The organism is Flagellimonas zhangzhouensis (assembly GCF_900102925.1).
Taxonomy (GTDB): domain Bacteria; phylum Bacteroidota; class Bacteroidia; order Flavobacteriales; family Flavobacteriaceae; genus Flagellimonas; species Flagellimonas zhangzhouensis.
The window spans coordinates 57,672-148,116 of sequence record NZ_FNKI01000004.1; the positions used below are offsets into that span (position 1 = coordinate 57,672).

The following is a 90,445-nucleotide window of genomic DNA, read 5'->3' on the forward strand; positions in this document are numbered from 1 at the left end:
ATCTTGGTCATGAGCAATTTTAGTATTTTGAGTGTTTCAACCAAAAACTAGTTATGTCAAAGATATTAAAAGTTCAAAACCTCTCTAAAACTTATCGGAGTGGCGAGCATGACCTCCATGTTCTCAATGATGTTTCTTTTGAAGTAGCAGGAGGTGAAACTTTTGCCATTGTTGGTCCATCAGGAAGCGGAAAAACAACCTTATTGGGACTTTGCGCAGGATTGGATACCACAGATTCTGGTGAAATATGGCTGTGCGATAAGAATTTGTATGCCTTGGATGAAGATGGAAGAGCACGCTTGCGTAATGAAAATGTAGGTTTTGTGTTTCAAGATTTTCAATTGTTGCCCACCTTAACGGCTTTGGAAAATGTTATCGTTCCATTGGAATTGAGAGGTGTAAAAAAAGCATCGGAGCAAGGTAAGGAGCTCTTGGCCAAAGTTGGTCTTTTGGAGAGAGCTGGGCATTATCCATCCCAATTATCGGGAGGGGAACAACAACGTGTGGCTCTGGCCCGTGCATTTGCCAATAAACCATCCATTCTTTTTGCCGATGAGCCAACAGGAAATCTGGACGATGAAACGGGGACCAAAATAGAATCCTTGCTTTTTGAACTCAATAAAGAACAAGGTACCGCATTGGTCATTGTGACCCACGATTTGGAGTTGGCCCAAAAAACAGATAAAAGTATCAGGTTAAGGTCTGGTAAAATTGAAGAAACTGTAGGTTGATTATGGGCAACGCAAACAAAGCAGGATTTTCATGGTTATTAAAAATGGCGTGGCGCGATGGAAAAGCAAGCTACGGCAAACTTTTATTGTTTGTTTTTTCCATCACATTAGGAGTTTCCGCTGTGGTCAGTGTGCATTCGTTTAGTGGATTGCTAAAAGAAAATATAGCCTCCCAGTCCAAAGCACTCTTGGGTGCAGATTACGTTATTGAAAGCGATAAACCAGTCAATGAAAAAGTGATGGGCATTATGGATTCCTTAGGTGGATTCGATGCCCGTGAAATCAATTTTACATCCATGGCTGCTTTTCCTGATAAGGGAGGAACCAAATTGGTTGAGGTAAGGGGAGTGGAAGGTGGTTTTCCATTTTATGGAGATTTGGAAACAGAACCCACAACTGCCGCTACTGGTTTTAGAAATGGGTCAGCCTTGGTCGATGCAACTACCATGCTTCAACTTAATTTAAAGCAGGGCGATAGTATAAAATTGGGTGCTGTCACCTTGCCCATTATAGGTACTTTGGAAAATGTTCCAGGAAGTAGCTCCGTTTTTGGAGCCATTGCACCCCCCGTACTTATTCCTTTTGAATTTATAGAGGCCACTGGATTGGTACAAACAGGAAGTCGAGTTGGGTATAAATACTATTTCGAGGCGGATGAAGGTCAGGATATGGCTTTGTTGAACGAGTCGTTATGGCGTGTAATGGATGAAAACGATGCTGATTTGGATACCCATTTATCTGAAGCGAGACGTTTGGGCAGACGCTATGAGAATTTTGGTAAATTCTTGAATCTGGTTGGATTTATTGCATTGTTGTTGGGGTGTGTTGGAATAGCCAGTGGAATGGGAATTTATGTTCAAATGAAGATAAAATCCATTGCAGTGCTCAAATGTTTGGGCGCATCCAAACGCCAAAGCTATCTCATATTTTTCATTCAAATAGCCTATATGGGAATCGTGGGAGGATTATTGGGTGCAGCAATTGGATATTTGCTTCAGCAATTATTCCCAGTATTATTGGGCGATTTATTACCAGTAGATGTTGATGTCACTATGTCGTTCCAAAGTATTTTGCTGGGACTGACCTTAGGGTTGGCGATGTCTGTTTTGTTTGCCCTATATCCATTGATGAAAACACTTTATGTGTCTCCTTTGCAAACCTTACGGGTGGTTCAAGAACCAGAATCCAGATCTAAATGGGCAACAACAGCCGTTGGTTTGGGCATAGTTTTGTTTGTCTTTAGCTTTTCCTTGTGGCTGTTGGATGATGTGATGAGAGCATTATTTTTTGTAATAGGGCTGTTGGTTGTGTTTTTAATTCTGACTGGAATTGCCAAATTATTTATGACCGCCTTACAAAAGTTCTTCCCTCATTCTTGGGGCTTTATAGCACGTCAAAGTCTTAAAAATTTATTTCGACCACAAAACCAAACCTTGGTTTTGGTATTGGCCATTGGAATAGGAACCTTTTTAATAAGCACGCTATATTTTACCAAAGATATGCTCTTGGAAAAGGCTGCTATTGAAGATAGAGCCAATAGTGCCAACATGATTTTGATGGATATTCAAAGTCAACAAGTGGAGTCGATCGCACAGACCATTCAAGCTGCAGAAATGCCAGTAATTGACAAAATTCCAATCGTGACCATGCGTGTTGATGCTTTGAACGGTAGACCAGTCGATGAGATTCGAAAAGATACCACGTCACAGGTAGGTCGTTGGATATTGAACCATGAATTTAGGGTTACCTATCGCGATAGTTTGATTGGTTCCGAAAGATTGCTTTTTGGGAATTGGGTAAGCAAAGTTGATTCGGATAAAGATGTCCCTATTTCCGTAAGCAGTGATTTTTCCAAAATGGCTAAGGTTTCTGTTGGTGACCCAGTGTCCTTTAATGTGCAGGGCAAAATAATGAGTACCGTGGTGCAAAGTGTCCGCGAAGTGGATTGGAGTAGGTTGCAACCCAATTTTTCAGTGGTGTTTCCCGCTGGGGTGCTCGAAAAGGCCCCTCAATTTGGTGTTATGACCACAAGAACAAATGATGATTTAGGTTCTGCAAAGTTGCAACAGCAGTTGGTGAGCAAATTTCCTAACGTGTCCATTCTGGACTTAAAACGAATCTTAAGTTTGTTAGAGGACATATTGGGTAAAATCAGTTGGGTTATCAATTTTATGGCATTCTTCAGCATTTTTGTGGGAGTAGCTGTTCTTATGGGTGCTATTTATAGCAGCAAACATCAACGGGTAAAGCAAGGTGCTTTGTTGAGGACATTAGGCGCGCAAGGTTCTCAAATCTTAAAAATGATTGCGATTGAATATTCAGTATTAGGATTCTTGGGAGCTTTTATGGGTGTTGTTCTTGCCGTTTTAGGAAGCTCATTATTGGCTTACATGCTTTTTGAAACCACTTTTGTCCCATCTTGGATACCATTTGCTATTATTCTACCAGCGATTACTTTTTTGGTCTTTGCCTTAGGTGTTGGAAATAGCATAAGTATTGTTAAGAATTCACCGCTTTCTGTATTGAAGAAGGAGAAAGAGTAGTGATTTGTGAGAAGTCCTTCTAGTTGATAATTTATGATAATAAAAGCCCCTTTTAAAGGGGCTTTTTAATGAAATTATTTTTGGTTGAAGACCTATATAGACCAAGCCTTTCCGCCTGTCAATGTCTGAAGGTCTCCACAACCGATGTACTCACCAGGTACTGGCAAATAGGCCAAAACCTCTTCACCAACATATTCCGATGATTTGTAGGCCCAAGTAGCCAGATCTCTCAATTCGGTCGCAAAGGAAAAACGGGAGATTTCCTCGTCAAGGGTAGCAGCTCCACCTTCTTTGATGGCTTCCATGTAATTCATAATGGCCTCAAAGTGCAGTTTCTCTTCCTCATCGGAACGCTTTTTAAGATATGTCTGCAAAGCAGGCTCAATATCCGCAGCTTCGATGTCCATTAACGATGACTTGCCAGAATCGGCAAGTACCTTGTCATAGAAGGCATCCATTTTCATCATAACAAATTCTCTTTGCTCCAACGGCATCACCTCGTCCAGATAGGCATCTATAAAAGTGTGCACGTTCATTTCTGTGGCAGAAGGTGTATCGGTCTTTGGAAGGATCACGTCCACGGTCTGTGCCAGGGCGTCCCCTTTTTCCTTATCAAGGAAACTAGGGGTCCATTCCGCAAAGGCAGGTTTGTCCTTACAGCTGTTGAGCAGTGACAATAGCGTTGGAGTGGCCACGGCGTACCCGAAGGCCATCCCCATATTTTTGAGTGCTGATCTTCTTTCCATTATATGTTTCCTTTTTTAAGTTCTTGAACGGCATGGTTGGCAGCTCTGGCTGTGAATGCCATATAGGTCAACGAAGGGTTCACACAACTGGCAGAGGTCATAAAGGCCCCATCGGTCACATAAACGTTCTTACAAGCGTGCACTTGGTTGTTACCATTCACCACGGAGGTCTTGGGATCACGACCCATACGGGCAGTTCCCATTTCGTGAATGCCCAATCCAAGAGCACCAGGGTTGTCATATGGTTGTACATCTCTTAATCCAGCTTTTTCCAACATTTCAACAGCTTGCTGCTTCATGTCTTCGCGCATTTTCCACTCGTTTTCTTTGAATTCCGCATCAAAAGTAACGGTAGGTAATCCCCACTTATCTTTTTTGTCATAATCCAAGGTCATTCGGTTGTCTTCATACGGAAGTACTTCTCCAAATCCTCCCATTCCGAAAGTCCAGCCACCTGGTTTTAACATGGCATCCTTGTAGTCTTTACCAAAGGATAATTCGGAAACACTTTCTTCCCAATTACCTCTACTGGCTCCACCTTGATATCCATATCCTCGGATAAAATCCTTCATGTTGGAATCACCACCCAAGTTTCTGAATCTAGGTACATAAACACCACTTGGTTTTCTTCCTTTGTAGTATTTGTCATCAAATCCATCAAATTTTCCTGATGCGCCCACGCCTAAATGGTGGTCCATGATGTTTCTCCCTAACTGGTCAGAATCGTTACCCAGTCCATTTTCGAATCTATCGGATTTTGACTGCATTAAAATGGCAGTGGAAGCCATGGATGATGCACAAAGGAAAATCACTTTGGCCTTGAATTCAAATGCCTCCTTGGTTTCCCTATCGATTACTTTAACGCCAGTAGCCAATTTGGTGTCTGGATCATAAATTACTTCATGAACAATGGAGTCTGGTCGTAAAGTCAAGTTCCCAGTTCTTTCTGCAGTGGGTAGGGTAGAGGAAACACTACTAAAGTAGCCTCCAAAAGGACATCCTCTAATACATCTATTTCTAAATTGGCATCGCACACGGCCGTCACCTTCAAATTTTTTGTCACTGGTAATGTGGGCAGTTCTACCTGCGGTTACCACACGACCATTGAATTTATCCGCAACTTGTTCACGGAAATGTTGCTCCACACAATTCAACTCCATCATGGGCTCGAAAATCCCATCTGGAAGCTGTGCAAGTCCTAAATTTTCTCCTGAAACTCCAATAAAGCTTTCCACTTTATCATACCAAGGGGCAATATCTTTGTAACGAACGGGCCAATCTACGGCAATACCATCATTTTTATTGGCTCCAAAATCAATATCGCTCCAACGGTAACTTTGACGTCCCCACATAATGGATCGACCTCCTACGTGGTATCCACGCATCCAATCAAAACGCTTTGTTTCGTTGTAAGGGTGTTCCAAATCGTTCACAAACCAGTGTTTGGAGGCAGCACTGGTAGTGTATCCTGTTCGGGATTGTTTTTCTTGTTGTTTAATATCTTCTCTGGTAGTGCTACCAGCATGTGGAAAATCCCAATTGTCCATGTTGGCGGTAGGGTAATCTTCGCGGTGTCTTACCATGGGGCCACGCTCCAGAACCAAGGTCTTAAGACCATTTTCGCAGAGTTCTTTTGCTGCCCAACCACCACTGATTCCTGTACCTACCACAATGGCATCATAGGATTCTTGTTCTTGGTTGTAATAAAATTTACTCATTTGTTCAGTTATTAAAGCTGTAATATATCAATTTCTCAACGGTTTTTTTCAATTCTTGAATCCATTAACATTATCCTTTTTGATGAATTTTGAGTTGAAGCAAAGAGAATGGGGAGGTTTAAAAACTTAATTTTTAATCCACTAAGAATGTAGTGCTAGGATTATTTTTATCTTCATCCCATTATAACTCGATTAAAAGTGATTCGAAATTTTAACAGAACCCTAGCCATTTTAGCGATTTTAATCGCATTTTCCTGTCAAAAAAAAGAGAATGTAAGCCCACCTGAACCTTTGGGGGCACTACCTTCTCAAGATCAATTGGATTGGTACAAAATGGAAATGAACGCCTTTATCCATTTTACCATCAACACATTTACAGACAAGGAATGGGGGTATGGCGATGAATCACCCGAATTGTTTAATCCCACCGCTTTTGATGCCAACCAATGGATGCAAACTTTAAAGGAAGCGGGCTTTAAAGGAGTGGTGTTAACCGCTAAACACCATGATGGATTTGCACTTTGGCCATCGGCTTACACGGAACATTCCATTAAAAATAGCCCGTTTGAATCAGGGAAGGGAGATATAGTGAAATCTGTTTCCGAAGCAGCGGCTGAACACGGATTAAAATTTGGTGTTTATCTCTCACCTTGGGATAGAAACCGAGCGGATTATGGTGAACCTTCCTATATCACTTATTATAGAAATCAGCTCAAGGAATTGTTTACGGGTTACGGACCCATTTTTGAAATGTGGTTTGATGGTGCCAATGGTGGTGATGGGTACTATGGAGGAGCCAATGAAGAGCGAACCATCGATCGGCAAACCTATTATGATTGGCCGTCTACTTTAAAAATGGTCGATTCCATGCAGCCCCCTGTTTTGTTTTTTAGTGATGCAGGACCTGATCTGCGTTGGGTTGGGAATGAAAAAGGAATCGGAGGAACTACCCATTGGAATACCATAACTCCTGATACTTTGTTTGCAGGTAAATTCGGAATCGAAAACTTGTTGCAGCATGGAACTCCAGAAGGAACCGATTGGATTCCCGCGGAAGTAAATGTTTCGATACGTCCAGGATGGTTTTATCATGAATCGCAGGATAGTTTGGTGAGAACACCCGAAAATTTGTTTGAACGGTATTTGACTTCTGTTGGAAGAGGTTCTACTTGGTTGCTTAATATTCCACCAGACAAGCGCGGGCTTTTTCATGAGAACGATGTGAAGACTTTGCAGGGGTTCAAAAAGATTTTGGATAGTGTTTTTAAAATTGATTTGACCAAAAATGCAAGGGTTAAGGCTAGTTCTTTTCGAGGGAATGATGCCGACTATGCTCCTTCCAACCTGATTGATAAAAATGATCAAACTTTTTGGGCAACAGATGATGCAATTACCCAAGCTTCTTTTGAATTGGAATGGGATGAGGAAAAGGAAATTAATTATTTGGTGCTTCAAGAATTTATTGCACTCGGGCAACGCGTAGCTGCCTTTGAAGTGTATGCTTGGCAAGATGGTCAATGGGAAAAAGTAGCTTCAGAAACTACCATTGGGAATAAACGAATTTTGCCACTGGAAGGCATTTCAACATCAAAATTAAAGGTTGAGATCACCGATGCGTTAGGTTGCCCCTTGATTTCGAATGTGGAAGTCTTTTAAGCTATTTTTCTTAATTAAATAATCTTGGTGATTTCAAAGTATGACTTCAAGAAAACCCCAATTGTCATTTTGGGACAATTGTTAGGGCTCGTCAATTTTTAATAAAAATATGCTGGTTATTTAACATTTGGGCTTTTATTAATCGCAATAAATTCCTACATTCATAACAATTATATTTCCCCCGATAGCTGTGTTTTATAGGACCAATTGATTGGTCTCCATATAGAAACCTTAATATTTAATACACTATCATGAAGTCAAAGATTACCTTTTTAATGATTTTAATGGGGGGGATTTTATTTTCAGCCGCCCAAGACAAGCCCAACATTTTAGTAATAATGGTCGATGATGTAGCACCCAATTCACTTGGGGCTTACACAATGGGAATGCAGTATCCCACACCCAACATTGATCGTATTGCAAAAGAAGGGGCTTTGTTCACCGATCACTATTCCCAACCCAGTTGTACAGCGGGAAGGGCAGCATTTATTACGGGACAGAAGCCAGTAAGAACGGGATTGACCACGGTGGGTCAGCCAGGTAATCCACTCGGATTGAAAAAGGAAGATCCAACTTTGGCTGAATTGTTAAAACCGCTAGGATACATGACGGGGCAATTTGGAAAAAACCACTTGGGCGACCGAAATGAGCACTTGCCCACAGTTCATGGTTTTGACGAATTTTTCGGGAATCTATACCACTTAAATGTTTCGGAAGAGGAAGAGCAGGCCGATTACCCAAAAAGCAAAGAGTTTTAAGAAAAGTATGGGCCACGCGGCATTATTCAATCCTATGCAATGGATACTTATGATGCAACCGAAGATCCACGGTTTGGTGTTATTGGAAAACAAAAAGTGACTGATATTGGTAAGTTGACTTCCAAACGAATGGAAACCTTCGATGAGGAATTGGTCGCCTTATCAAAAGATTTCATGAAACGGGCCAAGGATGCCAAAAAGCCCTTTTTTATCTGGCATGCCACTAGCCGTATGCATGTGTATACCCACCTAAAGGAAGAATCCAGAAACTTGGCGACTCCGATTAGTACCGATATGGACCTTTTTGGGTCTGGTTTAATGGAACATGATGGACATGTAGGTGAGTTGTTGGATTATTTGGAAGAATTAGGAGTGGATGATAATACCATTGTAATCTATACCACAGACAACGGTCCTGAACAAAGTACCTTCCCTCATGCTGGGGTGACCATGTTCCGAGGTGAAAAAATGACCACTTATGAAGGAGGGGTTCGTTCTCCTTTTTTGGTGAGATGGCCTGGTAAAATACCAGCTGGATTGATTAGAAACGGTATTTCGGCCCACGAAGATGTGCTACCTACCCTAATGGCCGCAGTAGGTAATTCAAGCATTAAAGATGAGTTGAAAAAAGGCAAAAAAATCGGGGACATGACTTATAAAGTTTATGTGGATGGCTTTGAAAATTTAGATTACTGGACAGGCAAAACAGAGGAATCTGCCCGAAATTATTACTTCTATTATTACGAATCTGGGTTAACGGCCATGCGAGTTGGGCCTTGGAAAATGCACTTTGCCATTAAAGAACGCTATTTTGATAACATGGTGCCACTGACCATGCCGCAGTTGTTCAATTTACGTAAAGATCCCTTCGAACATTACGATGACATTACGGGCTTTCATTTGATCATGGAAAAATCATGGGTGTTTCAACCCGCCATTGGTTTGTTGAACGAGCACCTATCCACTTTTAAAGAGTTTCCGCCAAGACAGGCATCTGCATCCTTGGATATCAATAAAGCTATTGAGGCCATATTGCAATCGGATACGAGAAAGTAAACACTTAGAATTCTAATTAACTATAATTTAATCGTATGAAAAAGATGATTTTAGCCTTTTTGGCCATCGTGTCAATGGGTATTTCCTTTGCCCAAAACAAAGACAAGCCCAACATTCTAATAATTTTCCCTGATGATGTAGGGTGGAGCAATCTTAGTGCTTATGGTAATGGGGTTATGGGATATACTACTCCGAATATAGACCGCATTGCTGAACAAGGGGTTAAGTTTACGGAGCATTATGCACAACCAAGTTGTACTGCAGGGCGCGCTGCTTTGATTACGGGTCAATATCCCATTAGAAGTGGGATGACAACTGTAGGTAGACCTGGAGGCCCGTTAGGCTTAAAAAAGGAAAGCCCAACCTTGGCTGAGGTGCTCAAAGAGCAAGGGTATGCTACAGGTCAGTTTGGAAAAAACCATTTGGGAGACCTTAATTCACACCTTCCAACAGTACATGGTTTCGATGAGTTTTTTGGGAACCTTTATCACTTGAACACCCAAGAAGAATATCAACAAAAGGATTACCCCCAAGACCCAGAATTCTTTAAAAAGTATGGAACCCGTGGTGTTTTGCATACCTATGCCACCAATACAGATGATACCACTGTAGATCCACGTTTTGGTAAAGTGGGCAAACAAAGAATTGAGGACACTGGTCAACTTTCAAAAGAGAGAATGGAAACCGTTGATGAAGAATTTATGGCGGCATCCATCGATTTTATCAAAAGAGCACAGGATGATGATAAACCATACTTTGTATGGTTTAACCCTAGTAGAATGCACATGTATACCCATTTAAAACCTGAGAATCGTTATTTGGCGTTGCCCTATACCACAGAACACGATTTTTATGGTAGTGGCTTAATAGAACATGACATGATGATTGGAGAAATGTTGGATGAATTGGAAAAGATGGGGGCTTTAGAAAATACCATAGTTATCTATTCTACCGACAACGGTCCAGAACACAGTGCCCGTTTGCATGGTGGCACCACACCATTTAGAGGTGAAAAAATGACAACTTATGAAGGTGGAGTGCGTGTTCCTATGATGGTCATGTGGAAAGACAAGATTCCAGCAGGTAAAACACTTACTGGTATACAATCCCACATGGATATTTTCACCACCTTGGCTGCAGCTGCTGGGGTCACTGATGTTGCCGACAAAATGATGAAGGAAAGAAAACAATATATTGATGGTGTTAATAATTTAGACTATTGGTTGGGCGAAAGTGAACAGAGTAATCGTAATAATTTTATTTATTATCACGAATCCACTGTAAGGGCAATTAGAATTAATCAATGGAAATTGCACTTTGAAACAAGTGAAAACTATTACGCCCCTTACGAAAAACAAAAGTTTCCAATCATGTACAACATCCATTTTGATCCATATGAAAGTTTTGATAATCTAACGGATCGTTCGGATATAGTACAAAAAAAACAATTCCTGAATGAGCCGGTACAGGAAATATTGGGGGAACATATTCAATCCTTGCAAGACTATCCACCAGTTCAAAAAGCAGCTACACTCGACTTTTCGGAGTTGGTAAAACAGTTGCAAGCTGGTAAGCAGTAAAATAAAAATTTCGAATGGCTTTTAGCAAACTTGCTAAAAGCCATTTTTTAAAGTTTTACATAGGTAAATTTTATGTTCTAAGTTGCAATAATCCTATTACGATGCTTACAGCTATTGGAAAAAAGATCATTGTCCCATTTTTGGTTCTTGTTTTGATGACTTCTTTTGTCTTTGGGCAAGAAGAAAACGAAAACGAAGGGATGGAAGCCTTTAAACACCATGAAATTGGTGCATTGCTTTCTCATACCCATATGCGTGCAGGTGAACTGGAAGGCGAATCAAAAAAAAGGTTGTCGTTGCCCTCATTTTCAATTTTTTACAACTATCATTTTGATCCTAAATGGTCCGTTGGTTTGCATACCGATTTTGTGGTGGAGCAATTTGTTGCCCAATCTTTGGGAGGTGGAAAATCCATTGAAAGAGAACGCCCTATCGCACCAGCCCTAATGGTAGGGTTCAAACCTGGAGAGCATTTTACGTTTTTGATCGGTGGGGGTGCAGATATAGACCCTGAAGAAACTCTGGGACTCATTCGAATCGATTCCGAATATGGTTTGGAACTGCGAAACGAATGGGAGTTTATTGTTGCCTTGGGTTACGATATTCGAATAGATGCCTATGATTCATTTCAATTGGGTCTTGGCGTGTCCAAAAGATTTTAATCCTATGAATCTAAAAATTACACTTTCGTGCCTTGTATTGGGAGTTTTAATGCTTTCTTGCAAACAGAGTAACACGGAAAAAACAGTTGACCCTTTGCCTACTTTTAATAAGGCAAAGTCTAAAAGCGAAATTATTGCTTTTGTTTCATCGGTTACGGACCCTTCAAATCCCAATTTTGTGGAGCCCAAGGACAGAATAGTTTGTTTTGACAACGATGGGACCTTATGGGCAGAACAACCGTTGCCATCCCAAATCTTTTTTGTGTTCGATAAGGTGAAGGAATTGGCAAAAACCAATCCAAAATACACAACAGAAAGTCCGTACAAAGAAGTTTTGGCCAATGATATTGAAGGCATTTTAAAAGTGGATAAAGCAAAAACCATCGCAATAATCGGTGAAGTGGATTCATTATATCATACCGATTATGACTCAACTGTTAATAGTTGGCTTAAAAGTGCCAAACATCCCATTTTAAAACGCACATATGATAAAACAGTCTACCAGCCCATGATGGAGTTGTTGGACTATTTACGGGAAAATGAATTTTCCATCTATATTGTTTCAGGCGGTGGAACAAATTTTATGCGCGCATGGCAGCCTGAGTTGTACAACATTGATAAAAACTACATTGTTGGTTCCACTTTTAAAACAGAAGCGGTTCATCAGGAAGATTCCATAGCGGTGCTACCCACTTCAGAATTTGATTTTTACGATGATCATATGGGTAAGGTAATAAGCATTCAAAAAGAAATTGGTAAAAAACCCATAATGGTGGTAGGCAATTCCGATGGGGATTTAGAAATGATGGAATATTCAGATACCGATAATCCCCATCCCACATTAATGGTATATGTGCTTCATTCAGACGGGGAAAGAGAATTTTTATATAGTGAGAAAACGCCTATGGGACGATTGGAAAAAGGATGGGAAGTTGCTCAACGCAAAGGATGGACGATTATTGACATGAAAAAGGACTGGAAAGAAGTCTTTGTGGAATAGCAAATTCACCGTACAAAATGAACACTATGAAAAAATCAAAGAAAATTAAGTTGCTTTTGGCGACCCTGTTTTTGAGTATTTCAATAGGGGTATTTGCCCAAGAGAATTTTTTTGGGGATATAGGCGTTACAAAAAATCTAACTAGTTCAACGGAGTGGAATCAATCCGTTAATGGTCACTTCAAACACTTTTTTTCAGAAGATGGATGGTACCGCTTTGGCGCTAGTTATACCTTGACCCGAAATGTTAAGAATTGGGGCATTCAAGCAGGATTGCTCACCGAACGCACCTTTGACGATAGCATAGACAACTACTGGGAAATTAGACCGTGGGCAGGGTTGACCCTTAGTAATGATATTTCAACAAAATTGAAGTTCCAACAATTCTTTAAACTCGAATGGCGTAATCTGCTTTTTGCTGGCGACTCAGAAAATCAAATTACCACCAGAACGCGGTACAAAATCATGCCCATGTACGATTTAGGTAACAATTGGTCGTTGTATACTAGTTACGAATGGTATATACAGCCAAATACGGATTTAGGGGCCCGTTTTATAAACTCGAGGGAATGGAACCTGGGATTTAACAAGAAAATGGAAAAATTTACCTTAAATTTCAATTATACCAGAGAAAGGTTCAACGAGGTTGTATTGTCCGATGCCACCAAGGGGAATACCTTTTCGGTCACCTTTATCTTTTGAAAAATTAAAACTTAAAATTTCGCTTTTTGGATTTCAACAAACAACAAATTAAAAGTTCTCTATTTATTGGCTTAATCGCTTTGGCCAGTATCTTGACCATGTGCAAAACCGAAAAAAAGGAAGCCGAAGCAGCATTGGTTTCTGCCAATCAGTACTGTTATGTGCCCTCAGATTCACTTATTGGTAAGCAATTTTTAGATGTAAGTGCCTTGGCTGGAATCGGCAGCATCACAACCGACGAAAACAAGATGAACGATACATCAGGAATGGTGCTAATTAAAGGAGGCACTTTTGATATGGGAGGGGATGTTCCCATGAATTCAGAAGGAATGCCCTCCACTGCTTTGCCTCAGCCTGATGAATTTCCAAAACATAGCGTTCAGGTTTCTGATTTTTACATGGACGAGCATGAAGTAACCGTTCGCCAGTTTCTGGAATTTGTGGAAGCTACTGGTTACAAAACCATTGCTGAATACGATGTGGATTGGGAAGAACTGAAAAAGCAAGTGCCTCCAGGAACGCCAAAGCCAGATGAAGAAATGTTGAAGGCGGGAGCACTGGTGTTTCATTATGTGCCTAAAGGAACACCTAAGGATAATTTGGCCAATTGGTGGTCCTTTGAAACTGGAGTGAATTGGAAAAATCCTGATGGCAGCAATCCTGATTTGGATGCTATTTTGGACCTACCCGTAACCCAAGTGTCTTGGTACGATGCCATGGCCTATGCAAAATGGGCCAATAAAAGATTACCAACAGAAGCGGAATATGAATATGCCATGCGAGCTGGATCCAATAACACCATGTACCCTTGGGGCAATGAAATGGTGAACAATACAGACGAGCGAGGAAACTTTTTACAAGGTGATTTTCCTTATGAAAATACGGTGGAAGATGGATTTGAGTCCGTTGCTCCCGTAAAGTCATTCCCACCAAATGCATATGGTTTGTACGATATTTCAGGAAACGTTTGGGAATGGACATTGGATTGGTATGGAGCAGATTATTACGATGTTCTCAAAAGCCAAGGAGGTACAGCAATAAACCCTCAGGGACCAGATGAAACCAGAGAGGTGTATAATCAACAAGCCACAAACAAAGTGGTACGCGGAGGTTCCTTTTTATGTAACGATGATTGGTGTTCAGGATTCAGAAACTCAAGAAGAATGCGACTGAGCCCTGACTCTGGAATGCAACACGTTGGTTTTAGATTGGTCAGGGAAGTGTTGTAGGTGCTCATTTAAGTCTGGGTGATTTTAATGAAATAAATAAGCGTTTTAAACAAATAACTTTAAATCCCATTTAAAATGAGTTTTTTTAACCGTTCTACAAAAGCCATGGTGGTAGGAGGGCTCTTTTTAATTATTCCCCTACTGCTTATTTTGATTCTGCTTGGTAAAGCATGGGCAATACTTAACCCCATAGTAAGTGGATTTGTTGATTTTTTTGGGATTCATTCTATTTTCGGTACAGCTACCATAACGGTATTCACCATTCTTGTTTTTTTATTGATATGTTACCTCGGTGGCTTGTTGTTGAGGAAGGGTTTTATAAAGGATTGGGGGGAGAATATGCAAGATCAACTTTTTCTGGTATTGCCCAGCCTGCAAATGTTTAGGTATAAAATCATGGGGGATACTTCATCGCACAAAAACCTAAGCAACTGGAAGCCCATACTTCTAAAAGAAGAATCTTTTTATGATGTTGCCTTTATCACCAAAGAACATGAAAATGGCTTCTTGAGCATTTATATTCCTGATGCACCAAAAATGGATGCAGGGCAAGTCCGATTTATCCAAAGTACAGAATGCGAATTTGAGGAGATTTCAATGAAAGACGCCATGCAAGCTTTGAGCTCATTTGGAAAGCAAGCTCCATCCAAATTAAATTGATTACATCATTAAAACCATAAAACACACACCATGAAAAACATCAACCTCTTAAAAATCGCAAGAACTTTTGTTCTTTGCCTTGTTTTTTCAGCAGTAGCTCTAAACGTATCTGCACAAGACCAAGGTAGTGCCTCAAGTGCTGATGAATTGGCCAAAAAGCTTCAAAATCCTGTAGCAAGTCTAATCAGTGTGCCTTTTCAGGGTAATTTTGATTTCGGAATTGGGCCATCCGATGGTAGTCGATTCACACTAAATGTGCAACCCGTAATTCCAATGAGTCTAAATGAAGATTGGAATTTAATCGCCCGTGTAATATTGCCCATCACTTCGCAAAATGATGTCTTTGGTCCCAGCGGAAGACAAACGGGTTTGGCAGATGCCACGGTTAGTGCCTTCTTTTCTCCCAAAGAACCAACTTCTGGCGGCTTGATTTGGGGTGTTGGACCCGCTTTGTTGATTCCAACGGCAACCGATGATCTTTTGGGAACAGGAAAATTTGGTGTTGGTCCCACGGCGGTAGGATTAAAGCAAATTGGAGATGTTACCGTAGGTACTTTGATCAACCATATTTGGTCCATTGCAGGTGACGATGATAGGGCAGATGTGAATGCCACGTTTTTCCAACCTTTTATCGCCAAGAATTTCTCTGGGGGATATGCTTTGACCTTGAATACGGAAATAACCCAAAGTTGGGATGCTCATGCCACATCAGGAACCATAAACTTTGTAGGCTCCAAAGTGATTTCAATGGGGAGTCAACTAGCTCAAGTAGCTGTAGGTCCCAGAATTCCATATGGAAACGGAAATAGTTCTTCCTGGGGTTTTAGGGCTGTTTTTGTGCTTTTGTTTCCTAAATAAGAGGTTAATCAAATTCTAAATAGTACTCAAAAAACGGCAATACCTGCTGAGGTATACGTCCATCTTTGGTGTAAATATTGCTTGTATGGGTTCCGATATATTCCTCGGCCATATGATTAATCCCCAGATTTTCGAGTTTAATGCTGAACATTTTGCATTGTTGGGTAAAACGTTCACCAGCATTTCTGCCCCAATCCATTTTAATGGCCTTTAAACTTTTTAAGTTGTCGATGTATTTTTCTAGGTTGTAGAAAGTCATATGGTCTTGCCACTTTTTTAGTGTTTCTTGGTGAATGACCAATTCATCATTTTCATAACTAAATGGAAAATCACAATAAAATGGAGGGTTATTGGGGTTGGGGGACCAAGACCGCGCAAAGGCGACCATTACTTTTCCAAAATAAGTTTTTTCCAAAGCTTCATAAGTATTTATTCCCGATAATTCCTTGAAGGTTTCACTGTTCGGACCATATTCGCGAACAATGGCCAATGCCCCTGGACTTATGGCATACACGGTATTGAAAACATCTGGATGTTTCATCGCTATATTTAAGGCACCATAACCACCCATACTGTGCCCTGTTATACCTCTACTTTCTTTTTTGGCTAGCGTTCGGTAATTCTTGTCCATATATTTCACTAGGTCTTGCACCGTAAAATTTTCCCAATTTCCAAAAACACCTGAATTGGAATAAAAACTCCCATCATAAGTAGTTTTTTGGTTGGGAATGACCAAAATAAAAGGTCGAATACGTTTGGTCTCGATACCGAAATCCAAGATTTCTTTCATGTAATCCATGAGGGTATGGTCTCCAAAAAAACCATGAAGAAAATAGATCACAGGATATTTTTGGGACTCCTTGTCATAGTTGGGAGGAAGATACACTGCAACTTCCCGAGTGGGATTTTCACCAAAATTGTTCACCAAATTTTCCGAATAAATTGAGTCAATAACTACAGTTCCCTTTGTGTTTTGGGCATAGGTCAATTGTAAGGTAAAAATGACCAAGGTTAATTTTAGTAGTGCTTTCATTTAGTGTAGTTTAGTTGTTTATTTCGAGTGGCATTTCCAATAAAATGGAGGACAGGGATTTACCATGTTTGTCCAATCGCAATGATCGGGTAACACCACCTCTGAGTGCTTTTTGCATCACAAAATTCATAGCCCCTAAATTGGGAACTTCATATCGGATAACTTCACCTTGAACAGTTTCACCTAGAAATTTTTTTACTGCTTCTACGGTCACCAATTTTTCTAAAGTAGGATAATCCTTTTCGTTATAAGCAATAACAGAGATGTTGATGATATCACCTTTATCGCCAGTTCTTGAATGTGCTAGATCTTTAAGTTTCATAGGTTGCTTTTAAAGATTTCAACTTGGGGGATAACCTTGTTTTTATCCAATAAAATGGATTGGATGGCAATAATTTCCGTAACCGATTTGGATACTCCACCACCTGCCGCTGGTCCATTCGTATACAATGTTTCCACCTCATTGACCAGTCGTGTTGCTTCTTCCTTAGTGGCTGTTTTGGCCGCTACCCGTACTCGAACCTCGGCGGGATTTGTTTGCTCGCCATTCGATTTGAAAAGGCTATTAACCCCAATCAGGTCGAAAAGAATATCTTCAATTTCAATTTTATTGATTTTAATTCGCTCTTTAATGATTTCTATGGCCAGTTTACCTCGTTCAACGGCATAACTACCACCATAACTTATTTGGGCATCTGCCATAAAACCATCATGATAGCCTACAGATACTTTTAATTTTCCAGTCAATGATTGGCCACTGGCACCTAAAACTTCAATTTTATCCTTTTCCAATTCTTTTAGACTGATATTTGAAAAATCTGCCACCACATTTGGAGTCAAATAGGTTGTTGGATCGTGTACCTCATATAACAGCTGTTCTTTACAGGTTGCTTGGGTGACCATACCTCCCGCATCATCCAATTTGGTAATAAAAAATGAACCATCTTCATTTATTTCCGCAATAGGAAACCCAAGATTTCCTAAGTTGGGAACCTGTTTTAATGCGCCATCCGCAAAATACCCTCCACAAACCTGAGCTGCACATTCCATTAAATGGCCCAATGCGGTTCCTTTGCCTAAAAGTGGGTAGTCGTCCAACGTCCAACCAAATTCATGGATAATAGGCGCCAAAAATAGGGCAGGGTCGGCCACTCTTCCCGTTAAAATTATATCTGCACCTTCCTTTAAAGCGGTTAAAATTCCCTCTACACCTACATAGGCATTGGCGGAAATTATTTGTTCCTCGACAACTGCAATGGAATCTCCGCTTTCCAAAAAGGTTTGGGATTCAAAATCTAACATAGATTTTACATCATCACCAAAAACAGCTGCAATTTTTAGATTGGAAAGACCAAGATTTTGGGCAATCTCAACAGTTTTTTTTGCTGCAGCAATGGGATTGGCCGCCCCCATATTGCTAATCAACTTCACATTGTTTGAAACACAATCAGGTAAACAAGCTTTCATGCGTTCCTCCAATAAAGGGTCGTAGCCCAATGTTGAATTTTGCATTTTTTGCAATTGGGCCAAAGCAATGGTCCTTTCGGCCAAGCATTCAAAAACAATATAATCGAGATTACCTTTTTTAATGAGTTCCACAGCAGGGTCTATTCGATCACCCGAATAACCTGCTCCTGATCCTATGCGAATTTTATTTTTCATTTTAAATTGGAATCACACCCATGATCACTGAAATAGAGGTCATTACCAAAGTGGTCAAAAAAGCATATTTAAAAGTAAACTTTTGATGGTCCGCCAAATCAACTTTTGCCAAACCAATCAATAAAAAAGTAGCTGCGGTTAATGGACTTAGCGGAAATCCTGTAGTCATTTGCCCCAATATGGCCGCTTGTCCCATAGTTGCAGGTGCAATGCCAAATTCAGCCCCTGTTTGTGCCAAAATAGGCAAGAATCCAAAGTAAAACGAATTGGGATCAAACAAAAAGCTCAGGGGCATACTCAAAACTGCAAGAATGAGCGGTAATTTTTTTCCAGCTGTGGTTGGAATAACGTCTACTGCACTTTCTGCCATTTGCGCAATCATTCCTGATTCTTTCATAATGCCTGTAAAAACTCCTGCAGCCAATAAGATGGATGCCATTAAAATGGCAGCTCTCGAGTGATTAAAAATCAAATCTTTCTGCTTTTCCAAATTGGGGAAGTTCAACATCAACACCAAAACGGTTCCGATCATAAATACTAGGGCAGGGGGTACCAGGCCTGATATCAAAAAATAAAGGGCTATCAGGGTGATGCCCACATTCAGCCAAAAGAATTTAGATTTTGAAGTGTTAGTCGAATCGTCAGTTTCGACGGTTTTGTCGGCATAAGTTATATTAGAAATATTTAGCCGTTTTGATTCTTTTTTTCCAAGATGCCAAGCGATAAAAATCACAAATAGGAGACCAACAAGCTGTGGAATCATTACAGGGGAATAGATTTCCGTAACGCTCAGGTTGAGTGCTGAGGCCGCGCGGATGGTGGGACCACCCCAAGGCAGTAAATTCATGGTCCCTGCGGCCAAAGAAACTACACAGGCCATTACCCGTCTGTCCATTTGTAATTTTTCATATAGGGGCAAAATTGCAGGTATCACAATAAGAAATGTGGTAGCGCCAGAACCATCAAAATGAACTGTCATGGCCAATAAGGCCGTACCCACAGCAATTAGAGTAGGGTTGGTACCGACCCATTTTAAAATGGTATTTATAATTGGGTTGAACATGCCTGCATCGGTAAGTATACCAAAGAATAGAATGGCAAAAACAAACATGGCCACTACAGGCGCGATATCCTTAATGCCCTTAAGGGCAAAATCAAAAGTCTCCCATCCAAAACCTGCCAATAGGGCACCTACGACGGGAACCAAAATTAAGGCTCCCATGGCACTCATCTTTTTACTGAGAATGAGCACCAATAAAATTAAAATGATAAGTAAACTAGTTAGGAGCAATGTGGTTGGTTTTTGGTCGGGTTAAATTGGTTACTTAATGGTAAATATAACCCTTTGATATCTAGTCAATGCTGGGAACCCTGCATCGGTGCCTTCAACGATCACATGGTATTCCTCTCCTGATTTAGCACTATCTGGAATTTGAACTGTAGCAGAATCTGTTTTTAATTCAATTGTGGCAGTTCCATCTCCTGCTTCAGCATACGTCCAAACCTTAAAGTAAACGGGGTCTCCATCTACATCTGCACTTGATAAATTGAGTGTAACGGTTTCCCCAGCATTTACCTTGATAGTATTGCCCTCTTTTACAATGATTTTTGGAGGATGATTCGCTTCTTCAAAGGATTTTACACACCAATCGGCACGAGCGGCAAAATCGAGCTGCATGGGCTTGATCCATCGGGTTTGTGGATAGCTTTTATCCATTTCTCCCGTTTCTGGATTTAAATCCGAGGCCATTTCTCCATCCTCAAACCGAAAATTATTTTCCTTGGATTGTACAAATCTACCGCTCCAACCCCCTCGCGATGGATCTTCGTAATTGTCCAAACCAACATCCACTAGATGTAAAAATGCTGGGGAATCCCCTTCGGAAATAAAATCGTACTTGGAAAAACTGCCCCGTTCCGTATTTACAATTTTAGAAATGTCTCCTTCAAAATGGTTGGGATCTCCTTCCTGCTTTTGTCCATCTCCGTAGGAGTAATATTTTTCAAATAATGGCCCATGATTGGTAATGATGTTGGGCCCCATAAAACCGCCTTCCAAATAGGGTTGTTGACTTTTTGGAACCACTATTTTCCAAGGGTAGGCGAAACACCAAAATTGATTCGCATTATAAAAAACTCGGATCTCTGGCCAATTGGGGCCGATGTATTTTTTATAGGTGGCATCTTGATCCATTATGGTATAAATAATGGCCTTTTTGGATACTTTTTCTTTGATGGATTTCCAGTCTTTGCTATTGGAATAATCTTCTTCGATGGATTTTAAAGCACGGGCAATAGTGTTTGTGCCTCCCCAAGCTTGAAGAAAGATTTCTCGAGGGTCATCGTCCAATAGTTTTTCGGCAATCCATTCGGAACCATCCGTTCTTTGGTCCATTTCCCCCTCAAAATCTATATTGCCCACCTTCACCAATTCTAAAAGAGCCTCCGCCGAGGGATAATTTTTGTCGTGCAGTATTAAATTAGGATGAACTTTTTTGTATTCCGCCAATAATTCTTCCATCCAAGTAGTGCCTGGCCACCGCAATTCACTTCGTTCACCATACATATTGCGTGACATTTCCATTTCTGAAACCATGGTAGTTCCCTTGCCATCACCTTTCCAATGCCACATGGAGCTAGAATAGATCAGTCCTTCCGTATCAAATTCATTAGTGTACATTAAGAATCGGATAAAGGTATCTACATCATCTATTTCCCCATCGGTGGTCACAATCGTGCGTTTGTTGATTTGTTGCGCAAATCCTGCCGTAAATAGAAATAGGAGAGGAAGAATTAGGCTGATTTTTTTCATAGTTTGTTGTTGTGGTTTTAGGTGCTTTCTCTGGATGCTTCTATAAATAACTTTCTGATGGATGTTTCCAAGGCCCTCTATAATTTCGTTTTAAAAGTGCAGTTGCTTCGTTATCATCTACTATAATTTTTTGTTGTGGATGATATATTAATGGGCGCTCCAAATCCATGGCCAAGTTGGCCATTATGCAACTGGCAGTTGAAATATGACCTTGCTCCACATCAGCTACAGGCAATGTATCCTGGTCGATAGCAGCCAATAAATCCAGCATATGCCCTCTAGTAGCGGGGGCTGTATGCAATTCGATGTCTTTTTCCTTTAAATCTTCGGGGTATTTTTCCCGTTCGTAGACCACTTCTTTTTTAATGGTTTCGCCATCACCAACTGGGATAAATTCATATTGATAGACACTTCCCTTAAAGGTTCCCTTTTCCCCATAAATGAAAAACGCCCATGGATATTCTGGGTCGGGAGGAGTACCCCAACTGCGATGCTGCCAAATACAATTGAGTTCATCAAATTCAAAAACAGCATTTTGCGTGTCCGAAATATTGGCTATAGAGTCTTTTTGAACATAAATGCCGCCAGTGGAACTTATTTTTTTAGGCCAACCAAGGTCCAATATCCACCTAACGGCATCCAACATGTGTACGCACATATCGCCAACAATGCCATTTCCGTATTCTGTAAATGCTCGCCATCGTCTATGTGGCGAACCAACATACGGGCGAAGAGGTGCAGGTCCTGACCAGAAATCATAATCCAAATGATCAGGAATTTCTTGAACTGGAGGATTGGCATTCCAACGCATGTGGTAATAGCAGCACATTTCTACATGGGATATTTTCCCCAGCAGACCTGCATCTATGATGTTTTTCTTTCCTTCAATTAAATGGGGGGTACTTCTTCTTTGGGTGCCAATCTGGACTTTTTTACCTAGTTTTCGTGCTGTAGCCAATATGGACTCACCCTCCAAAACATCTAAACTAATAGGTTTTTGAAGATATAAATGGGCGCCAGATTCCATTGCTTCGATGGCTTGCAGTGCATGCCAATGGTCTGGTGAACCGATCAACACGATATCCAAATCCTTTTCGGACAGCATTTTACGGAAATCGCTATATAATCTTGGTTTTTTACCTGATTGCTGACGTTGTGCAACTAGATTGGCGGCATTTTCCAAATGGTTGCGGTCCACATCACAAAGTGAGACTACTTCTACATTGGCTACTTGAATCAGTTTGAAAAGGTCGCTGGTTCCGTACCATCCACAACCAATAAGTCCAACGCGCCATTTTTTTTGTGAGTAGACTAAATCCAAACCATAGGCGCCAAAGGAAGACAGGGCCAGTACGGCGGTGGAACTTTTTAAAAAGTTTCTACGGTTGATATAAAAACTGTCGGAAGCCATGGGCTACAGACTCCATTTATTACCTACTTCGTCCAAAGAAAGGCATCCGCGATATGCACCTGGAACAGGGTCGTAATTAAGCACATTTTCTCCAATTTCCTCGGAGGTAAAATAGCCCCAAAGTGCAGTCGATTTTAAGGAACGATAGAAGCCTACGGGTTCTGGATTGCCTACGGTAGTTCCCCAAACACCACTACCAAATTGACCTGAAGTTTCTTCTGCTTTTTGAAGTGCTTTTATTTGATCTGATTCCGATAGATTCACAAAATCAGCTCCAAAATCACTTTGACAATCGGTATTGAACTTAGCTATTTCGTTTCGAACATGGTTTTGACCCTCTTCATTGTACAATTGGGCGTAGACCTTGTCAATGAACATATCAACTTTAACATCCAAGGCTCCTGGAGTTTCGGTTCTTGGTAAAATCATATCCACCACTTTAGCAACAAAAACTGCTTCGTCCAAGGTTAAAAATTGAGGCGTCCAATCAATACGGGTCTCATTTTTGCAGGATTGTAAAAGGGATAATAATGATGGACCCACAACGGCTGCGGTGGCCATGCTTCCTGTAAATTTTAATGCTTTTCTACGGTCCATTAGATGTTCATTTTTTTAAGTTCTTCTACAGCATGATTTGCTGCTCTAGCCGTTATTGCCATATAGGTTAAAGATGGATTTACACAAGAGTTTGAGGTCATACACGCGCCATCGGTCACAAATACGTTTTTTGCCCCATGAACTTGGTTGGTACCATTCAAAACGGAAGTTTTTGGATCACGGCCCATTCGAGCTGTTCCCATTTCGTGCACGCCATATCCTGGTTCGTGTTTGTTGTCGAAACCTAAAACATTTTTAACTCCTGCTTTTTCCAACATTTCTACGGCATCTTCTTGAATTTGTTTGTTTTGAGCCAATTCGTTTTCCTTGTACTCACAATCGATGGTAAGGGTCGGTTGCCCCCATTTATCGGTTACCTCTTTGTTCAGGTAAACTTTGTTATCGTGATAAGGTAAACATTCAGCAAAACCAGTAATAAAGAATTCCCATGGGCCTGGTTTCATAATGCTGTCCTTGTAATCGCCGCCAAACTCTTGTCGGTTCGCCGCTTCACTATTGCCCATTCGATATGCACCACCTTGATAACCAAAGCCGCGTAAAAATTTATCGGATTTTGAGTTTTCGTCGATGTTCCAATAGCGAGGAATGTAAATTCCATTTGGTCTTCGTCCGCTGTAATATTTATCGTCAAATCCTTCTACTTTTCCGATGGCTCCAACACGATAGGTGTGGTCCATTAAGTTGTGGCCCAATTCACCGCTATCGTTACCCATTCCTTCGGGGAATCGGTTGGAAGTGGAATTTAACAGGATTTGTGTAGTGCTTAAAGTGGAAGCATTACAGAAAATAATTTTTGCTTTGTATTCGATATCTTCATTGGTCTCTGCATCAATAATGCGAACTCCAGAGGCTTTGCCAGTACTTTCATCATACATAATGGATTGTACAATGGAGTAGGGCCTAAAAGTTAGGTTTCCTGTGGCGTTTGCAGCTGGAAGTGTTACGGCATTACTACTAAAATAAGCACCGTAGGGACATCCTCTACTGCATCGGTTTCGGTATTGGCATTGACCTCTGCCATTCAATGGTTCGGTCAAATGTGCTACGCGACCAATGATCATATGTCTTCCTGGGAAATCTCGTTCTATACGTTTTTTGATGTCCTTTTCAACACAATTCAATTCCATCGGTGGGAGAAAATGGCTGTCTGGCAGTTGCGGCAAGCCCAATGCCTCACCACTAATCCCTGCGAATTTCTCTACATAAGTGTACCAAGGCTCTAGGTCTTTATAACGAATGGGCCAATCCACACCATGTCCGTCCTTAGCATTGGCTTCAAAATCCATTTCACTCCAACGATAGGTTTGCTTACCCCACAACAGGGAACGACCACCCATTTGATGGCCTCGAATCCAAAGAAATGGTTTTTCCTCAGTGTATGGATTTTCTTCATCGTTGGCAAAAAAAAGTTCGGTATCCTTACCAATAAAACCTGAACGAATTGCTTTGTAATGTTTTTTTTGTTCCTCAGGGGTCAATGCTCCGCGGAGCTCCATGTCCCAAGGGTCTAGATTGGCGGTTTTATAGTCTACTAAATGTTCCACCACAGGTCCTCGTTCCAAAACCAAGGTTTTTAATCCTTTCTCACAGAGTTCCTTGGCTGCCCATCCACCACTAATTCCAGAGCCAATTACAATGGCATCATAAGTGTGTTTTGGGTCGGCATCGATATTATAATTTGGCATTTTTGGTATAGGTTTAGGTATTAAAGTTTGCAAAATTTCAGCAACTTTAAGCTTTCGATTTGTGATTTTTTATTCTTTTTCCACTTTGCTCTCATCAAAACTGTACAGATAAGGTGCTTTATTGGCCGCTCCGGTGTAGAGTTTTTCGTGTCGTTTTAAGAAATCCAAGCTGAGCATTTTACGTTGGAATGTTGTTCTTCGGAATTCTTTGTTCAAAATGATCTCGTAGACCTTTTGTAATTCTTTCATGGTGAATTTTTTGGGCAAAAGATTGGTGCCAATTGGTTTTTTGCCCAAATCGTTTCGAATGGCTTCAATCGCTTTTTCAACAATTTCCTCATGATCGATCATTAGGGGGGGCAATTTGTCGATGGAATGCCAGGCAATGGAATCCGAAAATTTATCAGGTGTAGGCTTTACTTGATTGTAATCTATAAGTGCATAATAGCCCACTGTAATAAAACGGTCCAAGACCCAATGGTCTGAAGTTATAGGATATCCTTTACCTGCGGCAATCTTTTTAAAGGGATAGGCACTATCTCTATTTTTCTTGCCAAAAGTGTGAAATTGTTCCAGGTGAATTTTATCCAATCCTGTTCTTTCCCTTACACCACGTTTTACAGCATCGTATAAGTTTTCATCTCTTCTAATAAACCCTCCAGGGAGTGCAAATAGTCCGGAATTTTGGTATTCCAAGATTAAAATTTTCAGCTTATCCCCTGTAAAACCAAAGATTACAGTGTCGTATGCAATGTTGGTTATATGTTCTTTTTCTAAAGGTAACATGTTGTAAACATCGCAAAAAATACGGTAAAAAAATATAATAATAAAAAAAAGAAAGTATTATTGTATCAATTTGATACAATAACAAGTGCTAAAATGAGAATCTATTATTTGATTTTACTGGCTTTTTTGGCCACAACAGCAACGTATGCTCAAAATACGAATGCATTTCCAGTTCAAACAAAGGTGGAAAATGGCATTATTGAAGGAAATTACAATACCCATACCGGGATCCAAACTTATTTTGGAGTTCCATTCGCTAAACCTCCAGTTGGTGAACTTCGATGGAAAGCTCCGCAACCACTTGACGATTGGAGTGGGGTAAAAGAAACCAAGAAATTTGGACCAAGACCGATGCAAACAATGGTTTTTGGAGATATGAATTCCAGATCGGACGGAGTAAGTGAAGATTGTTTATATCTGAATGTTTGGACACCAGCTAAAACTGATACCAAAGATTTACCTGTACTTGTTTATTTCTACGGTGGGGGAAATGTGGCAGGTGATGCCTCCGAACCTCGATACGATGGTGAGAGTATGGCCAAAAAAGGGATGGTCGTGGTGACCACCAACTACAGGTTGAATATATTCGGCTATTTGGCCCATCCGGAACTTTCTGCTGAAGCATCTTATAAAGCTTCCGGTAATTATGGGGCGTTGGATCAAAACATGGCCTTGCAGTGGGTGCATAAAAACATTGCTGCTTTTGGAGGTGATCCCAAGAAGGTTACGATTGCAGGAGAGTCTGCCGGTTCTATTGGTACAAGTTTACAAATGGCTTCACCAATGTCCAAAGATTTGATTGCGGGTGCCATTGGTGAGAGTGGTGCGGCCATTAATCCGACCATGGCCCCTGTAAGTTTGCAGGAAGGTGAACAAATGGGAGTGGCATTTATGGAAAAAGCAGGTATTCCTTCCATTGCTGAATTGCGTAAAATGAGTACACGTGAAATTTATGAGGTGTACAATGCTTCTCAACGTTTTGGATTTCCTGTTGTAATGGATGGTTATTTTCTACCAAAATCGTTACCTGAAATATTTGAAGCCAAAGAGCAGGCTCAGGTTCCTTTATTATTAGGTTGGAATTCGGCAGAGATTCCAGCGATGGGATTAATGCAAGGTATGCCGTTGACGACCGAAAACTATGAAGCCAAAATCAAAGAGTTGTATCCCAAAGATTCGAAAGAGGTTTTGGAGCTTTATCCTTATGGTTCGGAAAAGGAGCTTTAATATTCTGCCACTGAATTGGCTTCCGATCGATTTATATCCTACAGTACTTGGAAATGGTTCGATTTACATAGAAAGAACAGCAGTCAACCAGTTTATAGGTATTTGTATTCCAAATTAAGACCACCATTAAAAGATGCCACTTTGGCTTCTGGATTGGCGGGAGGAACTGTGGAAAGGGGTGAGGATGCGCCTCAAATGCCTCCAGCGGTGGGAGCTCCGCATGCTTGTGAAATTGAATATGCTATGGGGAACCTTCATTTGGTACACGATTATGCATGGACCAAAGAGGACTACAAGGTTTCCAATACCATGCAGGAGTATTTTGCCAATTTTATCAAATACGGCAATCCAAATGGTGAAAATTTACCTGATTGGCCCAATGCAGAAGCCAAGGATAAAACCCCTCCTGTAATGGTGATCGATGTGGAAAGTAAATCGATTGAATCAGACAATGACGATCGTTATATTTTCCTGGATTCGCAGTATCTAAAAAATAAGTGATGTGTTTTTTTAACAATTCTAAGTGGAGTTGTTGCTTTTTTATAACAAAGAAATCAGTAATAGGAGAATAGTGCAATGTGGGTTAAACCCAAATAAACATTGGGCTTTTAAATTTCTGAATTATCAATTTGACATTTGAAAGGGTTCTAATTTAAATTTTGCAATATTTAATGTTAAAATATTGCTAATTGTAAAATTTTACCTATTATTGTTCCCGATTGAGACAATATGCACGGTCTCGGTCAATCCAAAATAACAAACTAAATAAACTATCTATGAATCAAAACAAAATTCAGATTTTGGCGAGATGGGCTGATTCGTTCAAAACGTTTCAAGCATTCATTTTGTCGATGACAATGATGTTGGTCGGAGGGTCTGCATTGGCGGCGACCCCGGACTCGGATGAGACTCCTGTACCTTTTCAAATCACTATTACAGGTACAGTTGTAGATGCAATGGGCGCGCCCCTGCCAGGTACCAATGTTATTGTGAAGGGTACCACAAACGGTACGCAAGCGGATTTTGATGGAAATTATTCCATTACTGCTGCTTCCGATGCAACCTTAATCTTCTCTTATGTAGGGTTTAAGACAGTAGAAATTCCTGTAAACGGAAATGCTACTGTAGATGTGACCATGGAAGAAGATGCAGCTGCTTTAGATGAGGTGGTTGTAACAGGTTATGGTACTCAGACTAGAGGGGAACTTACAGGTTCCGTTGCCTCTGTTGATGTTGCTGAGGCCACAAAAACTCCAGTTGTAAATGCTGCGGAAGCATTGCAAGGTAGGGTTTCAGGTGTTACCATTACCAACAACGGTTCTCCAGGTGCTACTCCTGTTGTACGTATTAGAGGGTATGGTACAGGTAACAGTAACGATCCATTGTACATTATCGATGGGGTACAAACTGATGACCCAGGTATCCTAAACTCCATTAACCCAGCGGACATCCAACAGATGAACGTACTTAAGGATGGTGCAGCAGCGATTTATGGTGCTCGTGCATCCAATGGTGTTGTTATCGTAACCACAAAGAGTGGTGGATACAACTTGGATAATGCAAAAGTATCTTTGGATATGTACACTGGTTTCTCTACACCAGCCAAATTACCAGACATGTTGAATACACAACAACATGGTGAAATGATCTGGCAAAGTATCTTGAATGATGGTGGAACTCCTCAGCACCCACAATACGGTACTGGAGCTTCTCCTGTAATTCCTGAAACAATTCAAGGTGTACCCGTTACCATGATCGTTCCTAATGGTGGTACAAACTGGTTGGATGAAATTTACAGATCTGCAGTAACGCAAAACGTTTCCCTAACCATGGAAAACGGTAATGAAAAATCTAAATTCTTATTTTCTGCAAGTTATTTGAACCGTCAAGGTATTCAGATTCACACAGGATTTAAGAGAGGTTCTGTTCGTTTGAACTCTGAGTTTAAAGTAGGGGATAGAATCCGTATCGGACAACACACCAATATTTCCTTCGACAGAAGAAGTGGTGGAGGATCTTGGAACAACTTTGCTTTAAGAATGTCTCCATTGGTGCCTGTGTATGATACAGATGGAAACTTTGGTGGAAACTACAGTAACGATACTGGTCTTTCCAACCCTAACAACCCTGTGGCAGAAGCATATCGTCAAAAAGACAACTTTGCTAAAACTTTCAGAGTATTTGGTGACGTTTATGCAACCCTTGATATTCTTGATGGATTGCAGTTCAAAACATCTTTGGGTGGTTCCATCAGAGCTTACAACGACAGACGTTTTAGAGCTTTGATTCCAGAATCTTCTGAGCCAATTTCAACAAACACACTTACTGAAGCCGATCAGGATACTTATGAGTGGGTTTGGACCAATACATTGAGCTACAACAAATCTTTCGGAGACCACAGCATTAACGCTTTGGTTGGTATCGAAGCGTTGGATGTGCACGGAAAAGGAAAAGAAATTTCCAGAACAGATTATTTCTTCGAAACTCCTGATTACTATTTGTTGAGCAACGGTGGTGGAGCTCCTAACGTAGCTTATTCTTATGATAACGCATCTTCTTTGTTCTCTTTGTTCGGTACAGTAAACTACGATTATGATGGTCGTTACTTATTGACTGCTACAGTGCGTCGTGATGAGTCTTCAAGATTCTCTGGAGATAACAAAAGCGATATCTTCCCGTCTGTTAGTGCAGGTTGGGTAGTGAGTAATGAAGACTTTTGGCCAATGGACTCTTTTGTGAGTCGATTCAAACTAAAAGGTTCTTGGGGACAAATGGGTAACCAAACATTACCTGTGAACAACCCAACTATCAACATTTCTGCTTTGAGTGAGCAATATGCTAACTACGTTTACAGTGGTAGCGGTGGAGCAACTCAAGGAGCACTACTTTCTGCAGCAGGTAACCCTAACTTGAAATGGGAAACTTCTGAAACAACCAACTTTGGTGTAGAATTAGGTTTCTTCGATAATAGATTGAACCTTTCTGCTGAATACTTTACTATTAAAACCAAAGATTTGATCAACCAAGATGGTAGCTTGTTCAGTTCAACTGCTATCGATGCTACACCTCCATATGTGAACCTTGGTTCTATTGAAAACAAAGGTGTGGATGCTACTTTAAGTTATTCTGACCAAACAGATTCTGGCTTTAGCTATGGTATTGATGTGAATTTTTCCAGCTACAAAAATGAGGTGGTTGATTTGATCAGTGCTTTCCAAACTGGATTTGGAGGCTTTAGAACAACAGGTACCGTTACAAGAACAGAAGAAGGACATCCTCTATCATCTTTCTACGGTAGAGTTGTAGAAGGTATTTTCTCTTCAGAATCTGAAGTATCTGGTGCTGCCGATCAAGGATTTGCAACAGCTGCTGATGGTGTTGGTAGATTTAGATATGCAGATTTAAACAATGATGGTGTGATCAACGATGATGATAGAACTTATATTGGTTCTCCTCACCCTGATTTCACTTACGGTGTTAATATTTCATTGGGCTACAAAGGATTTGATATGTCAGCATTCTTCCAAGGTTCTCAAGGAAACGAAATCTTTAACAACGAAAAAGTGTACACAGATTTCCCATCTTTCTTTAACGCAAACAGAAGTACAAGAGTTTTAGATTCTTGGACTCCAGATAACCAAGATGCTTCATTGCCAGCATTGAGCCAGAGTATCACCAATAACGAAGGTCAGGCCAACTCATTCTTCGTGGAAGACGGATCTTATATGAGATTGAAAAACCTTCAAATTGGATATACTTTCAGTGATGATGTTGCAAGTTATATAGGTATGGACAGCGTACGTTTCTACGTTCAAGGTACAAACCTGTTCACAATTACAGGTTATGATGGTGTTGATCCAGAATTACAACCAAGGTTTAACAACAATGGATCAATTGACAACCTTACTATAGGGGTATCCGATAACAACTATCCATTAGCTTCAATTTATTCCTTCGGGGTTAATCTAAAATTTTAAAAAATGAAAAAGAAAGTAATATATTCAACTATACTAGCAGGTCTCTTGCTATGGGGCTGTAGTGAAGACTTTACGGAAAAGGCAGCAACAGGTGCCCTTTCAGATGAGGCCTTGCAGAATGCACTGGGTGTAGATCTTAAATTGACGGCTGCTTACTCTGCCATGGATGGTGAGCGTATCAACCGTCAAGGAGAAGGTGTTGCCGCAGGTGGAGATAACTGGTGGTCTGATGTGGTATCCGATGATGCACACAGAGGTAGTACCGATGGTGATAACACTGCATTGTTCCAAGTAGAAACTTTGGACTGGCAAACTGGTAATAACTGGTTTCTAGGAAGATGGAGTGCCATTTTCGGTGGTGTAAACCGTTGTAATGCTGTTTTGGATTTGATCAGCCAAATTCCAGATGGTGATTTCACACAACAAGCAGGTGAAGCACTTTTCCTAAGAGCATACTATAATTTTGAGCTTCAGAAGTTTTATGGAAACGTTCCTTTCCTTTCTGTTGAGAACTTGGTAAACCAAGAGTTTAACCAACCAAACCCTGGTCCAATTTGGGCACAGATCGAGGCCGATTTAACAGAGGCTATCGGAATGCTAGGTTCAGATGTTGTTGTTGGTAGAGCAAATTCTTGGGTAGCTAAGGCTTACTTAGGTAAAGCATTGTTATATCAAGGGAAATATGCTGCAGCATTGACTCAATTGAACGATGTAATCAACAACGGACCATACTCACTAAATGCAGAATTTGTAGATAACTTCAATTTTGCAGGAGAGAATGGACCAGAATCTTTGTTCGCTATTCAGTTTTCAGCAGATACAGGTCGTTCTTTCAACGGTAATGGTGCTGGTACGTTGAACTATCCTGGTGGAGGACCATTAGGTACTTGTTGTGGGTTCTATCAGCCAACACAAGATTTGGTGAACGCTTACCAAACTAGTGGAGGATTGCCATTATTGGATACCTACGCTGATACTGATGTAGCTAGTGATTATGGTATCAACAGTGCAGATCCATTTACACCACATGCTGGACCATTGGATCCAAGATTGGATTATACAGTTTCTCGTAGAGGAATCGATTACAACGGTTTTGGTTTGAATCCTGGTAAAGAATGGATTAGAGCAACGTTCCAAGATATTTCTGGACCTTACCTTCCTAAAAAGAACGTGTATCAAGCAGATGAGGTGGACGCCAACCGTGGTACTGGTGGATGGGGCTCCGACTGGTCAGGTATCAACTACAACATTTTGCGTTATGCAGATGTATTGTTGATGGCCGCAGAAGCAGCAGTTGAAACCAACGATTTGGGTACAGCTTTAAATTATGTAAATCAAGTTCGTAACAGAGCTAAAAATATGACTTACGTACAAACTGTAGACGGTACAGGTGATGCTGCCAATTATGAAATTGAGCCTTATGGATCATTTGCCAACCAAACCGAAGCTAGAAAAGCAGTTCGTTTTGAGCGTCGTTTGGAGTTAGGTATGGAAGGTCACAGATTGTTCGATTTGAGAAGATGGGGTATTGCCATGGAAACTATTAATACTTACATCCAAAACGAAGGAGAGGATTTATACCTTTCTGGATATGATTCCAAGTTTAGTACTTATCAAGCAAAACACGATTTGTATCCAATCCCAGTTAACGCAATTGACCAGAGTGGTGGTGTTTTAACCCAAAACCCTGGCTATTAAGAATAGAGTCTGAGTTAGTTAAATTTTAATTTAGTTGGATAGGTTGCCAATCTTTTTTGGCAACCTATTTTTATTACAATTATTTTGTATTGTATTGCTATTCAGTAAATTATTTAGGTGTGTCATGTTTTTTACAGTATTTTTTTAATAAATAATCGGTTAATTTTTGACTAATAAAAGCTTAGTGCTTTGTAGTCAAAAAAACTCTTATTACTTTTTATTTTTCAATCAAAACCAATAAATCCACAGCAACAGTGATTAAAAAATATATAGCAACAGCACTAGTTTTCGCATCGGTAATTTCTTGTTCCGAAAAAAAGGAGGACACTCTATTTTCTCAAATTTCATCCAGTAGTTCAGGGGTTACTTTTAATAACAAAATTGTAGAGACCGATAGCTTTAATATTCTAACCAGTGAATACATTTTTAATGGTGGTGGTGTTGCCGTGGGTGATTTTAATAATGATGAAAAACCCGATTTGTTCTTTACAGGTAATCAGGTTACCAATAAATTATATCTCAATCAAGGTGATTTTAAATTTAAAGATGTCACTGAAACTGCTGGAGTGGCCGCTAGTGATCAATGGAAAACAGGAACAGCCGTAATCGACATCAATAACGATGGGCTTTTGGACATTTATGTTTGTACGGCCATGTACGAATCCGATGAAGAAAAGGCAAATATCCTTTTCGTAAATCAAGGAGTCGATGCCAATGGTGTTCCGATATTTAAAGAAATGGCCCAAGAATATGGTATTGCTGGAAATTATAATAGCATGAATGCCGCCTTTTTGGACTATAATAAAGATGGATTAATGGATTTGTACGTGCTTAACAACGTTGATATTCATGTGCTTCCATCCAATTATAGGGAAAAAATTACTGACGGATCAGCTTTGAGTAACGACCGCCTATATAAAAATAATGGGGACAATACCTTTACCGATGTTACCATGGAAGCGGGCATTACCATAGAGGGTTATGGGCTTGGAATCGCTATTTCAGATTTAAATTATGATGGTTGGCCCGATATTTATGTGAGCAACGATTATTTGAGCAACGATATTCTGTACATCAACAATGGTGACGGTACATTTTCCAATAAAATAGGCGATTATGTAAAGCACCAGAGTAAATTCTCCATGGGTAACGATATTGCCGATTTCAATAATGATGGCTATCTGGATATTGTGACCCTCGATATGCTCGGTGAAACCAACCATAGAATAAAAACGACCATAAAAGCCACCAATTATAACGATTACCAGATGAACGACAGGTATGGCTTTGAATATCAATATATGCGAAACATGCTTCAAATGGGCCAAGGCCCTGGAGTGCCGTACAGTGAAATTGGATTGATGGCAGGTGTGTCCAAAACAGATTGGAGCTGGTCTCCATTGTTTGTGGATGCAGATAATGATGGTCAAAAAGATTTATTGATCACCAACGGATTCCCCCGTGATATTACAGACCTTGATTTTGGTGAATTTAACTTCAATGTCCAGAGATATTTGAGTACTGCACAGATATTGGATTCCATCCCAGTTGTAAAGATTCCAAACTACGCGTATAAAAATGAGGGCAACGGACAATTTAAGGATGTAGGAAAAGAATGGGGCTTAAATATTCCATCATTTTCCAATGGTGCCGTTTTTGCCGATTTGGATGGTGATGGTGATTTAGATTATGTAGTGAGCAACATTAATGACGAGGCATTTATTTTTAGAAACAACCTAGAAAAAGATGCCCGTACCAATAAAAATTACCTACAATTAAATTTGGAAGGTCCTGAAAACAATAAATCAGGATTGGGAACCAAGGTGGCCGTAAGGTTTCAGGATGGTAGTTTCCAGTACTATGAGCACCAATTGAATCGTGGATATTTGTCAACGGTGCAGAGTGTGGCCCATTTTGGAATTGGGGATGAACAAAATATCGCTTCCTTGGAAGTGGTATGGCCCGATGGAAAATCACAGGTTTTACAAAATGTTGCAAGCAATCAAACACTAAAAGTTAGCTATGGAGATGCGAGTTTGGCTTCAAACGATGCTTTGACATTTCCACTAAAACCTAAGAAAACCGACCCAATGTATCATGAAATATCCGATCAAATAGGGGTTAGTTTCTTGCATAAGGAAGAGGACAAAGCTGATTTTTATGTGCAACCAACAATTCCCCATAAGTTGACCCAAAATGGGCCAAAATTGGCTAAGGGAGATATCAATGGTGACGGATTTGAGGATTTTGTTATTGGTAGTTCGGCTGGACATTCTCCTTTGATATTCTGGCAAGATGCCGATGGTAATTTCACAAGCACCGCATTATTTGATGATGACCAAAGTAAGTCTCATGAAGAAACAGGTATTGCCCTTTTCGATTTGGACAACGATGGTGATCTGGATATGTACATGGTTTCAGGAAGTAACGAATTTGATTTGGGTTCTCCCTTATATCGCGATTATTTGGTGATCAATGAGGGCAACGGAAAGTTTACCCGATCTACGGATAAATTGCCCGAAATTAATTCAAGTGGTTCTGTAGTTGAGGCCACTGATTTTGATGGTGATGGCTATGTAGATCTGTTTGTTGGAGGTCGTACTCCTTATGCACAATATCCAAAGGCAGATGATTCCTATTTGCTGAAAAATGAAAATGGAACATTGGTAGATGTCACCGATAAATACAATAAAGAGCTTAGGAACCTGGGGATGATCACTGATGCCAAATGGGCCGATGTGGACAATGATAATTTAAAAGACCTCATATTGGTTGGGGAATTTATGCCCGTAACTGTTTTCCTAAATAAAAAGGATTCTTTCCAATCCATGGCTACATCTGGATTACAACAACTATCTGGCTGGTGGGAATGTGTTTTGGCGGATGATTTTGATAATGATGGAGACATTGACCTGATGGCGGGTAATCTGGGCTCCAATAACTTTTACCAACCTTCGCAGGAAAGACCCGTGACCATGTTGGCCAAAGATTTTGATAATAATGGTGCAATCGATCCTATAATGTTCGCATATATCAAAGGCGATTTTGAAAAAGGAACTTACGAATCTTATCCAGTTAATTATTGGGGTGATTTAATGTCTCAAAGTCCTATGTTTAGGAAAAAGTTTGACTATTTCAAGGAATTTGCCAGAACCACTAAGGATGAATTGTTTACGCCAGAAGAACTTGATGGAGTAATGGAACTAGTGGCCAATCATGATCAAACAAGTTATTTTCAAAACGATGGAAACGGTAATTTCACCATGGCCGCATTGCCGTGGCAAACCCAATCTGCACCCATAAAATGTATGATAATGGCAGGTGGAACTAATGGTGATGTACTAATGATCGGTAACGATTATGGTAATGAAGCTTTCTTTGGAAGATATGATGCCTTCAATGGAGGCATTTTGGTGAGCGATGACAATGGAGGGTTTGAGTTTAAAAATGCAGAAGAAAGTGGCTTCAAAGTATCGGGAGATGGAAAGGATATGATTTTGGTGGAGCGTGCAGGTGGCGGTGAGCCTTATATTGTAGTTTCCCAAAATAAAGGCAAACTTTTGGTGTACTCCAAGAGCTAGTTTTCTATTTATAAAAGGTTAATGGAGGGTGTTTTCCAAGATCAAAAGATCTGCTGAAGATGCGCTCCATTTTTCTGCCAAGTCCTTTGGGATTGTACTGAAAAAATAGGTGAAAGCACTCAAAACAATATCTTGGTCGCCGTCAGCATCAATATCGGCAGCTTTCATAAGAAACCATTTCCCGTCAGCTTCTTCTGGTAAGGTTCTAGTGATAAACTCAAATTCAGATCTCCCCGTATTTTCCAAATAAATAAAGGAATTAACAGGACGGTCATCATAATTTGGGAAGGTGGAAATCAATGCAATGTCCATATCTCCATCTTGGTCAAAATCGGCAGTTTCGCTGCGTGTTGCGCCGTACATCGGATAAAAGAAGGATTCCTCAAATTCATTGTTCCCATCATTAAGGTAAATACGCATACCGTGGTAAGGTTTTAATATTTGGGTTTTGTCCGCATTATCGCCATGAACGGTAATGATGTCTTCATCCCCATCGTGGTCTATATCTACCATTTCGAACCAACTGGTGCCATAAATGGGGCTAAAACGAACTAGGTAATCCCGAGAAAAGGTTAGATCTTCCTTTTGATATAATACCATAATGGATTCATCTCCCTGTGCCTTTAAAAAAACAATATCATCTTTTCCATCATTGTTCATATCCCGAACAATGGACTTCATGGCACCTGGATTTTGAATTAAAATGCTTTTCTCATATTCACCCTGGTCATTTTGCTTTAAAAGGGATAGGGAACCAGTAAGGTTACCAAATTCACTTACAACAATTTCTGATTTGCCATCAGTATTAAAATCATGAATCAAAGTATGTACAGGTCGGTGCAGCTCTGTAGCTAAAGTAGTTATCGAATCTCCTTGTTTTAATAGAATTTCGCCTTCCTTTTCTTGGGAGGGATCCAAAATCCCAACTGCAGTAATATATGTCCCAGATTCAGTATCAATGGTTGCTGTCACAGGACTGGGAGCGTTAAAAAGTTGTTCGGTTTTATCTGTTTTGAATTGATATTCCTTGATACTTCCATTTAAATCACCAGTCAAAATTGTTTGGGAGCTTTTATCAAAATCTAAAAATGAAATAGTTGTCCCAGAAATACTATCCAATGCTACCAAATTAAAGTCAAAGTTTTTAATGGGTTGGGTCTGTCTTTTAGGAATTTGTGGAAGTACATCGGGCGCATTTTGTAGGATATAGGCTTTTAGTAATTCCCAGTCATTTTCGGCAATGGTTGGGACTGAACTATAAATGCCTTGCTCGATCAATTCGTATTGTTCTTCATAGGAATAACCCTTAAATGGATTGAATTTGGGGTCTCTAATACCCATTCGAGCTCCCATTTCTGGAAGAATATATGCTGCCCAAAGCTCTTTGGTAAGATATTCAGTTTTTGGTAGGGTATGGCAACGTGCACAATGCATTGCATATAATTGCTCTCCTTGTTCTTGTTTGGATTTTCCACAGGAAACTACGACCAAGCATAGCAGAAAAACGAATAATCTCATTTAGTTTGGGTGCGAATTTTTCAATTGAGCTTTAAAAAAGGTGAATTTATACAAAAGAACTTACATGTATTCCCAAATGAAATTAAAAGGACTCCCCGATCCTAAAATAGATGCCCCAATCGTCTTTCCCAACAGCGCCATCCAGTCCAATATTGAAATTATCTTCTTTAAAAACCGTGTAGCGATATCCTGCGCCAATACCAGGATATAGTTTTCCATTGAATTCTTCATTTATGGAACCAAAAATAGTAGCAGCTCCCAAAAAACCAACAAGGCCCATATTGTTGTTGAAGTTTAGTCGATATTCCCCTTGAAGGGCAAAAATCGAATCTCCTCGATATTTCCCATCTGAATAACCACGGATATCTTTTCCGCCGATTACTACTTGCCGTTCAAAATTCAAGGCACCAAGTCCAAACTCGGCATGTCCTCGAAATGCCAATATGTTTTTATTGTTCGGAAAGCCAATGTACTTGTTATAACTTAAGGAAATGATGTTGAGGTCTTCATCATTGCCCAAAGCCGTAGGAAAGGAATTCCACTGGATATTGGTCAAAGAACCTTTTGTAGGATAATAAATTTGATTGCGTTTATCAAAAGAGGATTGTACCAAAAAACCGAGGTAATTGTTTTCATTGGTTTCTTCGCTATCCTCGAATTCTGTGTTGGTAATGTTGTAAATAAAACCAAGACCACCGTACCATTTATTTTTGATTCTTTTAAGTGCAGTCAGGTTGATAACTGTGATATTGGAGGCGTAATCGGCAAAGCCAGGTTGTTCCACTTCAGAAACATAAATTTGTGCTCTTTGTGTACCGTTCACTAAGTAGAAGGTAAGTCTCCAATCGTTTTCCTTTAAAAACCATCTATGAAAGGTTCCAACCAAATAGGAATCATTGGTGGTGTAAATTCCCATTACGCCCGACATGGACTTTGGAGATATAGTGTCCTTCTCTGATAACCGATACATCATACTCCCAACTACACCCATTTGAAGTTCCAAGGTTCGACTATAATTGATGTAGGGAAATACTTTTGCGGTTATTTTTTTGTCTTCATTTGAAGTTTCTTTTTGGCCCAAAATCTGCTGACAAAGCAAAATGCTTAAACCAAAGAAGCAAATAGTGGTCAACCGAAACTTTGCAAAATGATTATTCATAAATCTAGTTTAGTTTAAGAAAGAAACCTCCTGATAAGGCTCCGATAATGGTAGTTGTACCAACATTTACGCCAGTACTAGGCCCTCCTGGTCCAACACCCACATATAAACCTCCCCATTCCACAGGAAAAAACAAATGACCTTGTAAAACAATACCAAACCGTGGGGCCAATAACATTTTAACCCCACCCTTAGCGGAAAATGCGAATTTCGTCGATGAGCTTAAATCACGACTGGTAAGGTCTTGGTTTTCATTGGAAGGACTTAATATGGCCAAGCCCAAACCACCGCCTAAAAATGGTTTAATATTATCGTTGCCAAAATATTTCAAACCAGTTACTTGTATAATATCAACAGCTATATCAGATAAGCGTTCCTCACCATTTGTGTAATTGATATCTCGCATTCTTAATTCACTACCCATTCGTGTATAGGATATTTCGGCACCAACATATCCCATATCATAGCCAGCCGTAATGTGGTACTGGTCGCTATCTTTGATTTTTAGATAATTTCTTCCGTAGTTTAGTTTTGTGCCAAATTGGTAACCATAACTTGCAGATACTTCTATGCTTTGGGCATAAGTTTGAATTGATCCTATTGCCATGAACAATGCAAATACTAGGAAAAGAGGTTGTTTAATATTCATTTTATTAAAGTTGAAAATTCAGATAGCTGCAAATTAGATCTTCCTATTTGTATTTGGATTAGCTTTTGAGGACTAAAGGAACATAAGTGTTGGGTAATAGGATAGGACAATGATAAATAGTACTTAAGTACATCGAAACTATTATTCAATTCCCATTACACTATTATTAACCAACAATCCTGCAAGTTCAATACTATATTTTTCAATAGTCTTGTCAATGTCAACAGGGTCAACGATTCTAAATTGCCCCACCCATTGTAAATTATCTGCATCCGAGTTGTCTAAACTATATAGTGCACTTTCAAAGAAATATTTTATCCCAGTTTCTACATAAGTGGAATTCCAATTGTACGATGGATAATAAGAGTAATACGCACCGAACCTACGATACCTCGGACCAGGATAATATATTGCACTCGATGGTGTTTGAGTCACAAATTGTTGGGAGTCGACCATATGCGTTACTACTACGCCATCATATCCATCGCCCACCAAACGCTCTTTAAGCCCATTAATGTCTTCCGCACTTTGTAAAGGTTTGGCATCAAAATAAGGAATGTTGTATGAGGCTGTGGCATCTACACCTCGTTCATAAAGTTGGGCGACCAGTCGGTCTTCAAACGATCTTCTGGAAATTTCACTATTCGATTTTCCGATAACCACAATGTTTTTGTATTCTCTTTTTACATTGCTGTAGTTTTTGGACTTGGTCAAATAACCACTGCCGCAGCCATATAATCCAAAAAGGGACATGGCAAGCAAGAAGGGCAAATATTTTTTCAAGGTCAACAATGAGGATTTTAATCGTTTCATGATACTTATCTTAAATTGTTTATTTCGAAATCCTTCACCGTAACTCAAAAACATTTACAATCGGCCCCATCAGTTCAAAGCTGTAAATCTTTTGGTCGGTATCTATATCCACTATTCAATAGGTTTGCACAATCTAGAAGGTTAAAATTTTGGCGATTTCGGCCATTTAGGCGCCTCCCAATTTGAATTGAACCAATAATGGATTTATTCTTTGATCTTAACGGGGGAAGAAATTCAGCATAGCTGAAATAGGTAAAGATCAAAAAGTTAAATGGGCATTCTATAAATACCCATTATTCTTACAACAAGTTAATGAAAAAAGAGGGGATAATCATTTTGGGACAATTATAATTTTGCCCCAAAATGAATTTAAATGGTAATTGGTTGGTTATTAATGAAGTAATGATTGGATAACAAGCAGAAAGAACTAGTTGATTCTTCGTTCTTTAAACCATAGGTCCTCCAAGCTGAAATTTAGGGTTAGGGTATGGAAATTTTCTTTGACCAAAATGTTCTGTACTTGACCTTTTGATCCATAGGCATATGAGAGGTTCAGAATGGAATTTGAGGCTCTGCCCATAGGAAGTCCTATACCGGCAGTAAGGGTGTATCCATCTATTTTGGTATCGTTCAGGGCCAAATAGCCATTATCGTAGTTAAATCCAGCCCTAAATCGCATACGTTCCCAGTATTTAAAACCTCTCGGGTTTTTTAGGTATTCCAATCCAAATGCATAAATATCTTGGTCGGCATACGTTCCAATATTTTCAGATTGATTGGTATTGTCCCAGAAATTCTTTTTGTAGTCTGCAGATAGGGTAAAGGATTCTAAAATTCGGGTACTCATCCCAAACCCGACTTCCAAGGGCAGTTTAAACCCTGAAACATCGTCGGTTTCCTCATCCTCAACATTGATTTCTTCTCCGTCCAAAGTTTTGTTTACGGAGCGTGTTAAACTTCCAGATAGGGATACGGGCAATTGAACGGTGCTACCAACGGTTATTTTATCAGTGATGTCATATTGCATACCTAACCCAAATCGAAACCCGCTATAATTGGTGATTTCATTGAGAGCAAAATAACTGTCGCTGATACTAAAGGTTTCATTTTCTTCAATTTTCCCAAAAAGTAGGGAGGCTTTGACTCCAACCCTAAAGGCGTCTGAAAGACCATACCCGATATTAAAACTTAGATCATTTAATCCTCCTAGACCAGTAACATTACTTTCAAAAGTCTCATTGGAACCTTCAATATTGCTCACCAATCCTAAAAGCGTATACCCAACATCAGAATAAGGAACCATACTTACCCCAGCACCCAAACGATTGGTAATTCGAAAGGCAAACGCCAAGTTGGAAAAATTGAGCGTCGTTTTGGACTCGTTGTTTCCCGTGTTGCTATAGCTATTAAATTCACCGACCACTCCAATATCATAAAAAAAGGAATTTTGTGGTATCAATGCAAAGTTGGAAGGGTTCAGGTTGTTGATTTCCGTTTCGGTTTTTAGACCAATACCTGTATACCCCATGGCATTGGATCTGCCTATACTTGTTTGATTAATAATTCCAAGTCCATACAAGGAGTAGGGGGAACTGGTGAGGCCTTCCGATTGTGCCTTCATCGAAAATTGAAAGAAAAGCGTAAAAGCAGCAAGTAATATAATTTTATTCATCTTCATCATCATAAATAGCATAGGTTAGTTCTAGGATGGCACTGTACTCCGAATCATCCATTCCATTAAGGATAAATCGGTCTACGGTGGATATGTAATTATCTGGGAGTAAAATCAGTGCGTCTTCTGTTTCCAATTCGGTGGTTAGTAGTTGATCTAAATATCCACCAATGGAAAACTCATAATAGATATCGTTGAACTCTTCGTTATCGCGATTTAAAACACCTAAAACTGGGCTTACATCTTGAATCAATAATTGTGAGGTGAGGTCGTTGTTTTGATCAACAACAAAAACGGCAAGGGTATCGCGTAAAATAAGATTGTCATCAAAGGAGTTAAGTGCTGGACGGATTTTGAGAACCGCGTCCAAAATGGTGCCTTGTCCATTAAGGTCGTACAAGGTTTTAAGGTGCGGAAATTGTATTCTAGATGCGATTCCCGTTCCCGATTGAATAAAACTTAGATTGTCTGTTTCTGTGCTACTTAAATTAAACTCTTGGTCGTCCAGCTCCTGTAAATTTTCAGAGGGGTCTTCCGCTTTAATTTGATTGTAAAAGGGGATTGGACTTGTTGTCTGATCTAAGGCAATCTCGAGGTAATCATCAACTCTTTCCAATTCTTCTTCGGTGCTATAGTACACTCGAATTAGGCAATTGTCCGTTCCTTTTGAAAAACCGATGATCGAACCATTATCTGTATCCCCAGGCAAAAGAGCTACGCCCTTGAAGTAGTCCTTAAATTGATCGGAGGTAGTAATTAATTTTTCCTGAAAATTGGTAAAGAAGGTTTTTCCTAGTTCGTCAGACAATTTTATCTCCAAGGTATCTGCAGTAAAAGGTCTTGGCACATAACTTAAAACCCCAAGGTCTTCGTCATCATAAGAGGCTTCACTCGTATTGTAAAAATAATCGTCCTCTCCAGTATCTAAGATTTTATTGAGCCTTTTTACATGAATGGTATTGGTTTGGAGGGTGTCATTATAATAGTAGTTATCAGGAACCAAAATTAAGGCGATACTATCGTACACAGCTTCGTCATCAATGGTGTATTCATTGGGTAGCATTCCAAAATAACTGGAGGTTTGCACTGTTCCAAAAACGGGATCCGTGTATTTGCCTACCAAAATTCTACTGGCTTCACTGGAGATGATGCTATCAAATTTCATGGTTGAGGTGTTTATGGTCAGGGTGTCTATCAAAACAACCCTTAGATTGCTGTCGGTAAATGATTCACCAGCAATAAAATCTGAAGAATTATAGTTTTCGGTAGTACAGGAAAGCACTACAGCAAGAAGGCATAAAAGCCCAAAAATTGGTCTCATATTTTTAATTTGAAGCAAATGTATAAGCACTCGCAGGTCCCTAAAATGGCAATAGACCAATCCAGTTTCTTTTAAGACCAATTCAGGATTTTTAACGACGAAGCATCGATGCTTGTTCGTAGATTAAATAGGGGAGTTCATATGTTAAATCTGGGACTTCATATATTCCCTTACTGCTCCTTTGACTTCCAATCTAACTTTGTCGAAAATTATTAATGATAGGCATGAGAAAAGCAGTACTATACTTTAAACCAACATTTGTTTTTGCACTTTCAGTGCTTTTATTATCCAGTTGTTCCAATGATGAGGATGAAGATATTGGAAACTGGGTAGATCGATCTGAATTTGATGGCACTCCAAGAAGTGGTATCTCAGGATTTGTGATTGATAATATTGGTTACATGGGTGTGGGTTATGATGGTGATGATTACTTAAATTCTTTTTGGTCGTATGATATCGAAGGGGATTATTGGTCTCAAAAGGCGGATTTCCCAGGAGCGGCCAGAAACGCTGCAGTAGGTTTTCAGGTTGATGGTACTGGCTACATAGGTTCAGGTTATGATGGAGTAGATGAGTTGGGTGATTTTTATGGATACGATCCTTCTACCAACACTTGGACGCAAATAGCTTCTTTACCTGATGGGACTGTTCGTAGAAGTGCCTTGGCCTTTGGAATCAATGGTTACGGTTATTTTGGCACTGGATATGATGGGGAAAATGATAAAAAGGACTTCTGGAAATACAATCCATCAACGGATATTTGGGTCGAGTTGGAAGGTTTTGGAGGCAGTAAAAGAAGAGCGGCCACCACTTTTGCGATCAATGGAACGGTTTATATGGGAACTGGGGTTTCCAATGGAGTTTATATAGAAGATTTTTGGGCATTTGATCCTTCTACCGAAAGTTGGAGCAAACTGACCGATATTGATGAAGAGGACGATTACGAAGTGGAGCGAAGCAATGCTGTTGGTTTTGAATTGAACGGCTACGGATACATTGCTTGCGGTGAAAGAAATGGCGCCACCAACTCCGTTTGGGAATACGATCCATCTTCCGATACTTGGGAAGAACGTACAGGCTTCGAAGGTTCTACCAGACAAGACGCAATAGCTTTTTCAAATTCTTCAAGGGCCTTTATAGGTTTGGGTCGCACAGGAACACTTTATCTGGATGATATAGATGAGTTCTTTCCTTTTGATGAATATGATGATGAAGATTAATTTTTAACTAGTCAGTTTTAGTTTGTGTTAATTGGGGCTGGAGGATTAAACCTTTGGTCCCAATTCCAGTTAAAAAAGAAGTATGAAAAAGTCCATTAAAATAATCGTATTGGTTTGTATAATTGGTCTAGTGTTTTTTGGGGTAAAACAATTTTCATCACCCCAAAAAACAGAAGAATCAAGATTGGAAAAGGTGGTAATAGCTGTAGATCAAGGATATGGCTATCAAATTTTTTATGGGGATGAATTGTTGGTGCAACAAGAATTTATTCCAGCCGTAAATGGTATGCAAACTTTTGCCACACCCGAAGATGCGGAGCAAGTTGCCGACTTGGTTATTTCTAAAATTGAAAAAAAGACCAGCCCTAAAGTGACTATGCAGGAACTCATGGATATGGATATTGTAATTTTGGTGCCTTAAATCGCAACCATGACCCTAGATCGAAGGCATATACGCATCTTTTTCATCCATTTTTTTATTTGGGCGCTGTTTTATGGCTTCTTTTTGTACCCTTTCTTTTTTGAGTTTCGACGAATTCCGCCAGATCTTCCCATTCGTTTGGCATGGATCATAGTCCTTTTTTATTTCAATTACTTTGTCTTGGTGCCCAAATTGTTATTGGGTAAAAGTACCGTTGTTTATATCGCGACTTGTTTGGCCATTATATTGGTTTCGGGAATTGTTATAAATATCGCATTCCCTTTTCAACCCGAAGAACGATTGTTCAGACCTAGAGACGAAAACCACAATTTGGGACGATTCGTAAGGGAACTATTTTCCATGCTCAATTTAAGTGCCCCCATCTTTATCAGTGGGTTATTGAGAATGTATGTGGAGTGGCGAAAAAATGAAGACCTTAGACAAGTTGTTGAAAAAGAAAAAGTAAGTGCAGAACTCCAGTTCTTAAAAACGCAGTTGAACCCCCATTTTTTGTTCAACTCTTTGAATGCGATTTATTCCCTGTCCGTAAAAAATTCTTCCCAAACATCTGAAACTATTATTTCACTTTCAGAATTGATGCGTTACATGCTTTATGAAGCCGATAAGGATAAAGTGCCCTTGGGCAAAGAAATGGAGTACATTCACAATTATGTGCAATTACAAAGGCTCAGATTGTCGGATTCTGCCAATGTTAAGTTAAAAATATCTGGAAATGAGCAAAGTAAGGAAGTTCCTCCCTTACTTTTCATTTCATTTATAGAAAATGCATTTAAATACGGAACAGATTATACGGGTAAAACCTATGTGAACATCAATCTTTTGATTGAACCTTTGAACCTTCGTTTTAAGGTGGAAAACAAGATTGGCGTTCAGCGTACGCACAGTAAAAATTCTGGAGTTGGATTGGAAAACATAAAAAACCGATTGCGATTGCTCTATCCTAATTCCCACGAACTGAACATTACAGATAACGGCGAAACATATTCGGTTGACCTTACACTCAACCTTTAACAAAACCAAGTGAACCATGAAGTGCATTATTATTGACGACGAGCCATTGGCCATTGATGTATTGGTAGATTATTGCCAAAAAATGGATTTTATATCCTTGGAGGGCACTTTTACTAACCCCTTGGAGGCCATTGCAGTGATTAAGGAAAAAAACATCGATCTTATTTTCTGTGACATCGAAATGCCACAGATCAACGGGATCGATTTCATAAATTCATTGGACAATACGCCACTTTTTATCTTCACAACGGCCTATTCGCAATACGCAGTGGAAGGTTTTAATCTAAATGCCATTGATTATTTGGTGAAACCCATTCCCTATAATCGTTTTATAAAATCCATTTCCCGCGCCAAGGAGATTTTGGGTTACCGAAAAAATCCTTCTACCAACATACAGGAAAGTAATGTGTTCCCTTCTTACGGAGATACATCGGCACAATCTCCTGGATACATTTTTGTTAAGGCGGAATACGAAAGCGTAAAAATCAACTTGGACGATATCGAGTACATCCAAGGATTAAAGGATTATCTAAAAATTCACATTGCAGGCACGAACAAGGCTATTCTGACCTTAATGAGCTTTAAAGAAATTTTGAGTAAGCTTCCACCCAACCAATTCTTGCGCGTACACAAATCGTTTGCTGTGAATGTTGCCTGTATAAAAACTGTACAGCGAAACAGAATTGTGATCAATGATGTTCGCATTCCTATTGGCGAAAGTTATAGGGCCAGTTTCTTCCCAATGCTTGGTTTGTAATCAATTTTTCTTTCTGTTCTGATTTCTCGAAAAATCAAATCGACAGGAATCCCTGTTTCGTAGATTAGATTTCGGTAAACGTCTATCGCTCCCGAATCGCCTACATCTTTATTGGAATTTTGTTTCAAAATGTAAAACAATGAAGATTCAGGCAATAGCAGCTATTCTCTTACTGGGCTTTCAAATTAATGCACAGGAAACGGATTCTTTGGCTACCAAACAAGTTTGGTCGTTGCAAGATTGTATTTCCTATGCCTTGGAGAACAGTATAGATGTAAAACAAGTGGCTTTGGATAAAGATGGGGCAGAGGTGAACCTAACCCAATCCAAATACGCAAAACTCCCAAATTTAAGCAGTAGTGCATCTCAAAATTTTTCTTGGGGTTCCTCGATCGATCCCATTACCAGTGATTTTGTTTCCCAACAAATAAAATCCACCAATTTAGGGTTGAACACTTCGGTAACCCTTTACAACGGAAACCAATTGAACAACGCCGTAAAACAAAACCGTTTGATGGTGGAGCAAAACGAGCTATACGTGGAAGAGGCCAAAAACAATATTACGCTCAGTATTTTGGAGGCCTACCTGCAAATTCTGTACAACAAAGAAAGTATTGAAGTAGCCCAGAACAACTTGGCCGCATCCGAGCAAGAAGTGGAAAGGGCCAAAGCCCGTTTGGATGCAGGAACCATCGCCATGATCGATTATACCGATGCACTTTCACAGGCCGCCACCAACAAAACCAATTTAATAACCGCAAGAAATAGCTACGCCCAACAAATTATTGTGCTCAAGCAATTGTTGGAGTTGGATCCAATGGTCGATTTGGAGATAGAACCCTTGGAAAATCCATTATTGGAGGGACAATCGGTTCCCAATAAAATGTTGGTGTACCAAAATGCCATTGGTAAAATGCCCGAAATAAAAGCATCCGAGTTGAATACTACCATCAATGAAAAAGATTTGGATATCGCCAAAGGAGGATTTCTTCCCACTTTATCCTTAACAGGTAGTGTGGGTTCAGGGTACACAAGCACCAATGATCTTGGGTTTACCGATCAGTTGGATGTCAACTTTAATCAACGAGTGGGGATGTCCCTTACCGTTCCCATTTTTTCAAGATACCAGAACAAGGCTCAGGTGGCGACAGCCAAAATCGGAATTGAACAATCCAAACTACAATTGCAGTCGGCTAAAAAAGAACTCTATCAAAAAATAGAGACCGCCTGGCAAAATGCCCAATCGGCACAAGAACAAATTGAAGCATCCAAAGCAGCCAGTGATGCCGCCGAAGAATCATACAAATTGGCACAACGAAAATATGAACTCAATGCATTGAGCACCACGGATTTGGTTATTAGCCAAAATACCTTCACCAACGCACAATTGAATTATTTACAAGCAAAATACTTGGGCATACTGTACAACGAACTTCTCGATTTTTACCAAGGAAACGAATTAAAACTTTAACAAGATGAAAAACAAAAAATTTAAATTCATAGCCATAATCGCTGGAGTTATTTTGGTAGCAGTGATAGGGTATAGCATATTGTCGGGCAAAGCACAGTCCGAAGTAAAAGCTGAAACCCTTAAGGCCCAAAAAGGAGAAGTAACTACCATGGTCACCGCTACGGGAACCGTTGAACCATTGAATGAAGTGGAAGTGGGTACCCAAGTTTCTGGTGAGGTAGAAAAAATCTATGTGGACTTTAACAGCGAAGTGAAAAAAGGACAACTTTTGGCCGAATTGGATAAGACCAATTTAAAGGCAGCCCTACTTCAAGCGCAGGCAACCTACAACAATGCCGTAAACGAAAAGGATTATTACCAAAAGATTTACGACCGTCAGAAAGTACTTTTTGAAAATAAAGTGATCAGTACCGCTGATTATGATGAAGCCTTGTACAATTTAAACAAATCCAAAAGCACGGTAGTACAGTCCAGTTCCAACTTGACCGAAGCCAAGACCAATTTGGGATACGCAGATATTTATTCCCCCATTGATGGAGTAGTGCTTTCCCGCGAAATTGATGAAGGACAGACCGTTGCTGCAAGTTTTGAGACACCAACATTGTTCACCATCGCCAAAGATTTGAAAAAAATGCAGGTTGAAGCCGATGTGGATGAAGCTGATATAGGTGGCGTGATTGAAGGTCAGCGCGTTGGATTTACAGTAGATGCTTATCAAGGTGAAACATTTGCAGGAACGGTGACCCAAGTACGTTTGGACCCAACTGTGGAATCGAACGTAGTAACCTATACCGTGGTTATTGAGGCGGAAAACCCAGAATTGAAATTAAAACCAGGACTTACGGCAACCATTTCCATTTATACCTTGGAATTGAAAGATGTGTTGACCATTGAGGCCAAGGCGGTCAATTTTCAACCCAATATGGATCTGTTGATGAAATATTATGAGCAGCAAGATATTGCCATGAGTCCACCATCTGATAGACCAAAACCACCAAGTGAAAATATAACCGTTGTGTGGAGCAAGACTTCATCGGGCATTCAGCCTAAAGAAATTAAATTAGGTGCCAGTGACGGCGTTAATGTGCAAGTTGTGGAAGGTCTGTCCGAAGGCGATGAATTGGTGTACAGCTTAAAAGAAATCAGCAATGCAGAAGTAGCTGAGGAGGCAAGTACAGGAAGTCCGTTTATGCCAAAACCACCAGGACGTAACAACGACAAGAAAAAGGAGAATTAGAATATCATGGCAAAAACAATCATTAAAATAGACGACCTAAAACGGGAATTCCGAATGGGGGATGAGATTGTGCATGCCCTTAAAGGAGTGTCCTTGGATATTTACGAAGGAGAATTTGTGACCATTATGGGGTCCAGTGGTTCAGGAAAAAGTACCATGCTCAATATTTTGGGATGTTTGGACAGTCCTACCTCAGGATCATATCATATTGATGGTGTCTCGGTAGATAGCCTTAATAGAAATGAACTGGCCACTATCCGCAATGAAAAAATAGGATTCATATTTCAATCATATAACTTATTGCCTAGAACCACGGCCATAGAAAATGTTGAATTACCCTTGATCTATAACAATAAAATTTCTTCCGAAGAAAGACATCGTAGAGCCGTTGCGGCTTTGGAAATGGTGGGTTTGGGTGAAAGACTAAATCATACCCCTGCCCAGCTTTCGGGTGGACAACAGCAAAGGGTGGCCATTGCGCGTTCCTTAGTGAACGATCCAGTCATCATATTAGCTGATGAGGCAACGGGAAACTTGGATACCCGAACCTCCTATGAAATTATGTCGCTGTTCCAGGAACTGAACAGAAAAGGGAAAACCATCGCCTTTGTGACCCACGAACCCGATATTGCCGAATTCAGTGGCAGGACGGTGATTTTGAAAGATGGACATATCATCAAGGATGAAATCAATACCGACATTAACGATGCTGCAAGAGAATTGGCAGCATTACCTAAAGAAGACCACGAATGAAAACAAGGATATTAAATCTTATCAAAATCGCATTAAAGGCTATTGTGCTGAACAAAATGCGAACATTGCTCACCATGTTGGGTATCATCATCGGTGTGGCCTCGGTAATTGCCATGCTAGCTATCGGTGAGGGTTCCAAACAGAGCATTCGGGACGAAATTTCGAGTATGGGATCAAATATGATCAATATTAGACCAGGTGCCGATATGCGTGGCGGGGTACGAATGAACCCCAGTGAAATGCAATCTTTGAAATTAAAAGATTACGAAGCTTTAAAGGAGGAAGCGTCTCTTTTGGCCTACGTAACCCCTCAAGTGAGCGGTAGTGGCCAATCCATTAATGGGGCCAACAACTGGCCAACTTCCATTTATGGGGTGAACCCTGAATATTTGGATATCAAAATTTGGGATTTGCAGGATGGGAGTATGTTCACCAACGCTGAGGTGCGTTCTGCAGCCAAGGTGGCAGTAATTGGGCAAACTGTTGCGGAAAATCTGTTTACCAATGGAGAAGATCCAATTGGAAAAATGATACGATTCAACAGCATTCCATTCAAAATTATTGGGGTGCTTTCTGAAAAAGGCGAGAGTAATTTTGGCCAAGATCAAGATGATGTGATTTTGGCACCCTACACCACGGTTCAAAAACGTATTTTGGCCATTGACTACATTCAAACCATTGTGGCCTCTGCCATAAGTGAGGAAGATGCCCAAGGTGCGGTTGACGAAATATCCACTATATTGCGCAAACAACACGATATAAGCGGTAACGAGGATGATGATTTCAATGTGTTTTCTATGGATGAATTGATTTCTACATTTAGCTCTACCAGTGAAATGTTGACCGTTTTATTGGTGGCTATCGCCAGTATTTCATTATTGATCGGTGGTATCGGGATTATGAATATTATGTATGTATCGGTAAAGGAACGTACCCGTGAAATTGGTCTAAGAATGTCAGTAGGGGCCAAGGGAGCCGATATTTTATTGCAATTTTTAATAGAAGCGATTTTGATCAGTGTAACAGGAGGATTGATAGGTGTGATCCTTGGCTTTACCGCCACTTTGTTCATCAAAGGGGTATTGGGTTGGCCAACGATCATTACTTCATATTCCGTGATTGTTTCCTTCTTGGTATGTGCGGTCACAGGTATTTTCTTTGGATGGTACCCTGCCCGTAAGGCATCAGCATTGGACCCCATAACCGCATTACGTTACGAATAAGCAAATAAGACATGGAAGCATACAAAAACAAATGGCGTACGATTTTCTTCCATGTGATGGTATGGGTAGTCTTGTTCAGTTTCCCTTATATTTTAAGTTACGATACGGATCAGGCCTTTAAGCATGTATTGGCATTTTCATGGATACCCTTGTTTTTGTACATGGTCGTTTTTTACTTGAACTATCTGTATTTAGCGGACAAACTCTTCTTTTCAAACCAAAAGGTGGTTTTTATCATCTCCAATGTGGTTTTGGTGATTCTAATGATCGGCATAAGGGAGGGTTTAACCGAGTACTTTTTCCCAAGACCTGAAAGGGAAGGTGGTTCCGGTCCGCCAAGAACCATGGTGTATTATGTGCAAACCCTATCTTTTTTGGTGCCTATTGTTTGGGCGGTTGCCTTACGGACCATGGAACGCTTGATAAGATCGGAAGTAGAAAAGAAAGAAGCGGCGAATCAACAGTTGAAATCGGATTTGCAGCACTTACAATACCAGTTGCAACCGCATTTTTTCTTCAATTCCTTGAACAATATTTACGCTTTGGTGGATATATCTCCTGAAAAAGCAAAAAGTACCATTCATAGTTTGAGCAAATTGATGCGGTACTTGTTGTATGATACACGGACCGAACTGGTGCCATTGGCAATGGAGATTGAATTTTTGGTTAAGTATATTGAATTGAGCAAGTTGCGTTTGACGGACAAGACGACGGTGGAATATCATTTCCCTAAACCCGATGCATCAGTGAAAGTGCCGCCATTGCTTTTTATTTCATTGATAGAAAATGCGTTCAAACATGGAGTTTCAGCCCAAGAAGAAAGCAAGATCATGTTTGAAATCACTTTTGATGATGCAAAAATAGTCTTCAAAGGGGAGAATACCGACTTTCCAAAAACTCACACCGACGAGAGTGGTTCGGGAATCGGATTGCGCAATCTCAAGGACAGATTGGAGCTTTTATATCCCAATAAACATTATTTTCATACGGAAGTTGAATCTGGACATTTTCACGTTACAGTAGAAATTCCACTTTGAATTTGATCTATGAACAAAACTACCTTGAGCTGTATTGCCGTTGATGATGAGCCGATGGCCCTAAAATTGATTGAAGGCTATATCACCAAAACCCCTTCCTTAGAGTTAAAGGGTACTTTTTCCAACGCCATTGATGCCTTGGACAATTTCAATGAAAATCCTATAGACCTCCTTTTTTTGGATATTCAAATGCCCGATCTCAGTGGCATGGAACTCTCCAAAATTGTAAAGGACAAAACCAAGGTCATTTTCACCACCGCTTTTGATCATTATGCGCTGGAGGGTTATAAAGTAGATGCCGTGGATTATCTCCTAAAGCCTTTTGACTATGCGGAGTTTTTATCCGCTGTGCAAAAGGCCCATGACCGCATCCACCCATCACAAACAGAAACAGCTAAAGCTATGGATAGCGTAGAAAAGGAATTTCTATTTGTGAAATCGGGCTACAAGCAATTAAAAATTGCTTTGGATCAAGTACTCTATTTTGAAGGATTAAAGGATTATGTGAAAATTTGGATCAAGGACAACCCGAGTCCCATTTTAAGTTTATTGACCCTTAAATCATTGGAAAATGAGTTGCCCCCGGAGCGCTTTATGCGGGTGAACCGTTCATTTATTGTAGCGCTGCCGTATATTGAGGAAGTGGAACGGAACCTTATTTTGATCAACAATAATCAGATCACCGTTTCCGAACAGCACAAGGCCAAATTTCAAGAATACATCGACAAAAACTCCTTTTAAATTTCAGGTTTGTTCAACTACATGAACAAAATCATGGATTGCCATTAAAAGGATCTGTAAATTAGTAATATGACTGAGGACCAGCTTCATATTACCAAATCAACAGGGGAAATGGTTCATTTCTCTATTCATAAGTTGAGAAAATCACTTCAATACAGTGGGGCGAGCGAAGCCATGGTCAACGAAATTTTGGAACGAGTTCAAGATGAACTGTACCCTGGAATTTCTACTCGTGAAATCCACAACCGTGCCTTTGCCCTTTTAAAAAAGAAGAAGTCCGTTTACGCTTCCAAATACAAACTTAAAAAGGCCATTTACGAGCTTGGTCCAACAGGATTTCCATTTGAACGTTTTGTGGCGGGCATTTTACATTTTTCGGGGTATGAGGTTAAAGTAGGACAAATGGTCCAAGGCAACTGTGTTTCCCACGAGATTGATGTACTGGCTAGTAAAAATGGCACTTTGCATGTGATTGAATGCAAATTTCATGGCGATCAAAGCCTAAAATGTGATGTAAAAGTACCGCTCTACATCAATTCCAGATATTTGGATGTAAAGGATGTGCTGCTCCATCAAAGTCAAGACACCCAAGGCTGGTTGGTGACCAATACCCGTTTTACAGGGGATGCCCTGCAATATGGCAAATGTGCTGGTTTATACTTATTGAGTTGGGATTTTCCTTTGGAAGATGGATTGAAAGATAGAATTGATCGATTGGGATTGTACCCTATTACGGTTTCCTTGCTTTTGTCCAAAAGAGAAAAAAATCTTTTGTTGGACAAAGGGGTGGTGCTTTTTAGAAATTTGGAGAAGCATCAAAAGCAATTAGATGAAATAGGAGTCTCCAAAGGTCGGAAAGATCGGATTTTAAAAGAGATGAGGTCGTTGTGTAAAAATTAAAGGTCATGCAAAAGCTTCAAATTCATTTTTTGGGTGGTTCGGGTACCGTTACAGGTTCTAAATTCTACTTGCATACCGACGAGATCAAAATTTTGGTGGACTGTGGTTTTTTTCAAGGTGCCAAAGAGCTGCGCAAACAGAACTGGGAGTCTTTGCCCATTCAAGTTTCTGAAATTGATGTGGTGTTGCTGACCCATGGGCATTTAGATCATTGCGGGTATTTGCCACTTTTGGTCAAGCAAGGATTTCGGGGTAAAATATTGGGGACAGAGCCAACTTTGGAAATAGCAAGAATTATTTTGGAAGACAGTGCCAAAATTCAGGAAGAGGAAGCTGAACGGGCGAACACGGAGGGCTACAGTAAACATCATCCTGCATTGCCACTTTACACCCAAAAAGATGTTGCATTTTGTCTTCGTTTATTTGAATCTATCGAAGAGGGAGAAATCAATACATTATCTGAAAACTGCACGGCAAGGTATCACTATAACGGTCACATCATTGGATCAACCTATATTGAAATCAACCTATTTGACAAAGTATTTGTCTTTTCAGGTGACGTAGGCAGGCAAGAGGACGAATTGCTCAGGCCACCCAAACAACCCGAATGGGCCGATTATTTGTTTGTGGAAAGTACTTATGGTGATCGATTGCATCCAGAAGAAGATGTGGAAGCCATTTTGGACAATTTGGTGGACAGGGCCATAGAAGAAAGAGGTGTGTTGATCATACCATCCTTTGCCGTTGAAAGATTACAGTCGCTCATGTATCAATTGTGGAAATTGTACAAGAGAAACACCATTCCCAACATTCCCATTTTTGTGGATAGTCCTATGGGCATCAATGTGCTTAAGGTGTTTGAGCATTTTCCCGAATGGCACAAATTACCTTCAACCGAATATCGTAATATGCAAAATCGTATCACTTTAGTGGGTTCATATGGGGAAACTTGGGAGACCATTGATGACCCACGACCAAAAATTGTGATAGCAGGTAGTGGTATGGTTACTGGGGGTAGGGTGCTGACCTACATTCAACAATTGGGAGATTTGGAATCGACCACCATTCTTTTGGTGGGCTACCAAGCTGAAGAAACCCGAGGAAGAAAACTACTAGAGGGTGCTTCGGAGTTAAAAATATTTGGAAAACTCATCCCTATAAAAGCAGAGATTCACCATTTGGAGAGCCTTTCTGCCCATGCAGACCAAAAAGAACTTTTAGAGTGGATGGGTACCATAAAAAACATTCCTGAAAAGGTGTTTTTAATTCATGGTGAACCACCTGCAATGGAGACCTACCAACACAAAATCGTAGAAAAGTTCGGTTGGAAATGCCATATTCCCAAATTAAACGAGATTGTAGAGCTGTATCTTTAAAAGTTTGATTTTCAAAACGTAAGAAGTGATATAAGTCATAACTTTTGGTTGTTAATCGTAGTACTTTTGAAATGATAAGGTGTAAAAGTTCAGTAAAATGTTACGAGTTATTTTGCCCACCGATTTTTCAGTGAATGCGTACAATGCCATTACCTATGCGGTAAAACTTTTGGAGCATTCAACAGCTGTATTTTATATAATGCATGCCTATACGCCGCCTATTTATCGAATGGATTATACGTTTGGCAGTCCAGGGCAATTTGGGTTGCCCGATGACCAACGATACCAAGTAGAGGAAGAATTGGAAAATACCAGAAAACGAATTGAATCCGAATTCCCAAATGCCAAGCACAATTTTGTTACGCACGCCGCCTTTAATGCTCTGGGTGATGAAATAGAATCCATGTCCATCAAAGAGAATATCGATTTTGTTGTAATGGGAACACAAGGTGCTACTGGGGCCAAAGAAATTCTTTTCGGGTCCAATACAGTTCGAACCATTGATAAGTTGAATGTTCCTGTTTTGGCAATTCCCTCAGGTTACCGATACACAACGCCACATAATATGTTGTTCCCAACAGATTTTGAGGTGGATTACAACAAGTCCGAAATTGATTTTTTGCTCAATTTATCCAAACTCTGGCATTCTAAATTGCACATTTTACATGTGGCACACCCAGATGGCTTAACCGCAGTGCAATCAGATAACAAAACGGTTTTGGAAGGAAAACTGTTGGAACGCAACACAGCGTTTTACAATTTGCCCGATCAAGAAATCATCGACGCCATTAACAATTTTCAAAAAGAAAATCCAATGGAAATGTTGGTCATGGTGAAAAACAAGCACTCGTTTATCGAGAAACTTTTTACGGAACCCGTGATCAAACACATTGGTTTTCATAGTGAAATTCCTTTTTTGGTTCTCCCATATAACCAATAATCATAGTTGCTATGTTACAAGTATTAGTCCCTACCGATTTTTCAAACGATTCGTACAATGCACTATTTTATGTATCCAAGTTGTTGAAAGACCAAAAATGTCTGATTCATTTGATTCATGTTTGTGAGCCTGGTCAAGATTCAAAGCAGGAAGAAATAAAAGAAGCTTCAAATGCTGAATTGGAGGCCATGGAGCACCGTTTGATTCTGGACATTGGAGTCAATGGCAAGCATACGATTGTAAAATCATCTTTGTGTTCCAATATGCGTAAGGGAGTTGCCACTTATGCCAAAGACCATGGTGTGGATTTAATGGTAATTGGGAACAAAGGCAAAGAAGAGATGACCAATATATTGTTTGGTAATAATGCCATGCAATTGGTTCGTGAAGTGGATCAATGTCCCATTTTAATTGTGCCCCATGAAATAGATTACAGGCCTGTGGATAAAATAGCTTTTGCCTCTAGTTATGTGCATCCCATTTCGGATACTAATGTTGAAACACTACACTTTTTTTCCAAAACAGTTGATGCAACCATTGTTCCCATGAGTATTGAAGAGGGAAAAGAACCTCCAGCTAAACAAAAGAATAAGTCCATATTTTTTGATGGCATCTCTAAGAACCGATCCAAAGAAGTGGTTTTGCCCGTTTTTGAGAATAAAGTAAAGACCATTTTGGAATTTGTTGAGCTTTGGAACATTGGTATTTTAAGCATGGTCTATTACCCACACCATTTCTTTTTGGAGTTCATAGGCAATGGAATGGTGAAGGAGTTGAATACCAAATTAAGGGTTCCTTTTTTAATCTTACCAAAAGGTTAAACCTGACAATTATCATAGTATAAATTTGTAAATTGAGGTAAATTCCATGAAAAGGCTAATGTCATGGATAAGAGAGTTTTACTTCCGTCCGATTATTCCGAAAATGCGCTGAATGCCATTAGGTATGCCATGGACCTTTTTCAACATGTGCACTGCGATTTTTACATTCTGCACGTTTTTCAGGTGTCTGGGTATACGTTGGAAAGTATGCGAGTTCCAGAAGCTGGTGAACCCTATTTTGAAGCTGCCAAATTAAAAGCAGAACAGGGTATGACAAAGTTGATGGAAATGATAAAGCTTCATCCAGAAAACGATAAGCATAGCTTCCATTCTATAATTACATTTAATAGTTTGACGGAAGCGGTTCGGCATCTGGTCGACCAGAAGGATATCGACCTAATTGTAATGGGTACTAAAGGTGTTACCGAATCCAAAGCTCGAATTTTTGGGACACATACGGTTCACATTATGGAGCACATTAAGGATTGTCCAGTGATTGCCGTACCCAATTATTATAGATTTGAGCCACCCAAAGAGATTGTTTTTCCGACTGATTTTAAAACAACTTTCAAGGAAAAGGAAATCAATCATTTAAGAGAAGTTGCCACATTGTATGATGCAAAAATTAATGTGCTGTATCTCACAAAGCATGACCAGCCAATCCTGAATAAAAAGCAAGAGTCCAATAAACAATTATTGGAAGACATATTGCAGGGTGTGGATTTTGAAATCCATTTTACGCCTGCCAGCAACGTGGCCAAGGGCATAGAAGATTATGTAATCGATAATGGAGGTGATATGGTGGTTTTTATCAACAGAAAACACCTATTCTTCGGAAGCATTTTATCGAATCCCTTGGTGAAGGAAATTGGGTACGACCCACAAGTGCCCATTTTGGAATTAAATGATAATTGAAAAAAATGAAGTGATGAGACAGGTTGGAATATGGCTTGATAAATTAGAGGCCAATGGTGTAATACTAGAGAAGGATATGGAAAGTTTTTTCCATATAGCTTCAGAAATTGAATTTTTTAACCCAAAAGGAGGATCGCGTTCCAAAACCAAATGGGGTCCCCAAGATGTGGTGCAGGACAGCAAATATTTAGAGAGAGAGAAGCATCAATTTAGAAAATACTTCGAAAAAATAGCCAAGGCATTGGAGAATGCAGACCAGATTAACATTTTTGGTCCAGCTGAGGCACCCGAAAAATTGATGGCCGAACTAGAGAATAACTACCCCGAAATAGCAAACAGGGTACTAACTGTACAAAAAGCTGACAGTATAACACAGAACCAATTTAAAGCGTTGGTAAAACAATCCTTTGGAATAGATGATCGGTTTCCAGAAACCGTTTAGATTTCCTAGGGGTAATTATCAATTTAACTAACCGACCAGACCAAGCATTGCATACAAACTAAATTGTAGTAATAACGCATGGTCATGACGAATCAGGGCAACATAGAAAAATTGCACGAAAATCTGCAGGCTTGGAGATCCCACTTGTTATTTGTCTCGGATGAAATGAAGTTTATTGAAAAATTACTTCATTCCTACCTTTTCGAACCAAGAACCCCGAAGCAATTTAAACGTTGGGAACAGTTCAATATCGATTTTGAAAAATGTAGGGGTCACAAGGATACTTTGGTGCAAAAGATAATGGAAAATGAAAAATGTTTGGGAGGTGTTCTAGAATGTGCCTCCGACAAACACGATAATCATTACAGTGAAAAGTATGAAGTCCTCAAGACTGAAATACTTCAATTTGTAGAAACTTACCAAGACCTGAAAACAGGTATTTACGATTATGCTGGACTGGTACTTAAAAAGAAGAAGCCTATAACTAATGTGTAGTGTGGATTTACACTTCATGTTGGATTGCAATCTAATTAATCTATAAAACAAGTAGCTATGCCACTGGTAAAAATGGATCGGAAGAGATTTCCGTGGAACGACAGCTTGATTGATTTTTTCAATCGCGATGCTTTTGTGGATGACGAGTTTTTCAATTTGGAAAAATTTCATCCATCAATGAACATTAAGGAGCACGACAAAGATTTTGAAATTGAATTTGCAGCTCCAGGTTTTGACAAAAAGGACTTTAAGATCACCATGAAAGATGATGTCTTGGAGGTATCCGCAGAAAAAAGCCATGAGGAAACCGAAGAGGAAGAAAATTTTACACGAAGAGAATTCAACTATAATTCCTTTACCCGAAATTTAAAATTGCCTAACACAGCGGACACAACCAAAGAAGTTGCCGCTGTGTACAAAAAAGGAATTCTTACCCTTAACGTACCCAAAATGGAAGGTGCCCCAAAAGACAACAAAAAAGTGATTGAGGTATCGTAAACAAAATCAGCGGCAGATGACTTTCCATCTGCCGCTCAAAAATTAACGTCATGAAAACAAAACCCAGAAAAAGAACCTTTAGGGAGTGGTTCAGTGTGGAAGAACTTCACGAGGAATCCAAAAAATGGATGTCCGAACTTCAATTTGCAAAGGATGAACAATTGTTTTTAAACCACATGGTGAAAGATTACACCTTGGACATTATTGACACTGAAATGTTCAACACCGTGCAGCCCGTTGTGGAAGGTTTAAATCGACTTGAAAACCATTTGCAAGAATTGATGGATTCCGTAAGAGTACATGAAAATCAATTATCAACGTTGATCGAAGAAAAAATCACCGACAAATTGGAAAGTTCCTATTTGGAATCCCACAACGATTTGGCGATGCTGTTGGATGATTATTTTGAGAAATACAAAGATTACAAGACCCAAATGTTCGAGATCATTTCTCAAGTGATGAAGCATAAAAAGCAAAAAAGGTTGCTCAATTAAAGTAAGGGGCTCAGCAGTTTGGCGAAGCCCTCCAGTATTTTTTTAATCATGGGCCGTTCTCGATGCTCTTTATAATCCAAAAGTGCAATGGATTTGTCGCAATCCTTTAAAAAATCGGCTTTCATTTGGGCGCAAAGGTCAGTATCATATACAAAGGCTTGGGCCTCATAATTCTGTTGTAGACTTCGGTTATCGAGATTGGCCGTTCCTATACTGGCGATTTCATCATCGCACAGCATTACTTTGCTATGCAAAAAACCATCAGGGTACAGGTAGATTTTTATACCAGATTTAAGGTAGGTGTCAAAATAGGCCCGTACGCACCAATCCACCAATTTTATATCGGTAGTATCCGACATTAAGAGTCTAACATCGACCCCGCTTAAAGCAGCTGTGGAAAGTCCCTGCAGAATGGCATGGTTGGGAATAATGTACGGATTTACAATATAAAGGTATTTTTCTGCACTATTGATGATGGAAAAATAGACTTGCTCCATCACATCAAAATCATCATCGGGACCACTCGCTACAATTTGTAAAAAGTGCTCTCCATTAATTTTCGGATGAAGTTGAAAACTGGAAATATCTACCTGTTCGCCACTGGCCAAGAACCAATCGATAACAAAAGTTCGGTTTAAAAAATCAACCGCTTCACCCTCAACTTTTAAATGGGTATCGTGCCATTTGCCCAAAGAGGGGTCACCTTTTAAGTATTTATCTGAAATATTGATACCGCCCGTAAATCCAATTTTATTGTCGATGACAATAATTTTTCGGTGGTTTCTATAATTGAGGGCACTCAAAAATCGTCCGAAGCGAAAGGGCAAAAATTGGGCAGTTTGAACACCAATGGAATGAAGCCGTTTCAAGTATTTTTTACTCAAGGAATAACTTCCAATCCCATCATATAGCAACCGAACGGTAACATTTTGAGCAATTTTACGCTCAAAGATTTCCAAGAGTTTATCCGCCAGCACCCCATCTTCAAAAATGTAATACTGCAAATGAATATGTTCTTCGGCTTTTTCAAGTGCCTCAAAGATGCTTTCGAATGTATTACGGCCATCCTTTAATAATTCAACCTCGTTTTTACAGGAAATGGGGCATTGGGCGGCATTGTGGATTAGCTTAATGATTTTTTCCTTGTTACCAGAAATGGGAGGTGTGCATTGTGGATATTGCACCTCATCCCGAATGCTGAACTCATTTTTTAGCGTGAACATTTTGCTTTTCCGTCTGTTTCGTCCAAATAAAATATAGAGTAAAACCCCACCCACAGGAATAGTGAAAATCGCCAAAAGCCACGCCAATGTTTTGCTTGGTCGAACCCCATTCAACAATAAACTGACCACCATGATTGCTGCAATCAATACATAAAGTGCAATGAGGATGGGAATAAGCATGGATTCGGTCAGCATGAATGGATCAGTTTAAAATAAAATCTACCGCCATTTGCGCATGTAGGTTGGTGGTGGCCAAGGTTGGAATGTCCACTTCATTTTCTTTAATGAGTAAGGGCAGTTCCGTACATCCTAAAATAATGCCATCCGCTCCACGGGCTTTTAACAATCCAATTTGCTCTCTGAAAAAGGATTTGGCAGCATCTGAAAAAATACCTTGTGTCAACTCCTTGGAAACATATTCATGTGCTTGTGGAATAAATTCTTCAGAGGGGATTATGGTTTCAATCCCATAGTTCTCTTTCAACACTTTTGGAATGAAATTTCCAGTCATGGTGGGTCTGTTACCGAGCAACCCCAATTTTTTCAACCCAAGTTTTTCAGCCTCCTTGCCCGTGGCATCGGCAATATGTAAAATGGGAATTTGGATTTTGGGCTGTACAAAATCGTAGACCATATGTGGAGTATTGGCACAAATTACAATGGCTTTTGCCCCCGCGTTTTGTAACTGTTCGGAAACGGCTAAATATTTCGCATTAATTTTCTCCTTGTTCTGTTCCCGCATCAACTCAATATTAATGCTGTGGATGATCAAAGGCGGGTTGGCTTGTTCCCCAATAACTTTTCCAGCCATTTGATTGATGAGTTTATAATATTCAATGGTGGAATGCCAGGATGTACCACCAATCATCCCCAAGGTTTGCATGTTTTCGGTCATAACTTAGGTTGTTTATCATATTACCCATCAATTTACGCAAAATGAGGGCAATAGGATATGACAATGCTCATCCCTTTAAAATAGGTTGCTGACATCCATTTTGAAAGTATTCATTTAACTCAGTTTAACTTTGGTTTTCACTAAATTTATAGGCAAAACCAACTAACTAGCTTTTTTAGCATGCGAGCAATTGTTTACGAGAAATTTCAGGGGCCGATAACCCTCCAAATTGTTGATGATCCAACCCCAAAAGACCATGGTGTTGTGGTAAAAGTTACCGCTACGGGACTTTGCAGAAGTGATTGGCATGGATGGATGGGGCACGACTCAGATATTGAACTTCCTCATGTGCCTGGTCATGAGTTGGCAGGAACCATTGCTGAGGTTGGGAAGCAAGTCAAAAATTTTAAGGTAGGGGATAGGGTCACCGTACCATTTGTTTGTGGATGTGGTACCTGTTACGAATGCCATTCTGGAAACCATCAGGTTTGTGACCACCAGACTCAACCAGGGTTCACGCATTGGGGTTCCTTTGCAGAATATGTGGCGCTGGATCATGCGGATATCAACCTAGTTAAGATTCCAGATGAAATAAGCGATATCACCGCAGCCATTTTGGGATGTCGGTTCATCACCTCTTTTAGAGCCGTAGTAGATCAAGGTAAGGTACAAGGCGGTCAATTTGTGGCGGTGCACGGTTGTGGGGGCGTTGGTCTTTCGGCCATTATGATTGCCAATGCGCTAGGTGCAGAGGTTATCGCTGTGGATATTAATGAGGATACCCTCAAATTGGCAAAAGATTTGGGAGCATCCAAAATTATAAATGCATCAAACCATAAAAATGTGGTGGATGAGATAAAATCCTTGACCCATGGTGGTGTTCATGTTTCCATTGATGGATTGGGAAGTCAAACTACCTGTTTCAATTCCATTGCCAATTTGAGGAAAAGAGGCAAGCACATTCAAGTGGGATTGATGACGGACGATCACAAACATCCGAACATTCCGATGGACCAAGTGTTGGCCAACGAACTGGAAATTTTGGGCAGTCATGGTATGCAAGCATTTCGATATCCAGCTATGTTGGAAATGATAAAAAATGGCAAACTAAATCCCGAAAAACTCATTGAAAAAACCATTTCATTGGAGCAAGCGGCCAAAGAGTTACCATTGATGAATCAATTCAAAAATAGGGGGGTAACTGTCATCAACTCATTTTAATTTTTCTCAAAAAAATTCAAGAAATCTGTAACAAATGCTTGAAAAAGGATACAAAAAGAACAACAGTTTGTGATTTTTTCAACAAAACAGATTAAAATCTAACATAAACCTAAAATGTGGACTTTTAAAAGAGGTATCCTCAAATTGAAAATTCCCAATTCGGATTTTAGGTTAAAATTAACATAATGCTAAATGAGCTCTACTTATTTTTAAGGAATTCGAATGACTTCAAGAAGAACCAACTCAATATAATCAGATAATAAATCAATCATGAAAAGAAGAAGTTTTGTACAGTACGCAGGTATGGGTGCAGGCGCTACTATGTTGATGCCGTCACTTCTGATGGGGAACGAAATTCCCACAGAGGCATTACTGGAGCCAGGCATGGATACCGTACTTAAAAAGCAAATGGCCGACGTGGCTTTGAACACGGCCAAATCAATGGGAGCAACCTATGCCGATGCAAGGATAGGTAGATATTTGAACCAGTATGTATTTACAAGAGAAGATAAGGTTCAGAATGTGGTGAACACCGAATCTTTTGGTATTGGTATTCGAGTAATTGCAAATGGTACTTGGGGATTCTCCTCTACCAACGATGTTACCGAAGACGGAATCAAAAAGGCGACCCAACATGCCGTTGCCATTGCAAAGGCAAATTCCAAAATTCAAAAGGAGCCAGTACAATTGGCACCAGTTGAATCTCACGGAGAAGTATCTTGGAAAACTCCCATCCAAAAAGACTTTAAAGAAGTTCCAATTTCCGAAAAAGTGGACCTTTTGTTGAGCGCAAATGCCGCTGCCGTTGAAAACGGAGCCAACTTTGTAAATTCTTCCCTTTTCATGGTGAACGAGCAAAAATATTTTGCATCCACTGAGGGATCTTATATCGATCAAGATGTGCATAGAATCTGGCCAACGTTTAACGTAACGGCTGTAGATAGAGCAGCGGGCAAATTTAAAACCCGTCAAGCTTTAAGTGCACCAATGGGAATGGGCTATGAATATATGGATGGCCTTGAGTCTGAAAAATTACAAGGTCCAGAGGGTATCAAACTATATAACAAGAGTTACGATATTGTTGAAGATGCTGCTATGGCAGCAAAGCAGGCCAAGCAAAAACTTTCGGCCAAGTCTGTTGAACCAGGCAAATACGATTTGGTACTCGAGCCAAATCATCTTGGTTTGACCATTCACGAATCTGTGGGTCACCCAACAGAATTGGATAGGGTATTGGGTTACGAAGCCAACTACGCAGGAACCAGTTTCGCCACTTTGGACAAATGGGAGTCTAAAAACTTTAATTATGGTAGCGATATCGTAAACATTGTGGCCGATAAAACACAGGTAGGTTCATTGGGCGCTGTTGGTTATGATGATGAGGGTGTGAAAACCAAAAAATGGGATTTGATCAGAAACGGTGTCTTGGTGAATTATCAAGCCATCCGTGATCAAGTTCAAATGATCGGCCAAAACGAATCACACGGATGCTGCTACGCTCAAAGTTGGGAAGATGTTCAGTTCCAGCGTATGCCCAATGTTTCATTGGAGCCGGGAACCGAAAAATATTCATTGCAAGATATGATCAAGGACGTGGAAAAGGGTATCTACATTTTGGGTAGAGGGTCTTATTCCATTGACCAACAGCGATACAACTTCCAATTTGGAGGCACATTGTTTTATGAGATCAAGGATGGTGAAATCGTTGGTATGTTAGAAGACGTAGCATATCAATCCAACACACAGGAATTCTGGAATTCTTGTTCTAAGATCTGTGATAAGGACGATTACAGAATGTTTGGTTCTTTCTTCGACGGAAAAGGGCAGCCCTCACAGGTGAGCGCCGTTTCCCACGGAAGTTCCACAGCGAGATTTAACGGAATCAATGTAATCAATACAGGTAGGACCATTTAAGGTTTGTTCAATATTAAAAATTAGACAATGGCTATTTATACAGAAGAAGAAGCAAAAAAGATTTTGGAAAAAGCATTGAGCTTTTCCAAGGCCGATGCCTGCGAAATAAACCTTAGTGGAAGTAATAGTGGTAACATCCGATATGCAAGAAATACGGTGTCCACAGCAGGATATAGATCAAGTCAAAGTTTGGTGGTACAATCCAGCTTTGGTAAAAAAGTAGGGACGGCAACCATCGACGAGTTCGACGATGCCTCCTTGGAAAAAGTGGTGCGTAGAGCAGAAGAATTGGCTCAGTTATCACCAGAAAATCCAGAATTTATGCCTCCTTTGGGGCCACAACAGTACGATGAGGCCATCACTTTTAGTGAAGCGACGGCAAATGTAACTCCAGAGTTTAGAACAGAAGTTGCCAGCAAGAGTATTGTTCCAGCATCAGAAAAAGATGTGACCGCTGCAGGATTTTTGGATGATTCAGCAGGATTTTCTGCGATGATCAATTCCAATGGACTGTTCGCATACAATAAATCTACCGATGTTGATTTTACCGTGACAATGCGTACCAACGACGGTACAGGTTCTGGTTGGGTAACTCGCGATTTTAACGATATTTCCAAATTTGATCCTGCGGAAGCAGCAAACACTGCCATCGATAAGGCGGTTTTGTCCAGAGAAGCTCGCGCTATCGAACCTGGAAAATATACGGTGATTTTGGAACCAGCCGCCTCTATTGGTCTTTTGGGACGTATGTTCGGTTCCCTCAATGCAAGATCTGCAGATGAAGGTCGTAGCTTTATGTCTGCAAAAGACGGAGGAAACAAATTGGGTCAAAAAATTGTTGACGAGCGTGTGAACATTTGGTCCGATCCCTTGCATCCCGATGTACCAACCTCTACATGGAACGGTGCAGGTCAACCTCTTAAGAAAACCAGTTGGATTGAGAACGGAGTAGTGAAAAACTTGGCATACGATCGCTATTGGGCTCAGGAAAAAGGCGTAGATCCAGTTCCTTTCCCAAGCAATGCAATTATGGCAGGTGGCGATGAAAGCTTGGAAGATATGATCAAAGGCACCAGAAAAGGAATTTTGGTAACGCGTTTTTGGTATATCCGAAGTGTAGATCCACAAACGTTACTCTACACAGGTTTGACCCGAGACGGAACGTTCTATATTGAAAACGGACAAATCAAGTTTCCAGTGAAGAACTTCAGGTTCAACGAGAGTCCGATTATCATGTTGAATAACTTGGAATCTCTGGGCAAACAAGTTCGTGTGAACGGAAACCTTATACCCTATATGAAGGTTCGTGACTTTACCTTTACGAGTCTCTCCGATGCGGTATAACAGACTGAAATAAAACAAACTGGTGGTCAGCTTTCTTGACCGCCAGTTTTTATTTTGAAATTATTTAGCCTACTTCCTCCATGGCTTTGGATAACGAATTCTTTTTTACCCGTTTGCAATACGAATCAGGTGACTGGGACGTAGACCAACGTATGCCCTCCAATATGCTCAACTCCTTGGTGGAGTACACCACACTTAAAGTGGATACCCAAGAGAAGATCATTTCGTTGGGAAGTGACGATATTTTTAAAAGTCCCTTTTGCTATATCTCGGGTCATAAATTGGTACAGTTCACCAAAAAGGAACGGGAGAATTTTGAAAAATATGTACGCAATGGTGGTTTTGTATTTGCCGACGATTGCAATCACGATATTGATGGTTTGTTTGCCAAATCCTTTGAACGTCAAATGGAGGAGATTTTTGGGACAGGTGAGCTCAAAAAAATCCCGAACGATCATGAAATTTATACCATTTTCTTTGAATTTGAAGACGGTCCGCCCACAACATCCCAAGAACTCAATGGTTGGGGCGACGATTTGGTGCACGATTACCTAAAGGCCATTGTGATCAATGGAAGAATAGGCGTACTCTACAGCAATAAAGACTACGGCTGCGAATGGGATTATGACTTTAGAAACAAACGATGGTATAAAATAGACAATACCCGATTTGCGGTGAATATTGTCCTCTATGCGCTAACCTCATAACAGAACTAACTTGGATAAAGAACTACAAAAAATAGCAAATGAAGTAGAGGGGCTTTCGGTAAAACTAAAAGCACTCAAACAAGAAATTGGCAAAGTGATCATAGGTCAGGAAGAAACCGTTTCCCAACTGTTGATTACCTTTTTGGCTGGAGGTCATGCCTTACTTGAAGGTGTTCCTGGACTTGCCAAAACCTTAATGATTCGAACTTTGGCCAATGCCATTGAACTCAAATTCAAACGGATTCAGTTTACCCCCGATCTAATGCCCTCGGACATTATCGGAACGGAAATCTTGGAAGAGGACCATACCACGGGCAAGAAATTCTTCAAGTTCAATAAAGGGCCTATATTCTCCAATATTATTTTGGCGGATGAGATCAACCGTACGCCACCCAAAACCCAGGCAGCTTTGTTGGAGGCCATGCAGGAATTTGAAGTGACCTATGGGGATAAAACCTATCCTTTGGATAAGCCTTTCTTTATTTTGGCGACCCAAAACCCCATTGAACAATCGGGAACTTTTGTGTTGCCCGAAGCGCAACAAGACCGTTTTTTGCTCTATATCAAAATTGGATACCCGACCGATGAAGAGGAAATCAAAATTTTAAAAGCCACTACGGGCACCAAAAAAGCCACCCTGAACAAAGTACTTTCAGGAGAAGATATTGTGCGCTTACAGCAATTGGTGCGTGAGGTTTCCATTAGTGATGGGCTTATTCAATATGTGAGTGATATTATCCGTGCCACCCGACCCGATACCACTTCGGTGGACTACGTAAAAAAATGGGCGGATTGGGGCGCAGGTCCACGAGCTGGACAAGCCATGATTTTGACAGCAAAGGCCAATGCCTTGTTGGAGGGCAGACTAGCCGTAACTCCTGACGATTTAAAAGCCGTGGCCATTCCTGTGTTGCGTCACCGTGTTTTGGTGAACTTTAGGGCAGAGGCCGAGGGCATCACTTCAGATGAGGTGACTAGGCACATCTTACAGACCATTCAGGTAAAAGATAAATAATGGCCGATAGAGACTACCACGACCTGTTGCAACCTGAGGTGATCAATACCGTTTCTGGGCTTTCCCTGATTTCGCGTATTGTGGTCGAGGGCTTTATTTCGGGCTTGCACCGAAGTAAAAGCGTTGGTCCTGGTATGGAGTTCAGTCAATATAGAGGGTACGAGCCAGGCGATGATCTTCGGTTGCTCGATTGGAAAATGTTGGCCCGTTCGGGGCGCTACTACATCAAACAATCCGAAGTTGAGAGCCATGTTACCGTTAAATTTATTGTGGATGCCAGTGCCTCTATGGAGCATGCCGAAAACGGCATTTCCAAATTGGAATTTGCTCGGGTCTTGGTGGCCTGTTTATCGCATATGGCCCAAAAACAAGGCGATTCCGTAGGACTTTTTGCCCTTAATGAGGATGATTTTGTCAGCATTTATCCCAAAGCCGACCAAAAGCATTACAACCGCTTGCTGTTGGAGTTGCTCAACATTTCCACCAAAGGAAAATGGCCCGATTTGGCTATTTCCTCTAAAAGAATTCACACCAGAGGTGCCAAGGAATTGGTGTTTTTCATCACCGATATGTACGAGGACGTTTCCGAACTCTCCGATTTTGTAAAAAACTTGAAAACGGCCAAAAATGAAGTGGTGGTACTTCAAATTATGGCCAAAAACGAAATGGAGTTCGATTATAAACGCTCGGTAACCTTTGAAGATTTGGAAACAGGCGCACGTTTAAAAGTGGATGTGAACAAAGCCAAAGCACAGTATTTAAAAGCACTGAATCAAAAAATAGAACAGACCCGTGAACAATTGCATTCCCAAGGGGTCAATTACCATTTGTTCCGAATGGATGCGCATTTGGGAGACGCCCTGCAATTATTTTTAAAAGAAAGAATACGACTCAACTAAATGGTATTTGCGAATCCAACATATCTGTGGGCACTTTTGGGACTTTTGGTTCCCTTGGCCATTCACTTTTGGAGTAAAAAGGAGGCCAAGACCATTAAAATTGGAAGCATCCAGTTGTTGGACGAGTCCAATTCAAGGCAATCGAGCAACATTCAATTGAACGAATGGCTGTTGTTATTGCTTCGAATGGCTATTGTAGCCTTGGTAGTCTTGCTCATGGCAGGTCCGCAATGGCGCATCAAAGGAAACAAAAACGTGGTTACTTATTTGGTGGAACCCTCGCTCGCCCAAGAAAAGGGGTTGAGTACGATTTTGGATAGTTTGGCCGAAGATTCCCCCGTGCTCTTATTGGATGAAAGTTTCCCCACTTGGGAGGCCGATTTGGATTTGGAAACGGACCAAACCACACCCAATTATTGGCAATTGTCGCAAAAATTGGATTCTTTGACTACGGACAGTATCGTAGTTTTTACTAAAGCTTATGTTCAGGGCGTGTTTTCCAAAAGACCCATCACACAAAAAAAGGTGCATTGGGTGGTGATGGAATCTGATGAAATAACCGATGAACCTTTAATGGCCATCGAGAAAGCTTCAGGAATGCAATTGTATGCCAAATCGGGCAATGGTTCACAAACCTTTTTAAAATCGGAAGTGCTAACCGAAAATTATTCCAAAACCACGGATGGGGATAGTCTGCAAATCAATATGGAAAGTGGTTTAATAACAGTTCCGTTGGTCAACCAAGACAGCATTTTAGTAAATCTGTTTGTGGAAGACGGTTTTGAGACAGACCAAAAATATACGGAGGCTGCTTTACGGGCATTGTTGAAATATTTGGAGATTGAAATTGATATCCACATAAAAGAGGAATTGGATGACTCTGAAGCTAATGCCAACCTCAATATCTGGTTGAAAGAGAATAGACCCAATGAATCGAAAGGAACATGGCTGATTTTTCAAGAAAGTCCATTGGCAAAAACTCTTATTGAAGAAGGAGGTCAACAAGGTCAGTTTGTGTTAACCTCAAGATTGACTTCAAAAAATACGGTAGAGCAACGCTATGCTGAACAACTGCTCCAAGTTTTGGATTTGGATGCGGAATTGAAACAGCTATTGGCAAAAGCTGATGATAGGCAAATGGTGGTAGCGGAATTTAAACCCACTTATCAAGAACCCAAAACAAGGAAGGAATTGGCCACTTTAAAAGATATCACCCTTTGGGTGTTTTTGATTTTGACGGTTTTGATGATGGCGGAACGTATCATTTCATTTGTGAAAAAACAATAAGGCAATGGAACAATTACAACATTTTAAAAGTCGATGGCAGCGATTCCAATATGTGGAATGCGTACTATATGCTGTTGGTTTTGGTGGTTTGGTGTATTTGTTGACCAAAAACCTGGGCTTTGGATTAGTTGGATTTATGGTAGCTTTCGGGATTGCTCTTGTTTTAAACAAACCATGGAAAATCAAAACGGAAAGTGTTATTGCCTTTGTGGATGCCCATGTGCCCGAAGCAGGTTTTAGTAGTGGCTTGTTGACTTTGCCCACTGACCAACTCTCTAATCTTTCCTTATTACAAAGACATCGTGTAGCAAGCCGATTAAAGGATTTGATGCCCAAGTTGATGCCGCCACACCATCTGCAAAAAGCAGCCTTGGTCATGTTCGGGTTCATTTTGATTGGCGTATTAGGGCGATATGTGTTAGGTGATTTTAGCAGTTTGTCATCAAAAAAAGGAAATAATAAAGAGCAGATTCAATTTGCGCCTTTGGACAGCATCCAAGAGGGTATTGAAATCCCTGAATTGACGGAAACTAAAATTACAGTTGCTTATCCAAGTTATACTGGAATACCAAGTTTGAATACCTCCAACCCCAATATCAAAGCGGTTGAAGGGACACAAATCACTTGGAATTTGACTTTTGATGGCGAGGTGCAAGAAGTAATCATGGACCGCATGGGCGAATTGATTCCGTTTTCCAAAAATGGTGAACAATACCAATTGAGTCAGCCTTTGCAATCATCAGGGTTTTACAGTTTTACGTTCAAAGACCTTGAGGACAATGCGTATCTTACCGATTTATACTCATTGGAGGTGACTCCCGATAATCCGCCCATGATTGAAATCACCGATTTGAATCAGTATAGTTATTTTGAGTACAATGATGACAAGACCATTCCGTTGAACACCCAAATTTTTGATGATTATGGGGTAAACGATGCCTTTATCGTGGCTACGGTGAGCAAAGGTTCTGGAGAATCGGTAAAGTTTAGGGAAGAAACATTGCAATTTGATGGAAGTATTTCCAAAGGAAATAAACAGCAGCGTCTCAAAAAATTATTGGATTTGTCCCAGTTGAAAATGGATCCAGGGGATGAGCTGTATTTTTATGTGGAGGCCCAAGATAACAAAACGCCGACCCCTAATATAGCCAGAAGTGAAACCTATTTTGCAGTGATTCGGGATACGGTGACCGATGAATTTGCCGTGGAGGGGAATCTTGGTGTGGATCTAATGCCCGATTATTTTAGGAGTCAGCGGCAATTGATCATTGATACCGAAAAACTGATTCAAGAGCAACCTGATATTTCAGAATATGATTTTAAATTCCGAAGCAACGAATTAGGCTTTGACCAAAAATCCCTCCGTTTGAAATATGGCCAATTTATGGGGGATGAAACTGAACTACAAGATGCTCCAGGGCAAGTTTCAGCAGTTGAAGAGGAAACCCACACCGATGAGGATGGGGAGGAAAAGGACATTTTGGATGGGTATAGCCATAAACACGATAGTGAAAACGAGCACAATTTGGTGGTTGAGCACCCTGAAAAGGATGAGGAGGAAGAGGAAGATCCTTTGCATGAATATTTGCACAATCACTCAGATCCTGAGGAATCCACTTTGTTTGAAAAGTCGTTGAAAGCCCAACTGCGGGATGCCCTCAATATTATGTGGGATGCGGAGCTGTATTTAAGATTGTATCAACCCGAAAAGTCATTACCGTACCAATATCAAGCGTTGGAAATTATTCAAGAAATAAAAAACAGTGCCCGTATTTATGTGCACCGTATTGGTTTTGACCCACCGCCAATTAAAGAGGAAACAAGACTTACTGGTGATATCGAAAACATTAAAAATGTGGACAAGAACGAGTCCTTTGAATATGAGATGACTTTTGCTGCCACACGAAAAATGGTTGCAAGGCTTGAGACTTTAATTAATGGAAATTCCCAATTTACTAAAAGCGATAATACATTGGTTTTGGAAGCTGGCAATGAGTTGGCCCAAAAAGCAGTTTCCGAACCTGTAAAATATCTAAAAGTGCTACAAGGACTACGCGACTTGGAAAAAACGACTAACAGAACCAAGGAAATGTATGTGCAAGTTCAAAAAAATATCTTGTCGGTTTTGCCTAAGGTGGAATCAAATCCTGGAAAAGGGGCAAGGTCATTGGATGAAATCAATTTGTTGTATCTAAAAGAATTGGGTGATTATGAGTGATGGATTTATGCTGTTGAACCACAACTTATTTTGGCCCTTACTGATTGGATGTTTGGTATTGTTGGGCTTTTTTGTTTGGAAGGAATGGCATCAAAAGGGACAATCTCGATTTTGGATTAAAATTGCAGTTGCCTGTATCGGATTAACCTCCTTGTTCCTCCTAATTTTAAAACCTGCTACCCCAAAAGACACCACAACAGGAAAGGCAATTGTACTTACCGAAGGATACAGGGCGGAACAATTGGATAGTTTAAAAAAAGTGTTCAAGCGTATTAAATCTGAGGAATATGTTTCAGGGAAATCGCTTTCCATTATTGAAGATGTGGATTCACTTTTTCTACTTGGTCATGGGGTTCCACTGTATGATTTTTGGCAGTTGGAGGGTAAATCCGTTCAATTTTTAGGAGGCGAAGCAATTTCAGGTTGGACGCAAATTCACCATACTGATGAATTGGAATTGGGAGAGGAACTTAAAGTTCAAGCACAATATCAAAATCCCCAAAAAGAGTATTGGGCCGTGTTAAAAGATAATGGAGGAAATCCTTTAGATTCTGTTCAATTTGAAGAAGGGGAGGAGCAATTGGTTCAATTTACGGTCCAACCTAAAGCGAGTGGGCATTTTGTATATCAGTTGGAAGAAAAAAATGCAGAGGGAGCGCTGGTTTCTTCTGAACCCATTCCTTTTATTGTTGAGGATAGAGAACCTCTCCATATTTTAATCCTGAACACTTTCCCCACCTTTGAAAGCAAGTACCTTAAAAATTATCTCGCTGAAAAAGGACATCAAGTTTTGGTGCGTTCCCAGTTGACCAAGAACAAATACAAGTTCGAATATTTTAATCGGGATACCCAACCTATTTATCAATTATCGAAACAAGCATTGGAGGCTTTTGACCTGCTTGTTTTTGATGTGGAATCATATCAGAATTTAGGCAGATCTGCATCAACGGTTTTAAAAGAGAGTATGGCGGAAAATGGTTTGGGTGTTTTTATCCAACCTAGTGGTAATTTGTTTACCTTATCAAAAAATCAATTGCCCATTGGTTTTGATGCGGATTTCAACACAGATATTTCCTTAGGGAATCCACCACAGAGTTTGCAGAAATATCCTTTTGCGTTTCAACAGGAATTTCCGCTACAACCCATCAAAATGGATTCAACAACCATTGCAGCTTATTTACCACAAGGAAAAGGCAAAATGGGAACCTCGCTTTTACAAAACACCTATCAATTGGTTTTGGATGGCAAACCAGATTCCTACGCAGCTATTTGGACTGAAATCTTGGATGCTTTGGTGCCTCAATTTGAGAAAAGTGCTTCTTGGGAAATGGTTACCGATATTCCAAGAGTGGATGAACCTGCAAACTTTTGGGTACATTCAAGTACCAATCCATTAGAAGTAGAGATAGAAGCGAGCAGCAAATTACCCTTGCTTCAAGATGTGCCTATTCCATCACGTTGGAAAGGTGTTCAATATCCTAGAAAAAAGGGTTGGAACCAACTTCAAATTCCAGCAGATTCCACATCCCAATTTTCGTATTTCGTCTTTGGAAAAAACGAACGAACAACAGTTTCTCAACAAAATGTTTACGAGCAAAATCAGCGTTATTTTGGACAAGGCAAAAGTTCGAATGCTCAAGTAAGTGCCACATCAAAAAAAATGGAACCCATTTCACCACTATGGTTTTTTGTACCCTTTTTGTTGAGTATGGGATGGTTGTGGTTGGAGCCTAAACTCTAATTTATTGATATCTCCAACTGGTCAAATCAGCACCTTGAGGGGCACTTTCGGCAATTCGTTTCATGATTTTGGGCACATACATGGAGTTGTACCTTAACCTGCTGATGGCATTGGGTTGATCTGGGTCGCCGTTCCAACAATGTTCTGCACGGTCGCCATACAATACTTCCCCGTCGTAATACGGTTCGGTGGTACTCTCCAAAAAATCCTCCATTAAATACACGGCATTGTTCAAATAATAATTGTCCATATCCCCGCAATAGATGTGAATTTTACCTTGGAGTTTGGGTCCTAATTTGTCCCAATCCCGTTCCATGATATGCTTGAGGTCGTAGTTTTCTTTCCAGTATTCGGCCACTTCATGGTCAATATCCCCTGTCATTTTATCCCAAAGTCGAACAGGGTATCCATCCTCGCCTTGAGGGGAATACGTAGCCTCCCAAATATCCCATTGCTGACCCGATCTTGATTTATCGCCCAGCACCAACTCCAAATGGTTGCCCTGTCGCAAAGTGGACTGAATTTGTCCCAAATAGTTTCTGTGGGAGGGAACCTCCAATTTTTTATGTTCTGAATCGTAGTAATAAGCATTATCATCCTCATAAATATTGGTAAGACAGTAGGCCCTAAAATCAATGGGATCTGGGCAGGCTGCAAAGCAGCCATTGTACTCATCTGGATATTTTACTTGGACTGCCAAAGCTTCCCAACCACCAGTGGAACCACCGTAGAGGAATCTAGACCAACCTTCGCCCATACCCCGAAATTCTTTTTCGATATGGGGAATAAGTTCGTAGGTAATAGCATCGCCCCATGGTCCTTGACTGGCTGAATTCACAGCATAGGAATCGTCGTAATAAGGTGTGGGGTGTTGAATTTCTATAATAAGGAAGCGAGGAAAATCGGGTTCGTTCCAACGTTTGTAAAAATCGTAAGCTTCTTGTTGTTGAATGATGTTGTAGCCATCCAAGTCAAAACGTGCGGAATAAGTCGGTTCTAGGTTCGGGTCTGGTGGCGTGGTTCTAAATCCGCCAAAATCACTTGGAAAATGACCTTGAAAAACCATTAAGGGATATTTGGCTTCGGGATGTTCTTCAAACCCTTTGGGCAATAAAATATGGGCGCCCAAATACATATCGCGTCCATAAAATTCGGAGAGTTTTTCCGATTTTAATTTAATGTGCTTGATCCATTCCGAGTCTTCTGGTTCTTCAATAGGCGGGATTTCTTGGTTCATAACTAGGGAAACATTTTCCACTCCGTTTTCACCTACCGTAATTTTAAAAGGCTGGCTATACAAGTTACCAGGGGATCTATTCCATTGCTGTCCTTCGCCATTATCCATGGGCAATTTTACAGTATGTCCCGTGCTCAGGTTAAAGTTTTCGTACACATGCAAGAGTGCTTGCACGTTGTATTCTCCAGGCGGAATGTCTGAAAGACTAGGGTAGGGATAGCCAAAAACAGTTTCATCAAAAGTTATGGGTGATCCTGGAGCCATTTCGTCCACATTCATTCCAAAAATAAGTTGGGAGCTTAGTCCATCATTGATTTGAAATCGGGGTTCTTTGCTATCATCTGTGGAAAGCATCAGTAGTAAACGGCCATCAATATTTTCGGCACTAACAGATTCATCAAAACTTACGTTGATGCTATAGGTTGAATTACTTTTTGGTTGACAGGAAATCAAAAAAAGGGAACAACTTAGAAAAAGGAGAAGGTACTTGGTCATGTTGGTTAGGTTTTAGATGAAAAAGATACTTCATTTTACCCCATAAACCAAGTGGTAACTTATTAATTGTAAGTGTATTCGTTGGGCTCAATGTGGATGAGTACATGTCCCAAGTTCGGGATTTCTTTCCGTAAATGATCTTTTAGTTCATGGGCAATCCAGTGTCCTTTTTCCACCGAATTATTCCCATCAACAATGGCATGAAGATCAACATGGAATTGCATGCCTGATTTTCTGATAAAACATTTTTCGGTACCCAAAACTCCTTCAACTTCTAAGGATTTTATTCGGATTTCGTCAATAAGGTCATCATATTGGTGCTCGTCCATAATTTCACCCAATGCGGGACGGAAAATCAAAAAGCTGTTGTAAAGGATAAATGCAGAAGCCAATAGGGCGGCCCAATCATCTGCAGTTTCGTATCCATCACCAAAAATCAAGGCGATTGAAATTCCGATAAAAGCCATCACAGACGTAATCGCGTCGCTTCTATGGTGCCAAGCATCCGCTCGTAAGCTGGAACTGTTGGTTTGTTTACTTTTTCTGATCACGATTTGAAAGGAGATTTCTTTCCAAAGGATAATACCGCCCAAAACAAAAAGCGTCCAAGATTCGGGAACTTTATGGGGTGTTTGAATGTGTTGAATGCTTTCGTAGGCAATTATGGTGGCCGAAGTGACCAAAAAGGCTACTACAATAAAAGTAATCAACGGCTCTATTTTGCCGTGGCCGTAGGGATGGTTGTCATCTGGCGGTTTCTCGGCATATTTAAAGCCTAAAAGCACCAAAAATGAGGAAAATATATCTGTGGTAGACTCAATGGCATCGGCAATTAGGGCGTAGGAGTTGCCAAAAAAACCTGCCAATCCTTTTATCAAAGCCAGTGCAATATTGCCCAAAAGACTAAAATAAGTGGTTCGTATTGCGGTTTTTTCGTTGCTCATAGTTGCCTGGAATAGGTTTTACGAAGATCGGGATTACAAATGAAAACTAGGATAAAAATATCCCCGGTAGTTAAAGGCTGTAACTACCGGGGATTGAAAAAAACAAAACAATTACGTTAGCAATTAACTTTCGGCTACCACGGCTTGGGCAGCGGCTACTCTTGCAATCGGCACTCTATATGGGGAGCAGCTAACATAGTCCATTCCTGTTTTATGGCAGAATCCTACGGAACTTGGTTCTCCACCGTGTTCTCCACAGATTCCTACTTTAAGTCCAGGTTTGGTAGCGCGTCCACTATCGGTACCCAATTTTACCAATTGGCCAACACCTTCTTGGTCCAAAACTTCGAATGGGTCCGCTTTTAGGATACCTTTTTCAATATAGATTGGTAAAAACTTACCAGAATCGTCCCTAGAGTAACCAAAGGTCATTTGGGTTAGGTCGTTTGTACCGAAACTGAAGAAGTCTGCAATTTTGGCAATCTCACCAGCAACCAAGGTTGCTCTTGGAGTTTCTATCATGGTACCTACGGAATACTCCACCGAATCTTTACGTTTTTTGAACAACTGTTCGGCGGTATTGTCGATGATTTCTTTTTGTTGTTTGAATTCTTCGACGGTTCCTACCAAGGGTACCATAATCTCAGGTTTGGTAATGATGCCTTCTTTTTTCAAGTTCAATGCAGCTTCCAAAATGGCTTGCGTTTGCATTTCGGTGATTTCGGGATAGGTATTTCCTAAACGGCAACCACGGTGACCCAACATTGGGTTGAACTCTTCCAATTCTGCTACTTTGTTTTTCACAGAAGACAAGGAAATATGTAAGTCATCTGCCAATTCTTTTTGGGTAGCCAATTGATGGGGTACGAACTCGTGCAATGGTGGATCCAATAATCTCACGGTAACAGGAAGTCCGTTCATAGCTCTAAAGATGCCTTCAAAATCGCCACGTTGCATGGGTAGTAGTTCCTTAAGAGCTTGTTTACGTCCTTTAACGGTATCGGCCAGGATCATTTCACGCATGGCTTTTATACGATCTACTTCAAAGAACATATGCTCGGTACGGGTAAGTCCTATACCTTTGGCTCCAAAGCTTCTTGCAACTTCAGCATCTTTTGGAGTATCTGCATTGGTACGAACATCCAATCTAGCATACGTATCGGCCAAGTTCATCAATTCGGCGAACTCTCCACTTAATTCAGGTTCTTTGGTGGCTACTTTGCCTTCCAAAATGTTACCTGTTGAACCGTTGATGGAAATCCAATCGCCTTCATGGTATTCATGTCCATCGACTCTTAGGATTCTTTCCTTGTAGTTGATTTTTAATGCACCTGCACCTGAAACGCAGCATTTACCGATACCTCTTGCTACTACCGCAGCGTGGGAGGTCATACCACCTCTTGCGGTTACAATACCTTTGGCAATATTCATCCCTTCCACATCTTCTGGAGAGGTTTCTATACGTACCAAGATGCTGTTTTTGTATTTCACGGCCTCATCGGCAAAGAACACAATTTGACCTGTGGCAGCACCTGGGGATGCTGGTAACCCTTGTGCAATAACTTCGGCTTCTTTCAAAGCTTTTGGATCAAAGATCGGGTGCAATAGTTCGTCTAGCTTGATCGGCTCTATGCGCATTAGGGCCATTTTTTCATCTATTGATCCTTCTTTGAGCAGATCCATGGCAATTTTCACCATGGCAGCACCAGTTCGTTTACCATTACGTGTTTGTAAGATCCATAGTTTACCTTGTTGAATGGTGAACTCCATATCTTGCATATCGTGATAATGGGTCTCCAATTTATTTTGGTATTCAAACAGTTCCTTGTAAATGTCAGGCATCAATTCTTCTAAGGAAGGATAGGATTCTTTACGTTCTTCTTCATCAATTTGAGCTAATTCTGCCCAACGTTGAGACCCCAATAAAGTAATTTGTTGTGGGGTGCGTACACCGGCCACCACATCTTCACCTTGGGCATTGATCAAGTATTCCCCGTTGAATTTGTTTTCTCCAGTACCTGCATCCCTTGTAAAGCAAACTCCTGTTCCAGAATCTTCTCCCATATTACCGAACACCATGGCCTGAACGTTAACCGCGGTTCCCCAATCTTCTGGATAGCCGTGCATTTTTCTGTAGTAAATGGCACGATCACCGTTCCAGCTATCAAAAACAGCCATTATTGCTCCCCAAAGTTGGTCCCAAGGATTGGTAGGGAAAGGTTGTCCTGTTCTTTTTTCAACGATGTCCTTAAAGTCGTACACCAAATCTTGAAGATCTTGAACGGTGAATTGGGTATCGTGCTCAATTCTTCGTTTATCTTTCAAATGGTCTATGATTTCTTCAAAAGGATCTAAATCGTCTTTAGATTCTGGTTTTAGACCCATAACCACACTACTGTACATTTGGATAAAACGACGGTAAGAGTCCCAAGCAAAACGTTCGTTGCCTGTCATTTTAATAACTCCTTTTACGGATTCGTCATTCAATCCCAAATTTAATACGGTGTCCATCATACCGGGCATGGATACCCTTGCACCTGAACGCACTGAAATAAGGAGCGGGTTTTCGTCATCTCCAAAAATGGAACCCATGGTTTTTTCGATGCGGTTGATCGCTTCGCGTACTTCAGGTTCAATTTTTTTAATGACCACATCCTTACCTTCATTATTGTATTGGGTACATACTTCTGTAGTTATGGTAAATCCTGGCGGCACTGGAATACCAATTCGGCTCATCTCGGCCAAGTTGGCGCCCTTACCTCCAAGTAAGTTTTTCATTTCGCGACTTCCATCAGCTTTTTTGTTGCCGAAGGAATACACGCTTAACTGATTTTCTGTGAGTGTTTCCATCTTTATATTGATTAAAGAAATTGACTTGTGCTAAAATTTCTATGTAAAATTAGTGGGTATGCCCAGCTCAAAACATGATAAAAGTCAGGTGGAAATCTCAGTTCCAAAGTGTTAACGGTTTTGTGAATGAAACTTGGGAAAGTATGGTCTCAGATGATGAAAAATTGACATCCCTTTTTATAAAATTCTTAAGTGGGAACATTTACAAATCATAAAATTCTGACAAAAATTATTTTTTTATAATTTTAAGTATCTAATAATCAAATAAATACATAGATCATGACATTTATCATCTTTTGATAAAATTCGCTGAAAGAACTTTGACCTATCAAAATTTTAGAATTATGCACAATCACACACAACCTCGACCAATGTTCATTTGGAGAACAATTTTCTGGATGACATTTCTTCTGATACCATTTGCACTTTCATCACAAACCTATAAGCTAAGCGGCAGTGAAGGAGAAGTTATGGTAACAGGAACTTCCACCCTTCATGATTGGGAAGAAATCGCTGAAAAAAAATCTGGTTCCATTGGGCTTGATGTTAGCGGAGAGCTTCCAAAAATCACCACTTTAAAATTTGCTGTTGAATCTGAAAGCTTAAAAAGTGGTAAAAGTGGGATGGACAAAAACACCTATAAAGCGTTGGATTCTGATAAACATAAAGAAATAGTTTATCAAATGACCTCCGTAAAAAGTATCTCAAAGGCTTCTTCTGCCAATACTTATAAGGTAATCGCTACTGGCAACTTGACCATTGCGGGGCATACCAATAAGGTAGACCTTCCTTTTAACTTAACCGTTAACGGAAGTAAAGTTACCCTTGATGGAAAGTATGGAATGAAAATGACCTCTTTTGGTATTGAACCTCCAAAAGCCTTGATGGGCACCATCAAAACTGGTGATGAAATTGAGATTCACTACACTACTATTTGGAAATAAGAACAATCAATTAATAAATATAACTCAACTAAAATTCAATAACAATGAGAAATACTGTGAAATACGGAGTAATGGCGCTTGTTTTCTTTGCTGGCCTGGTGGGATATTCCCAAACCCGTAAACTGGATAATTATCGCGAACCCGACAAAAATGGTGTAAATGTTTTTGAAGCACCAAAAGATACCGTTTCAACTTTTGATGGTGTTAAAGTAAGAGTAGGTGGTTCTTCTACCTTGCAATTTCAAGCAGTAGATCATGAAAACTCTGGTGCTGTAGAGTTGATCGAAATTGGTGACAACTTTAACTTGGCTACTGCTAACTTAGATTTGGATGTTGCCTTGGCAAAAGGTGTTCGTATGCACTTAAGAACTTATCTTTCTTCACGTCACCACCCAGAACCTTATGTAAAAGGTGGTTATTTTCAAGTGGACAACTTGGATTTCATCAGCCCTGGATTCTTGGAAGAAGCGATGAAATATTTGACCATTAAAGTAGGTCACATGGAAAACAACTATGGTGATGCCCACTTTAGAAGAACAGACAACGCGCAAGCCATGCACAACCCATTTGTTGGTAACTTGATTATGGATGCGTTTACTACCGAAGTTGGTGGTGAGGTGTATTTCAGAAAGAATGGCTTCATTGCAATGTTTGGTCTTACCAATGGTAAATTGAATCAAGCAGTAAACAACCCTGGTACAACTGGAGCTTCTATTATGGCAAAATTGGGTTACGATGGTCAAGTTAGTGATGACTTAAGACTTAGACTTACTGGATCTATGTACAGCACCAGTAAATCTGCAAGAACTTACCTTTATGCAGCTGACCGTTCTGGATCTAGATATTACTTGGTTTTGGAACCAGCAGATGCATCTACTTCAGGGAATTTCCGTTCCGGTAGATATAATCCTGGATTCAACAATGAGCTAACAGCCTTCATGTTCAACCCTTTTGTAAAATATAAAGGATTGGAGTTCTTTGGTACCGTTGAATTGGCTTCTGGTAAAACCGATGCAGAGACTGATACAAGAAATGCCACTCAGTTGGCAGGTGAGTTGATCTACAGATTTGGTGGAAATGAAAACTTCTACTTAGGAACTCGTTACAACACTGTAAAATCTGATGATCCATCTGGTTCTGAAGTTACTATTGACAGATTCCAATTGGGAGGTGGTGTATTCTTGACCAAAAACATTTTGACAAAAATAGAATACGTGAATCAATCCCATGATGGATATGATACCACAAGTATCTTTAACGAAGGTAAATTTAATGGGGTTTTATTGGAAGCTATCATCAGCTTCTAACCAACACAATAGGGTTAAATAACGAAACCTAGGGCCTAAAGCCCTAGGTTTTAAAACGTAAAAAAGTTATCTTTAAATTCATGCTAACCACAATTCCACATATCACTAGATTAATAGGTGTCATCGGTATATTTATGTTGATGTCCTATGGTGTTTCAGACCCAGAAAGGCGCACCAAGGTTAGGGTGGCGGGAGATAGCGAAGTGGTAATTTCTGGAACTACCAACGTGAACCAGTTTACCTGTAAGTACAATCTTGAGGAGATGGAATTGCCCATTCGGTTGGTGTACGATGATAAAAAGGAACATATTCTGTTTAACAATGCCAGCTTACAGTTGGCCAACGATTGTTTTGATTGTGGCGGAAGGGCCATAAACAAAGATTTTAAGGAGTTGCTACGAACAGAGGCATACCCTCAAGTAGAAATGAAACTCCTCTATGTTGACCCTCCACAAGAAGAAACTTCACAAGTTGGGGTAGGGATGGAAATAAAAATTGCTGGGGTTGCCCGTAGATACAATGCAGTTTTAAACTGTAGTGTAGACAACAAAATAACAGTGAATGGCGATTTGGAGCTAAAACTGAGTGATTTTAATCTTGAAGCTCCCAAAAAAATGTTGGGCATGATTAAAGTTGATGATGAAATTGTAGTTCGCCTGGCCATTAAAATGAACGAGGTTTAAAACAACATTTAAATTTTATAAATATAAAATCCGTTGTGATGCGAACATCCAACGGATTTTTTGTTTGATGACCTTTATTGATTCAATTATTGACAATAAAGCAGTATCTTGTGAGGCACTTTAAAATAAAGATTAATTACAAACAAACACAATGAAACAATATTCATTTAAAAATGTGAAAGCTATATTTTTTACCTTATTTATAGCTTTATTTTCCATCAACCTTAGTGCTCAAGACCATTTTGGAGGACTAGCTCTTTATACTGTTAGGGATGATATGGGAACGGATGCCAAAGCTACTTTAACCAAAGTTGCAGAGGCTGGTTATGCATATGTGGAGGCAGCAGGATACGAAGATGGTCAGTTTTATGGTATGGCACCAGCAGACTTTAAGGCGTATTTGGAAAGTCAAGGATTAAAGCCAGTTAGTACACATATGGGTATGGTAACTTTGGACAATGCGGATCAATTGATTGCCGATACCAAAGCGGCAGGTTTTGAGTATTTTACGATTCCTGTACCACCAATGGGTATGTTCACTTTTGATCGTGAAACCAGATCTATGGGTATGAAAGGTACTATGGAAGAATTTGCCAATATCTTGACTACGATTGGAAAGAAATGTGAGGCTGCAGGTTTGAAATTATTGTACCATAACCACGATTTTGAATACAAGAAAAATGAAGATGGAGTAGTGCCAATTGAATATTTATTGGATAACACCGATCCAAAATATGTGAACTTCCAAATGGATTTATATTGGGTGACCAGAGCAGGGGCCAGTCCAACTGCTTATTTTGAAAAATACCCAGGTAGATTTAAGTTATGGCATGTTAAGGATATGGATGAAGAAGGTAAGTTTGCTCCAGTAGGTGAGGGAACTATTGATTTTAAGTCCATTTTGGCCAAAAAAGATGCTTCTGGAATGGTAAAGTATTTTGTGGAACAAGACATGACTTGGGACCAAAAACCATTGGATGTAATCAAAATCAGCCACAAAGGCTTGGAAGAGATAGGATTTAAATAAAATTTCAGCATTGAATTTGAGCCAGTTGTAATAAAAGTGGCAAGAATTCAAAAAAATATTTTTTACAATCACATACATTAGTATCTTTGCACCCGCAAAGTCGGGGTCGCGTAGCTCAGCTGGATAGAGCATCTGCCTTCTAAGCAGACGGTCGAAGGTTCGAATCCTTCCGCGATCACAAATAAATACTCCAAACAAAAAAACGCTAAGCTTGCTTAAGCGTTTTTTTGTTTGGAGTATTTTCAGCATGTAAAGCAAATGATATTAAATCCTTCCGCGATCACAAAAAAAGCCCCTTAAAAAAGGGGCTTTTTTTATTTAACGTATTTCACCAGTTACATTACAGCTCAAGACAAATTTTAAGAGGGGGGGGGGTAAAAAGGTTACCGTTTTATTGAACTTTCAATGTAAAACGAGTCTATTGGTTTGTTAAAGTTCATTTCCCCGTACTAAATAATTAGTTTACATTCTGACGTTTATTTAAACTTTCAGGTTATGGTTTTTGGATATGCACGGGTGAGTACTATGGAACAAAGTTTGGACCTTCAATTGGATGCACTCCTCAAAGAAGGAATCCCACAAAAGAACATTTACACGGACAAAGTATCGAGCACCAAGGAAGTGCGGAAGAGCTTGAGCAAACTTTTAAAATATGTGAGGGACGGAGACACCATTGTGGTCTGGAAACTTGATCGGTTGGCAAGGAGCTTGATCCATTTTACCAATCTAATGACCAAATTGAAGGAAAAGGGCGTACGTTTTAGGAGCATTACTGAACCTTTCATAGATACAACCGAGAAGTCTTCCCATTCGGAATTTATCATTAACATATTTGCTGCCTTGGCACAATTGGAAAGGGACATCATAATTGAACGGACCAAGGCAGGGTTGGAATCTGCAAGGCGAAGAGGAAAGATCTTGGGAGCCCCAAAGGGATTAAGTAAGAAAAATCAACAAAAAGCTGTACTTTGTGAGGAGTATTTCAATGATGGGGTGTTGACCGTAACTGAAATATGTGAACGGATGAACATTTCGAGAGCCACCTATTACAAGTATTTACGGCTTAGAGGGCTTTAGGGAAAGTTGAGACCATATAAAAAACTAATTAAAACCCAATAATCCGTTCTATCAACCAAAAGGATGCTACAGATCCAATAGCATAAGGTATTATTTTTTGCATCCAAACATGTTTGGGCATAAACGATTTCGGCAGTTTTAATAATGTAAATACCAAAATCACAAATAAAATTTGTCCCAGTTCCACACCTAAATTAAAAGTTGCCAAGGCCAAAGGAATTTCCTGTTGTGGAAGACCAATCTCTTGCAAGGCACCAGCAAATCCAAATCCATGAAGCAATCCAAAACTGAAGGCAACCAACCAAGGTTTTTGACTTGTTAACGAGGGTACACCTTTTTGAATCTTTAAAATTTCCATCGCTAAGAATACAATACTCAAGGCGATAACTGCCTCTACTGGTGGGCCTGGTAAACTGGCTATGCCCAATACTGAAAAACTAAGAGTAATACTGTGTGCAAGGGTGAAAGCGGTAATCGTCTTCAATAGTTTTTTGAATCCTTTTGTAATCAATAGAAGCGCAAGTACAAATAACAAATGGTCAAAACCCAAAAGGATATGTTCGATTCCCAATACGATATAGGTCTTTGCTACCATCCATTTGTTTGGTTTTTCAGGAACCACAATGATATTTTTGGAGGGTTGTAGTAAAAAACTGTGGTGTTCACCATTCAGCAATCGGATGTCAACCAAAACATCGACTCCTGTTTTGTTGAGATTGTTGATGGTTAAAGTGGTGTTGGATAAGCTTATAGGGCCTTTTAGTTGATAGGTGTACAGTACAAAGGCCTCCAGAATTCGTGGTGCAATGGTTTCATTTAAAGTGAAGCTATTGTTGAACAAGGGTTGAATGTCCAATACCTTGTCCGCAGTTCTTGGAACCTTCCATAGTACATTGTAGGTGTTGGAAGATACTTCGTTTATCTGCAAATAAGCTGGGCGTACCTCATGAGCCAAAGTATTGAATGGCAATGCGAGAATTAAAAAAAGTAGGGCCCTTAATACCTTGTTCATGATTTGCTATAGCTGTTTTTGATAGCTTCAGGTATTTTTTCCGAAATGATTTTCACTTGATATTTATCCAACAAATCCCTGTACATCTGTTCTTGCGTTTCAAGTTCGGTTTGGTATTCATATTCTTTTTCGACATAAGGCTTTATTTCCTTGAAATCCGCAGTCTTGGATTGGATTTTATCAGAAATAAAAACCAAATGTTGTCCATACCCAGATTCTATGGGCCCAATCCATTGGTCAAGAGGTAAGGAATCCAAGGCCAAGGTGAAATCTTTGCCAAATGACTTGTTAATGTCCAGAGCGGTTGCGCCATTCCATGAATTTGAAAGGGAAAGTTTCCTTTTTCTTTTCATTGGAATTTCCATAGTTTGGGTTAGTGATAACTTATGGGCTTTTAGTTCTTGCTCCAAATCTGGTTCGTCCTCTAAAAATAGTACTTGTTGAAATGTGTAGGTTGGTGGAAGCTGAAACAAATCTTCATTTTGCTGATAGAACAAAAGTAGATCCTCATCAGAGGGTGCTTTGATCATTGCATTTAAATCATTGGAAACTGCCTCCATTTTTTGTGAAAGGCGTCGTTTAACAATTATATCGTTATGGTCCAAGTTCATGGCCAATGCTTCTTTATAAAACACCTCTTGACGCAGGTATTGGTCAATAAAAGCTTTTATATCATCATTATTGGGTTCACGTTGCCATTGTTTTTTCCATAAACCTAGCAAGTAATCGTATTCAGAATCGTCAATTACAATGGCATTTTCTGGTGCAATATCTTTATTTACATAGGAATAGTAACCAAAAATCAAGAGCCCTATGAGCAAAAAATGCAACAAGGGTTCTTTCCAAAAATTCTTCATAAATATGTCTATTTTGAAGGTTCAATCCAGATAGGTGAAGCCCAAGCACGTTCTTGTATAACTCTTTTTGTGTCCTCTGGATAATGTACATCAGGATTTCTTATTTCGTCCCATAAGCTATAGCGTGCAGTGGGAAGCTGAATCACACGAACGTAATAATATGCATTTTGGTTCGGGTCAAAATTCGGATCTTTCCAGATGGCCATTAATTCTGGATCACCTTTTTCTTTATTGAAATCACCTGTTTTTAAATCGACTGGTGCGTCAATGGGAGGTACAGAACCATCCGCTTGCAATCGGCCATCAGAAGCGGCCACATTATAAATGGTGTCTTTCATTTCACCATTTTCGACCCATCCCTTTATTATTTGAACACGGCCCAAATTCGGAGCGATTGGGTCTTTTATGGCCCAAACCATAAAATCAGGTGATTCTTGCCCAACATAATTTTGTCCCATGGGCACACCCTTATCATAGCCATCCTGTACCATTTCTTCGTAAGAACCGTAAGAAGATTTGTATCCTTTCCCCGCAAAGAAGCGAACTTTTATCCTTGGACCTGAGGTGGCAAAGGATTCACGCTTGTGCATACCATCCCAAATTGCTTCTCGGGTATTTGTAATGGCCCAAACCCCTGTTAACCCACCAGGGTTCATATCTCTATTGTACATTTCGCCATCCTGCTCATTTTTAGATCGTCCATCCGCAGTTTCATCTGCCATTCCATGATGCCCAACATAATTCCACTCTTCCACATTGGACATCACTGCATTGTGGCTATCGGTACCGCCTACAAAACCATATTTAAAAGGATTGGTCCCCAATTCTTCGTAGTATTTTACTCCCCTTGTAAGCCCGTAGCGAACAAAATTGTGTCTTTCAAAAACACGACCATTGTATTTCTGCAGGGATACTGCATTTTCAAAGTCTGCAAATTCATCGTTGGGCCAAAAATCGGGAACTACTTCGCTATTTCCCTTGGTTTGCATCATTTCAAGATTTCTTTCAAAATGTTGACGGGTTTCAGCGTATGATTTATCTATCGGCTTGTCGTTCATGGCAACTTCTGGAAACAGCATGCCCTTGCTTTCGTTCGAGTTATGGGGGTTACAAAATACCTTGACACCATTTTTTTCTTGTGCAATCATCCAATCCCAAAGTTCTTGTGGAGATGGTCCTTCATTTGAAGAAAAGGGCATATCTGGCAAGTTGGTGTCTCGAAAGAATACGTTTCGGTGCAAATTCGCCGTATTTGGTGCAGAACTCCATTCATAAGCATGAATGGTGGTGAATGTTCCTGGTTTATAGTTCTTTTCGGTTGCCTCTATATTTTTTTGCCATTGCGATTTAACGGCATCATATCCTTGCCAGAAATCAGGGTGGGCATTCCCACCCGCCAAAGCATCTAGAACATATTTTTTGTAAACTGTCAAAGCCGTTTGTAAATCTTGTGCTTCCCGCATTGAGACTGCAGCTTCACTATCGTATCCAGGAGTCCCTTCGTTCATCAAGGTATAAGTTTCACCCAAAAATTCCCCATGATCGGTAACGGCTGCCCAATCCAATGGCCTGTTTATTGTATGTGGTTTTCCATTTACAAGTACTTCTTCGCCTTGTGCAAAACGATATGCATCATCAGGGGTGAGTCGGGTTCCCGCTATAAAGGCATCCATAGATGCGGCGGTATGTAAGTGCTGTTCTCCAAAATAGGCCTCTTTAAGCGGGTTTTCAGCCACCTCGTAGCTTTTCCCTTTATAGGTGTACAGTTCGTTTGAGGAAACAATTTCGTCTTCATTTGCCTTATCCTCTTTGCTTTTTGAATTACATGAAAAAAGGAATAGGATTACCAATACTATAATCGAATTTTTCATTGGAATACTGTTAGTGTTTTTAAATTGAAATCAAACAAGCAGCAAATAAATTACTTTGTTAGCAATCTAGTTTTTTATAGTTTGTGGTGGTTAGATATGAATATAGTAATAAAAGGTGATATTGTCTGTTTTAAGAAGGAAATTAATGTGTCAACTGAAGTTAAAGTTGTATTGCCGTAAGGAGAATAAATAGTAGATAACTATCACAAAGTTCAAATAAACGATGAAGAATCCACTTAAAATACTTTTAAGCATACCTTCCATTATTGGACTAGCATACATGTGGACTTTCATTGAACCTAAATCGATTGTTTGGATTTCAAACAATATTGTATCCTATGAGTATCAAGGAGCAATTGTAAATGTTTTAGTCATAAGTCAACTGGCATATTTAATATATCGGTTATGGCGCTACAAAAACATTAAAATGGGGCAAAAATCAGAATGGACTTTCTTGTTGATTACATTTAATGTTATCACTTGTCCAATTTATATCTGGAAAATGGATGAGCAATTTAAATTAATGAATCAAGAAATGATCAACCAACAATAAGTTCAAATAAACTATGAGCATTTATTGGAAAATCCTATTAGTGATTTTGGTTTGGATTTCGGTATCGGCCTGGAATAAATATGTAGTGAAAAGAGTGGTTGCAAAAGTGGTTAAGATGAATCCTAATAGTGACTGGTTATCACGTAAACACGTGGTAATTAAAAATTTGTTTCAGGGCTTCTTCTGGGTCTTTTGTGTTTTATTTACGATTGCAATGGTATTTTCCAAATAAAGTTCAAATAAACGATTGTAATGGAAAAAACAATATTTGAGATAACTAAAATGGATTGTCCCTCAGAGGAAAATCTGATCCGTATGAAACTGGACGGAATTTCAAGTATTGCAAATATGGACTTTGACATTCCCAACAGAAAATTGACCGTTTTTCATAAAGGACAAATTGACCAAATAGAAAAATCAGTTCTTGAACTGAATTTAGGTGGACAGAAAATATCGACTGAGCAAACGGACCAAATCGACTTTAATGAGCATTCAAACCAAAGAAAACTACTTTGGACTGTCCTGGGAATAAATTTCGCCTTTTTCGTAATCGAAATGGCTACAGGAATAATCTCAAAATCAATGGGGTTGGTTGCGGACAGCTTGGATATGCTTGCTGATTCATTCGTTTATGGAATAAGTTTGATTGCTGTTGGAGGAACTATGTCCAGAAAAAAACAGATTGCCAAACTTGCTGGGTATTTTCAAATAACTCTTGCTGTAATTGGTTTTATAGAAGTTTTGAGAAGATTCTTTGGGGCAGAACAACTTCCCGATTTTTCAACTATGATAGTCATTTCAATTTTGGCACTTATTGCAAATGGAATTTGT

The 90,445-nt window shown here is 40.0% G+C and carries 77 protein-coding genes, 1 tRNA gene and 1 pseudogene (1 of these 79 running past the window's edge); 53 read left to right on the plus strand and 26 right to left on the minus strand.

The features are described 5' to 3' along the window. A protein-coding gene (locus tag BLQ18_RS14840; RefSeq protein WP_090298378.1) for an arylesterase crosses the window boundary here: on the minus strand, positions 1 to 11 show its 5' portion. The gene continues 691 nt to the left of window position 1, outside the view; the window shows 11 of its 702 coding nt (coding positions 1-11); it begins with the start codon at positions 9 to 11; its stop codon lies beyond the left edge, outside the window. Between the two features lie 42 nt (positions 12 to 53). On the opposite strand from BLQ18_RS14840, the gene BLQ18_RS14845 reads away from it, so the two are divergent. Both BLQ18_RS14845 and BLQ18_RS14850 read left to right on the plus strand, forming a co-directional pair. Next, positions 54 to 731: an ABC transporter ATP-binding protein gene (locus BLQ18_RS14845; RefSeq protein ID WP_090298381.1), complete on the plus strand. Its 678-nt coding sequence runs from the start codon at positions 54 to 56 to the stop codon at positions 729 to 731. 2 nt (positions 732 to 733) lie between these two features. Continuing rightward, entirely contained in the window at positions 734 to 3,274 is a 2,541-nt protein-coding gene (locus BLQ18_RS14850) for an ABC transporter permease (RefSeq protein ID WP_245668147.1), read from the plus strand. Between the two features lie 92 nt (positions 3,275 to 3,366). Here the strand turns inward: BLQ18_RS14850 and BLQ18_RS14855 are convergent, their stop codons facing one another. Both BLQ18_RS14855 and BLQ18_RS14860 read right to left on the minus strand, forming a co-directional pair. Beyond that, positions 3,367 to 4,020, minus strand: coding sequence for a gluconate 2-dehydrogenase subunit 3 family protein (locus BLQ18_RS14855; protein WP_090298386.1), 654 nt, complete (start codon positions 4,018 to 4,020; stop codon positions 3,367 to 3,369). Continuing rightward, positions 4,020 to 5,738, minus strand: a complete 1,719-nt coding sequence (locus BLQ18_RS14860; protein WP_090298389.1) for a GMC oxidoreductase — start codon at positions 5,736 to 5,738, stop codon at positions 4,020 to 4,022. The genes BLQ18_RS14855 and BLQ18_RS14860 overlap by 1 nt, the downstream gene beginning before the upstream one ends. 198 nt (positions 5,739 to 5,936) lie before the next feature. Here BLQ18_RS14860 and BLQ18_RS14865 point away from each other — a divergent pair, with 198 nt between their 5' ends. The 10 genes and pseudogenes from BLQ18_RS14865 (at position 5,937) to BLQ18_RS14905 (ending at position 15,898) form a co-directional block, all read left to right on the plus strand. Then, complete coding sequence (locus BLQ18_RS14865) at positions 5,937 to 7,394, plus strand: alpha-L-fucosidase (protein ID WP_090298392.1); 1,458 nt, start codon at positions 5,937 to 5,939, stop codon at positions 7,392 to 7,394. A 284-nt stretch (positions 7,395 to 7,678) separates the two neighbouring features. After that, positions 7,679 to 8,740: pseudogene (locus BLQ18_RS17125) on the plus strand (sulfatase-like hydrolase/transferase); the annotation flags it as partial. Positions 8,741 to 8,800: 60 nt separating this feature from the next. After that, complete coding sequence (locus tag BLQ18_RS17130) at positions 8,801 to 9,208, plus strand: alkaline phosphatase family protein (RefSeq protein WP_262492779.1); 408 nt, start codon at positions 8,801 to 8,803, stop codon at positions 9,206 to 9,208. 35 nt (positions 9,209 to 9,243) lie between these two features. Further along, on the plus strand, positions 9,244 to 10,788 hold the full coding sequence (locus tag BLQ18_RS14875; RefSeq protein WP_090298394.1) for an arylsulfatase: 1,545 nt from the start codon (positions 9,244 to 9,246) through the stop codon (positions 10,786 to 10,788). Positions 10,789 to 10,889: 101 nt separating this feature from the next. Further along, the gene (locus tag BLQ18_RS14880; protein WP_090298397.1) at positions 10,890 to 11,450 is read left to right on the plus strand and encodes a hypothetical protein; all 561 of its coding nucleotides are present in this window, start codon (positions 10,890 to 10,892) and stop codon (positions 11,448 to 11,450) included. Positions 11,451 to 11,454: 4 nt separating this feature from the next. Further along, the gene (locus BLQ18_RS14885) at positions 11,455 to 12,450 is read left to right on the plus strand and encodes an HAD family hydrolase (protein ID WP_175443783.1); all 996 of its coding nucleotides are present in this window, start codon (positions 11,455 to 11,457) and stop codon (positions 12,448 to 12,450) included. Positions 12,451 to 12,476: 26 nt separating this feature from the next. After that, positions 12,477 to 13,151, plus strand: coding sequence for a DUF2490 domain-containing protein (locus BLQ18_RS14890; protein ID WP_175443784.1), 675 nt, complete (start codon positions 12,477 to 12,479; stop codon positions 13,149 to 13,151). A 26-nt stretch (positions 13,152 to 13,177) separates the two neighbouring features. Beyond that, positions 13,178 to 14,380, plus strand: coding sequence for a formylglycine-generating enzyme family protein (locus BLQ18_RS14895; protein WP_217630570.1), 1,203 nt, complete (start codon positions 13,178 to 13,180; stop codon positions 14,378 to 14,380). Between the two features lie 75 nt (positions 14,381 to 14,455). Continuing rightward, on the plus strand, positions 14,456 to 15,040 hold the full coding sequence (locus tag BLQ18_RS14900; RefSeq protein ID WP_090298411.1) for a hypothetical protein: 585 nt from the start codon (positions 14,456 to 14,458) through the stop codon (positions 15,038 to 15,040). 30 nt (positions 15,041 to 15,070) lie between these two features. Then, entirely contained in the window at positions 15,071 to 15,898 is an 828-nt protein-coding gene (locus BLQ18_RS14905) for a hypothetical protein (protein ID WP_090298414.1), read from the plus strand. Positions 15,899 to 15,902: 4 nt separating this feature from the next. Here the strand turns inward: BLQ18_RS14905 and BLQ18_RS14910 are convergent, their stop codons facing one another. The 9 genes from BLQ18_RS14910 to BLQ18_RS14950 form a co-directional block, all read right to left on the minus strand. Then, the gene (locus BLQ18_RS14910; protein ID WP_090298417.1) at positions 15,903 to 16,931 is read right to left on the minus strand and encodes an alpha/beta hydrolase; all 1,029 of its coding nucleotides are present in this window, start codon (positions 16,929 to 16,931) and stop codon (positions 15,903 to 15,905) included. 10 nt (positions 16,932 to 16,941) lie between these two features. Beyond that, positions 16,942 to 17,253, minus strand: a complete 312-nt coding sequence (locus BLQ18_RS14915) for an AtuA-related protein (protein WP_090298420.1) — start codon at positions 17,251 to 17,253, stop codon at positions 16,942 to 16,944. Further along, positions 17,250 to 18,593 (minus strand): acyclic terpene utilization AtuA family protein, encoded by a 1,344-nt coding sequence (locus BLQ18_RS14920; RefSeq protein WP_090298423.1) that lies wholly within the window; start codon positions 18,591 to 18,593, stop codon positions 17,250 to 17,252. Before BLQ18_RS14920 ends, BLQ18_RS14915 begins: the two co-directional genes overlap by 4 nt. A gap of 1 nt (position 18,594) precedes the next feature. Then, positions 18,595 to 19,884, minus strand: a complete 1,290-nt coding sequence (locus BLQ18_RS14925) for a CitMHS family transporter (RefSeq protein ID WP_090298426.1) — start codon at positions 19,882 to 19,884, stop codon at positions 18,595 to 18,597. A 30-nt stretch (positions 19,885 to 19,914) separates the two neighbouring features. Next, positions 19,915 to 21,405 (minus strand): DUF1593 domain-containing protein, encoded by a 1,491-nt coding sequence (locus BLQ18_RS14930; RefSeq protein ID WP_090298430.1) that lies wholly within the window; start codon positions 21,403 to 21,405, stop codon positions 19,915 to 19,917. Positions 21,406 to 21,445: 40 nt separating this feature from the next. Continuing rightward, the gene (locus BLQ18_RS14935) at positions 21,446 to 22,816 is read right to left on the minus strand and encodes a Gfo/Idh/MocA family protein (RefSeq protein ID WP_090298433.1); all 1,371 of its coding nucleotides are present in this window, start codon (positions 22,814 to 22,816) and stop codon (positions 21,446 to 21,448) included. Positions 22,817 to 22,819: 3 nt separating this feature from the next. After that, positions 22,820 to 23,413, minus strand: a complete 594-nt coding sequence (locus BLQ18_RS14940) for a gluconate 2-dehydrogenase subunit 3 family protein (protein WP_090298438.1) — start codon at positions 23,411 to 23,413, stop codon at positions 22,820 to 22,822. After that, entirely contained in the window at positions 23,413 to 25,119 is a 1,707-nt protein-coding gene (locus BLQ18_RS14945; RefSeq protein ID WP_090298440.1) for a GMC oxidoreductase, read from the minus strand. Before BLQ18_RS14945 ends, BLQ18_RS14940 begins: the two co-directional genes overlap by 1 nt. A 69-nt stretch (positions 25,120 to 25,188) precedes the next feature. Further along, on the minus strand, positions 25,189 to 25,905 hold the full coding sequence (locus BLQ18_RS14950; RefSeq protein WP_090298443.1) for an NUDIX hydrolase: 717 nt from the start codon (positions 25,903 to 25,905) through the stop codon (positions 25,189 to 25,191). Positions 25,906 to 25,998: 93 nt separating this feature from the next. On the opposite strand from BLQ18_RS14950, the gene BLQ18_RS14955 reads away from it, so the two are divergent. The 5 genes from BLQ18_RS14955 (at position 25,999) to BLQ18_RS14970 (ending at position 36,388) form a co-directional block, all read left to right on the plus strand. Beyond that, positions 25,999 to 27,132, plus strand: coding sequence for a carboxylesterase/lipase family protein (locus BLQ18_RS14955; RefSeq protein ID WP_245668149.1), 1,134 nt, complete (start codon positions 25,999 to 26,001; stop codon positions 27,130 to 27,132). Between the two features lie 15 nt (positions 27,133 to 27,147). Further along, positions 27,148 to 27,633: a carboxylesterase family protein gene (locus BLQ18_RS17135; protein WP_245668150.1), complete on the plus strand. Its 486-nt coding sequence runs from the start codon at positions 27,148 to 27,150 to the stop codon at positions 27,631 to 27,633. Positions 27,634 to 27,908: 275 nt separating this feature from the next. Continuing rightward, positions 27,909 to 31,109, plus strand: coding sequence for a SusC/RagA family TonB-linked outer membrane protein (locus BLQ18_RS14960; RefSeq protein WP_090298446.1), 3,201 nt, complete (start codon positions 27,909 to 27,911; stop codon positions 31,107 to 31,109). 3 nt (positions 31,110 to 31,112) lie between these two features. Then, on the plus strand, positions 31,113 to 32,807 hold the full coding sequence (locus BLQ18_RS14965) for a RagB/SusD family nutrient uptake outer membrane protein (protein WP_090298449.1): 1,695 nt from the start codon (positions 31,113 to 31,115) through the stop codon (positions 32,805 to 32,807). A 254-nt stretch (positions 32,808 to 33,061) separates the two neighbouring features. Continuing rightward, positions 33,062 to 36,388 (plus strand): VCBS repeat-containing protein, encoded by a 3,327-nt coding sequence (locus BLQ18_RS14970; RefSeq protein ID WP_245668151.1) that lies wholly within the window; start codon positions 33,062 to 33,064, stop codon positions 36,386 to 36,388. Between the two features lie 18 nt (positions 36,389 to 36,406). Here the strand turns inward: BLQ18_RS14970 and BLQ18_RS14975 are convergent, their stop codons facing one another. The 6 genes from BLQ18_RS14975 to BLQ18_RS15000 form a co-directional block, all read right to left on the minus strand. After that, positions 36,407 to 37,906 carry an FG-GAP repeat domain-containing protein gene (locus tag BLQ18_RS14975; RefSeq protein WP_090298455.1) on the minus strand — a complete coding sequence of 500 codons (1,500 nt, stop codon included), beginning with the start codon at positions 37,904 to 37,906 and terminating at the stop codon, positions 36,407 to 36,409. Positions 37,907 to 37,988: 82 nt separating this feature from the next. After that, the gene (locus tag BLQ18_RS14980; protein ID WP_090298458.1) at positions 37,989 to 39,065 is read right to left on the minus strand and encodes a BamA/TamA family outer membrane protein; all 1,077 of its coding nucleotides are present in this window, start codon (positions 39,063 to 39,065) and stop codon (positions 37,989 to 37,991) included. A 4-nt stretch (positions 39,066 to 39,069) separates the two neighbouring features. Beyond that, a complete protein-coding gene (locus BLQ18_RS14985; protein ID WP_090298461.1) occupies positions 39,070 to 39,714 on the minus strand; it encodes an outer membrane beta-barrel protein in 645 nt (214 codons plus the stop codon). A gap of 141 nt (positions 39,715 to 39,855) precedes the next feature. Next, entirely contained in the window at positions 39,856 to 40,527 is a 672-nt protein-coding gene (locus BLQ18_RS14990) for a hypothetical protein (RefSeq protein WP_139150409.1), read from the minus strand. A 427-nt stretch (positions 40,528 to 40,954) separates the two neighbouring features. Next, entirely contained in the window at positions 40,955 to 42,211 is a 1,257-nt protein-coding gene (locus tag BLQ18_RS14995; RefSeq protein ID WP_245668152.1) for a BamG family beta-barrel-assembly machinery protein, read from the minus strand. Continuing rightward, positions 42,192 to 43,520: a DUF4270 family protein gene (locus tag BLQ18_RS15000; RefSeq protein ID WP_090298471.1), complete on the minus strand. Its 1,329-nt coding sequence runs from the start codon at positions 43,518 to 43,520 to the stop codon at positions 42,192 to 42,194. Before BLQ18_RS15000 ends, BLQ18_RS14995 begins: the two co-directional genes overlap by 20 nt. Before the next feature lie 224 nt (positions 43,521 to 43,744). Here BLQ18_RS15000 and BLQ18_RS15005 point away from each other — a divergent pair, with 224 nt between their 5' ends. The 19 genes from BLQ18_RS15005 to BLQ18_RS15100 all read left to right on the plus strand — a co-directional run bounded on the left by BLQ18_RS15005 (position 43,745) and on the right by BLQ18_RS15100 (position 60,293). Further along, complete coding sequence (locus tag BLQ18_RS15005; protein WP_090298609.1) at positions 43,745 to 44,740, plus strand: Kelch repeat-containing protein; 996 nt, start codon at positions 43,745 to 43,747, stop codon at positions 44,738 to 44,740. Positions 44,741 to 44,822: 82 nt separating this feature from the next. Continuing rightward, positions 44,823 to 45,161, plus strand: coding sequence for a DUF4907 domain-containing protein (locus BLQ18_RS15010; protein ID WP_090298474.1), 339 nt, complete (start codon positions 44,823 to 44,825; stop codon positions 45,159 to 45,161). A gap of 9 nt (positions 45,162 to 45,170) precedes the next feature. Beyond that, positions 45,171 to 46,193, plus strand: coding sequence for a sensor histidine kinase (locus BLQ18_RS15015; RefSeq protein WP_090298477.1), 1,023 nt, complete (start codon positions 45,171 to 45,173; stop codon positions 46,191 to 46,193). A 16-nt stretch (positions 46,194 to 46,209) separates the two neighbouring features. After that, a complete protein-coding gene (locus tag BLQ18_RS15020; RefSeq protein ID WP_090298480.1) occupies positions 46,210 to 46,950 on the plus strand; it encodes a LytR/AlgR family response regulator transcription factor in 741 nt (246 codons plus the stop codon). A 139-nt stretch (positions 46,951 to 47,089) separates the two neighbouring features. Further along, positions 47,090 to 48,421, plus strand: a complete 1,332-nt coding sequence (locus tag BLQ18_RS15030) for a TolC family protein (RefSeq protein WP_090298487.1) — start codon at positions 47,090 to 47,092, stop codon at positions 48,419 to 48,421. Between the two features lie 4 nt (positions 48,422 to 48,425). Continuing rightward, on the plus strand, positions 48,426 to 49,658 hold the full coding sequence (locus BLQ18_RS15035; protein WP_090298490.1) for an efflux RND transporter periplasmic adaptor subunit: 1,233 nt from the start codon (positions 48,426 to 48,428) through the stop codon (positions 49,656 to 49,658). Between the two features lie 6 nt (positions 49,659 to 49,664). Next, entirely contained in the window at positions 49,665 to 50,411 is a 747-nt protein-coding gene (locus tag BLQ18_RS15040; RefSeq protein WP_090298492.1) for an ABC transporter ATP-binding protein, read from the plus strand. After that, complete coding sequence (locus BLQ18_RS15045) at positions 50,408 to 51,634, plus strand: ABC transporter permease (protein ID WP_090298495.1); 1,227 nt, start codon at positions 50,408 to 50,410, stop codon at positions 51,632 to 51,634. The genes BLQ18_RS15040 and BLQ18_RS15045 overlap by 4 nt, the downstream gene beginning before the upstream one ends. 11 nt (positions 51,635 to 51,645) lie before the next feature. Beyond that, the gene (locus tag BLQ18_RS15050) at positions 51,646 to 52,671 is read left to right on the plus strand and encodes a sensor histidine kinase (RefSeq protein ID WP_090298498.1); all 1,026 of its coding nucleotides are present in this window, start codon (positions 51,646 to 51,648) and stop codon (positions 52,669 to 52,671) included. A gap of 9 nt (positions 52,672 to 52,680) precedes the next feature. Beyond that, positions 52,681 to 53,412 (plus strand): LytR/AlgR family response regulator transcription factor, encoded by a 732-nt coding sequence (locus tag BLQ18_RS15055; RefSeq protein ID WP_090298500.1) that lies wholly within the window; start codon positions 52,681 to 52,683, stop codon positions 53,410 to 53,412. 69 nt (positions 53,413 to 53,481) lie between these two features. Then, complete coding sequence (locus BLQ18_RS15060; RefSeq protein WP_090298504.1) at positions 53,482 to 54,312, plus strand: ATP cone domain-containing protein; 831 nt, start codon at positions 53,482 to 53,484, stop codon at positions 54,310 to 54,312. Positions 54,313 to 54,317: 5 nt separating this feature from the next. After that, the gene (locus tag BLQ18_RS15065) at positions 54,318 to 55,688 is read left to right on the plus strand and encodes an MBL fold metallo-hydrolase RNA specificity domain-containing protein (RefSeq protein ID WP_090298506.1); all 1,371 of its coding nucleotides are present in this window, start codon (positions 54,318 to 54,320) and stop codon (positions 55,686 to 55,688) included. Between the two features lie 97 nt (positions 55,689 to 55,785). Next, positions 55,786 to 56,628 carry a universal stress protein gene (locus BLQ18_RS15070; protein ID WP_090298509.1) on the plus strand — a complete coding sequence of 281 codons (843 nt, stop codon included), beginning with the start codon at positions 55,786 to 55,788 and terminating at the stop codon, positions 56,626 to 56,628. An 11-nt stretch (positions 56,629 to 56,639) separates the two neighbouring features. Next, on the plus strand, positions 56,640 to 57,449 hold the full coding sequence (locus tag BLQ18_RS15075) for a universal stress protein (RefSeq protein ID WP_090298512.1): 810 nt from the start codon (positions 56,640 to 56,642) through the stop codon (positions 57,447 to 57,449). 63 nt (positions 57,450 to 57,512) lie between these two features. Next, entirely contained in the window at positions 57,513 to 58,364 is an 852-nt protein-coding gene (locus tag BLQ18_RS15080) for a universal stress protein (protein ID WP_090298515.1), read from the plus strand. A gap of 13 nt (positions 58,365 to 58,377) precedes the next feature. Next, positions 58,378 to 58,806, plus strand: a complete 429-nt coding sequence (locus BLQ18_RS15085; RefSeq protein WP_090298611.1) for a hypothetical protein — start codon at positions 58,378 to 58,380, stop codon at positions 58,804 to 58,806. An 84-nt stretch (positions 58,807 to 58,890) separates the two neighbouring features. Next, complete coding sequence (locus BLQ18_RS15090) at positions 58,891 to 59,301, plus strand: hypothetical protein (protein WP_139150410.1); 411 nt, start codon at positions 58,891 to 58,893, stop codon at positions 59,299 to 59,301. 57 nt (positions 59,302 to 59,358) lie between these two features. Next, positions 59,359 to 59,799, plus strand: coding sequence for an Hsp20/alpha crystallin family protein (locus tag BLQ18_RS15095; RefSeq protein WP_090298521.1), 441 nt, complete (start codon positions 59,359 to 59,361; stop codon positions 59,797 to 59,799). A 50-nt stretch (positions 59,800 to 59,849) separates the two neighbouring features. Next, positions 59,850 to 60,293: a hypothetical protein gene (locus tag BLQ18_RS15100; protein ID WP_090298524.1), complete on the plus strand. Its 444-nt coding sequence runs from the start codon at positions 59,850 to 59,852 to the stop codon at positions 60,291 to 60,293. Here the strand turns inward: BLQ18_RS15100 and cls are convergent. Then, positions 60,290 to 61,711: a cardiolipin synthase gene (cls, locus tag BLQ18_RS15105; RefSeq protein WP_090298527.1), complete on the minus strand. Its 1,422-nt coding sequence runs from the start codon at positions 61,709 to 61,711 to the stop codon at positions 60,290 to 60,292. The genes BLQ18_RS15100 and cls overlap by 4 nt on opposite strands. 7 nt (positions 61,712 to 61,718) lie before the next feature. Then, a complete protein-coding gene (locus BLQ18_RS15110; protein ID WP_245668153.1) occupies positions 61,719 to 62,411 on the minus strand; it encodes an aspartate/glutamate racemase family protein in 693 nt (230 codons plus the stop codon). A gap of 180 nt (positions 62,412 to 62,591) precedes the next feature. Here BLQ18_RS15110 and BLQ18_RS15115 point away from each other — a divergent pair, with 180 nt between their 5' ends. The 9 genes from BLQ18_RS15115 to BLQ18_RS15155 all read left to right on the plus strand — a co-directional run bounded on the left by BLQ18_RS15115 (position 62,592) and on the right by BLQ18_RS15155 (position 74,757). Next, entirely contained in the window at positions 62,592 to 63,632 is a 1,041-nt protein-coding gene (locus BLQ18_RS15115; protein WP_090298530.1) for a zinc-dependent alcohol dehydrogenase family protein, read from the plus strand. Positions 63,633 to 63,902: 270 nt separating this feature from the next. Beyond that, a complete protein-coding gene (locus tag BLQ18_RS15120) occupies positions 63,903 to 65,546 on the plus strand; it encodes a TldD/PmbA family protein (protein ID WP_090298533.1) in 1,644 nt (547 codons plus the stop codon). Positions 65,547 to 65,573: 27 nt separating this feature from the next. Continuing rightward, a complete protein-coding gene (locus tag BLQ18_RS15125) occupies positions 65,574 to 66,890 on the plus strand; it encodes a TldD/PmbA family protein (RefSeq protein WP_090298536.1) in 1,317 nt (438 codons plus the stop codon). Between the two features lie 86 nt (positions 66,891 to 66,976). Beyond that, positions 66,977 to 67,597 carry a DUF4159 domain-containing protein gene (locus tag BLQ18_RS15130; RefSeq protein WP_090298615.1) on the plus strand — a complete coding sequence of 207 codons (621 nt, stop codon included), beginning with the start codon at positions 66,977 to 66,979 and terminating at the stop codon, positions 67,595 to 67,597. A gap of 10 nt (positions 67,598 to 67,607) precedes the next feature. Continuing rightward, positions 67,608 to 68,612, plus strand: coding sequence for an AAA family ATPase (locus BLQ18_RS15135; RefSeq protein WP_090298539.1), 1,005 nt, complete (start codon positions 67,608 to 67,610; stop codon positions 68,610 to 68,612). After that, positions 68,612 to 69,511 carry a DUF58 domain-containing protein gene (locus BLQ18_RS15140; protein WP_090298543.1) on the plus strand — a complete coding sequence of 300 codons (900 nt, stop codon included), beginning with the start codon at positions 68,612 to 68,614 and terminating at the stop codon, positions 69,509 to 69,511. The genes BLQ18_RS15135 and BLQ18_RS15140 overlap by 1 nt, the downstream gene beginning before the upstream one ends. Beyond that, positions 69,512 to 70,798: a BatA domain-containing protein gene (locus BLQ18_RS15145; protein WP_090298546.1), complete on the plus strand. Its 1,287-nt coding sequence runs from the start codon at positions 69,512 to 69,514 to the stop codon at positions 70,796 to 70,798. A 4-nt stretch (positions 70,799 to 70,802) separates the two neighbouring features. Beyond that, positions 70,803 to 73,016 carry a DUF4175 family protein gene (locus BLQ18_RS15150; RefSeq protein WP_090298549.1) on the plus strand — a complete coding sequence of 738 codons (2,214 nt, stop codon included), beginning with the start codon at positions 70,803 to 70,805 and terminating at the stop codon, positions 73,014 to 73,016. Beyond that, positions 73,009 to 74,757, plus strand: coding sequence for a hypothetical protein (locus BLQ18_RS15155; protein ID WP_090298552.1), 1,749 nt, complete (start codon positions 73,009 to 73,011; stop codon positions 74,755 to 74,757). The genes BLQ18_RS15150 and BLQ18_RS15155 overlap by 8 nt, the downstream gene beginning before the upstream one ends. Before the next feature lies 1 nt (position 74,758). Here BLQ18_RS15155 and BLQ18_RS15160 read toward each other — a convergent pair whose 3' ends face one another. The 3 genes from BLQ18_RS15160 to ppdK form a co-directional block, all read right to left on the minus strand. Continuing rightward, positions 74,759 to 76,489: an alpha/beta hydrolase-fold protein gene (locus BLQ18_RS15160; RefSeq protein WP_090298555.1), complete on the minus strand. Its 1,731-nt coding sequence runs from the start codon at positions 76,487 to 76,489 to the stop codon at positions 74,759 to 74,761. A gap of 62 nt (positions 76,490 to 76,551) precedes the next feature. Then, the gene (locus tag BLQ18_RS15165; protein WP_090298559.1) at positions 76,552 to 77,433 is read right to left on the minus strand and encodes a cation diffusion facilitator family transporter; all 882 of its coding nucleotides are present in this window, start codon (positions 77,431 to 77,433) and stop codon (positions 76,552 to 76,554) included. A gap of 123 nt (positions 77,434 to 77,556) precedes the next feature. Continuing rightward, positions 77,557 to 80,283 (minus strand): pyruvate, phosphate dikinase, encoded by a 2,727-nt coding sequence (gene ppdK / locus BLQ18_RS15170; RefSeq protein ID WP_090298562.1) that lies wholly within the window; start codon positions 80,281 to 80,283, stop codon positions 77,557 to 77,559. Between the two features lie 344 nt (positions 80,284 to 80,627). On the opposite strand from ppdK, the gene BLQ18_RS15175 reads away from it, so the two are divergent. From BLQ18_RS15175 to BLQ18_RS15200, 6 genes are all read left to right on the plus strand, one after another. Next, positions 80,628 to 81,227 (plus strand): YceI family protein, encoded by a 600-nt coding sequence (locus tag BLQ18_RS15175; protein WP_090298565.1) that lies wholly within the window; start codon positions 80,628 to 80,630, stop codon positions 81,225 to 81,227. Positions 81,228 to 81,271: 44 nt separating this feature from the next. Further along, on the plus strand, positions 81,272 to 82,534 hold the full coding sequence (locus tag BLQ18_RS15180; protein WP_090298566.1) for a hypothetical protein: 1,263 nt from the start codon (positions 81,272 to 81,274) through the stop codon (positions 82,532 to 82,534). A gap of 80 nt (positions 82,535 to 82,614) precedes the next feature. After that, positions 82,615 to 83,217, plus strand: coding sequence for a YceI family protein (locus tag BLQ18_RS15185; protein ID WP_139150411.1), 603 nt, complete (start codon positions 82,615 to 82,617; stop codon positions 83,215 to 83,217). A gap of 151 nt (positions 83,218 to 83,368) precedes the next feature. Continuing rightward, positions 83,369 to 84,244 carry a sugar phosphate isomerase/epimerase family protein gene (locus BLQ18_RS15190; RefSeq protein ID WP_090298572.1) on the plus strand — a complete coding sequence of 292 codons (876 nt, stop codon included), beginning with the start codon at positions 83,369 to 83,371 and terminating at the stop codon, positions 84,242 to 84,244. Between the two features lie 104 nt (positions 84,245 to 84,348). Beyond that, positions 84,349 to 84,422, plus strand: a tRNA-Arg gene (locus BLQ18_RS15195). A gap of 317 nt (positions 84,423 to 84,739) precedes the next feature. Continuing rightward, positions 84,740 to 85,321 carry a recombinase family protein gene (locus BLQ18_RS15200; RefSeq protein ID WP_090298575.1) on the plus strand — a complete coding sequence of 194 codons (582 nt, stop codon included), beginning with the start codon at positions 84,740 to 84,742 and terminating at the stop codon, positions 85,319 to 85,321. 28 nt (positions 85,322 to 85,349) lie between these two features. On the opposite strand, the gene BLQ18_RS15205 is transcribed toward BLQ18_RS15200, so the two are convergent. The 3 genes from BLQ18_RS15205 to BLQ18_RS15215 are packed head-to-tail and all read right to left on the minus strand — an operon-like array spanning position 85,350 to position 89,061. Continuing rightward, positions 85,350 to 86,333 (minus strand): HupE/UreJ family protein, encoded by a 984-nt coding sequence (locus tag BLQ18_RS15205; protein WP_090298576.1) that lies wholly within the window; start codon positions 86,331 to 86,333, stop codon positions 85,350 to 85,352. After that, the gene (locus tag BLQ18_RS15210) at positions 86,330 to 87,190 is read right to left on the minus strand and encodes a peptidyl-prolyl cis-trans isomerase (protein WP_090298578.1); all 861 of its coding nucleotides are present in this window, start codon (positions 87,188 to 87,190) and stop codon (positions 86,330 to 86,332) included. The genes BLQ18_RS15205 and BLQ18_RS15210 overlap by 4 nt, the downstream gene beginning before the upstream one ends. 8 nt (positions 87,191 to 87,198) lie before the next feature. Next, on the minus strand, positions 87,199 to 89,061 hold the full coding sequence (locus BLQ18_RS15215; protein ID WP_090298582.1) for a DUF3604 domain-containing protein: 1,863 nt from the start codon (positions 89,059 to 89,061) through the stop codon (positions 87,199 to 87,201). Positions 89,062 to 89,284: 223 nt separating this feature from the next. Between BLQ18_RS15215 and BLQ18_RS15220 the strand changes: the two genes are divergently transcribed. After that, positions 89,285 to 89,614: a hypothetical protein gene (locus BLQ18_RS15220; RefSeq protein ID WP_139150412.1), complete on the plus strand. Its 330-nt coding sequence runs from the start codon at positions 89,285 to 89,287 to the stop codon at positions 89,612 to 89,614. Positions 89,615 to 89,866: 252 nt separating this feature from the next. Beyond that, positions 89,867 to 90,445: cation efflux transmembrane domain-containing protein (locus tag BLQ18_RS15225; RefSeq protein ID WP_090298587.1), on the plus strand; the 579-nt coding region annotated here is incomplete at its 3' end.

Bases quoted from the DNA above. Each gene is read 5' to 3' on its own strand.
- BLQ18_RS14960 (WP_090298446.1), top strand. From the start codon at position 27,909: ATGAATCAAAACAAAATTCAGATTTTGGCGAGATGGGCTGATTCGTTC.
- BLQ18_RS14900 (WP_090298411.1), top strand. From the start codon at position 14,456: ATGAGTTTTTTTAACCGTTCTACAAAAGCCATGGTGGTAGGAGGGCTC.
- BLQ18_RS14975 (WP_090298455.1), bottom strand. From the start codon at position 37,906: ATGAGATTATTCGTTTTTCTGCTATGCTTGGTCGTAGTTTCCTGTGGA.
- BLQ18_RS15190 (WP_090298572.1), top strand. From the start codon at position 83,369: ATGAAACAATATTCATTTAAAAATGTGAAAGCTATATTTTTTACCTTA.
- BLQ18_RS14930 (WP_090298430.1), bottom strand. From the start codon at position 21,405: ATGAAAAAAATCAGCCTAATTCTTCCTCTCCTATTTCTATTTACGGCA.
- BLQ18_RS14850 (WP_245668147.1), top strand. From the start codon at position 734: ATGGGCAACGCAAACAAAGCAGGATTTTCATGGTTATTAAAAATGGCG.
- BLQ18_RS14940 (WP_090298438.1), bottom strand. From the start codon at position 23,413: ATGGACCGTAGAAAAGCATTAAAATTTACAGGAAGCATGGCCACCGCA.
- BLQ18_RS15055 (WP_090298500.1), top strand. From the start codon at position 52,681: ATGAACAAAACTACCTTGAGCTGTATTGCCGTTGATGATGAGCCGATG.
- BLQ18_RS15210 (WP_090298578.1), bottom strand. From the start codon at position 87,190: ATGAAGAATTTTTGGAAAGAACCCTTGTTGCATTTTTTGCTCATAGGG.
- BLQ18_RS14880 (WP_090298397.1), top strand. From the start codon at position 10,890: ATGCTTACAGCTATTGGAAAAAAGATCATTGTCCCATTTTTGGTTCTT.
- cls (WP_090298527.1), bottom strand. From the start codon at position 61,711: ATGCTGACCGAATCCATGCTTATTCCCATCCTCATTGCACTTTATGTA.
- BLQ18_RS14915 (WP_090298420.1), bottom strand. From the start codon at position 17,253: ATGAAACTTAAAGATCTAGCACATTCAAGAACTGGCGATAAAGGTGAT.
- BLQ18_RS14905 (WP_090298414.1), top strand. From the start codon at position 15,071: ATGAAAAACATCAACCTCTTAAAAATCGCAAGAACTTTTGTTCTTTGC.
- BLQ18_RS15205 (WP_090298576.1), bottom strand. From the start codon at position 86,333: ATGAACAAGGTATTAAGGGCCCTACTTTTTTTAATTCTCGCATTGCCA.
- BLQ18_RS14935 (WP_090298433.1), bottom strand. From the start codon at position 22,816: ATGGCTTCCGACAGTTTTTATATCAACCGTAGAAACTTTTTAAAAAGT.
- BLQ18_RS15060 (WP_090298504.1), top strand. From the start codon at position 53,482: ATGACTGAGGACCAGCTTCATATTACCAAATCAACAGGGGAAATGGTT.
- BLQ18_RS15120 (WP_090298533.1), top strand. From the start codon at position 63,903: ATGAAAAGAAGAAGTTTTGTACAGTACGCAGGTATGGGTGCAGGCGCT.
- BLQ18_RS15000 (WP_090298471.1), bottom strand. From the start codon at position 43,520: ATGAGACCAATTTTTGGGCTTTTATGCCTTCTTGCTGTAGTGCTTTCC.
- BLQ18_RS15015 (WP_090298477.1), top strand. From the start codon at position 45,171: ATGACCCTAGATCGAAGGCATATACGCATCTTTTTCATCCATTTTTTT.
- BLQ18_RS15050 (WP_090298498.1), top strand. From the start codon at position 51,646: ATGGAAGCATACAAAAACAAATGGCGTACGATTTTCTTCCATGTGATG.
- BLQ18_RS15115 (WP_090298530.1), top strand. From the start codon at position 62,592: ATGCGAGCAATTGTTTACGAGAAATTTCAGGGGCCGATAACCCTCCAA.
- BLQ18_RS15080 (WP_090298515.1), top strand. From the start codon at position 57,513: ATGGATAAGAGAGTTTTACTTCCGTCCGATTATTCCGAAAATGCGCTG.
- BLQ18_RS15070 (WP_090298509.1), top strand. From the start codon at position 55,786: ATGTTACGAGTTATTTTGCCCACCGATTTTTCAGTGAATGCGTACAAT.
- BLQ18_RS15125 (WP_090298536.1), top strand. From the start codon at position 65,574: ATGGCTATTTATACAGAAGAAGAAGCAAAAAAGATTTTGGAAAAAGCA.
- BLQ18_RS15110 (WP_245668153.1), bottom strand. From the start codon at position 62,411: ATGACCGAAAACATGCAAACCTTGGGGATGATTGGTGGTACATCCTGG.
- BLQ18_RS15020 (WP_090298480.1), top strand. From the start codon at position 46,210: ATGAAGTGCATTATTATTGACGACGAGCCATTGGCCATTGATGTATTG.
- BLQ18_RS14995 (WP_245668152.1), bottom strand. From the start codon at position 42,211: ATGATGATGAAGATGAATAAAATTATATTACTTGCTGCTTTTACGCTT.
- BLQ18_RS14860 (WP_090298389.1), bottom strand. From the start codon at position 5,738: ATGAGTAAATTTTATTACAACCAAGAACAAGAATCCTATGATGCCATT.
- BLQ18_RS15215 (WP_090298582.1), bottom strand. From the start codon at position 89,061: ATGAAAAATTCGATTATAGTATTGGTAATCCTATTCCTTTTTTCATGT.
- BLQ18_RS15035 (WP_090298490.1), top strand. From the start codon at position 48,426: ATGAAAAACAAAAAATTTAAATTCATAGCCATAATCGCTGGAGTTATT.
- BLQ18_RS15180 (WP_090298566.1), top strand. From the start codon at position 81,272: ATGAGAAATACTGTGAAATACGGAGTAATGGCGCTTGTTTTCTTTGCT.
- BLQ18_RS14890 (WP_175443784.1), top strand. From the start codon at position 12,477: ATGAAAAAATCAAAGAAAATTAAGTTGCTTTTGGCGACCCTGTTTTTG.
- BLQ18_RS15150 (WP_090298549.1), top strand. From the start codon at position 70,803: ATGGAACAATTACAACATTTTAAAAGTCGATGGCAGCGATTCCAATAT.
- BLQ18_RS14875 (WP_090298394.1), top strand. From the start codon at position 9,244: ATGAAAAAGATGATTTTAGCCTTTTTGGCCATCGTGTCAATGGGTATT.
- BLQ18_RS17130 (WP_262492779.1), top strand. From the start codon at position 8,801: ATGACTTATAAAGTTTATGTGGATGGCTTTGAAAATTTAGATTACTGG.
- BLQ18_RS15100 (WP_090298524.1), top strand. From the start codon at position 59,850: ATGAAAACAAAACCCAGAAAAAGAACCTTTAGGGAGTGGTTCAGTGTG.
- BLQ18_RS15045 (WP_090298495.1), top strand. From the start codon at position 50,408: ATGAAAACAAGGATATTAAATCTTATCAAAATCGCATTAAAGGCTATT.
- BLQ18_RS15145 (WP_090298546.1), top strand. From the start codon at position 69,512: ATGGTATTTGCGAATCCAACATATCTGTGGGCACTTTTGGGACTTTTG.
- BLQ18_RS15075 (WP_090298512.1), top strand. From the start codon at position 56,640: ATGTTACAAGTATTAGTCCCTACCGATTTTTCAAACGATTCGTACAAT.
- BLQ18_RS15085 (WP_090298611.1), top strand. From the start codon at position 58,378: ATGAGACAGGTTGGAATATGGCTTGATAAATTAGAGGCCAATGGTGTA.
- BLQ18_RS15095 (WP_090298521.1), top strand. From the start codon at position 59,359: ATGCCACTGGTAAAAATGGATCGGAAGAGATTTCCGTGGAACGACAGC.
- BLQ18_RS14855 (WP_090298386.1), bottom strand. From the start codon at position 4,020: ATGGAAAGAAGATCAGCACTCAAAAATATGGGGATGGCCTTCGGGTAC.
- BLQ18_RS14990 (WP_139150409.1), bottom strand. From the start codon at position 40,527: ATGAAACGATTAAAATCCTCATTGTTGACCTTGAAAAAATATTTGCCC.
- BLQ18_RS14950 (WP_090298443.1), bottom strand. From the start codon at position 25,905: ATGTTACCTTTAGAAAAAGAACATATAACCAACATTGCATACGACACT.
- BLQ18_RS15040 (WP_090298492.1), top strand. From the start codon at position 49,665: ATGGCAAAAACAATCATTAAAATAGACGACCTAAAACGGGAATTCCGA.
- BLQ18_RS14955 (WP_245668149.1), top strand. From the start codon at position 25,999: ATGAGAATCTATTATTTGATTTTACTGGCTTTTTTGGCCACAACAGCA.
- BLQ18_RS14910 (WP_090298417.1), bottom strand. From the start codon at position 16,931: ATGAAAGCACTACTAAAATTAACCTTGGTCATTTTTACCTTACAATTG.
- BLQ18_RS15155 (WP_090298552.1), top strand. From the start codon at position 73,009: ATGAGTGATGGATTTATGCTGTTGAACCACAACTTATTTTGGCCCTTA.
- BLQ18_RS15030 (WP_090298487.1), top strand. From the start codon at position 47,090: ATGAAGATTCAGGCAATAGCAGCTATTCTCTTACTGGGCTTTCAAATT.
- BLQ18_RS14985 (WP_090298461.1), bottom strand. From the start codon at position 39,714: ATGAATATTAAACAACCTCTTTTCCTAGTATTTGCATTGTTCATGGCA.
- BLQ18_RS15005 (WP_090298609.1), top strand. From the start codon at position 43,745: ATGAGAAAAGCAGTACTATACTTTAAACCAACATTTGTTTTTGCACTT.
- BLQ18_RS14845 (WP_090298381.1), top strand. From the start codon at position 54: ATGTCAAAGATATTAAAAGTTCAAAACCTCTCTAAAACTTATCGGAGT.
- BLQ18_RS14980 (WP_090298458.1), bottom strand. From the start codon at position 39,065: ATGAATAATCATTTTGCAAAGTTTCGGTTGACCACTATTTGCTTCTTT.
- BLQ18_RS14885 (WP_175443783.1), top strand. From the start codon at position 11,455: ATGAATCTAAAAATTACACTTTCGTGCCTTGTATTGGGAGTTTTAATG.
- BLQ18_RS15165 (WP_090298559.1), bottom strand. From the start codon at position 77,433: ATGAGCAACGAAAAAACCGCAATACGAACCACTTATTTTAGTCTTTTG.
- ppdK (WP_090298562.1), bottom strand. From the start codon at position 80,283: ATGGAAACACTCACAGAAAATCAGTTAAGCGTGTATTCCTTCGGCAAC.
- BLQ18_RS14965 (WP_090298449.1), top strand. From the start codon at position 31,113: ATGAAAAAGAAAGTAATATATTCAACTATACTAGCAGGTCTCTTGCTA.
- BLQ18_RS15065 (WP_090298506.1), top strand. From the start codon at position 54,318: ATGCAAAAGCTTCAAATTCATTTTTTGGGTGGTTCGGGTACCGTTACA.
- BLQ18_RS15010 (WP_090298474.1), top strand. From the start codon at position 44,823: ATGAAAAAGTCCATTAAAATAATCGTATTGGTTTGTATAATTGGTCTA.
- BLQ18_RS15200 (WP_090298575.1), top strand. From the start codon at position 84,740: ATGGTTTTTGGATATGCACGGGTGAGTACTATGGAACAAAGTTTGGAC.
- BLQ18_RS15175 (WP_090298565.1), top strand. From the start codon at position 80,628: ATGCACAATCACACACAACCTCGACCAATGTTCATTTGGAGAACAATT.
- BLQ18_RS15185 (WP_139150411.1), top strand. From the start codon at position 82,615: ATGCTAACCACAATTCCACATATCACTAGATTAATAGGTGTCATCGGT.
- BLQ18_RS14920 (WP_090298423.1), bottom strand. From the start codon at position 18,593: ATGAAAAATAAAATTCGCATAGGATCAGGAGCAGGTTATTCGGGTGAT.
- BLQ18_RS15220 (WP_139150412.1), top strand. From the start codon at position 89,285: ATGAAGAATCCACTTAAAATACTTTTAAGCATACCTTCCATTATTGGA.
- BLQ18_RS14945 (WP_090298440.1), bottom strand. From the start codon at position 25,119: ATGCCAAATTATAATATCGATGCCGACCCAAAACACACTTATGATGCC.
- BLQ18_RS15160 (WP_090298555.1), bottom strand. From the start codon at position 76,489: ATGACCAAGTACCTTCTCCTTTTTCTAAGTTGTTCCCTTTTTTTGATT.
- BLQ18_RS15140 (WP_090298543.1), top strand. From the start codon at position 68,612: ATGGCCGATAGAGACTACCACGACCTGTTGCAACCTGAGGTGATCAAT.
- BLQ18_RS15090 (WP_139150410.1), top strand. From the start codon at position 58,891: ATGACGAATCAGGGCAACATAGAAAAATTGCACGAAAATCTGCAGGCT.